Below are 83859 nucleotides of genomic sequence, written 5' to 3'. Positions count from 1 at the left end.
CCGGGCGCCGCTCCGGGAGCGGCTCCCGGAGCGGCGCCCGACGGCAGCCCGGTGATGACCTCGACCACGTGCCGCTCCCATTCTCTGGCCGCCGCGGTGGCCTCGGCTGGGACGTCGTCGAGCACCGCGCGCGGCACCCGGCGCGCAGGCTCGGGCGTCGTCGCAGCAGGACCGACGATCGCGAAGTCCTCGGCGGCGACCAGATGGGTCAGCAGCACCGTGACCGGAGGCCCATCGGCGCAGGTCAGCCTAATCCATGTCCCGGAGATGGCGCTGACCTGGTGCTCGCGTCCCTGGTAGATCACCTGATCACCGACACGCAACAACCTGATCATGATGCCGTCCTCCAGACCAGCGATGAGCCATCCAGCCGACCCGACAGGTCGGTCCGCAACTGACCCAACCACAGCAGGTGGAACGCCACCGGCAGCACCGCCAGCGGATCACCGACCCTGCTCACCACAGCCACCAAGGGACCGCCCTCAGCGAAGACCTCCAGCAGTCGCGAGGCCGCGGGCTCCAGCAGGTAACGCCGGTGCCGATAACCCGCCAGCCACCGCACATTCGCCAACCACACCGGATCATGGCCGGTGACCAGGCGGAACTCCCAGCCCATCTCAGCGCATGCCTGCTGGGTGGCTATGAACGCGGCTTCATCGCGGGGTTTGATCCGGCCGTCGGGCTTGCAGTCGATGACGATCCCGGTGCCGTCCGCAGCCCGGGCAAAGAAGTCAGGGGCGTGCGAGACCATCCGGTCGCGGCCCGGCCAGAACAACCAGAACGGTTGCGAGGCGAAGCCGACCACCCCGGCCTCGTGATCCAACGCCATCACGTGTCGCGCTCAAGCCAGGACTCAAAACCCACATGCCGGTCGACGGTCGCCGCGTAGTACAGGCCCGGGTAGTTGCGCTGCCCGCGGTAGGTCGGGAACGTGCGTACGGCAGCCACTCGCTCGAACGCCACCGCACCGGCCTCCGCCAATGGCACGCGCACTTCGCCCGCAGCCTCCTCGACGTACACCACCTCGAATCCGGGCAGGCGTTGTTTCGCACCGCCCTCGACCGACCGCACTGCCACGCCAACCCACCGACACGGAGATCACCGAACAGAACGGTCGATCATGGCACAGCAGAAGCCCGCCCCGCATCACTTTCACTGAGCCGCATCAGGTCGCCTGAGCCAGCACATCAGTCTTGCTGAGGCGCATCAGGTCCATCGAGCCAGGACATCCAGCACGGCGCGCACGGCGGTCTGTTCGGCAGTTACTTGCGGGAATTCTGCCTTCTCGCAAGTTGATCGAGGCCAGTGATGTAGCAACAGATCTGAATTTAGATTTTGATTTTCTGGAAAATCAAAAATGCTAGACTGCAGGCGTGACTGCGGAGACCAGTGTGGTGACGCCTTGTAAGCACTGTGGTGCGGCGATCGAGCAGCGGCGGGGGAGGGGGCGGCCCAAGGCGTACTGTCCTGAGAAGGACTGTCAGGCGGCTGCCAAGCGGGAGCGGGAGTTGAGGCGGGCCACGCCGGGGTTGGAAGGGGCGCTGGCCAGGGCCGAGCAGTTGTACGACCGGATGGAGAGCGGGCTGGCCGCTGCCATCGAGCCGCTGGCGCGGGCACTGGCCGACGAGCTCAGCCCTGCCGGGGTCGAGGCCAAGCTGAGCGCCGTGCAGGCCGAGGCGCACACGCGGGTGGCGATCGCGCGGACCGAGCGCGAGCAGGCGTTCGAGCAGGTACGGCTGGCGCGCGAGGCTGCCGAGCATGCGCGCAGGCAAACGGCCGAGATGCGGGAGCGGCTCGAAGAGGCCGAGAACGAGCGCGAGACCGCGATGGACGACGCCGAGCGGGCGCGCGAACAGGCGCTGGCCGCGTTGCGGGAGGCCGCGAGCACGGAACGGCAGGCGCTGCAGACGGCCGAGGAGGCCAAGCGGCGGGCTGAGCTGGCCGAGCGGCGCGCCGAGGAGGCGGCCCAGCGGGTGGAGCTGACCGAGCGGGCCAGGGATCAGGCCGTACAGGAGCTCGCCGAGCGGGTCGAGCTGGCCGGCAGGCGGGCCGAGGAGGCGCGGGCCCAGGCCGTACAGGCTGAGGCGGACACCGAGCGGGCGCGGGAGGAACGGGATCGCGCCCGGGAGGAGACTGCGGCGGCCGTCCGGGCGCGGGAGCAGGCCGAGCGTGAGGTGATCGGGGCGAAGGCGCGTGAGGAGGCGGCGGCCCAGGAGCGGGAGCGGGCCGTGGAACGGGCCGTCACGGCGGAGCGGGCCGCCGCCGAGGCCGAGCGGGACCGTGCGATGGCGCTCCAGGACGCCGCCCGTGCGGCGGCCGAGGTGGAGCGGCTGGCGGGGAGGGTGACGGCGATCGAGGAGGAGGGGGCCGCGGCGTTGTCGCGCGAGCGGAAGCTGGTCTCGAAAGAGCGGTCGCGGGCCGAGGCGGTGGTCAAGGAGCGTGATCGGCTGCAGGGGGAGTTGCGGCTGGAGCGGATACGGCTGGAGGATCTGCGGGCCGAGCTGGAGTCCGTCCGGGCGGAGGCGGCGCAGCTGAGGGAACGGGCGGTGGCGGCGGAGCTGCGTTCGCCGTGAGGGCCGGTCGATAGCGATTCACGCCGCCGGCTGAGGGACTGAGGCTCACGCCGCCGGCTGAGGGGCTGAGGCTGCTGCCTGTCGTTGACGGAACTGCCCCGTAGAGGCGACAGACTTCGGCGGCGCGGGCACCGCGCATGTTGGGCTTGCTGCTGCCTCAAGGCAAACGGCCTTTCGATCGCGGGGAGAGGTATCGCGATCTTCGTCGATGGTGCGCTCGCCAACGAGTGCAAGAGGTGGAACGGGGGCTGCTGCCTGAGGGCAGGACGGTTGATGATCGGCTCTGCGCCGCCTGATTCGCGGTGTCACGCGGGCGGTCGCGGCTCCGCGGTCGTGTTCAGGCCGTCCAGGAGCAGGTCGAGGCCGGTGGTGAATTGGTCGCGGTCGTCGTGGTCGCGCAGGTCCGTGGTGGTGCGAGTCAGGAAGGGGTAGTCGGCGGGGTCGAGTTCTTCCCAGCGTTCGGCGGTCTGGGTGAGGAAGGCGTCGCGGCTGGTGGCCGCGCCGACGATGGTGCGTGGGGTGATGATCTGGGCGCTGACGCCGGTGATGTAGTACGAGATCGCGGTGGAGACCGCGAAATGCCGTTCGGCGGGCAGCCCGGTTTGTGCGACGAGGGTGCCGATGCGGTCGAGCAGGCGCAGTGCGTTGGCCAGCGTGGCCGGGGCGGTGACGTGGGACGCTGCCCACGGGTGCCGATCAAGGGTGTCGAAGACGGCGATGGCAAGCGCGCGCAGCTGGGCGCCGGCGCCTTCATCAAGGCGCGAGGCCGCGGCGAAGGCGTGGCCGAGCACGTGATCGGCGGCCAGGGCGACGAGCTCGTCCTTGTTCGCCACGTGCCAGTACAGCGCGCCGGGTCCGGTGTCCAGCTGTTTGGCCAGCAGCCGGAAGGTTAGTCCCCGCTCACCGAGCTCGTCCAGCAGCACAACGGCCGCGCCGACGATGATCTCTTGCGAAAGGGCGTCGGCCCGTCCTTTTCCATCGGGTGCTCTTCCTCGTGTGCGTGGCATGACCTCATTTTGACACATTTTGGAACCGTGTTCCATACTCCCAATGGAACGCGGGTCCATATAGGTGTCCGGGCGGATGCCCGGCGCTCCGCCCGCACGGGAACGAGGAAGCCCCATGAACACCAGCCCCCACCCGATCGCCATCGTCGGCGCCGGCCTCGGCGGCCTGACCCTCGCCCGGGTCCTGCACGTCCACGGCATCCCCGCAACGGTCTACGAGGCCGACCCCTCGGCCGAGTCCCGCACGCAGGGCGGCCAGCTCGACATCCACGAGGACGACGGGCAGCGCGCGCTCGCCGACGCCGGCCTCACCGACGAGTTCCGCGCGATCATCCACGAGGGCGCAGAGGCGCTGCGCGTGCTCGACCAGCACGGCAAGCTGCTGCACGACGAGCCCGACGACGGCATGGCGCGGCGTCCCGAAGTGCTCCGCGGAGACCTGCGCCGGATCCTGCTCGACTCCCTGCCCGACCGGACGGTCCAGTGGGGGCGCAAGGTCACCGGGGTCCAGCCCCTCGGCGATGGCCGGCACGAGCTGACCTTCGCCGACGACGCGACCGTGACCAGCAGCCTGCTCATCGGTGCCGACGGCGCCTGGTCGAAGGTCCGTCCACTGCTGTCCGACGCCAAGCCCGAGTACATCGGCACGACGTTCATCGACACCTACCTGTACGACGCCGACGAGCGGCACACCGCGACGGCCGAGGCGGTCGGTGTCGGCGCGATGTACGCGCTGACCCCGGGAAAGGGGATCATCGCGCACCGCGAGGCGGGGAACATCCTGCACACGTACGTCGAGCTGAACCGGCCCGCCGAGTGGTTCGCCGACATCGACTTCACCGATGCCGCGGCCGCGACTGCTCGGATCGCAGCCGAGTTCGACGGGTGGGCACCGGAACTCACCGCGCTGATCACCGACGGCGAGACCGCGCCGGTCGCGCGCCTGATCCACGCACTCCCGGACGGACACCGATGGGAGCGCGTGCCCGGGGTGACGCTCCTCGGCGATGCCGCGCACCTGATGCCGCCGTCCGGCGACGGCGCGAACCTGGCGATGTTCGACGGCGCCGAACTCGCCAAGGCGATCGCCGCACACCCCGACGACATCGAAGCGGCACTCACCGCCTACGAACAGGCGCTGTTCCCCCGCAGCGAGCCCTTCTACGCCGACGCCTACGAAATGCTGGACCTCTGCCTCGGCGAGCACGCGCCGTTCGGACTCATCAGCCTCTTCAACGGTGATCCTCAGGGCCAGGACGGGGCGCAGGGGCGGTCCTGAGCCGCAGCCGCCGACGGATTCCGTGCCATCGTGAGCTGCGATCTCAGGGTGTACGCGGGCGCAGCCCAGCGCCGGCCGCGGCAGGCTAATTAGCGGTCGCGTGCATGAGCGTGATCTTGTCCGCGCCGTTGGGCCCGGTCAGCACCGCCACGCGTCCCGCGGGCACGGACAGCGAGCAGCCGCGCAACGCCAACGTACGGCGACGGACGTTCGTCCGGCAGAGCATCGCGGGTGCGACGCTCGTCGAGCGCACGCGGCTGCGGCGCGGTCCGGAGGCGTGGGGTGCGCGAGGCCCGCGCGGCCGGCCCGGCCAGGAGGACCTGGGGGCGTTGTTCACCGTGGTCCTGGCCGACTGCCGTCAAGGAGCCGACGCCGTCAAGGAGGACGTGGCATGAGCCCGGCGCTGGAGGCGACCGGGCCGGGGGTCCGCTGCCATCCCCGGCCGCCCGTCGACCAGCCCTTCGCGCTCCAGCTCCCGGTACGCCTTGAGCACGGTGTCGGGGGTTGATGGCCAGGCTATCGACGACCTCGCGGGCGGCCGGCAACTGGTCGCCGGGCCGAGCCGGAGCGCCTGTTCGACCCGGTGAACGAGCCGCAGGGACGTCGAGACCCCCGAGCCGCAGGCACGAAAGCGCGACGATGTACGGACCGCCATAGCGTGGGTGCATGAGTGTCGTGTTCCGAGCCGACGGGCTTCCACCGGCCTCGCGCGTCGACTACTGGCGGGAGATCATCAGCAACGTCTTCCTGCCGCTCGACCTTCGCGGTGAGATCGGCCCCACGACGCCCGCCGAGTTACGCACCACCGAGATCGGGCCGATCCGGTTCACCGACTCGGTCACCGGTCCCGGCTCCTCGTTCCGTACGGGCCGGACGCCTCGCCTCATCCGCAGCTCGGATCCGGACGTGTGCCTGGTCGGGGTGCTGGTCGAAGGTGACGTACGCGTGGAGCAGGACGGCAGGCAGGCCGTCCTGCGTCCCGGTGATCTGTCGTTCATCGACCCGGCGCGGCCGTTCGAGCAGTCCTTCACCGCCATGCGCAACCTCAGGGTGAGCGTCCCGAAGGCGATGATCCCGTTGCGCGATCGCGAACTCGGGGAGCTGACCGGCGTACGCATTCCCGGTGACAGGGGAGCGGGGGCGCTGGCCTCGGCGCTGACCCGGCAGCTCGCGCACAGCGTCGATGAGCTGCCGGCACCGGAGGTGGCGCGGCTGGGCACCGCGGTCGTCGACGTGCTGGCCGTGGCGCTGGCCGGTCGCCTCGACCGCAGCTCGGCGGTGCCCGAGGCGCGGGAACGTACGCTGCTGCACCGCGTCTACGCGTTCGTCGAGCAGCACCTCGCCGACCCCGAGCTCTCACCGCGCAGCATCGCCGCCGCGCACCATGTCTCGCTGCGTTCCTTGTACAAGCTGTTCGAGTCCGAGCCGGTGAGCGTCAGCGCCTGGGTCCGCCGGAGGCGGCTGGAGCGGTGCCGTCAGGACCTGCGTGATCCCGCGCAGCAGGACCGGCCGGTCGCCGCCATCGGTGCGCGATGGGGATTCCGGAGCGCGGCGCATTTCAGCCGGGCGTTCCGCGACGCGTACGGGGTCTCGCCGGGCGAGTCGCGCCGTCACGACGTCGAGGTGGGCCGGGAAACGCCGTGGTAGTGCGGCAGGTCGAGCGGCGGCACAGGGAAGCCGCCGGCCGTCGGCTCGTTGGACAGTTCCTCGAACTCGGCCTCCACCTGAGCCTTCTTCGCTTCCTTGCGCCGTTGGTTGACGGTGTCGAAGCGCATCCAGATGGCCAGGGCGCCGACCACGATCACCGCGCCGACCGCGATGCCGATCATCCGGTTGCCCTCGTTGACCACCACGTTGCGCACCGCGGCCACCAGCAGGATCCAGGCCAGGTTGACCGGGATCAGCACCTTCCAGCCCAGCGACATGAGCTGGTCGTAACGCACGCGCGGCAGCGAGGCCCGCACCCACACGATGAAGCAGAAGGTCAGCACGAACTTGATGAAGAACCACAGCGCCGGCACCCAGCCCGTGTGGGCCCACTCCCAGTCCATCGGCAGCGGCGCCCGCCAGCCGCCCAGGAACAGCGTCACGGCGATGCCGGAGGCGGTGAAGGTGTGCAGGTATTCGCCCATCATGATCAGGGCGAACTTCAGCGACGAGGAGTATTCGGTCTGGAAGCCACCGACCAGCTCGCCCTCGCCCTCGGGCAGGTCGAACGGGATCCGCGCGGCCTCACCGAACATGCAGATCACGTAGACCAGGAACGACGGGATCAGCAGCACCGCGAACCAGGTCTGCTCCTGCGCCTTGACGATCTCCGAGGTGGACAGCGTCCCGGCGAACAGGAAGATGGCCACGAACGACAGACCCATCGCGATCTCGTAGGAGACCACCTGGGCCGCCGAGCGCAGACCGCCCAGCAGCGCGTACGGCGAACGCGACGACCACCCGGCCAGCACCACGCCGTAGACCGACACCGCGCCCATGGCCAGCATGAACAGCACCGCCACCGGCAGGTCGACCAGCTGCAGCGGCGTCTGCACGCCGAACAGGTTCACGACCGGCCCGAACGGCACGATCGAGAAGGCCAGGAACGCCGGCACGACCATGATGATCGGAGCCAGCAGGTAGAGCACGCGATCCACCGTGCGCGGGAAGAGGTCCTCCTTCAAGCCCATCTTGATCGCGTCGGCGACCGACTGCAGCAGGCCGAACCTACCGGCCCGGTTGGGCCCGTAGCGGTTCTGCATCCGCGAGATCAGCTTGCGCTCGAACCAGACCCCGAAGACGACGCCCAGCGCCAGGAAGAGGAACAGCATCACGGCCTTGACGATGGTGATCCACAGCGGGTCCTTGCCGAAGTCGGCGAGGGTGGGATCGGCCGCGAGAACGCCTGCCATGACGTGTTGCCCCTTCCTTCCCCCGGCACTCGTTCGGTCCGGAGCGGAAGGTCACGCTAGCCGGTGCGCGGCTCGGTGTATTGAACGAATGCGAACAGCTGTTTCGGCGTCATCTGCGTCATCGCCCGGATCTCGCGGGTGAGGTGCGGCTGGTCGGCGTAACCGCAGGCGACGGCGTCGCCCAGCATGGCCGAGGGCCGTCTCAACGTGTCCACGGTTCGCTGGAACCGGGCGATCCGGGCCACCGTCTTGGGCGACAAGCCCACCAGCCGGCGGAATCCGAGCTCGATGTGACGGCGGCTGACGCCCAGTTCGTCGGCGAGGGACCCGATGGTGGGCGGGCCGGACGGCTCCTGCAGCCGCCACCAGGCGTGCATGATCAGGTCGTCGCGGCCGGCGTCGGGGCGCAGCCACGCCGTCAGCCGCTCCTCCAGCAGGCGGAAGCGGTCCGCCCAGCTCGCCGGTGCGATCAGCCGGTCGGTCAGCTCCTCGGCACGGGCGCCGAGGAGGTCTTCCAGCCGCGCGGTGGTGCCGGCCACCTCGCGTACGGGCGTGCCCGTCAGCGCCGCCATCCCCGCGGGGGTAAGCCCGACCGCCACCCCGTGCCGCCACGGCGTACGGGCCGAGAACGTCGTGGTGGCACGGGGACCGGTCACGATCGGCCCCATGCCGGTGAAGTCGACGATCAGGGTGGCCGCGTTGAGCGGCAGCATCCGGCTGGGCGGGGCGGGCTCTCCCGCCCGGGTGCGGAAGCCGGCCCACCCCAGCACGTACGGACGCAGGTGCTGGGGCGGGAGGCGGCTGATCATCTGGTACGGCTCCGCCTGGGGCTGCGTGGGCAGCGAGTGAATCGCCATCACGCCGGCAAGCCTGCCCCAAGCCCACCGGCCCCGTCATGGCGGCTCCCCCTCATGGAGGGATGGCTCTTCACCCTGCGTGACTTCGGGCAACCTGGGCAGGTGGTAGGAGAGGGGCAGGGGGAGGCAGCGATGGCACGCGGGAGCCGGATCCGGGTACGCCGGGTCTACGAGGAACCGACGGCGGAAGACGGCGCCAGAGTGCTGGTCGATCGCATATGGCCGCGCGGCGTCGCCAAGGCCGAGCTCGATCTGGACGAGTGGTGCAAGCAGGTCGCGCCCTCCCCAGAGCTGCGCACCTGGTACCACCACGACCCCGAGCGCTTCCCCGAGTTCGCCCGCCGCTACCGCGCCGAGCTGGCCTTCCCCGAGCGGGCGCAGGCCGTGGCACACCTGCGCGAGCTCGCCGCCGACGGTGGGCTGACTCTGCTCACCGCCACCAGGGATGCCGAGATCAGCTCGGCGGCGGTGCTCGCCGAGCTGCTCCGGGCCTGAGTGGTCGCCGACCTTGCTCCGTGCCGGGGAGCGGCTTCGCTAGGCGGGGATGGCGCCGAGTTGCCGCAGTTGCGAGAGCGCGTCCACGACCCCCCAGATCTCCACGACCCGGCCGCCGTCGAGGCGGACGATGAAGATCTCGTTGTACGTGATGGATCTGCCGGTCGGCGGGAGGCCCCTGAACTCGCCCAGGTGGGTCCCGGTCACCGTGTTCCTGGAGACGACCTTGTCCCCTTCGGCGATCAGATCCTCGATCGCGACGTGGATGTCGGGGAAGGCGCGCAGGAGCACCGCCCACACGTCCTTGAGCGCCCGCAGCCCCGTCGCCTCGCTCGGCACCGGCGCGTGGAACAGCACGTCCGGGACGACGACCTCGTCGAACGTCTTCGAGATGATCTCCGCATCGCCGCTGTTGACGGCCTCATGGAAGCGCCGGAAGATCTCTTTGTTGCTGGTGGCCTGGGCTGCTGACATGGGGTTCCTCCTCGGGTCGAGATGAACGTTCGGGTGGTTGTGGCCGCTCACATCAGGGCCGGCACGCGTTACTTGCTGTAGTTCTTTCCGATGGGCCTGCCGGGGATCGGCTTGCCGATGAGAGCCACGGGCATGAACAGGCAGAAGTGGCCGATCGCCATGGTGAGCGTCCACAGCGCCTTGTCGTCGTAGTGGCCGCGGGCCCGGGCGAACAGCTCGTCGGGGACCCGCTCCCCGGACGGGTTCGGGGTGAGGACGGCCTCCACGAGCTCCAGCGCGACGCGCTCGGCGTCGGTGAAGTAGGGGGCGTCCCGCCAGGTCGCCACGGCGGTGATGCGCTCCTCCGCCTCCCCGGCCTTGCGGATACTGTCGGTCACCCGGACGGCGTGGTACGTGCTGCCGACGACCTGCGCGGCGCGCAGCACCACCAGGCTGAGGGTGGCCGGCGGAACCGAACCGTTCCGGGTGGCCTTGATCACGCCTGCGGACAGTGCGCCCAGTTCAGGGAAGAACTGGGTGAGGTCGGGCAGACGCGACTCGGGCGTCTTGGCGGTCGTCGTGGGCGTGGACATGGTGAGGTCGTCCTTTCTCGGTCTCAGCGGTGCCTCACCCAGTTCGACAACACAGCACCCCGGAATGTGAGGCGGCCCGCCGACCTCACAGTTCGCTGCCCTGTCTTGTCGAACTGGTGAGGGCAGTCACCACCGAGGGAGTCAGCGACACGATGGTCACCCAATCCGAGCCAGGACACGACGGGTCCGATCCGGGTCTGAGCGCGATCATGAACGAGCGGCGCAAGCTGATCAATCTCGCGTACCGCCTCCTCGGCTCCCTGGCCGACGCCGAGGATGTCGTACAGGAGACCTACGCCCGCTGGTACGCCCTGCCGCAGCCGCAGCAGGACGCCATCGAGGCTCCCGGCGCCTGGCTGACCAAGGTCGCCGGCCGCATCTGCCTCAACCTGCTCTCCTCGGCCCGGGCCCGGCGGGAGACCTACGTGGGCGAGTGGATCCCCGAGCCGCTGCCCGAACCCACCGAGTGGATCGACGCGCGGCCCGGCGGCGACCCGGCCGACCGGGTCACCCTCGACGAGTCCGTCAACATGGCCTTCCTGGTCGTGCTCGAATCGATGACCCCGGCCGAGCGCGTCGCGTTCATCCTGCACGACGTCTTCAGCTATCCCTTCGCCGAGGTGGCCGAGATCGTCGGCCGTACTCCGGCGGCATGTCGCCAGCTGGCCTCCTCGGCCCGCCGCCGCATCCGCGCCGCGCAGGCCCCCGCGGCCCGGGCAGCCGAGCGGGCCGGCATCGTCAGGGACTTCAAGCAGGCCTGGGAGGCCAAGGACATCGACGCCCTCATCGGCCTGCTCGACCCCGACGCCACCGTGATCGCCGACGGCGGCGGCGCCGCCGGCGCCCTGCTCCACCCGGTCCAGGGCGCCGAGCAGATCGTGCGCGCCCTGGTCACCCTCGCCGGCCGGCTCCGCCACCTGACGCTGCTGGAGCGCACGGTCAACGGCCGGCCCGGCCTGGTCGCTCAGCGCGACGGCGTCACCGTGACGGTGTACGCGTTCGACCTCGCAGGCGACCGGATCAAGCACATCTGGGCCATCCGCAACCCCGACAAGCTCCGGCCGTGGACGGCGGGACCACCCTGCGAGCACACCTGACGTGAGGGATCAGCTCAGCATCCGCTCGATGAGGTCGGCGCCCCGCGTGGTGCCGCCTCCGGCTCGCGGACGACCCCCGCCTCACGTGCGACGGCTGCCCGGGGCGGCGGCTTCCAGGTCGGCGATGCCGCCCGACATGATCGTCCGTACGTGCTCGGTGATGTGCTCCGCCGGCCAGTCCCACCAGGCCACCGCCAGCAGCCGGGCGACGTCCTCGGCGCTGTAGCGGCTGCGGATGAGCCGGGCCGGGTTGCCGCCGACGATCCCGTAGTCGGGCACGTCCGAGGTGACCACGGCGCCGGCACCGATGATCGCGCCGTGCCCGATCCGTACGCCCGGCATCACCGTGGCACCGTAGCCGAACCAGACGTCGTTGCCGACGACGGTGTCCCCGCGGTTCGGCAGGCCGGTGAGCAGGTCGAAGTGCTCGGACCACGAGCCGCCCATGGTGGGGAAGGGGAAGGTCGAGGGGCCGTCCATGCGGTGGTTGGCGCCGTTCATGATGAACCGCACCCCCGTGCCCAGCGCGCAGAACCTGCCGATGACCAGCTTCTCCGGGCCGTAGTGGTAGAGCACGTTGCGGGTCTCGAACGCGGTCGGATCGTCCGGGTCGTCGTAGTACGAATACTCCCCGACCTCGATCAGCGGAGACTTGACCAGCGGCCGGAGCAGCACCACCCGCGGCTGCCCGGGCATGGGATGCAGCACGGTCGGGTCAGCGGGGACGAGGGGTTGCATGGATCGTTTCCTCTTGGACTCTTGCGGATGGCGGGTGAACGCTTCGGAAGGGCAGTGATGCCGCCACTAATGCGACAGTTGCTACTTTAAGATGCTGTCATGACGCTGCTTGCCGAGCAAACGGGTTACGAGCGATGACTCCCGCGGTGCCACCGTCAGAGGACGGCGGCCCGGCGACCCGGCGCCGCCCGGGTGGCCGTACCGGCCGCATCCGTACGCAGGTTCTCGACGCGGTCCGCGCCGAGCTGGGGGAGCGCGGCTACGACGAGCTCACCATGGAGGCCGTCGCGGCACGGGCGGGCGTGCATCGCGCAACGGTCTACCGGCGCTGGCGGGATGTCGGGGGCCTGCTCGCCGACGTCTTCGCGGCGGCGGGCGACGATGACTGGCAGCCCCAGGACACCGGCTCCCTGCGGGGCGACCTGGCGGCGCTGAACCACGAGAGCCAGGAGTCCCTGACCGCGCAGCCGCCCATCGTCGCAGCCCTGATCGCCGCCTCGTTCCGCTCCGAGGAAGCCGCCCGCGGCGTGCGGCGGCTCTGGGAGGACCGGTACGCCCGCTGCGAGGTCATCGTCAGCCGGGCCGTCCGGCGCGGCGAGCTCCCACCGGACACCGACGCGCGGCGACTGCTCGTCGCCGCCACCGCACCGGTGTACCACCAGCTGGTCCTTCTCCGTACGCCACCCGACCCGGACCTGCCCGACCAGGCGGCCAGGACGGCCGTCCTCGCCGCCTCCGCCGGCGCCTTCGCCAGGCCGGCAACCGACCGGTGATCGCCATCCAGCCGTAGGTCCAGACGGGGCCGATCGCCGACGGGCCACGCCCGACAAGGGAGCACGCGCACGCCACCAGCGATCGAGGAGCTCACCACCGGTCGGGTGCGCGATCGTCGCGGTCCACTGGCTCCGCTGGGAATAGACTCGCCACGATGGGAGGGGTTTTGAGCGGGCAGAGGCCACAGCCCAGGATCGCCGCGCCGGAACAGCCGCCGTTCTTCCTGGTCACCGTGGTGCCGTACACGTTGCTGGCCGGCCTCGTCGTCTTCCTCCTGGTGGTGAGATACGCGCCGGGCGACGACTCCGTGCTCGTCGACCTCGGCCTGTGCGGGCTGGCCGCGGCGTGGATGCTGGTCATGTTCACCCTGCGTCCCGGCTGGTGGGAGCAGCCACGGATCATGGTGGTGTTCTTCACCGGGCTGGTGGCGATCACCGCGATCCTGGTGGTGCGCGACCCCACGTTCGGGTTGTTCACCCCCGCCGCCTACATCTACGCCTTCACGGTCCTCCCCTGGCCGTGGCGGCTGCCGGGCGTGGCCGCCGTGGCGGTGCTGGCCGGCACCGCGCAGGCGTCCAACGTGCCCAAGACGACCGCTTCCGGCCTGACGATCTACGTGCTCATCGTGGCCGTCAACGTCGTCATGATGTGCATCACCGCGTGGCTCCTCCAGCTCGCGGAGGACGAGAAGAAGCAGCGCGTGCAGGCCCTCGCCGAGCTGAGCCGGACGAACCGCCTGCTGGAGGCGACGCTCGCCGAGAACGCCGGCCTGCACGCCCAGTTGCTCTCCCAAGCCAGGGAGGCGGGAGTCCTCGACGAGCGGCAGCGGATGGCACGCGAGATCCACGACACCCTGGCACAGGGGCTCACCGGGATCATCACGCAGCTCCAGGCCGCCGAACAGATGCACGAGGTCCCGGCCCCGTGGCGCCGGCCCTTCGACGCCGTCAAGGGGCTGGCCAGGGAGAGCCTGGCCGAGGCCCGGCGCTCGGTCGACGCGCTCCGGCCCGAGCCGCTGGACACCGCGCGCCTGAGCGACGCGCTCGCCGACGTCGCCGACCGGTGGTCGAAGCTGCACGGGCTCGCCGTCCAGGTCACGACGACCGGCACGGCGCGCCCGATGGCGCCCGAGGCCGAGTTCGCGCTGCTGCGCACGGCACAGGAGGCCCTGGCCAACGTGGCCAAGCACGCGCACGCGACCCGGGTCGGGGTGACGCTGTCCTACCTGGACAACGAGGTGGCGCTGGACGTACGAGACGACGGCAGGGGCTTCGATCCGGCCGGCCTCGAAGCCGGTACGGCGGCGGACGGCAGACCGCAGCCGGCCTCCCGCGACGGCGGGTTCGGCCTGACCATCATGCGGCAGCGCGTCGAAAGGCTGTCCGGGAGCCTGCGAATCGAGTCCGAGCCCGGCGCCGGCACCGGGGTCTCGGCCTGCGTCCCCACGCTGCCGGCCGGGAGCCACAGATGACCGATCGTACGGCTGAGCAGGCCGCCGAGCCCTCGATCCGGCTGCTGGTCGCGGACGACCACCCCGTCGTCAGGGACGGGCTGAGCAGCATGTTCGCCTCCGCACCCGGATTCGAGGTGGTGGGGGAGGCCGCGGACGGCGCCGCGGCCGTACGGCTCGCCAAGGAGCTCCAGCCCGACGTGATCCTGATGGACCTGCGGATGCCGGGGATGGACGGGCTGACCGCGATCACCGAGCTGGCCAGGCTCGGGGTCACCTCGCGCGTACTGGTGCTGACGACGTACGACACCGACACCCACGTGCTTCCGGCGATCGAGGCGGGCGCGACCGGCTACCTCCTCAAGGACTCCCCCCGGGAGGACCTGCTGCGAGGTGCGCGAGCCGCCGCCAGGGGCGAGAGCGTCCTGTCCCCGTCGGTGGCGGCACGGCTGATGAACCGGATCAGGACACCCGCGCCGCAGCTGCTCAGCCACCGCGAGCTCAAGGTCCTCGAGCTCGTGGCGGCCGGCAACACCAACCGTGAGGCCGCCGCCCTGCTGTTCATCACCGAGGCCACGGTCAAGAGTCACCTGCTGAACATCTACGCCAAGCTCGGCGTGAACGACCGCGCCGCCGCCGTCACCGAGGCATTCAACCGAGGGCTGCTCATCCCACGAGCACCCGAACGATCCTGACCCGGATACACCCGGTGTGGTGGAGCCGAATTTCGCGGGTCCCGCAGGCTGGGCCGGGGGCGTGGTGGCGGAGCCGGGCCGCGGGTGCCGGCGGTGCTGATGGCGGAAGGCATCGCCCACGCCTAGCGTGACTGCCATGGAAATCACCATCCACACGACCTTCCTCCCGCACGACGACCCGGACGCCTCCCTGGCCTTCTGGCGCGACACCCTCGGTTTCGAGGTCCGCAACGACGTCGGAAGCGGCAAGATGCGCTGGATCACGGTCGGCCCCAAAGACCAGCCCGGCACGTCCATCCTCCTCGGGCCGCCGGCCGCCGACCCCGGCATCACCGACGACGAGCGCCGCACCATCGCCGAGATGATGGCCAAGGGCACCTACGGCTGGATCATCCTGGCCACTACCGACATCGACGGCATCTTCGAGCGGCTGGCGGCCGGCGACGCCGAGGTCGTCCAGGAGCCGATCGAGCAGCCGTACGGGGTCCGCGACTGCGCCTTCCGCGATCCCGCCGGAAACCTGGTCCGCGTCCAGGAGCTCCGCTGAGCCGCCCGGCGATCGTCGACCACGGCGGCCTGCCCGTTTCTCAGGCTGACCCGCTCCTGCTCCGTGGATCGCCGCGACGACCCACCCCGCCGACATCGTCACAGATCGGGTGGCCGACCGGTCTCAGTTGAGGAACGAAGGCGCCGTGGTGAGAGAAGGGCTGATCATGAGGGTTACCGATCGCCGGGGACCGGCCTCCTCGGCTCTCCATGACATCGGAGTCGACGAGCGGGCGCGGTCCTCGTCGTCGAGCCGGCCGGACGGGGGTCCGGTGGCGGCAGGCCTGCACGCGCTTCCCCGTCCCGTGGCTCTCGTGGTCGGCGGCGGGGGAGTGCTCGGGGCCTCGCATGTCGGTGTCGGGTACGCCTTGGAGCAGCGGGGATTCGTCCCCGACCTGATCGTCGGGACGTCGGTGGGCGCCCTCAACGGAGCGATCGCGGCCGCCGACCCCGGCAAGGCCGCACCCCGGCTGGACCGGGCGTGGACCCGCCTGCGGCGCCGCGAGGTGTTCCCGCTCGGTTACCTGCCCTCCCGGGCCAGCATCTGCACCGATCGCGGCCTGCGCCGGCTGATCGCCCGGGCCGCGCTGCCGTCGCGGATCGAGGACCTGGCGGTCCCCTTCACCGCGGTGGCCATGGATCTGGCCACCGGCGCCGAGGCGCTGCTCGACTGCGGGGACCTCGAGTCCGCGCTGCTGGCCAGCGCGGCCATTCCCGGCATCCTGCCTCCGGTGGAGCGGGAGGGCCGGACGCTCGTCGACGGCGGCGTGATCGCCTACGTGCCGGTGCGGGCGGCCCGGCTGGCGGGCGCGGCCAGCGTGGTGGTGCTGTCGACGGGGCCGTCAAGCTGGCCGCTGCGGCCGACCGTCCCGCCGCGACGGGCCGGCGCGGTCGCCGCCCGGGCGGGGCTGCTGCTGTGGCACGACCAGATCGAGCGTGACCTGCGCGAGGTGTCCCGGGACATTCCGACCGTCGTGCTGCCCACCGGCGTCGAGAGCTGGCCCGCCCCGTGGGACTTCCGCCATTCCCGGCGGCTGATCACCACGGCCTCCCTCGCGGCGGGCCGCTTCCTCGACGGGCTGCACATCAGCGGGCCCGGCCTGTACCGGGTCGACGGTCCCGCTGGGGCCGCGGGCGGGGCAGGCGGCGACTCTGCTAAGGCGTCGGACGGCCTGGGCAGGAGCTCGGCTGCGGCATAGGCGGCCCCGGCAGGCCGCTCAGCCTGGCAGGAATCGGTACACGCCGATAAGGTCCGATCCTGTGGGCCGATCGAGGACCAGTTCGGGGCCGGCCGAGGACCTGCTCATCGAGCTGGACCGTGACGCCGGGGTGCCGCTGCACCGGCAGATCGAGGCGTCCATCCGCGCCGGCATCCGGGCCGGCCGGCTGCGCGCGGGCGCGTCGCTGCCGCCCACCCGCACGCTCGCGGCCGGTCTCGGGGTGTCCCGCGGGGTGGTCGTGGAGGCCTATCAGCAGCTCGTCGCCGAGGGCTACCTCGCCAGCCGATCGGGCGGTTACACCCAGGTCGCCGCGTTGATGCCGCCGGCCGCCGCCGACGCGGGCTCCGCGGCTCCGACGGCACGGCCGGTCGCGCGCGCAGCCGGTTTCAGGGTGGACTTCGGGTACGGGCGCACCGACGTGTCGCAGTTCCCGCGGGCCGCCTGGCTGCGCTCGGTCCGCCGCGTGCTCACCACCACGCCCAACGACCGGTTCGCCTACCTCGACGGGCGTGGCGTGCCGGAACTGCACGGGGCCCTGTGCGACTACCTCAACCGGGTGCGCGGCACATCGGCCGCCCCGGGCAACGTGGTGATCTGCAGCGGCTACGGGCAGGGCATCTCGCTGCTGATCCAGGTGCTCGTCCGGCACGGCGCCAGGCGGATCGCCCTGGAGGATCCGTCGTCCAACGACGACGCCCGGGTGCTGGCCGGCGCCGCAGGTCTGGACGTGGTCGGCATCCCGGTGGGTCCGGACGGCGTTCAGGTCGATGCGCTCCACCAGGCCGACGCCGATGCGGTCGTGCTCACGCCGTCGCACCAGTGGCCCACCGGGGGAGTGCTGTCGGCCGCGGCGCGGGCCGAGGTGATCCGCTGGGCGAAGCGCCGCGGCGCGATCGTGATCGAGGACGACTACGACGCCGAATACCGCTACGACCGGTCGCCGGTGGGCGCCATGCAGGGCCTGGCGCCCGATCATGTCGTCTACTGCGGCACGGCCAGCAAGACGCTCGCACCGGGATTGCGGCTCGGCTGGCTGGTGCTGCCCGCGCACCTGGTCGCCGACGTCGCCGAGGCGAAGGTGCTCGCCGACCGCGGTTCGCCGGTCATCGACCAGTTGACGTTCGCCGACTTCCTCGCGCGCGGCGAGTTCGACCGCCACCTGCGCCGGATGCGTCCGGTGTACCGCCGCCGCCGCGACGCGCTGCTGGACGCCCTGCGCACCCACCTGCCCGAGCTGCACCCGGCCGGGGTCGCCGCCGGGCAGCATGTGGTCGCCTGGCTCCCGCCCGACCTCGATGAGACGGCGGTGGTGACGGCCGCCGCGCGGCACGGGCTCCGCATCCACGGCGTCGGCCCGTACCGGATCGCCGGCGCCGGACCGGGCGGCCTCATCTTCGGGTACGCCATCCTCGGCGAGAGCGCCATCGCCGAGGGGGTCGCGCTGCTGGCCAGGGCCATCCGGGAGGTACGGGGACCCTGATCCCGCGCGGGCGGCACATCCGAGGACATGCGCGTCAGCGCGCCGGGCGGATGTTCTGGTTCAGGTGGAACACGTTGGCCGGGTCGTACGCGGTCTTCACCGCGGTCAGCCGGGCCAGCTTCGCCGCCGAGTACGCCCGCCGTACGCCGCCCTGCCCGTCGGCCAGCTCGTCGGCCGTCAGCGAGTTGACGTACACCCCACTCGCGTACGGCTCCAGCGCGGTCCCGGCGGCGCGGGCGGCATCCATCCTGATGTCGTCCTCGGCCGGGTCGGTCCACCGCGACCCGGCACCGAACTCGAACATCGTCCCGCGATGGCTGAACGCCGCGTCGGCCTCCGGCACCTCGGCGATCGCGCCGCCGTGCGCCTGCAGGCCGACACCCGGCAGGTACGGGCTCGCGCTCAGGTCGGTGCCGCCGCGCAGCAGGAACGCCTCGATCGCCGAGGTCGGGAATCGCCGCAGGTAGTGTCCCTTGGAGTAGCGGCGGTAGGTGTGGCCGCCGGTGGAGTCGTCGCGTTGCTGCAGTTCGAGGTACGACGGTGTGGTGACGCGGGAGGCGACGGGACGTCCGAGCGCCCGCATCGCGGGAAGCAGCCGGCGGCCCTCGGCCGGGTCGCCGACCCACACGTACCCCAGCGTGGCGATCGGGCCCGTGGGGCCGCTGCCGACACCGGCGGTGAACGTCGCCTGCCGGGGCGCGACGGCGTTCAGGTCGCGCCAGCCCTCGATGACCGGGACGGCGTCCTCGGCGCGGAAGTCGAACTCGGCGACCAGCGTCCGCGTGCCGGTGCGATGCAACCGGAACTCGAACTCGGTGACGATGCCGAAGTTGCCACCACCGCCGCGCAGGCCCCAGAACAGGTCGGGGTTCTCGGTGCGGCTCGCGGTCACCACGTCCCCTTCGGCGGTGACCATCGTATAGGAGATGACGTTGTCGCAGGCCAGGCCGTACTGGCGGGCCAGCCAGCCCATGCCGCCGCCGAGCGTGAGCCCGCCGACGCCGGTGTGCGAGACGTTGCCGGCGGTGGTGGCCAGGCCGTACGCCTGGGACGCCCGGTCCAGCGCGCCGAGCAGCGCGCCGCCCTGCACCCGGGCCCGGCGACGGGCCGGATCGATCCGCACGCCGCCCATGGGCGTCAGGTCGATCATGAGACCGTCGTCCGGCACGGCGAAACCGGCGACGTTGTGGCCGCCGCAGCGCACGCCGATCTCCAGGTCCAGTTCCCGGGCCATCCGCACGGCGGCGACCACGTCGGCGACGCCCGCCGCGCGGACGATCATGCGTGGCCGCCGGTCGATCATGGCGTTCCAGACGGTACGGGCGGTGTCGTAGCCGGCGTCGCCAGGCGTGAGGAGCCGGCCGTCGAAGCGGGTCGCTGTGGTTGTCATGCACTCAGCCTGGCAGGAATCGGTACCCGCAATGAGGTCCGATCCAGTCGCCCGATTGAGGACCAATTCTGGGTCGCTCTAGCGTCCGAACGCTGAAGGAAAGCACCTGCCCTGCGAACAGTCCGCGGTCATGACGGCATGCCGGTCGGATTTTCGGCGAGCACGCAGGCAACGGGCGGGTCGAGCTCAAGGGTCTCGACCCGGAGACGGGTGAAGCCGGCCTGGGTGAGCAGGTCCTGGAGCTCCTGAGCGGCTCGGGCCGTGGTGTCCCGGGTGGCACCGGGGCAGCGGGGCTGGCTGACGAGCGCGATGCGTCCCGCGGGCCGGAGCAGGCGGCGCAGCTCGCGAAGCCGCTCCACCGGGTCGGGCCAGAACCCGGCGGAGTTGACGGCGAGGATGGCGTCGAGCGGATCGCCGAAGCTCGGCAACCGCTCCACGGAGGCGTGCGCGAGGTGCACGCGGCGGGCTCGGACGGCGGCGGCGTTGCGGCGGGCGGCCTGCCGGACCATGGCCTGCGAGTGGTCGACGCCGAAGACGTGGCCCCGGGTGGCGCGGCGGGCGAACTCGGCGATGGCGATGCCGGGACCGAAGCCGATCTCGAGCACCCGGTCGGTGGGCTGCACGTCCAGCAACGACACGGCCCAGATGTTGCGCCGCCGGTTGGAGGGGCGATGGGCGAACATCCAGCCGATCGCCCACCCGACGATCCCCCGGGGGTGGTGCGCCTGGCGCACCAGTCTTCTGAGCGCGCGTTGCTTGAGAGAGGTACCTGCTGTCTGCATGATCGCAGTCAACGACTTCAAGTACGCTTGAAGTCAAATGGATGAGCAGTTGACGATTGGTGAGCTGGCGAGCCGCACCGGTGTCGCCACCTCCGCCCTGCGCTACTGGGAGGAGCTCGGCCTGCTCCCGGCACCGGCCCGGGTCTCCGGCCAGCGGCGTTACCCGCCATCGGCGGTCCAGCTGGTCGGTGTGGTGGTGTTGCTGCGAGATGTCGGTTTCACGTTGCGGGAGGTCAAAGCGTTCATCGCGTCTCGCTCGCCGGCCGGCGACGGCTGGCGTGAGCTGTACCAGCGCAAGCTCGCCGAGCTGGAGCGACGGATCGCCCAGGCCCAGGTGGCACGCACCGCCATCGCCCACGGCCTGGCCTGCCCGCACCAGGACATCTTCGAGTGCTCCCACTTCACCAGCGGGATCGCGGCGCTGCTGGCGGGATCGACTCTCGAAGAGGCACACGAACAGGTTCATTCGCACTGACCTCGCCGTCGAGACCGTCGAGACCGTCGAGACCGTCGAGGCCGGCGGGCTCACCCGCCGGCGCGCCAGGCGGCACGGTGCCTCCGGCGGTCCTCAGCCGAGCTGTTCGGCCAGTCCGACGACGATGCCCTCGGGGCCGCGGACGTAGCAGAGCCGGAAGCTGTCCTCGTACCGCGCCAGCTCGCCGACGAGTTCGGCGCCGTGGGTGCGCAGGCGGGCAATGACGTCCTCGATGTCGTCGACGGCGAACATGATGCGACGAATGCCCAGCGTGTTCGCCGGCGCGTCCTTCGGCTCGGCGCTGATCGCCTTCGGCTTGTGGAACTTCGCCAGCTCGATCCGGCCGTGGCCGTCCGGGGTGCGCAGCATCGCGACGTCCTCCCGGACGTCGTCGATCCCGATGACCCGCTCCACCCAGCGTCCCTCGATCGGCGCCTTGGCCTCCAGCTCCATGCCGAGTTCGACGAAGAACGAGATAACAGCGTCAAGGTCGTCGACAACGATGAGGACGTTGTCCATCCGCCGGATCGTCATGCTGGTTCTCCTTGGTGTCGTACGGCCACGGTGGCCGCGTCCACCCTGAGACGGAGCCGCCAGGCCGTTCTCGACATCCTCTTCGGGAATTTCCGGGGGATCCATCCCACATTTAAGGTTCGCTTGCGTATCTTATCGCGATGATCTACGGTGTCTCCCTATTAGATACAGCTGCGTACTCTACGACGGCGATCCCTTCCCTCCAGAGACAGGACGTGCCCCATGACCGAGAAATCCGCGAGCGTGAGCACCGCGACGATGCGGCGGATCCTGCCCGCGGAGATGGTGGAGCGCGGGCGCAACCCGTTCGATCCGCCGCCCGGCCTGCGGGGACAGGGCGCGGTCCGGCCGGTGGAGCTGCTCAATGGCGCTCGGGCGTGGCTGGTGACGGGGTTCGAGGAGGCCCGTACGGTGCTGTCGGACGCGCGCTTCAGCGCCGACAAGATACGCCACCGGGACGCGACGTCGCTGCGGCCGCACGAGCCGGCCGAGGCGAAGGCGGAGCGGGAGGACGGCATCTTCGTCTTCATGGACCCGCCGGAGCACACCCGGCTGCGGCGCTCACTGACGGGACAGTTCACGGTGCGGCGGATGCGGGAGCTGGAGTCGCGGGTGAGGGAGATCGCGGTCGAGCACATCGAGGCGATGAAGGCGGCGGGCGCGGAGGCCGATCTGGTGCCGGCGTTCGCGTTGCCGCTGCCGACGCTGGTCATCTGCGAGTTGCTGGGCGTGGACCACGCCGACCGCGCGGAGTTCCAGGAGCGTACGGCCGTCGGGCTGAACGCGAGCTCGACCCCGCAAGAGCAGGCCACGGCGCGCGCCGAGCTGTACGCGTTCATGCGGCGGCTGGTGGCCGCCAAGCGCTCGACCCCCGCCGACGACCTGCTGTCCGGCCTCGTCCACGACACCGACCCGCCCCTGACGGACGCGCAGCTGGTCGATGTCGCCCTCCTGCTGCTCACCGCGGGCCATGAGACCACGGCGAACATGCTGGGCCTGGGCACGTTCGCGCTGCTGGAGCACCCGGACCAGCTCGCCGCGCTGCGCGCCGATCCGGGCCTGATCGACAACGCGGTGGAGGAGCTGCTGCGGTTCCTGTCGATCCTGCAGCTCGGGGTCAGCCGGGTCGCCACCGAGCCGGTGACACTGGGCGGTGTCGACCTCCCCGCCGGCGCGACCGTCGTGATCGCCACGCCCGAGGTCAACCGGGACCCGCGGCACTGGGACGACCCCGACACGCTCGACGTGCGCCGTCCGCGGGCTCCGCACCTGGCCTTCGGGCACGGGGTTCACCAGTGCCTGGGGCAGCAGCTGGCCCGGATCGAGCTGCGGATCGGGCTGGGCGAGCTGCTCTCCCGCCTGCCGGGTCTGCGCCTGGCGGTGCCGGCCGAGCAGGTCCCGGTACGCGACGAGATGCTCATCTTCGGCGTACGTTCGCTGCCGGTCACCTGGTCGTGAGACGGCCGGCGCCCTGCCGCCACGGCTTACCGTGTCAGGCGCCCGCGCCGCCGTCGACCGGCACGATCGCGCCGGTCACCATCGAGGCACGGTCGCTGAGCAGCCACGCGGCCACCTCGGCCACCTCGCGCGGCTCGGCCATGCGGCCGAGCGGGGTCGCCGCGTTGTTGCGCTCGATGATGCCCGGGGACACCGCCTCCCACGCGTCGATCATCTCCGTGGCGGTGCCGCCGGGGGTGATGCCGTTCACCCGGATGCCCTGGCGGCCCCAGGTCGCGGCCGCGGTCTCGGTGATGCTGTTGAGCGCGCGCTTCATGGCGCCGTACGCGGGGAGGGCGGGGTTCGCGCGCCGGCTGCCGATGCTCGAGGTGTTGACGATGGCCCCGCCACCGTCCCGGAGCATGAGTGCGGCCTCGGCGGTCTTGGTGGTCCAGTGCGCCCGGAAGTTCACCGCGAACTGCTCGTCGATGTCCTCGTCGCTCGTGGTGTCGAGCGGGCCGGGCTGCTGGATCGCCGCGCCGTTGTTGAAGGCGCCGTCGAGCCGTCCGTGCAGCTCCTCCACGCGGTCGACCGCGGCGCGGATGCTCGCACGGTCGGCGAGGTCCATGGTCACCGCGTCCGCGACGCCGCCGTCGGCGCGGATCTCGGTGACGATCCGCTGGAGGGCGTCGGTGCTGCGGGCGGCGAGCACGACGGCTGCCCCCTCGCGGGCGAAGAGCCGGGCCGCGGCCGCCCCGATGCCGCGGCTGGCGCCGGTGATGAACACGACCTTGCCGGTGAGCAGGCCGATGGGTGCGATGTCGATGTCGTTCGTCATGCCGACAGTGTCAGGCCGGCGACCAGGCCGGATGCAGGCACAGACGGTACCAGGATCCAGCGCCGCACAGCGTGCAGACTTGGGGCTATGGACAAACAGGAACTCGGGGCGTTCCTCCGCAGCCGACGCGAGCGGCTCCGGCCGGAGGACGCCGGCCTGCCCTCGGGTCCGCGACGCCGGACGCCGGGTCTGCGCCGTGAGGAGGTGGCGGTCCTCGCGCACATCTCCACGGAGTACTACATCCGGCTCGAACAGGGCAGGGCGCCGCGACCGTCGGGCGAGGTCCTCGCCGGGATCGCCGGCGCGCTGCGGCTCACCGACGCCGAATCCGACCACCTGCACGTCCTCGCGGGCACCGCGCCGAGCGGTGCCGGACTGCATCGGCGCGACGTCCGCCCGAGCATCCTCGCGCTCCTCGAGCGGCTGCCGCAGACGGCCGCCTTCGTGATGTCGGCCGCGTTCGAGGTGCTCGCGTGGAACGACCTCGCGGCCGCGCTGATGGAGAACTTCGCCGATCTCGCCCCGCGGGACCGCAACCTCGCCCGCCGCGCCTTCCTCGGGCCGGCGCGCACCGGCGCCACGCTGTACGGCATCTCCGACGCGGCGGAGTTCCGGCACCACGTCGTCATGGAGCTGCGCTCCACCCTCGCCCGGTACCCGTCCGACCCCGCGGTGACCGAACTCGTCGACGAGCTCCGCGACGCCAGCCCGGAGTTCGCCCGGCTGTGGGGGCGGCACGACGTACAGGCCGCGCCGACGCTCACGAAGACCTTCCGTCACCCGGTCGTCGGGGAGATCACCGTCGACTGCGACACGCTCACGCTCAAGGACCGCGACCAGCACCTCGTGCTCTACAGCGCGCCGCCAGGATCCCCTGGCGCCGAGGCTCTGGCCCTGCTGAACGTACTTGGCGCCGAGGCCGGCGACTATCTGCGGTGACCGGTCGATCAGCTTCCGCGCCGGGCTCGTTCCTGGACGGCCGCGTGCCGCGCCTGGTGCGCACGTCCATCACCCCGATCAAGCCGCGCGAGATGGGCACGCCGTTCAGGCTCCTCGAACGCGGACCCAGTCGCGATTCTCGCGCAGGACGGTGAACCCGGCCGATCGATAGAGCGCTACCGCGGCGTCGTTGGTGGACGGTGTCACGACGGCGACCGCGCTCGCACCCCGATCGGCGAGAGCCGCGCACGCGCCCAGCACGGCATCGCGCCCGTAGCCGTGCCCGCGATGGTCCGGATGCGTGCCGACCGGCTCGAGCGGCCCGCACCTGCCCGCCCCCGCGAACCATCCGGTCGCCGCGACCACGGCACCATGGCCACGCGCACAGCCGACGCTCAACCCCAGGCTCAGGCGGCTCACGGTGGCCGGCGATGGGGAACGCCTCCCGCGCAGGGTTCATCCCCCGTATCCGCGATGGGCCGTGAACCACTTGAACCCCCGCGAAGTGGGGTAGAACGTCCGCCGTGGGATCCACGGTCACCGTCCCCCAGACCCGCACCATGAGCGGCGAGGAGCTGTCCGCCGACGATGCGTGGGAGACGCTGCGCAAGTACGGCGGCTGGCACTTCGTGCATGACTCGTTCATCAGGTTCCGCTACGGCGACGGCATGAGCCACTCGCGGGCGCTGGCCTTCCAGATCTGCCTGGCGATCATCCCCGGCGCCATCGCCCTGGTCGGTTTGAGCGCGGTCACCCACCAGGAGGAGCTGGGCCAGGTGCTGCGGCTCACGCTCAGCGCGCTCGCGCCCGGGAGCGGCGCCGAGGCCGTCATGCAGGTGCTGCAAGGCGGGAACGGCACCCGGGACGAGCTGGCGCTCTGGCTCGGCCTGGCCACCACGCTCGCCGCGCTCGCCAGTGCGATGGCGCAGTTCGAGCGGGGCGCGAACCGGATCTACGGCATCGAACGGGACCGGCCGTTCCACCGCAAGTACGCCAGGGCGACCGTGCTCGCCCTGACCGCCGGGATCTGCATGATCACCGGGTTCACGGTCCTGGTGAGCGGTGGTGAGCTCGGCGACGCGCTGAGCGAGACGTACGGCTGGGGCGACGCAGGCCGCCAGGCCTACGCCTTCGTCCGCTGGCCGCTCGGCTTCCTGCTCGCGCTCGCCTCCACGGTTATCCTGTTCCGGGCCTCGCCCAGGCGCAGGCAGCCCGGCCACACGTGGCTGGCCGCCGGAGCGCTGGTGGCGCTGGGCTTATGGACCCTCTTCACCCTGGCCCTGGCCCTCTACACCGAGTACAACAGCACGTTCGGCGACACGTACGGGCCGCTGACCGCCGTCATGGCGCTGCTGCTGTGGTCGTTCCTCAGCTCGATCGCCCTCTTCCTGGGGATCGCGTTCGCCGCCCAACTGGAGGCCTGCCGGGCCGGCTGCGCCGAGCCCGCACACCCGGACTCCGGCCCCACCGCGGAGGAGGAGCGCGAGCCCCTGGTGGGCGAGGTCGGAACGGCCGTGATCACCGCCGTCGGTGGGCTGGTCGGCCGTCGCCGCAGGCAAAGGCGGGTAAGCCGCCCGGACGCCTGAGCCCCCTGCGCGACGCCGTGGCCACCAGGCAGCAGCCCGGCGCCGCCCTCGACCCGGACGCCTCCACCGGCGTGAGGTCGGCTCCGGCGACGGAGTCGGAACCGAACCTCAGTCGTGGTGGCCGGACCGACCGTCGAGAGGGTGCTGGGTGCATCGCCGCCCTCTATGCACGCGCCCAAGTAGTGAGCAAGTAGATAGTCCACTACGAAACCATCTGCTAGAGTCCTTCCTGTTGTCGCACCTTTCACCCCAGGAGAGACCCATGTCCACGCGTGCCCTCATCGTCGACCCCTCCGCCCCGGCGAGCATCGGTCTCGGGGAGATCGCCGATCCCGTCGCCGGACCTGGGCAGTTGCTCGTCGAGGTGGTGCACGCGTCGCTCAACTACGCCGACCTCAACAACGCCGTCTCCGGACGGATCCCGGCCGGTGCGCCGCTGGGGCTCGACGCGTCCGGGATCGTCCTGGAGGCGGCGGCGGACGGCACCGGCCCGGCCGCCGGGGCCCGGGTCGTGCTCTTCGCGGACGGAGCGTTCGCCGAGCGGGTGGCCGTGGACGTCTCGGCGGTGGCCGAGGTCCGCGACGGTGTCGGCCTGGCGGAGGCGGCGGCGCTGCCGACGGCGGGCCTGGCGGAGGCGGCGGCGCTGCCGACGGCGGGCCTGGCCGCGCTGCGCTCGCTGCGCGGCGCCGGGATCGCCCCCGGCAAGCGCGTGCTGGTGACCGGCGCGTCCGGCGGGGTGGGACGGTACGCCGTGCAGCTGGCCTCCCGGGCCGGGGCGCACGTCATCGCCTCGGTCGGCTCGCCCGCGCGCGGCGACGGTCTGGCCGGTGCGGGGGCCGACGAGGTGGTCGTGGGCCTGGACGGCGTCAAGGAGCCCGTCGACATCGTCGTCGAGACGGTCGGCGGACCGCACCTGGTCGCGGCGTGGGAGCTGCTTGCCCCCGGCGGCAGCCTGCAGTCCGTCGGGTGGACCTCGGGGGAGCCGGCCGTCTTCCCGCCGTACGGGACCGTCGGCCTGCCCAAGACGCTCATGTCCTACGTCAACGAGTTCGGGGCCGCCGATGACCTGGCCGAGCTGGTACGGCTCACCGCCGAAGGCGCCCTGGTGCCCGGGATCGGCTGGCGCGGCTCCTGGGAACGCTTCGCCGAGGCGGCGGACGCGCTGCGTGGCCGGCGGGTGGCGGGCAAGGCGGTCTTCGACGTCAAGCCCCAGGCCTGAGCCGCACGCCCAGGCCGGAGACGGCCACCTCGATGCCGTCCACCGGAGACCGCCACCTCGATGCCGTCCACTGCCGGCAGCAGCCCGAACAGCGCTCCGCGCGGAGAATCCGGATCACGGTCACGCCCGCGGAACACCGCTATAGTGCTGATCGCGCCGGATGCCGGGGTCGTTCTTGAGGGAGGTGTGCAACAGATGCGCAGGACCGTTCAGCAGCGAAGCCGCAGCTCTGTTCCCACCCACCTCCCCAAGCCGGAGACATCGTGTCGATTCGCATCACCCCGCTGACAGACCCCCACCTCACCTCCGCCAGCCGCCGCCTGGCCTGGCTGGCCGCACTGCCCGGCGGTGTCCCCGCCGGATCGGCGTTCCTCCGCCTGTTCACCAGGGCGGGCCAGGAACACCTGGCCGAGCTCGACCTCCAGGTCCACCCGGCCGAGCGGCGCAGCGGCGTCGGGTCCGCCCTGCTGACCACCGCGCTGGCCGCGGCCCGGGAGGAGGGCCGGCGCCGCGTCATCGCGGAGGCGGAGCCCGGTGCGCCGGGGGAGGCGTTCCTGTCGGCACGCGGCTTCCGCAAGGTTCTGACCTTGACCTACGCGCGGCTGCCGCTGGCCGGGGCCGACGTGGCCGGCCTCGAGGAGCTCGTACGCAGCCCGCACCCCGGCTACCGGCTGGCCGCCTGGGACGGAATGGTGCCGAACGAGCTGGCCGAGACGTTCGCCGCGTCCCGCCACGCCATGGACGACATGCCGATGGACGAGGTCGACTACGGCACCGTGACATGGGACGTCGACCGGCTACGCGAAGCGGCGCGGGCGATCGAGAGCCGGGGCGAGCGGCTCCACACCGTCGTCGCCGTCGCCGAGTCGGATGGCTCCATCGCCGGTTTCACCGAGCTGGTCGTCCCCGGGGACGGCAGGGGCGATGCCCAGCACTACGGCACCGGGGTGCTCCCCGCGCATCGCGGGCACGGCCTGGCCCGCTGGATGAAGGCCGAGGCCGTCCGCCAGGCCCGCGAGCGCTACCCGGAGCTCGACGGCCTGCTGACCGACACCGCCGAGGCCAACCGCCACATGCGGGCCGTCAACGACGCGCTCGGCTACCTGCCGACCCACAAGAAGGTGACGCTCCAGCTCGACTTGTGACGCCCCCGGCAGGTCCCGCGTGACCGCGTACCGAGGCGGAGCCGTGGGTGCCGGTCAGCCGCGCGGGGTGAACTGGTTGAGGTTGTAGATGCCGAGCGTCTTCTCGATGTCGGCCACCTGGTTGACGACGCCGGTGAAGCCGGCCGCGCCGAAACGGCGGTGCTCCTCGTCCTCGAAGATGTCGGCCATCTCCAGGAACTCCTTGGTCGGGACCACCTCGCGCAGCGCCGGGAAGACGACGGTGTCCTCGCGGGCCTCGTGCGGCTCGTACATGCGGATGAACGCGCTCATGTCGGCGACGAGACGCTGATGGGCCGGACCGGGGGAGGCCGTGGGCGTGGCGCCGCCGGTGGCCGCGATGATCCGGCCGGTCACGACGCGCCCGCGCCGGTGCTGCAGCAGGAGCACCGGGACGATGTCGGTCAGCTTTCCCGCCTTGACCAGGCGCGGGAACACGTACCGCTCCTCCAGCTGCTCGTGGTAGTCCTCGATGAAGCTGCGGATGATGCGTGCGCCGGCGTTCAGCGCCTGGGCCGGCACCTGCTCGCCGGCGTTGATCCGCCGGATGCCCTCCCGGTAGATCAGCAGGATCCGCTTGAGCACGCCGTGCTCGCGCATCAGATCCTCCGGCGGCGTCACCGGCGCCTGGTCCACCTCCTGGGTCGCCTCCGGCGTCGGCGACGCCGGAGGGGACTCGGCGCCCGTCATCGCGCGCATGCCCTCCATGCTCCCGCAGCCCGCCACGACCAGGCCCCCGGCCAGGACGGCGGGCAGCGCCAGCGCGTCACGCCTGCGCACCGCCGGCTGCCGGGCGTCCGTACTGTCTGCCATCACCGTCACCACCTCGTCCTCGCGTCCCCCGGGGGACCGGTCACACCTTCCGAGCCCTTCCCGCGGGCAGGCCATTTGAGGGAATCGCCCGGGTAATGCTTGTCTCAGGCGGCTGCGGCACGATGGCCGGAGCGGTCAGCCGGCCTGGCCGGTGGGCATGATCGTCACCTGCTGGAGGTTCGCCCGAGGCGGCAGGGTCGCGACGAACCCGACGGTCCGCGCGACGTCCTCGGGCGTCAGCCACTCCATCGCCTCCTTGGAGCCCTCCAGCCAGGCCAGCGCCCCCTCGTCGGTGACGTGGCTCTGCAACTCGGTGCCGACGATGCCCGGCTCGATCGCCGAGACCCGCACGTTCTTGGCGCCCAGCTCGGCCCGCAGGTGCCGGGACAGGTGGGTGACGTACGCCTTGGTCGCCGAGTAGACGGCGAAGTTCGGGAAGATGTTCTGCGCCGCGATCGAGGAGGTGTTGATCAGGTCGGCGACCCCGCGCTCGGCGGCGGTCGCGACGAGCTGGGGGGTGAAGGCGCCGATGACGTTCATCAGCCCGGTGATGTTGAGGTCGATCTGGCGCTGCCACTGGTCGGTGGCCAGCTCCTCGATCGGGGCGGGGAGCATGACGCCCGCGTTGTTGAACAGCAGGTCGGCGCCGCCCAGCTCGGCGGCCACCCGGTCGGCGGCGGCGCGCACGGCGGCCGCGTCGGTCACGTCGGCGGCCAGGGCCAGGGCCCGGCCCCCGTCCCGCTCGATCCGGGCGACCAGGTCGGCCAGCCGGTCCGCCCGCCGGGCCAGGACGACGACGTGCGCGCCGAGTCCGGCCAGATGCTCGGCCGCGGCCTCGCCGATGCCGCTGGAGGCGCCGGTGACGACCGCCACGCGGCCGGCGAGGGGACGGGCAAGGGTCTGCGTGGTCATGGTGCACACCTTTCGGGGTGATTGACGGGTACGCGGCCGGTCGCCGCGCTTCCTCATCCAGCACACCAGCCGCCACCATCCCCGCGGGGCGCCCGACCATGCCCTGACCGGGCAGGTGCCCGCGAGGCAGGTACTGGCAGGGCCACCCAGCCGGGTCGGGGCACCCCCGGGCGTGGCCACAATGGGGGTATGGATCGCAGTCGCGAGCTCGCCGACTTCCTGTGCTCACGCCGTGCCCGGATCACCCCCGACCAGACGGGGCTGCCCGCCGACGGCCGGGCCAGGCGCGTGCCCGGCCTGCGCCGCGACGAGGTCGCCCGGCTGGCCGGCGTCAGCACCGAGTACTACACGCGTCTCGAGCAGGGCCGGGCCGGCAACCCTTCCCCCGAGGTCACCGAGGCGCTGGCACGTGCGCTGCAGCTCGACCTCGCCGAGCGCGAGCACCTCAACGACCTGCTGGCCCGCTCCGCCCGCCGGGCCCCGATCGCGCCGCAGCGGGTCCGGCCGGGGCTCCACCTGATGTTGCGGACGCTCGATCACGTGCCGGCGTTCATCGTCGGCCGCCGTACGGACATCCTGGCCGCCAACCGCCTGGCCCGCGAGGTCCTGACCGACTTCGACGCCCTTCCCGTGCCGCAGCGCAATCTCGCCCGCTACTACCTGCTCGACCCCGAGGCGCGCACCCGCACCGGCGACTGGGAGCGCATCGCCGCCGAGACCGTCGCCATGCTCCGCCTGGAGGCCGGCCGCTACCCGCACGACCGCCGGCTCGCCGACCTCGTCGGCGAGCTCACCCTGCGCTCGCCGGAGTTCAGCTCGTGGTGGAACGATCATCGCGTGCTGCGCCGCACGCACGGCTCCAAGGTCTACCACCACCCCCTCGTCGGCGAGCTCCACTTCTCCTACGAGTCGCTCCAGCCGCCGGGTGACAACGACCAGACCCTGTGCGTCTACAACGTCGAGCCGGGTTCGGAGACCGCCCAGGCGCTCCAGCTCCTCGCCAGCTGGACGGCGCCGCGGCAGGACCCGGTGTCATAGAGCCGCCTCCTCCCGGGCGAGCAGGCGGGCCAGCTCTCCTGGGTGCGTGAGGTGCGGGTGGTGCCCGGCGCCGTCGATCGTGGTCACGGGCTCGTTCACGGGCACGGTCAGCGGGTCGGCCGATCCGACGACGATCTCCACGGGGACGCTCACCCGTTCCAGGGTCCGGCGGAGCTCGTGGCGGGTGGCGTGTGACGCGCGCAGCGCGGCGATGACGCGGCGGGCCTGGCCGCGCCGGGCGAGTCCGGCCACGGCGGCGCGTACGGCAGGGCCGTCCGGGACGCCCAGGGTGCGGGCCAGTCGGGGCGCGGACATGCGGCGCAGCAGGGGTGCGGCGAGCCTTGAGCGCAGCGGCCGAGGTGCGGGGGCCTGGAGGAAGGCGGGGGAGACCAGCACCAGCCGGGACAGCCGGTCCGGATGGGCGGCGGCGTAGCGCAGGGCGGGGCCGCAGGCCAGCGAGTGCGCGACGAGCACCGGCCGGGTCCTGACCGGGCTGAGCAGGTCGGCGAGCCAGGCGTCCACGGGGCCGTTCCCCGGGGCCGATCTGCCGAGTCCGGGCAGGTCGGCGGTCAGCACGGGGGAGCCGAGCCGGTCGATGACGGGCTCCCAGGAGTCGGAGTCCAGCGGCAGGCCGTGCAGGAGCACGTGGCCGGGCTCCGCACGGTTCCCGGCGACCCAGGTCGAGGTGCCGGCCACCCGCTGGTACCCGTACGGGCGGCGCGGTGCGGGGGTCGCGCCGAAGCGGGTCGCCACCAGGTCGTCGGCCCAGGTCCTGAGGGTGGCCTCGACGGGCGGCGGCCGCAGGCCGCTCCGCTCGGCGAGGGCCCGGGCGAGCGCGGTGTCGTACCGGTCGGGCGACAGGAACGTCAACGTCTCGGGATCGGCGCCGGTCAGGGCACGGGGGAGGCGGCGCAGCAGCCCGACCGGGATCGTACGCCGGGGCGCCCGCACCCCCATGTGCTCGGCGAGGAGCCCGATCAGCTCCGGCAGGACCGGCGTCCGGTCGTCCAGGATCCAGTAGGCGGCCCCCCGGCTCTCCTCGTGCGCGGGCAGGCCGGCCAGGAAGGCCGCGAGGTAGCCGACGTCGACCACGGGGACGAACACCTCGGGGCCGCCGGGGACGGCCGGCAGCCGCCCGTGCCACAGGTCGGACACCAGGGCCGCCAGGCCGACGTACTGGCCGGGGCCGATGGCCGTGGCGGGGTTGGCGAGGGTCAGCGGGACGCCGCGCTCGCGGGCGCGCGCCCGCAGGGCCGTGTCGCCCTCCTTCTTGGACGCCTCGTACGCGCCCAGCCGGTAGTCGGGCGGGTCCCCCTCCGGGCCGCTCACCCGGTAGCCGCTGACGTGCACCAGCCGGCGCAGGTCCGCCAGGGAGGCGGCCCAGTCGAGCACGTTCAGGGCGCCGGTCACGTTCGCGGCGCGCGCCTCCGCCACGGTCAGGCCGAACGCGTAGCGGCCGGCGCAGTTGTAGACGTCGCGCACGGCCGTCAGGTCGGCCGCGGCCAGGCCGAGATCGGGCCGGGTGATGTCGGCGCCGACGACGGTCAGCCCGTCCAGCGGGACGTCCTGGCCGGTGAGCCACGACGTGAGAGCGTCGCCGCCGGTCCGTACCGCCGCGGCGACCACGTGGCCGCGGCGCAGGAGTTCGGCGACCAGTGAGCGCCCGATGAAGCCGGCGGCGCCGAAGACGATCGAGTCGGGTCGCATGAGCGGCTCCTTAATAGATCGGTCTACATATTTTTTGGGCAGGCGAACGCGAACCTCCGGCGAAGCACCGTCAGAGGGCCAGGAACGCGGTGATCTTTCGTGTGACGCGGTCGAGCGGATCCCGGCTGCGGTGCGTCCTGGCGAGCAGGAGCGCGCCCTCGACCAGGGCGAGCACGGTCGTGGCGAGGTCGTCGGGGTCGGGATGCCCGTCGGCGGCCAGCCGGTCGCGCAGGGCGCCCTCCCACGAGTCGTACACCTCGGCGCAGACCTCCTGGAGCGGGTCGTCGGTGGCCGCCATCTCCAGGGCGACCGTGGCCACCGGGCATCCCTTGCGCCAGCCCGATGCCTCCAGCCGGTCGCCGAGCAGGCCGAGCACGCCGGCGACCAGGGCGGCCGCGTCGGGGGCCGAGCCCGCCAGGTCGCGCACGGCCTGGTCGATCTCGCGGCCGGCCCTCCGCAGCGCCTCGGCGACCATGGCGTCCTTGCCGCCGGGGAAGTGGAAGTAGAGCGAACCCCTGGGCATCCCGCTGGCCGCGATCACCTGGTTCAGCCCGGCGCCGTAGTAACCACCCGACTCGATGAGCTCCTGGGTCGCGTCGAGCAGTCGCCCGCGTGTCTCGTCACCCTTCCGTCCCATGCCGAAGAAACTAGACCGGTCTTCATATTTCCGCAACCCCGACCGCTTGACGTTCACCCACCCGGGCCTTGGGCAGGGGATTGCCTACCTCCCGGCATCGTCAAAGGAGAGGGTCAGCATGACGAGAGGATTCCCACCGGCCGGCCTCGTCGAGCCGTCGTCTCGCGGCTACCTGTACGCCGGCCTGAGCGTCGATCCGCCCGGACGGGCACCCTTCGTACGCCGGAGCAGCCGCCGCGGCGAGGTGATCGGCCAGTGGCGCGAGCTGGCGGAGAGCATGACCGGCGTGCCCGAGGTGGTCGGCGCGACCGTCTACGAGGCGGTGCTGATCCCGCCGATCGCGGGCGGCCCGCGCTTCGACGTCATCATGCTCGTGCAGACCACCTCGGTGGAGACGCTCGCGGCCGTTCCGATCGAGAAGCTCCAGGCCGAGCTGGTCATGCCGGCGCGCAACGTCAGGCGGATCGGCGACATCGACGCGAAGGCGCCGGGGACGTACCTGTTCAACCACTTCACCGCGCCGGACCCGGAGGCTGGGGTGGCGGCGTGGGAGCGGCTGGCGGGCTGGTACACGTTCAAGGCCGGCGTGGACAACTCGGCGCTGCTGCGCCCCGTCGAGGACCGGGGGCCGTTCGCGTTCGTCAACCACGTACGGCTGCCCGGCAGCGCGCCCACCTTCCTGCTCAACCAGTTCCTCAGGCCCAGCTTCCACCGCTACGTCAGGGCCACGCTGAAGGCCAACGGCATGGTCGCCATGCCGATCCTGTGCCGTCCCGCCTGATATGGTGTAGAAGAACTTTTTGAAGCCTTCTCGGCCGGACCTTGTCCGCCGGGGAGGCTTTTTTCATGCCCGCACTCGGACGGGCGTCCCTTTCTCCAGCGAACACGTAAGGCTGATCATGACCGCACTGACGAGCCCCGCCGCGGCGGCGGGCGACTGGAAACTCGGCGACCTGACCGTCAACCGGATGGGATTCGGCGCGATGCGCCTGACGGGCAGCGTCGCCTTCGGCCCCGGTGCGCCGGGCGACCGGGAGCGGTCGATCCGCGTGCTGCGGCGCGCGATCGAGCTCGGGGTCAACCACATCGACACCGCCGCGTTCTACTTCTCGCCGCTCCTGTCGGCCAACGAGCTGATCAACCGGGCACTGGCCCCCTACCCGGACGACCTGGTCATCGTCACGAAGGTGTGGCCGGCCCGGGACCCGTCCGGCGCATGGTGGTGGGCCACGCCGGAGCAGCTGCGCGGGCAGGTCGAGGAGAACCTGCGCCAGCTCGGCCGCGACCACCTCGACGTGGTGAACCTGCGCGTACCGCCCAGCCGGAAGGGCGGCTCGATCGCCGAGCACTTCGGCGCCCTGGCCGGGCTGCGCGACGCCGGGCTCATCCGCCACCTGGGCGTCTCCAACGCCACGCCGGAGCAGCTGGCCGAGGCCCGGTCCATCGCACCGGTGGTCTGCGTGCAGAACCCCTTCGGCGTCGGCGCGCCGCCCGACGCGCGGGAGCTGCTGCGCAGCTGCGCCGAGCAGGGCATCGCCTTCGTGCCGTTCTTCGCGATCGCCGGCGCCGGGCGCGAGTCGGGCGCGACCGCGCCCGAGCACGACGCCGTGCTCGCCGTCGCCCGCGCGCACGGCGTGACACCCGCGCAGGTACGGCTGGCCTGGACGCTGCAGCAGGGGCCGAACGTGCTGGCCATCCCGGGCACCGGCAATCCCGACCACCTCGCCGAGAACGTCGCCGCCGGGGCGCTGCGGCTGTCCGACGACGAGATGGCGACCCTGCGTTCCCTCGGGTAGGTGTCGAAACCCGGCCTTCGGTTCCGACCTGTGCATTGAGGGCGCCCGGAGCCGGGCACCGCGACAGGTGAGGAGCCGACCATGAGATACCTGCTGCTGATCTACAGCAACCCGCTGGCCTGGGGTCACCCGGCGTTCCTGCGTGCGGCCGAGGCCCAGGACATGTCGCCGCAGGAGCGCGACCGGATGAGCGAGCAGTTCGAGACGCTGCTCAAGGAGATCACGGAGTCCGGGGAGCTGATCAGCGCGGAGGCGCTGGCCGACCCGGTCAACACCAGGACCGTCAAGGTGCGCGGCGGGGTGCCCGTCACCACCGACGGCCCGTACGTCGAGGCGAAGGAGCAGCTCGCCGGCTACTTCGTGATCGACTGCGAGACCCCTGAGCGGGCCGGTGAGATCGCCGCCCGATTCCCCGACGCCAGGTTCGCGGCCGTCGAGGTGCGTCCGATCATGAACCTGTCCGCCCCGGAGATGTGACGGCCGAGGAGGAGACCGCCCGGGGTCTCAGGCGGTCTCCTCCGACATGCGGGCGCCGATGGTCCGGATCGCCCGGCGCACGACCTCCGCCTGCGCCGGTGCGAGGTCCTCGAGGAACGGCTCCACGGTCTGGGGATCCCAGCCGGCCTGGCCCGGCGGAAGGTCGGCCATCATGTGCTCCATGCTGAAGTCGGCCAGCATCTCGGCCAGCGGCGCCACCCGGGGATCACCGGGCTCGGCCTCGGCCAGCTCGTCGAGCCTGCGGTAGAACTCGTGCCCGCGCGCCGTCGCCTCGGGGTCGGCGGTCAGCGTGTCGAACATCGTGAAGGCCCGCTGCCGGTCGGGCGCGGTGGCCATGCTGTCCATCAGCACGAGCAGGTCGCGGTCCCAGGCCGCCGACTTGGACGCGGGAAAGTGGATCTTCCGCAGGAAGGCCACCAGGTCGGGCGAGGAGGTGTCGTCGGGGCCGAGCGCCCCGGCCTCGGCCTGCTGCAGGACCTGGGCCAGGCGGGCTCGCCTGAGCTGGATCTCCCGCTCCTGGGCGGCCAGGTCGGCGTCGATCTCGGCGAGGATCTCGGGCAGCTCCCTGGAGCGGTCGTCGGCGATCACGTCGCGCGCCTCGTCCAGGCTCAGCCCGAGCTCGACCAGGCGGCGGACGCGGGCCAGGGCGATGGCGTCGCGCATGCCGTATTCGCGGTAGCCGTTGGCCAGGCGCGGCGGCTCCGGCAGGACGCCCTGGTGGTGGTAGTAGCGCACTGTCCGGGTGGACACCCCGAGCAGCGCGGCGAGCTCTCCGATCCGCATGCCTCCAGTTAAGACGTTGACGCCACGTCAACGTCAAATCGGGCGCAGGGCCTTGAGCGTGAGCTCGACCAGGGCGTCGGCGTATTCGGGGGTCAGCGGCCCGGAGCGGAGCAGCCAGCGCTGGTAGAGCGGCGCGTACAGCAGCTCCAGCGCCAGGTCGAGGTCGGCGTCGGCGGCGATCTGCCCCGCGCGCTGGGCGCTGCGCAGGCGGGCCTTCTTGGCCTCGTCGACCGGGGCGGCCAGCTTCTCCCGGTATTGTGCCGCGAGGTCGGAGTCATCGATGATCTCCATGTTGAGCGCCCGGATGGGCGCCTCGAAGGCGGGATCGGCGAACTCCGCCACCGTCGCCCGCATCACCGCCTTGAGGTCGGCCTCGATGTCGCCGGTGTCCGGCAGCGCCACGCCGTCCTCCGCCTCGCTGAGCGCCAGGAACGCGTCGAACACCACGGCGCCCTTGGACCGCCACCAGCGGTAGATCGTCTGCTTGCCCACGCCCGCCCGCGCGGCGATGGCCTCGATCGACAGCTTGGCGTATCCGACCTCCGACACCAGCTCGCGGGCCGCGGCGAGGATGGCCTGGCGGGAGCGCTCGCTGCGGCGGGAAGGGTCGGGCTGCCTGGACATGCGGGTCAGCATAGCACCGGAACGAGACGATACGGTCCGTCTTCCATGGGGCTGAATAATTAAGTGGCACGCCCCCGTCGTGCACCGTTAATGTCGAACACATCGAACCTCCGGCAAATCGAGGAAAGGCCAGTCATGCTGATCGCAGCCGCCACGCTCCGAGCGGAACGGTGTCGCCACCGCCGTGCCGCGGCGCTCGGCTGCGCCCTCCTCGGGCAGGCTTCAGGATAAATCCGCAGAGGACTTGTCCCGAGGCCGCCCGGTGCACACCAGGCGGCCTTTTCTTTTCCCCGTTCCCGGAACCGGGCGGCGCATTTTGACAACTCCACAGCGGAACACCAAGGGCTGATGGTGAAAAGGCATCACACCTGCCTTGCAAGCAGGAGTTCGGGTTTCGAGATCCCGTCGGTCCACGAGCCGCTCCGCGGCTCTTCCTCGCGTCCGTGGCCCAATGGCAGAGGCACCGGCCTAAGGAGCCGGACGGTGCGGGTTCGAATCCCGCCGGACGTACGCACGCATGCCCCGTTGGTCCAGCGGTCAGGACGCCCGGCTTTCACCCGGGAAATCGCCGGTTCGAGTCCGGTACGGGGTATCTCGGCCCTATAGCTCAATGGATGAGAGCGCCGGCCTACGAAGCCGGGTCTGTTGCAGGTTCGAGTCCTGCTGGGGCCACTGAATTTCCTCCCCTTTTCATGGCGCGGCAGCAAGGGGTGGCCCGGCGCAGTTCGCGGGTGCGGAGGCAGGCCTGCAAAGCCCGTCCGTGCGAGTTCGACTCTCGCCTGCGTCTCGAAGAGTGTTCCGCTGCGGAGTCACGTCCGGCTTGACAGCTCTGCGGGGTTATGGGCGTAATGGCCGTCGCGTCGCGTGTCGCCGCCGGGAAGACGGACGGGGCATGGAGGCGCCGTATTCAAGGGGATGACGCCATGGCCACTCACACCATCGGTCGTGCCTGAGCACACCGCGCCCGCGCGTCGTCCCATGCCTTCGGCGGTGTCGTAGCACCCGCACGTTCGGCATGCCCGTGCGGGTCGCCCATGTCATCGACACCCCACCCGCAAGGAGCCAGAGCTCAGCATGCCCAACGACTTCAACCAGCAGATCATCGACGAATTCCGCGCCAACCGGGGCCAGGTCGGCGGCCCCTTCGACGGAGCCCGGCTGCTCCTGCTGACCACCGTCGGCGCCAGGACCGGCACCCCGCACACCACGCCGCTCGGCTGCCTGCCCGACGGTGACCGCGTCCTCGTCATCGCCTCGGCCGGCGGCTCGCCCCGTCACCCCGCCTGGTACCACAACCTGCTCGCCCACCCGCAGGTCACCGTCGAGACCGGCCTGTTCACCTATCAGGCCAAGGCGGTCGTGCTCGAGGGCGAGGAACGCGAGCGCCTGTTCGCCCGCGCCGTCGAGGCCGACCCCGGCTGGGGCGCGTACCAGGACAGCTCTGGCCGCACCCTGCCGGTGGTGGCGCTGCTGCCGACCGACTTCGGGCCGCCCACCGGGTCCCTGGGTGAGGCGCTGGTCAGGATGCACGACGGCTTCCGCCGGGAGCTGGCCCTGATCCGCAGGGAGGCGGCCACGTCCGGGCCACGCCTGACCGCGCAGCTGCGCGTCACCTGCCTGACCATGTGCCACGGCCTGGAGGTGCACCACTCGCGCGAGGACGGGTTCATGTTCCCCACGCTGGAGCAGCGCTACCCCGAGCTGGCCCCGGTGATGGCGCGGCTGCGCGCCGAGCACGAGGTGGTCGCCCGGCTGCTGCGGGAGCTCCAGACCCTCCTGGCCGCCGAGGACGTCGCGCCCGAGGCGCTGCTCGGCGAGGTGGAGCGGCTCACCCGGGAGCTGGAGGCCCACCTCGACTACGAGGAGGAGCAGCTCGTAGCGCTGCTGAACTGACCGCACCGGGGGCGCCTCTGTGACAAGAGGGACAGGTGGGACGTATGCTGGAACGGCGTCCGGGCCCGGCGCCACATCCAGCTCGACCCCCTCCCGCATGCCCGCCAGGGCGGAACGTAGTTCCCGGGAACTAGGCAGGTCAGTGCCCGCGCGTGATGTGCCGGGCAGTGGCCCGTTCCTACGCTCTGGCCTGTGCTCAAACGTCTGATCCCGGCCCTGCTCGCGCTCGTGGCCGTGCTCGCCTGGGCGGCTCCCGCCGCGGCGCACGGCCGCAGCGGCGAGGCCGACGTCCGCTTCGCCCAGACGATCGCCGGCATGGAGCTGACCGTCGTCGTGCGGGCGAGCCCGCAGGTGCCGGCCCCGCTGCAGGTGGACGTGGTCGCGCACGACCCGGGGCGGGGCGGCAGGGTCGATCTGGCACTGCGCCCGCTCCAGGCCGGCGGCTCCTCCTCCGGGACGACGCTGGTCCGGGCCGGCCGGCCCGGCATGTATCCCGTGGTCCTGGCGGTGGAGCGGGTCGGCCCCCACGAGCTGGAGGTGCGGGCCGGCGGGGAGCGGTCGGTGCTGCCGTTCGACGTGCTGGTGCCGCGGGCGCCGCTGTGGGAGGTGGTCGTCCACGCGGCCTTCGCCTGCGCGGCGGTGGCGCTGATCGGGGCCCTGGCGGGCGCGGCGCTGTCGCGGCGGGCGCTCGCCGGTGGCTGCGCGGTCGCGTTCGTGGCCGCGACCGTCGTGGCGTTCACGGCGGGCGGCCTGTCCCCGTGGTTCGCGCCCGCGGTGCCCGAAGGAGCGCCGCCCGCCCCGGTGTCGGAGCGGCTGCTGGGCAGGCCGAACGCGCAGCCGCTGATCGAGGTGCTGCCCGCGCGGCCGGCGCGGCGCTCGGAGTTCCTGCTGCGGGTGGCGCTGTTCGACGGCTCCACCGGCCGGCCCGCCGACGACCTCGCCGAGCATCACGGCGCGCTCTCGCACGTCGTGGTGAGCAGCCTGGACGGCGCGTACTTCCGTCACGTGCACCCGCTCCGCACCGCCCCCGGCGTCTACGAGGTGCGGCTGCGGGCCGGGGAGGCGGGCCGCCACCTGGTGCACGCCGAGTTCGAGCGGACCGGGGCGGGCGGGCAGCTCGTCTCCGGCGCGTTCACCGTGGGGCCGGGTGAGCCGGAGAACCCGCTCGTACGGCACGATCCGCCGGACGGGCCGGCCGTCGAGCCGGCGCGGCCGGTGGCCGGGCGGCCGGTGACCCTCACCCTGGACACCGGCGTCACCGGGCTGCAGCCGTGGCTCGGCATGGCGGGCCACCTGATCGTACGCACCCAGGACGGCGGCTATCTCGGCCACGTCCACGAGGCCGGCTCCATGGCGGCGGACGGGGAGCGCGTCCCCGACGAATCGGTCGCCCGCTACGGGCCGCGGCTGCGGTTCACCTTCAGCTTCCCGCGGCCCGGCCGCTACCTGGCCTGGATCCAGTACGCGAGGAACTACGAGATCGTCACCGTGCCGCACGTCATCGAGGTCGCGGCCGAAGGGAGCCCTCGATGACGTGGCGCCGCCGCGCGTACCTCGTCCTGCCCGTCCTGCTGGTCGCCGCCGGGATCCTGTGGATCGCCCGCGGCGGCGCCGCCCCCGGCCCGGTGCAGCTGACGGGCAGGGGCGGCCACTACACGGTCGTGGTCGCGCTCGAGCCGGTCACCGGCCCGGTGGAGGTCGGGATCGAGATCGACCCGGCCTCGCCCGCGCAGGTGTCGGTGTTCGCGGTGATGCCGCACATGGGCCACACCACCCCCGAACTCGCCGCCCGCGACGACGGCACCGGCCGTTACGTGGCGCGCGGCGAGCTGTTCACCATGACCGGCGCCTGGCAGCTCGGCATCCGCGTACGCGGCGGCCCGGGCACCGAGGTGATCACGGTCAACACGCTGGTTGGAGAATAGGAGACGCCGTTCATGGCGACACAAGCGACAAACGCGTTGCCGGCCGTCCACGACGTGCCGCGCCGGGAGGTCACCGGCGCCTGGTTCCTGATGTTCGGTTACGCCACGCTGCTGACCGGCATGGTGTGGGACGGGCAGTGGCACGGCGACGTCGGGCCCGACGACTTCTGGACCGCACCCCACCTGCTGCTCTACTCCGGCACCGGGATCATCGGGCTGACCTGCCTGACCGTGGTGCTGCTCTCGACGTGGGCGCGGGGGCCGGTGACGGGCACGCCGTCGGTGACGGTGTTCCGGACGTTCCGGGCACCCTGGCCGTTCCTGGTGGGCGGGCTCGGCGCGTCGGGCAACCTGCTGTACGCGGGGGCCGACCTGTGGTGGCACGAGGTGTACGGCTTCGACATCGCCGCCGGGGCCACGCCGTCGCATCTCGGGCTGGGGCTGTCCATCCAGGTGGAGATCTTCGCCATGGTGATGGCGTTCGCGGTGCTCCGCCGTACGCGTGCGGAGCGGTGGGGGCTGGCGCTGGCCGTCGGCCTGGCCACGATCGGCTCCACCTCGGCCTTCGGCATGGTCTCCGAGCTGCTCTTCGACTGGCTGCCCGGGCTGGCGCCGCGCGTGCTGGGCCTCGGTGCGGCGGGCGCGCTCACCCTGACGCTCATCGTCGGTCTCACCCGTGGCTGGCACTGGCCGGCCGCGGCGGGCCTGGCGTTCCTGGGCGTGCAGGGCGCGCTGGCGCTGTTCGCGCCGGCCGCGACCCGCTGGTACGCCGACGCGATCGGCCAGCCGATGCGCGACTACGCGGCCAACGCGCCGCAGGCCCTGATCGGGTTCCCCGCGACGTTCCCCCTGATCGCACTGGTGACCGGTGGGGTGGTGGCGTGGGCCGTGCGGCGCGGCGTGAGCCCGATCGTGATCACCGCGGGGGTGGGCGCGCTCGTCGGCGTCAACACCACGCTGTTCTACGCCGCCCTGGGCATGGAGATGAGCCTGCCGGTCACCCTGCTCGCCGCGGTCGCCGCCGGGGCGGGCACGGGCTGGGTGAGCTGGCAGTGCGCCGTCATGTTGCGCCGCTTCGGCGTGCGTACCGGTGCGGTCGCCGGGGCGGTGACCGCGTGAGGCGCCTGCCGGCCCTCGTGGCCGCCGTCGTGGCCGTCGTCGTGGCGGTCCTGCTGACGGGCACGGGCCCGGCCGCCGCCGCGCCGCCGCTGCCGGGTGAGATCGTCCACACCGAGACCGTTCGCATGAGCGACGCGTCCGCGATCACCGTATCGTTCACTGAGTGGCCGGTACGCGCCCTTCAGTCGCTGGACTTCACCTTCGAGCCGACAGGCGGGGTCGAGGGGCGTACGGGGCTGGTCACCACCGTCTCACCGGCGGGCGACCGCAGGGGGCTGAAGGGCATCGTGCTCCAGCGCCGTGGCGACACCATCGTGCTGCCACGGCATCCCCGGGCCCGGCAGGTGTGGGGGCTTGACGTGGTGTCGCTGCCGGAGGAGGGCACGTGGCGGTTCGAGTTCGCCGTGGAGGGGCCGGACGGGACCGCGACGGGGGTGCTGCCGATCCGGGCGATCGGGCAGCCGGGCCCGCCGCTGCCGCTGAGCTGGACGATCGCGCTGGTGCCGTGGGCTCCGGTCGTCCTGCTGCTGGCGGCGGGCTGGATCCGCACCCGGCGGATCCGGCTGGGAACGGCCCCCACCTGGAGCACCTGAGCGGCTCCGGCCCGGGACGCCCGAGCGGGCCTGAGCGGCGGGTTCCCCGGCTGGAGTGGCTGAGTGACGGGCTGCTGGCCATCCTGCCGCCCCTCGTCGGCTGGCTGATCGGGCTGGCCGGCGAGCTCGGCGGCCGGATCGCCCTGCTGCTGGCCCTGGCCTGCGCCCAGTCGCTGGCGCTGATGTGGTCGCGACGCTTCCCGCTCACCGTGCTGGGCGTGGTGATCGGCCTGGAAGTGGCGCTGGCCCTGATGAAGATGCCGGTCCTGGTCGCGCCCCTGGTCGCCGCGTCCCGTCTGGGGGCCTGGGGCCGGGGGGACCGGCGGGTCTTCGGCGTGGTGGCGGTGCTGGCGCTGCTGCTCACCGGCCTGCCGGTCACGCTGCTGACGATCGGCGACCCGCTGCGGGTGGTGGCCGTGTACACGGCGATCGCGGTGCTGTTCGTCGGTTTCTGGGCGGTGGGGCGGGTGGACGGGCGGCAGCGCGACCGCATCCGCGAGCTGCAGGCCCGCTCGCGGCTGCTGGAGGAGGAACGCGCCGAGGCCGAGCGGCGCGCGGCCGAGCGCGAGCGGGCGCTGCTGGCCAGGGAGTTGCACGACATCCTCAACCACTCGGTGACCACGATGGTGGTGGACGCCGAGGCCGGGGCCGACACCGGCGAGGGGATGGAGGAGACGCTGCGGCGGGTGGCGCGTACCGGCCGGGAGTCGCTGGCGGAGCTGCGGCGGCTGCTCGGCGTGCTCAGGGAGGCGCCGCCCGGCCACAACCCGCTGGCGCCGCCGCCGAAGCTGGACCAGCTCGACGCGCTGGTGGCGGCCGCGCCGCCGGGTGGGCCCCGGGTGCTGCTGGCACGCCGGGGAGAGGTACGCCAGGTGGACGCCAGCATCGAGCTGGCCGCCTACCGCGTGGTGCAGGAGGCGCTGACCAACGTCGCCAGGCACGCGGGGCCGGTGGAGGTGCGGGTGCTGCTGGACTACGCGCCGGCGCGGCTGACGATCCGGGTCACCAACCCGGTGCGCGACACGGCGGGGACGATCGGGAACGGGGCGGGCGTGGGGCTGATCGGCATGCGGGAGCGGGTGGAGCTGCTGGGCGGCTCCGTACGGGCGGGCAGGGACGGCGGCGCCTTCGAGGTGTGCGCGACGCTGCCGCTGCGGAGCGGGTCGTGACCGGCATCCGGGTCCTGGTCTGCGACGACGAGCAACTGCTGCGGGAGGCGCTGGTCCGGCTGGTGGGCGCGGCCGAGGACCTGAGCGTGGTGGGCGCGGTGGGCGACGGCGCCGCGGCCGTGGCGGCCACCGCCGAGCAGCGCCCGGACGTGGTCCTGATGGACATCCGCCTGCCCGGCATGGACGGCATCGAGGCCACCCAGCGCATCGTGGCGCGGGGCGGGCCGTCGCGGGTGCTGATCCTGACGACGTACGACCTGGACAGCTACGTCTACGCCGGGCTGCAGGCGGGGGCCAGCGGGTTCCTGCTGAAGGACGCGCCGGGGGAGCGGATCCGCGACGGCATCCGGATCGTGGCCTCCGGCCAGTCCGTGCTGGCGCCGGAGGCGACGACCCGGATGATCGAGGCGTTGCAGCCCCTGCTGCCCACCGACGAGGACCGCGCGCTGCTGGCGGCCGCCGAGCGGCTGACCGACCGGGAGCGCGAGGTGTGCGAGCTGATCGCGCAGGGCCTGTCCAACGACGAGATCGCGGCCCGGCTGGTGATCAGCCGCTACACGGTGAAGGTGCACGTGTCGAGCGTCCTGACCAAGCTGGGGCTGCCGGACCGCGTCCACGTGCTGATCTCGTGGTCGCGGTTGCGCGGCCTGCGCCGGTGACCTCGCGTCGGCCGGTCACCAGGTGACCGGCAGCCGGTGCACCCCGTAGACGAACGCGTGCTCGCGGAAGGCGATCTCCTCGGCCGGGACCGCGAGCCGGAGCTCGGGAAAGGCCCTGAGCAGGGCGGTGAAGCCCACCCTCATCTCCACCCGCGCGAGCTGCTGCCCCAGGCACTGGTGCACGCCGTGACCGAAGGCCAGGTGGCCGATGGCGGGGCGGGAGACGTCCAGCTCGTCGGGGTTCGGGAAACGCCCGTGGTCGCGGTTGGCCGCGGGAAGGGAGAGCGTCACCACCTCGCCCTCCTTGATCACGTGGCCGTCGATCTCGATGTCGGCCAGCGCGCCGCGCGAGATGCTGGCGTGCACGACGCTCAGGTAGCGCATCAGCTCCTCGACCGCGCCGTCGATCAGGCCGGGATCCTGGCGCAGGCGCCGGAGCTGGTCGGGGTGCTCCAGGAGGGCGAGGGTGCCCAGGGAGAGCATGTTCGCGGTCGTCTCGTGGCCCGCGACCAGCAGCGTCATGCCGAGACCGGTCATCTCCTCGTCGTTCAGCTCGCCGCCGTGGGCCAGGTCGCTCAGCAGGTCGTTCCCCGGCCGGGCGCGCTTGTCGCGTACGAGCTCGGACATGTAGCGGATGAGCGAGGCTCCGGCGGCGGCCACCTCGTCGGGCGCGGTGTCCAGGTTGAGCAGGCGCCGGCTGTCGTGCCGGAAGGTCTTGCGGTCCTCGTACGGCACGCCGAGCAGCTCGCAGATCACCAGGGACGGGATCGGCAGCGCGTACGCCTGGACCAGGTCGGCCGGCGGGCCCTGGCGGCGCATCTCGTCGATGTGCTGTTCGGCCAGCTCTTCGATGCGGGGTTCGAGCTGCTTCATCCGGTGCACCGTGAACTCGCCGATGAGCAGCCGCCGCAGCCGCGTGTGCTCGGGCGGGTCCATCCGGCTGATCATGCCGGGTCCGGCGCCGGCGAGGCCCGTCTTGACGGGGTCGGTGAGGACGGCGGTGCGCCGGTTCTCCGAACGTGAGCTGAGCCGGGGGTCGGCCAGCAGGGCGCGGGCCGCGTGGTAGCCGGTGACCAGCCAGCCCTCGTGCCCGTCGGGATAGATCATCCGGCTGATCGGGCGCTCCGCGCGGAGCCGGGCCAGCTCGGGCGGCGGGTCGAACGGGCACCGGCGGTCGCGGTCGATGGGCAGGCCATGCGGGACGGGAATTGCCTCGGTCATGTCGCGTCAGCTCCTGGGAGGGAGGTCCGTGGTCCGGGCACCTGCCATTCACTCATGAGCGCGCTTCCGGCGAGAGACCACCGAAGTCTTCAGTCCACTCCAAAAGTGTAGTCAACTTAAAATTTGCAGTAGTCTCCACTTCATGACCGAAGGACTGCGCGAGCGCAAGAAGCGGCAGACGCGGCAGCACATCTCCGGGGTGGCCCTCGGCCTGTTCGTGCAGCGCGGCTTCGACAACGTCACGATCGCCGAGGTCGCCGCCGCCGCCGAGGTGTCGGTGAACACCGTCTACAACTACTTCCCGACCAAGGAGGACCTGGTGCTGCCGCCCGAGGAGGCGTCCGCGCAGCGGCTGGCCGACATCGTGCGCGAGCGCGCCACGGGCGAGTCGGCCGCGGGGGCGGTGCTCGCGCGGTTGCGCCAGGAGGTGCGCGGGCGCGAGCGCCAGGTGGGCCTGAGCGAGGGCTTCGGGCGGGTGCTGGAGATGATGCGGGCCGCGCCCACGCTTACCGCCCGTCTGGAGGACCTCGGTCGCCAGATGACCGACGCGCTGGCGGCCGTGCTTGCCGAGGAGTGCGGCGCCGGGCGGGACGACCCGCTGCCGCGCGTGGTGGCCTGGCACATCGGCTGCCTGCACGCGCTCGTGCTGGCCGAGATCGGCCGGTTGACCACGGCGGGGGAGCGGCCCGACGCGATCGCCGGGGCCGTGCTGGAGTTGCTGGACGCCGCCGAGAGCGTGCTCGGCGAGCGGGTGCTGGGTTATGCCGTACGAGGGGAGTGAGTCGTGTTCAGGGTGACGATCAGCGGCAAGTTCAAGGGGCTCGACGACGCCGGCCGGGCCGCCGTGCGGGCGGTGGAGGGCGCGGCCTTCACCGAGCCGGGCACGTTCACGCACGACGGGAGCGTGACGGCGTTCACGTTCCGCTGCCAGGTGCCGGCCGGGCCGGACGACGGGGAGGACGAGGCGGCTCTGGGGGCGATGGCGGCGCTGGAGGCGTACGGTCTGCCGTACGAGATCCTGCGCGTCGCGGTGACGGACATGCGGGAAATCAGGATTCGCCCGCGGAAAAAATCTTCGGGATCGGGGTGAAACTATCCGGCGGGTTCGGACAGGTACGGAATGTCGGACCCTCCGGATGAAAGAAGGCAGCGTGGCCCTCCATGATCGCAAACAGCGTTTCGAGGAGATCTACACCGCCTACTATCCGGACATTCTTGCCTACATCCGGCGGCGGGCCGGCTCGCCCGACGACGCCGCCGACGCCCTCGCCGAGACCTTCACCACCGCCTGGCGCCGCCTCGACGACGTGCCGCCGGGCCACGCGGCTCGCCTGTGGCTGTACGGCGTGGCCCGCCGCGTGCTGGCCAACGGCCGCCGGGCCGAGTCGCGCCGCAGCGAGCTGGTGGAGCGGCTGGGCAGGCAGCTCGCCGGGTGGGCCGAAGCGTCCGAGGAGCCCGGTGCCGGTTTCGACGGCGTACGCGAGGCGTTCGCCCGCCTCAGCCCCGACGACCGCGAGGTCCTCGCGCTGGCCGGGTGGGAGGGGCTCGGCTCCGACGAGATCGCCACGGTCCTGGGCTGCTCGCGCGGCGCCGCCCGGTTACGGCTGCACCGGGCCCGCAAACGCCTGGCCAGGCAGCTGCAGGCGGCCGGGCTCGACGTGGCCCGCATCGGTTTCCGCGCCATGGCGCTGACGAAGGGGGCGATGTGATGCACGACATCGACCGCCTGGTGGCCGGCATCGCGCCCGACCCCGGTCCGGGCCGCACGCCGCTGGCCGGGGAACTGCTGGAGGAGATCACCTCACTCCCGCCCTCGGAGCCCGGGCCGCGCCGCCGGTGGCCGGCCATGCGGCGGGGAGTGCGGCGGTGGGTCGCCGTGCCGGTCCTCGCCGTGCTGACCGCCGCCCTGTCCTTCGGCGTCGCCCAGGCCCCCGCCTCCGCCGCGCTGGACATCGAGCTCGTGGACGGCCACTACGTCATCACGGTCAACGACCTCATGGCCGACCCCGAGGTGTACGAGGCCGAGCTCAGAGCCCGTGGCCTGGACATCGCGCTCAGGCTCGTGCCGACCTCGGCGAGCCTGACCGGTCAGATGTTCGTGATCAACGACCTCGACCTGCTCAGGTCCGGCGAGCCGGTGCCCGCCGAGGGCCCGATCGCCACCATCGACGGCCCCGGCCCCTGCCGGCGGCTGACCGGCTGCCCGGTCGGCCTGAAGGTCCCGGTCGACTTCGACAAGAAGGCCGAGGTCACCCTGGGCAGGAGGGCCAGGCCCGGCGAACGGTACAAGATGCCCCCGGGCATCGCCATGTACGGCGAGCCGCTGCACTGCGTGGCGTACATCAACAGGACCGTCGCCGAGATCCGTACGATCCTGCTCGACCGCGGCGTGACGCCGAGCTTCATCTCACCGGGACAGGGCTCCAGGCCCTCGGCCCCCGGCGACTGGTTCGTCCACGACGGCGTGATGGCCGCCGACGGCCAGGCCCTCCTGCTGGTCGGCCCCGAACGCCGCACCTCGCACCACCCGCCGCAGCCCGGTTGCTGACCTTCGCCCCGGCCGTGGGCGGCTGAGACCGCCCACGGCCGTTCCCTGTCACCGCCATGCCTTCTCCTCCGCATGCGCGGATCTCCCGCCCTCCCGCCGACGATCGGATTCCGCGTGCTCACAGACACCCGCACGGCCCTGCCCGCGCGGCGCCGCTCCGCCGCCCTCGCCGGCCACCGCGTCTTCGCCGTGCTGCTCGCGCTGGCCGCCGTCCTGCGGGTGGTCACGATGCTCGGCTACCGGCCGGCCACGCTCTACTGGTACGACTCCTTCACCTACCTCGACACCGCCGTCCACCCGGCCCCGTCGGCGACCTTCCACCCGATCGGCTACCCGCTGCTGCTGCGCGCGCTGCTGCCCTTCCACAGCGTGGAGCTGGTCGTGGCCGTCCAGCACGTCCTGGGCCTGGGCGTCGGCGTGCTGCTCTACGCGGTGCTGCGCCGCAGGTCGGTACCCGGCTGGGCGGCGGTGGCGGCGAGCGTGCCGGTGCTCTTCGACGCCTCCTTCCTGCGGCTGGAGCACGCCGTGCTGTCCGACACGCAGTTCGTCTTCCTGGTCGTGGCCGGGGTGAGCGTGCTGATGTGGTCGCCGGAACTGTCCGCCCGCGCGGCCGCCTGGGCGGGCCTGCTGTTCGCCGGGGCCGCGCTGACCCGGACGATCGCGCTGCCCCTGCTCGTGCTCGTCGTCCTGGTGCTGGCCGTCCGGCGCGCGGGATGGCGGCCCCTGGTGGCGCTGGTCCTGACCGGTACGCTGCCCCTGGCCGCCTACGCCGCCTGGTACGCCCAGCACCACGGCCGGTTCGCGCTCAGCGGCGCCGACGGGGTCGCCCTGTGGGCCCGCACGATGACCTTCGCCGACTGCGACCGCATCCAGCCGCCACCGGACCGGGCCGCGCTCTGCCCGAACGGGACCGTGCTGGACGCGGCCTCCGAATACGTGTGGGCGGCGCGGTCGCCGCTCAACCGGCTGCCCGGCGACCGGTTCTCGCACAACGACCGCGCCCGCGCGTTCGCCATCGACGCGATCCTCGCCCAGCCGCTGGACTACCTGGGCGACGTCGTACGCGACACCTCCATCGCCTTCTCCTGGACCCCGATCGCCCACCCCGCGCGCACCACCCCGGCCTTCGGCTTCCGGCACGGTCAGTGGGCGCTGCCCGACCAGCCGCTGGTCGGCAAGGTCCAGCGCGAGTACGACCCGGACATCCGCGGCCTGTCGTCGGCCGCCCCGTACGCGGACTTCCTCATCGCCTACCAGTACGCCGCCTACCTGCGCGGCCCGCTGCTGGGCGCGATCCTGCTGCTCGGCGCGGCAGGCGCGGTCCTGCGGCCCCGGCGGGCGCTGCTGCCGTGGGCGATCGCGATGGGACTGCTCGTCGGCCCGGTCGCCGTCCTGGACTTCGACCACCGCTACGTCCTGCCCGTGATCCCGCTCGCCTGCCTGGCCGCCGCTCTGGCATTTCCCAGATATGGGATAAACTCCCGAATGTGAGACACCCTGAGGACGTTGAGACCCGGCTGGCCGACCGCCTGGCCGAGCTGCGGGTCGAGCGGGGCTGGTCGCTGGACGAGCTGGCGACCCGGTCCGGCGTCAGCCGCTCGACGCTGTCGCGGCTGGAGCGCGGCGAGATCAGCCCGACCGCGGCCCTGCTCGGCAAGCTGAGCGCGGTCTACGAGCGGACGATGTCCCGGCTGCTGGCCGAGGTGGAGTCCGAGCCGCCGCAGGTCGTGGCCCTCGCGGCGCAGCCGGTGTGGCGGGACCTGGAGTCGGGGTTCGTGCGCCGCTCGGTCTCGCCGCCCCATCCCGGGCTGCGCGGCGAGGTCGTCGAGGCCAGGCTCCTGCCGCGGGCCGACATCAGCTACGACGCGCCGCCCGTGCCGGGGCTGGAGCAGCACATCTGGGTCCTGGAGGGGGCGGTGGAGATCACCGCGAACGGCCGTACGCACGCGCTGGAGGCGGGCGACTGCCTGCGCTTCCGGCTGTGGGGCGCCTCCCGCTTCCGCTGCCCCGGCCCCGACCCGGTCCGCTACGCGATCCTCGTCGTCCTCCCCTGACGCCGCCCACCCCACCTTCCAGCGAATCCGAGCAAAGGAGATTCACTCCCATGCACACCATCGCCCGGTTGCCGGCCGGGGAGTTCGAGCGCTGCGTCAAGGAACTGGCCGACCTGCTGGTCGACGCCGTGGACGACGGCGCCTCGGTGGGTTTCGTGAGCCCGTTCGACCACGAGGACGCCGCCGCGTGGTGGCGCGGGCAGGCCCCGGCGGTGGCCGCCGGGAGCCTCCTGGTGTGGGCCTGCCGGGAGGACGGCGCGATGACCGGCACCGTCAGCCTGGCCCTGGCGAGCAAGCCCAACGCCCGGCACCGGGCCGAGATCGTCAAGCTCATGGTCCACCGCGACGCCCGCGGCCGCGGCCTGTCGCGCGCCCTGCTGGCCACCGCCGAGCAGGCCGCGCTCGACGCCGGGGCCGACCTGCTGCTCCTGGACACCGAGACCGGCAGCACGGCCGAGCACGTCTACCTCACCGGCGGCTGGACCCGCTACGGCATCGTCCCCGACTACGCCGCCTCCCCGGACGGCACGCTGAGCGACTGCAGCTTCTTCTACAAACGCCTCACCGGCTCGGTCTGACCCGGCCCGATCAGGGCGCCTTCCGTGTCGCCCTGGCCCTCGTACCGACACCCCCGAACAGGGCCAGGCCGCTGATGACGACCCGCGGCGCCCCCCCGCCTCCGGCGCACGGCGCTCCTGTCGAACCCGCCGAACAAGCCGACCCCCTTGACCTCCACCTCGACGTCGTCGGGAACGGTGACCTCCGCGTACCCCCAGAGTGCGAAGCCGCGGACCTTGATCTCGTGGCCGGCGAATCGCGCGTCCCGCAGGTCGATCTCGCCACCGCCGAACATCGACAACGACGTGAACGCGCGCGGGGCGACCCACTCGCCCTTGCGCGTGAACCAGCCGAACACGCTCATGGCGAAGCGGGAGCCGGGCTCCTCCTTCGCCACCAGCGTGTCGGTACGGCTGGGCTCGGGCAGGCCGCGGTCGGCGACCTCCAGTTCGGCGCGGGTGCTGGCCTGGTAGATCTCGGTGAGCCGCTGGTCCGGCTCGGCCAGCTCGATCCGCCCCTCGGCGGCGGCCGCCCGCAGCCGTTCGGCCGCCCGCTCACGGTCCTCGTCGGAGGCACGCACCTGCCGGTCCGGCGGGCTCCAGCCCGGATGCCTATTGTCCGCCGGACAACAGGCTGCCGTTCAGAGGGTCTGGGTGAGGGCGTCGAGGTCGGCCAGGCGGCGCACCGGGTCCAGGCGCGCGGCCGTGGCGACGAGCAGCAGCTCGGTGACGGCGATCTCGTTCGCGAGCGGCGCGATCGGTCCGGCGGCCTCGCGCGGCAACCTGATCAGCACCTCCGCCTCGGCCGCCAGCGGCGACCCCCAGGCGTCGGTGACGAGCACCAGCCGCGCCCCGCGGGCGCGGGCGGCGTGCACGAAGCGGGCCGTGTCGGAGGAGTAGCGGCGGAAATCGTAGGCCACGACGACGTCGGAGGCGCCCAGGTCGAGCACGGTACGGGCGCGGGCGGGCGCGGAGCCGGGCACCCGGTGCGCGGCGGGGCGCAGGCTGGCGAGCTGGCGGATCAGGTATTCGGCGGCCAGCTCGCTCAGGGGCCCGCCCAGCGCCCACACGGCCCTGGCCTCGGCCAGCAGCTCGGCGACCTTGTGACAGAGCGACTCGGGGATGGCGGCAAGCGTCCCGTCCAGCCCCGCACGCAGCTCCTCCGCCGCCTGCCACAACACGGACACGACACTTGCACCGGTTGCGCCCGAGCCGGCGACCGGATGAGCGGGTGTCCCATCCCCACGGGCACCACCCGACGGTCCGCCTCCGGAGGCGGAGCCGTCCCCGGCGGCGTCGCCATCGGAGGCGGAGCCGTCCCCGGCGGCCTGGCCCAGACCGGTGTCCCTTCCGCCCGGAGAGTTCCTCTCGTGTCGGCCGGGCCACCTCTCGTCAGTAGGGCCGTCGGACGTGGGGACGGAGGAGACCTCCACGCCGGGCACGTTCCCGGGTGGGGTCGTGGCGGGCGCTGGGGTGGAGCGGGTGACGAACTCCAGGAGGCGGGAGCGGTCGCGGGCGCCGTCGCGTACGGCGGTCTGGAAGGCGGCGAAGCCGCCGTATCCCAGCCGGTCGAACAGCCGCGAGGCCGTCGGCGGGCTCACCCCGGCCCGCTCGGCCAGGGACCGCAGGGAGCTCAGCGCGGCGAACGGATAGTCGTCGAGCAGGACCCGCACCACCGCCCGTTCCCCGGGCGGCAGGTCGGGATAGGCGGCGCCGAGGCGGGCGGCGATCGGATCGTTCTCCACAATGACAAATGTTACACCACTCCCAATTTCACGTTATATGAGAAACAAGTGTTACGGTGCCTGGCATGAAGACGTGGCACGGACTGATCGACAGCGACTACCGGCGCTGGCTGCCGGTCACCCCCGACACCCCCTCCATCTCCCTCAACGAGGGCAACACCCCGCTCCTGCGCTCGGAGCACCTGTCCGGCCTCACCGGCTGCCAGGTCTGGCTGAAGGTCGAGGGCGCCAATCCGACGGGCTCGTTCAAGGACCGCGGCATGACGGTGGCGCTCAGCCGGGCGGCCGAGGCCGGCGCCGAGGTGGTCATCTGCGCCTCCACCGGCAACACCAGCGCCTCTGCGGCCGCCTACGCCGCCCGCGCCGGGCTGACGGCCGCCGTCCTGGTGCCCAGGGGCCGCGTGGCGCTGGGCAAGCTGAGCCAGGCCGTACGGTACGGCGCCGAGATCGTCGAGATCGACGGCACCTTCGACGACTGCCTGCGCGTGGCCCGCGAGCTGGCCGCCCACCACCCGATCGCCCTGGTCAACTCCGTGGGCAACGAGCTGCGCCTGGCCGGGCAGCGTACGGTGGCCTACGAGATCGTGGACGCCCTCGGCCAGGCGCCCGACGTGCACTGCCTGCCCGTGGGCAACGGCGGCAACATCTCCGCCACCTGGGGCGGCTACCTCACCTACCGCGAGGCCGGCCGGTCCGGCGCGCTGCCGCGCATGTGGGGCTTCCAGGCGGCCGGCGCGGCCCCGTTCGTCCATGGCGAGCCCGTCGCCCACCCCCGTACGGCGGCCACCGCCATCAGCGTCGGCCACCCCGCCACCTGGGACGGCGCGATCGCCGCCCGCGACGAGTCCGGCGGGCTGATCGCCGCGGTGACCGACGAGCAGATCTTCGCGGCGTACCGGCTGCTGGCCCGCCGTGACGGCGTCTTCGCCGAGCCCGCCTCGGCGGCCGGGGTGGCCGGGCTGCTCGATCTGCACGCCAGGGGCGAGCTGGAGCCGGGCCTGCGCATCGTGATCACGCTCAGCGGCAACGGCCTGAAGGATCTCGACGCCTCCATGCGCGACGGCTACACCGCCACCGAGACCTCCGCGGCCACCTCCGACGTGGCCCGCGCTCTGCGCTTGACCGCCTGACCTACCTGCGACAACTACTAAAAGTAACGAATAAGCAACGTTATGTGATTCACCTCACGGGCACGAATTTCGCGACAAAGCCGACGAGGCGGCCGATAGGGCGATTTGCCGTATCGGCCAGTGGCGCCTGAACCGGCGATTCCCCCTTCGCGAGAGGAACACCTCCGTGCCCGCGACCAGACTGCCCCCTGCCCTGCGACGCGCGTGCGCCGCCGCCCTCCTGCTCACCGCCGGGGCGGCCGCGCCCGCGTACGAACCCGACACCGTCCCCTGCGAGCGCCACCTCCAGCCGGGCCGCACCTACCACGCCAACCACCACAGCTTCACCACCGACGGCGCGGGCCGCCCCGCCGAGGCCCTGGCCGAGAACCTCGTGGCCAGGGCCGCCGCGCGCGGCGAGTGCGAGGCCACGGTGGGCGACTGGGGCGGCCGGGGCGACTGGCAGGGCGGCCACCTCATCGCCGCCTCCTTCCACGGCGTCAGCATGCGCTACAACCTGGTCCCCATGCGGGGCAGGCAGATCAACCAGGGCCTGATGGCGCGCGTCGAGAACGGTGCCCGCGCCTGCCTGGAGGGGGCGGGCACCGTGTCGGCCTACCGGGTGCGCCTGCACTATCCCGACCGCACGACGCTCGTGCCCGACCGGATCCACGTCACCCTGTCGCCGAAGATCTCGGGTGTGTCCCGGCAGGTCGCGCTCACCCTGCCGAACCGCACCCTGCCCGCCGGAGAGCTCGAATCCTGGCGGAACCGGATCACCAAGGCGTTCCAGGCGGCACGCTGCGGCACCGACCGTCTGTAGAAGCGGTATCGATCGGTCGCAGACGATCGCAGGGAATGTTGTGGGAACCCTCCATGCCTGACTGTGACCGTTCTGGTGTGGGATCGACCTCATGAAGGCTCCCATGAACGGTGAAGGAAAGCGGTGGCGGTTCCCGACGGGTGACGTGGCGAGGGTGGCCGTGTTCGCGGCGCTGATCGCGGTGCTCGGCCAGGTCCCGGCGCTGCCCCTCTTCGGCAACACGGTGCCGATCACGCTGCAGACGCTGGGCGTGATGCTGGCCGGGGCGATCCTGGGCACGTGGCGGGGCGCGCTGGCGGTGGTGGTGCTGGTCGTGCTGGTGGCCGCGGGCCTGCCGCTGCTGGCGTCGGGGCGGGGCGGGCTGGCGGTGTTCGCCGGGCCGTCGGCCGGATACGTGCTCGGCTGGATCCCCGGCGCGGCGGTGACCGGCTGGCTGGTCGAGCGCGCGGGCCGCCGCCCGAACCTGCTGCAACTGATGGTGGCGTGCCTGGTGGGCGGCATCGGCGTGGTCTACCTGCTCGGCATCCCCGTGCAGGCGCTGGTCACCGGCGTGCCGCTGGCCACGACGGCCGCGGCCGCCGCCGTCACCTTCCTGGTGGGCGACCTGATCAAGGTGGTGCTGGCGTCGTTCGTGGTCAGGGGTACGCAGCGGGCCTACCCGGACGCGGTGCCCGCCGTGCACCGGGAACGGCTGCGGGCCGGCGGGGGACACTGATCCTTCGATGCCCGTAGCCGAACACGTGATGCGCCACGCCGCCGAGCGCCCGTCCCGGCCCGCGGTTCGCGGTCCCGGCGGCGAGCTGACGTACGCGGAGCTGGCCGCCGGCATCCAGGGTGCCGCCCGGCACCTGCTGCGCCAGGGGATCGGCCCCGGCGCGCTGGTCGCGATCGGGGTGGCCGACCCGGCCGAGCTGCTCACCGCGGCGCTCGCGGCCGACCTGGCCGGGGCGACGCCGCTGGTGGGCGAGCCCACCTGGGACGCGGAGCGGTGGGCCCTGGTCACCGGATCGTTGCGGCCGGCCACCCGGATCGACGCGCCCCTGCCCCGCGTCGCGGGCCCTCCGGTGCCGTACGACCCCCGGCCGGCGGATCTGGCCTGGGCGTGCTTCAGCTCCGGCAGCACCGGCCGGCCGCGTGCCGTCGTCCGCACCCGCGCCTCATGGACGGACTCGTACGCGCCGCTGAACGACCTGACCGGCATCGGTCCCGGCGACGTGGTGCTGGTGCCCGGCCCGCTGGTCTCCTCCCTCTACTCCTTCGCCGCCCTGCACGCCCTGGCCACCGGCGCGACGGCGGTCGTCCCCGGCCGCCGCCCGGCCGGCCTGTCCGGGGCCACCGTCGCGCACCTGGTGCCGCACCAGCTGCCCGACGTGCTGGAACACCCGGGGAAGCTGCGCACGGCCGTGGTCGGCGGCGCGGCCCTCGACCCGGACATGCGGGAGGCGGCGGCGCGGGCCGGGGTGCGCGTCGTGTCGTACTACGGGGCGACGGAGCTGTCGTTCGTGGCCGTGGACGCCGACGGGGGCGGGCTGCGGCCCTTTCCCGGCGTGGAGATCGAGGTCCGCGCCGAACCCGGCGCCTCGCTGGGCGAGGTGTGGGCGCGCTCGCCGTGGGTGGCCGAGGGCTACCTGGGCGGGGCGGCCGGGCCGTTGCGCCGCGACTCCGGCGGCTGGATGAGCGTGGGCGACCTGGCGCAACCGTACCGGGCGGGCGAGGTGCTGCGGCTGCGCGGGCGCGGTAACGGCGCGATCCAGACCGGCGGCGCCACCGTCGTGCCGGAGGACGTCGAGGAGGTGCTCAGGAAGGTGCCCGGCGTGGGCGACGTCGTGGTGGTCGGAACGCCGCACCCGGTCCTGGGCGCCGTGGTGACGGCGATCATCGAGGCCGACGGCGCCCCGCCGCCGCGCGCGTTGCTGGAGGCGACGGCCAGGGACATGCTGGACGCGGCGCAGCGGCCACGCCGCTGGTACGTGGTGCCGAGCCTGCCGCGCACCCCGGCGGGCAAGCCCGCGCGGGCCCTGCTGACGGCCCTGCTGGCGGACCGGCTGGCGGGCCGGCCGGCCGGCGGCGCGCTGCGGCGGCTGGTCTGAGATGGGCGACACACCTGTGGTGGTGGCGGCCCGGCGCACGGCCATCGGCACGGCCGGGCACGCGTACAAGGAGCTGACCGTCGACCGGCTGGCCGCCCCCGTGATCGCCGCGGTCGCCGCCGACGTGGCCGGGCGGCGGGTCGACGACGTGGTGCTGGGCAACTGCATGGGGCCGGGCGGCAACGTGGCCCGGGTCTCGGCGCTGGCCGCCGGGCTGGGGCACGAGGTGCCCGGGGTCACGGTGGACCGGCAGTGCGGCAGCGGGCTGGCCGCGATCCTGGTGGCCGGGCAGGCGATCCGCGCCGGGGAGATGGACCTGGTGATCGCCGGAGGGGCCGAGAGCGCCTCGACCGCGCCGCTGCGTACGTTCCGGGGCCAGGACCGGCCGTACGAGCGGGCGCCCTTCACCCCCGACGGCCACCCCGACCCGGACATGGGCCCGGCGGCCGAGGCGCTGGCGACGGCGTGCGGCGTCGGCCGGCACCGGCAGGACGCCTACGCCTGCCGCAGCCACGCCCGGGCCCTGGCCGCCCGCGAGGCCGGGCACTTCGCGCAGGAGATCGTGCCGGTCGGCGAACGCCACGACGACCAGCGCCCGCGCCCGCTGCGGGCGGCGTCGCTGGCCCGGCTGCCCGCGGCGTTCGTGGCGGAAGGTACAGTGACGGCCGGCAACTCCTCCCCGGTCAGCGACGGCGCCGCCGCCGTGGCCCTCGTGCCCGAGCGGGCGCGTGCCGGCCTGCCGGGGATGCGGCTGGTGGCCGGGGCCGTCGTCGGGTGCGATCCCGAGTTGCCCGGATGGGGGCCGGTGCCCGCGATACGCCGGGTGCTGGCGCGTACGGGGGTGGGGATGGAGCGGGTCGCGGCGGTGGAGATCGTGGAGGCGTTCGCGGCGCAGGTGCTGGCCGTCACCGACGCGCTCGGGCTCGACCCGCTGGGCGCCGACGCGGAGCGGGTGTGTCCGCACGGCGGGGCGCTGGCGCTGGGCCATCCGTGGGGCGCCTCGGGGGCGGTCGTGGTGACCAGGCTGTTCAGCAGGCTCGTACGCGTCGGCGCCCCGCCCGGGACGCTGGGCCTGGCGGCGGCCGCGGTCGGCGGCGGGCTGGGTGTGGCCGCCCTGTTCGAGGTGGTAGGAGCTTGATCGAGTTCGACGGCGTGCACGTACGCCTCGGTGAGCGCGACGTGCTGCGCGGCATCACCGCCTCCCTCACCGAGCACCGCGTCGGCGTGGTCGGCGCCAACGGCTCGGGCAAGAGCACGCTGGCCCGCCTGGTCAACGGCCTGGCGCTGCCCACCTCCGGCAGCGTCACGGTGCTCGGCCTGGACACCCGACGCCACGCCGCCAAGATCCGGCGCGGCGTGGGGTTCCTGTTCACCGACCCGGACGCGCAGATCGTGATGCCCACGGTCGCCGAGGACGTCGCCTTCTCGCTGCGCCGCAAGGGCCTGGCGCGCGAGGAGGTCGAGCGGCGCGTACGGGAGGTCCTGGACAGGTACGGCCTGGGCGGGCACACCGACCACCCCGCCCACCACCTGTCGGGAGGCCAGAAGCAGCTCCTGGCGCTGTGCTCGGTCATGGTGCTGGAGCCGGACATCCTGGTCATGGACGAGCCGACCACGCTGCTGGACCTGCGCCACTCCCGCCAGGTCGCCGCGCTGCTGCGCGAGATGCCCCAGCAGGTGCTCGTGGTCACCCACGACCTGCCGCTGCTGGCCGGGTTCGACCGGGTGCTGGTGCTGGACGAGGGCCGCGTGGTGGCCGACGGAACCCCGGACGAGGCCATCGGCCACTACCGGAAGCTGATGGCGTGAGCGGCCTGACCGGCGTCTACGTCCCCGGCTCCTCACCGCTGCACCGGCTGCCGGCCGGCGCCAAGCTGGCCGCGCTCGCCGTGGGGTGCACGGCCCTGGTGCTGCTGCGCTCGCCGCTGTCGCTGGCGCTGGCCGCGGTGGCGGTGGCGGGGCTGTACGCGCTGGCGCGGGTGGGCGTGGCGGCGGCCTGGGCGCAGGTCAAGCCGGTGCGCTGGCTCGCGGTGGGGCTGTTCGGGATGCAGTGGCTGCTGGCCGACCTGGACGGGGCGCTGTCGACGACGCTGCGCGTAGTGGTCGCCGTGGCGCTGGCCGGGCTGATCACGCTCACCACCCGCACCTCGGCGATGATGGCGGCGCTGGAGCGCTGCCTGAGACCGGCCAGGTTCGTGGGCCTGGACCCGTTCCGGCTGTCGTTGCTGCTGTCGCTGACCGTGCGCAGCGTGCCGGTGATCGCCGCGCTGGCCACCCGCGTCAGGGAGGCGCAGCAGGCCAGGGGCGTCGAGCGCAGCCTGCGGGCCTTCGCCGTGCCGCTGGTGGTCAGCTCGCTCAGGCACGCCGACGCGCTGGGGGAGGCGCTGAGCGCGCGCGGCCTGGACGACTGATACTTCAGGCTTGACTTATATAAGCCCGACCCGAAATACTCGGGTCGTGCACGCATTCGACGTCCTCGGGGATCCCGTACGGCGCCGGATCCTGGAGTTGCTGGCCGGCGGCGAGCTGAGCTCGGGCGAGGTCACGACCGTCATCCGGCGCGAGTTCGGGATCTCCCAACCGGCCGTCTCCCAGCACCTGCGGGTGCTGCGCGACAACGGGTTCGCCACCGTGCGGGCCGAAGGCACCCGGCGGCTGTACGCCGTCGAGCCCGGGCCGCTGCAGGAGGTCGACCTCTGGCTGGAACGCTTCCGCGGCTTCTGGAACCAGCGCCTGGACGCGCTGGGCACCGAACTGGCCCGCGGCAAACGAGAACGCCGCATCGAAGGAGAGAACACCTGATGGAGATCATAGACCAGCTCAGCCAGGCACACCGTGAGCTGATCGACGGCAAACGCAAGAGCGTGGTGCTGCGCCGCCACTACGACGCCGAGGTCGAGGACGTGTGGCAGGCCTGCACCGACGCCGAGCGGCTCGGCCGCTGGTTCGCGCCGGTGTCCGGGGACTTCCGGCTGGGGGGCACGTACCAGATCGAGGGCAACGCGCGCGGTGAGATCGTGCGCTGCGAGCCGCCGAGCGTGCTCAAGATCACCTGGCTCTACGGCGAGGACCCCGGCTTCTCCGAGGTCGAGGTGCAGCTGGCCGCCAAGGACGGCGGCACCGCGTTCGAGCTGCGCCACACGGCCGAGGTGCCGGCGGAGTTCTGGGGACAGTTCGGCCCCGGCGCGACCGGAGTGGGCTGGGACCTGGCGCTGCTGGGCCTGGCCCTGCACCTGACGGGCGGCGAGAAGGTGGACGAGGAGACCTTCCACCAGACCGAGGACGGCCGCGGGTTCATCACGGGCAGCTGCCGGGCCTGGGGCGAGGCGCACCAGGCCGCGGGCGGCGACCCGGACGAGGTCGCCGCCGCCGTCGCCGCGTGCACTGCTTTCTACGCACCCGAATAAGGAGAATTCTCAGATGTCCCAGAAGATCACCACGTTCCTCATGTTCCAGAACGGCGACGCCGAAGAGGCGATGAACTTCTACGTGTCGCTGTTCGACGACGCCAAGGTGGTCGCCGTCGAGCACTACGGTCCCGGCGAGCCCGGCGAGCAGGGCACGGTCAAGCACGCCACGTTCACGCTGGCGGGCCAGGAGTACATGTGCATCGACAGCGCCATCAAGCACGGCTTCACCTTCACCCCGTCGATGTCGCTGTATGTCGGGTGCGGCAGCGAGGAGGAGATCAAGCGCCTGTACGACGCGCTGGTCGAGGGCGGAGGCGCGCTGATGCCGCTGGACTCGTACGGCTTCAGCACGAAATTCGGCTGGGTCAACGACCGTTTCGGCGTCTCCTGGCAGCTCAACCTGCCGTGAACAGGCCAGGCCCTGTGACCTGATGGCGGGAGACGCCGTCAGGGCTTGTCCGCCCGCAGTGCCAGGGCGCGCGGAACGGGGTCGTTCCGCGGCTCCACCACCCGGGTGATCGCCAGCCCCGCCGCGATGAACGCGGTGAGCAGCTCACCCAGGGGAAGGTGCCACATGCCGACCCGCCTGCGGATGCCGTCCTCGCGCCACCACGGGGCCGGCTGGTGCTCGCCCGAGACGCGGTAGGTGGGATGGATGACCCGGCCGCCGTCGGGACGGTCCTCGGAGTGCGGGCCGGTGAAGCAGGGGTGCACCCCGTAGTACACCAGCGTCCCGCCCGGCCGCAGGACGCGGGCGGCCTCGCCGAGCACGCGGGCGAAGTCGTCCATGTCCGTCGACACCCACAGCGTGACCACCGACGCGAACGAGCCGTCGGCGAAGGGCAGCGCCGCCGCGTCGCCCCGCACCAGCCCCTCCCCGTCCGCCCGCCGGCGGCCGGCCAGGCGGAGCTGGTCGGCCGAGTGGTCCAGGCCGACGACGGTGCGGCCGGAGGCGCGCAGCGCCGGGAAGTTCAGGCCGGTCCCGCAGCCGAGGTCGAGACAGGGGCCCGTCCCGGGGCCGAGCAGGTCCAGCAGGGGAGCGCGGTTGCCCTCGGCCCACGAGGCGTTGAGCTCGTCGTACCAGTCGGCCAGGCCGTCGTAGCGCGGGGCCGGTCCGTGAACGGATACCACGTCTGCCGCATCCTTTCCGATCAGAGGGGGATGCGGCCAACGTACCGTTTCCCGGTCAGGCCAGGCTCTGCCCGCCGTCCACGGTGAGCACCGTTCCCGTCATGTAGTTGTTGGCCATGAGGAACAGCGCCGCCGAGGCCGCCTCCTGCGCCGTGCCGAACCGCCCGATCAGCGACCCCTGCCCGGCGGCCGCCACCGCCGCGTCGTCGGGCAGGCCCATCGCGCCGCGCGACAGCGGGGTGTCCACGACGCCGTACCTGATCACGTTGACCCGCAGCCGGCGCGGCGCCAGCTCTACCGCCAGCGCCTTGGTGAGCCCCTCGACGGCGCCGATGCTCGCGATGGCCGCCGACGCCCCCGGGATGGGGCGGGCCAGGTAGAGGCCCGAGCTGAAGGTGATCGACCCGCCGGCGGGCAGGCGGGTCGCGGCGGCGCGGGCGAGCCCGTACGCGCCCCAGATCCGCCCTTCCACGGCCTCGCGCACCAGCTCGCGCGGGGTGTCCAGCAGCGGCCCCACGGCGAAGCCGCCGGCGGTCACCAGGACGTGGTCGACCTCGCCCGCCTGGTCGAGCGCCCGCTCCAGGTCACCCTCGTCGGTCCCGTCGGCGGTGATCCCGCTCACGGACGCGCCACCCGCCGTACGGACGCGCTCCACCGCGACGCCCAGGCGGTCCGCGTCGCGGGCCACGAGGACGACGCGCGCCCCCACCGAGGCCAGCAGCTCGCCGGCGGCCAGGCCGATGCCGGAGCTGCCGCCGACGACCGCCACGGTGCGGCCCTCCAGCGCGGCGGGCAGCGGCGAGCCGATCGGCATGGGGGCAAGCGTGGTCACGGACATGCGATTCTCCTCCGAAATAAACCATCCAGTTGGTTCAGACCTTGGCTCGATGCGGCGGAAAAGTCAACTGGATGGTTTAATTTCGTCATGACGTACGACGCGGAGGCCACGCGGCAGCGCATCTTCGAGGCCGCCACCGCAGAGTTCGCCGAGCACGGGCTGGCCGGCGCCCGGATCGACCGCATCGCCACCGCCGCGCGGGCCAACAAGCAGGCCATCTACCTGTACTTCGGCGGCAAGGAGAAGCTGTTCGGCGTGGTCGTGCGGGCCAAGGTCGACGAGATCTGCCACGCGGTGAGCCTGGATCCGCGCACGCTGCCCGAGTCGGTGGGGCAGCTCTTCGACTGGTACCACGAGCATCCCGAGCTGATCCGGCTGCTGCTGTGGGAGGCCCTGGAGGCCGACGGCGGCCGGGTCGAGGGCGAGGAGGAGCGCAAGGAGTCCTACCGCGGGCACGTGGGCGGGCTGATGAGCGCGGGCCTGCCGGAGCGGGCGGCGGCGCAGGAGTGGCTGTTCACCATCCTGGGGCTGGTCGCCTGGAACTTCTCGGTGCCGCAGCTGCGCCGCCTCATCCTCGACGAGCCCGACGCCGAGCGCGCGGTCGCCCGCCGCCGCGCGGTCGTGGTCGAGCTGGCCGGCGTGCTGGCCGAACGCATGCTCCCCGAACGCATGCTTTCCGAACGCATGGTCCCTGGACGCGCGGCCGAGCCCGCCTCCCGAGGCTGACCGCTGCCGCTACGGCGACTCGACCGGGCCACGGTGACCGGACACCAGGGCGTGGCCGAGCTCCGTGCGCCAGTACAGCACCGACCGTCCCGCCCGCCGTCGCCGCACCAGACCGGCGTCGAGCAGCACCTTCAGGTGCCGCCCCACCGACCCCAGCCCCTGACCGGTCATCGCCACGAGCTGGGTCGTGCTCTTGGGGCTGTCGAGCAGCACGAGCACCCCGGCCCTGCCCGGCCCCAGCAGCCTGCCCAGCGCCCTGGGCACCGGATCCTCGCCGCCCAGGAGCGCCCCCGAGCACGCGTACACCACGGCGTAGCGGTGCGGCACCTCCCAGGCCACCCATCCCGAGTGCGGCGTCACCGGCACGAACATCAGCTGCGCCCCGGACAGCTCCCGCGGCGGGTAGTCGAGGGCGTTGATCTGCAGCCGGCCGTCGCCCAGCCAGCGCATCTCCGCCCCCATGTCCTCCAGAGCCGCGGCCCAGCCGCCCTGGCTCAGCCGTTCGGTCCTGGCCACGATGTCGGCCTCGAGGATCCGGCGCCGCCGCGGCCAGGAGGGCAGCACCGTCTCCCGCCACACCCAGGCCAGCAGGTCGGCGGCGCGCGCGCCCAGATCGGGCCGGTCCAGCGCGGCCGGCGGGGGCCGGCCCAGCGACACGGTGAGGTCGGCCCGGACGGTCTCGGGCGGGGTCGCGCGGATGTGCTCCACCTCGTCCTCGAACGTGGCGTCCGCCCCGCCGTGCGGCGCGGGGACGAGGAAGTCGGCGATCCAGCGGTGGCCCCGGGCGGCACGCAGGAGCAGGTCGGTGATCGGGTCGCCGGCCAGCCGCTCGCGGTAGGCGGGAAGGTGCGCGTCGAGCCAGCCCCGCTCGCCCGGATGCGCGGGCGTGCCCCGGGCCAGCAGCCCCAGGCACGCGGTGGCCTCGGCGAGCGGGGAGATCGTGAAGCGGCTGCGCGCGAGCGTGTCCGCGCTGACCTGCCAGTAGCCCATTGCTTTCGCCCCCGTGCGAAACATTAACAGCCGGCCGGCGACCACGGATGAGACTCCCGTATGCGCACCTACAGGGAGCTTTTCCGGACACGTGAGTTCACGCCGCTGTTCGCCGCCTCGGCCGTCCAGACGACGGCCTCGACGGTGAGCGGGCTGGCGCTGGGCACGCTGGTGTACGCCTCGACCGGTTCGCCGCTGCTGTCGGCGCTGAGCATGTTCGGCCCTTCGGTGGCCCAGGTGATCGGCGCGACGGCGTTACTGTCGGCGGCCGACCGGTTGCCGCCGCGCGCCGCGCTGTCCGGCCTGGCCGCGCTCTTCGGGATGGTGACGGCGGCCCTGGCGATCCCCGGCCTGCCCGTGTGGTCCGTCTTCGCGCTGCTGTTCGGCCTGGGGCTGGCCGCCTCGCTGGGCGGCGGGGTGCGCCTGGGGCTGCTGGACGAGATCCTGCCGCGGCAGGGTTACCTGCTGGGCCGCTCGGTGCTCAACATGTCGGTCGGCCTCACCCAGATCGCCGGGTACGCCGCCGGGGCCGTCCTGGTGGACGCCCTGTCGCCGCGCGGCACGCTGCTGGCCGGCGCCGCCCTCTACCTGGCCGCCGCGCTGATCGCGCGCCTGGGTTTGAGCCGCCGCCCGGCCCGCGCCGCCGGACGGCCGTCGATCGCGGCGACCTGGCGGGGCAACCGCCTGCTGTGGTCCTCGGCGCCGCGCCGCTACGTCTACCTCGCGCTGTGGGTGCCCAACGGCTTGATCGTCGGCTGCGAGGCCCTGTTCGTCCCGTACGCGCCCGCCCACGCCGGCACGCTCTTCGCCCTGGCCGCCCTCGGGATGCTCGCCGGGGACGTGCTGCTCGGCCGGTTCGTCCCGGCCCGGTGGCGCGAGCGGCTCGCCGGGCCGCTGCGGTTGCTGCTCGCGCTGCCGTACCTGGTCTTCGTCCTGCGTCCGGACCCGCCGATCGCGGCGGCGGCCGTCGTGCTGGCCTCGGTCGGGTACGCCGCCAGCCTCCTGCTGCAGGAGCGGCTGGTCGCCCTCACCCCGGCTGAGCTGCGCGGGCACGCCCTGGGGCTGCACTCCTCCGGCATGATGGCCATGCAGGGCGTCGGAGCGGCCCTGGCCGGCGCCGTCGCCCAGTGGACCTCGCCGGCGACCGCGATGACGGTGATGGCGGCGGCGTCGGTCGCGGTCACCCTGAGCCTGTCACCGGGCCTGCGCCCCCGCCCCGCCGACCTCGCCCACCCCGCCGCCCCCTGATCCCAGGCCGACATGCGGCCCGGGGACAGGCAGATGTCACCTGCGAAGCGATGTCACGCTCCGTGCTGGAAGTCTAGAGTTCGACAATGGCAGACACCCCGCGGATGACCTTGCCGACGATGCTCGTGCTGCAGGTGATGCTGTCCGATCCGGCCAAGCGCCGCTACGGGCTGGAGCTGTGCGAGAAGACGCGCCAGCACCCCGGAACCGTCTACCCGATCCTGGCCCGGCTGGAGCGCGAGTACGGCTGGCTCGAGCGCCACGAGGAGTCCCCGGCCGAGCACCTGGCCGAGGGCCGCCGCGCTCGGCACTACTACGTGCTGAGCGAGGAGGGCGCGGTCCGGGCGCGGGCCGCCCTGGAGCGAGCCGAGCGGTCGCGCGCGGTCGTGAACCTCCGGACGGTGACGTCATGACCAGCCTGGTGGCCCCGCTGCTGGCCCGGCTGCCCGGCGGGTTCACGGCCTCCGAGCGTGACCGGATCCGGCGTGCCTACGAGTTCGCCGCCCACCACCATGCAGGCCAGTTACGCAAAAGCGGCGATCCCTACATCACCCACCCGGTCGCCGTGGCGGAGATCGCCGCCGACGCCGGACTCGACTGCGACGCCATCTGCGCCGCCCTGCTGCACGACGTGATCGCCGGCACGGGATGTGACGCCGCCCAGGTCCGCGCGGAGTTCGGCGACGAGACAACCGCACTGGTCCAGGGCATGGCCGAGCTCGACCGCCGCCACGATCAGGCGGCCCTCGATGCCGCGGACGACCGCGTCCTGGCGCTGAAGGTGCTCGACCGACTGCACAACATGCGTACCCTGCAGTCCCTTGACCAGGCGAAGCGGCAGCTGAAGAGCCGGCAGACGCTGGACGTCATAGCACCGCTCGCCAAGCGTCTCGGCCTGCCGGCCATCGCGGACGAGCTCGAAGCGATCGCGCGCGGCCACCTGCCCCGGGACACCGGCGTGGCGCATCGGGCGCTCGCCCTCGGATCCCTGATCCTCCCCTCGGCGTTCAGGGGGACCTACCTGTGCGAATGGCTCGGCGAACTGGATGTATTGCGGAGCCGGCGGGCACACGCCCGCTTCGCGTTCGGGGTGATGTGCGGCATGCCCGCGCTGGCTCTGGCCCTGCGCCGCCCACCGGCCCGGACGCTGCGCCGAAGGCTTGCCGACCTCCTGCCGGCGGGGCTGCGCTGGGTCCTGCGATCGAATCTGCGTACGTGGACTCCGCTGGCCGCGCTGCTGGGCTGGATGGTCCTGGAGACCGCGCGGAGCAGCCTCGGCGACGCGGTGGTCATCCTGATCACCGTGCCTCCCGTCCTCCACACCGGTGTCAGCTGCCTGCGGGCGAAGCTCGGCCTCGACAAAGCAGGCGGGTAAGGTGGGGTTAGTAAGTACTCACCCCACCTTATTCGAGGAGAACCGGCCACTCATGAGGATCACGGTATTCGGCGCCACCGGCGGCACCGGCCTGGAGCTGGTGCGCCAAGGGCTCGACCGCACCCACCAGATCACCGCCGTCGTGCGCGACGCCACCCGCCTGCCCGCCGAGCTGCGCGATCGTCTCGACGTCGTGGAGGCCGACGTGATGGATCCCGACGCCATCGCGCCCGCCGTCAAGGACCGCGACGCCGTGCTGAGCGCGATGGGCCCGCGCGACCAGGGCCCCACCACCGTGCATTCGGCCAGCATCACCTCCATCCTGGCCGCCATGGACCGGGTGGGCGCCCGCCGCCTGCTGATGGTCAGCGCCTCCGGCCTGGAGGCCGACGCCGGCGACGGCCCGTTCACCCGGTACGTGCTCAAGCCCCTCATCGTCCAGCGCCTGTTCCGCCACTCCTACGCCGACCTGGCCAGGGCCGAGCGGCTGCTGCGGGCCGGCGACGTGGACTGGACGATCGTGCGGCCCTCGCGCCTGAGGAACGCCGGCCGTACCAACCGCTACCGCACCGCCCGGGACCTCAACCTCCGGGGCGGCATGAACACCACCCGCGCCGATCTGGCCGACTGCATGCTGGAGCTGATCTCCGACCGCACCTCGGTGGGCCACGTCATCTCGGTCGCGACCTGATGGAGCGGCCGCGGGCCCCGCTATCTTGGGCCCGCTATCTTGGGCCCCGCTATCTTGGGCCCTGTGATCCGCGCCGTGGTGATTGATGTGGACGACACGCTCTGCCTCACCGAGGAGGTGTGCTTCGAGCTCGAGAACGACGTGCTGGCGCGCATCGGTGGCGGGCCGATGTCGCGGGCCGCGCACGTGGCCACATGGGGCCTGCCGTTACTGGAGGCGATGCCGAGGCGCTCGCCCGGTGTCGACCTCGACGCCTTCACCGCCGCCTACGGCGACGTGCTGCGGGAGTACGTGACGGCCGGGCGGCTGGACGTCGTCGTGCCGGAGAACCTGCGGGCGCTCGACGAGCTCGCCGCCGCCGGCCGCAGCCTCATGCTGCTGACCTCGCGCACCGAGGCGGAGATGGCGCACCTCATGGCGCCCGACCACGTGCTCGGCGGCCGGCTCGACGCCGTCTACCACGCGGGCAACATGCGCTTCGCCAAGCCCGACCCCCGGGCCTTCGACGAGCTCCTGGCCGCCACCGGGCTGGAGCCCCGCCAGTGCCTGTACGTGGGCGACTCTCCCGGCGACGCGCAGGCCGCGAACGGGGCGGGCCTGCGTTTCATCGCCTGCATGCAAAGCGGTCTCCGGCGGCGCGCCGACTTCGACCCGTACCATGTCGACGCCTTCATCGACGCCTTCCCCGAGATGGTCGACGCCGTGGCGCGCCTGGAGGGCACGCGCCCGGCACGAGCGGTGGCGGGTCAGGTGATGAGCGCCGACGGGTCGCGTTCGGGCGGTCCTGCGGGCCACCACTCGCCGTCGCGCAGGGCGTAGGGGTACCAGCGGCCGTCGCGCCCGTAGCGCAGTTGCAGGGGGCCAAGCGTCCAGCGGTTGCGCCAGGTCTGCGGGCGTGGCGGGTCCTCGCCCTCCCAGCCGGCCTCCAGCAGCGCCTGGGCCCGGGCCAGGTCGCGGCGGGGCGGGGTCCAGGCGCGGTCCAGGACGTCCAGGGCGTCGGCGCCGCCGTACCGCCAGGCCTGTACGGCGGCCTCGAGCCCGAGCCGCGGCCCGAGATCGTGGTCGGCGGCCAGCCGGACGCGGTCCTGGTACTCGGTCAGCTCCGGCAGGTGCCCGCGCAGCAGCAGCTCGCGGGCGCGCGCGGCGGCGGAGGAGGCCAGGATCGCCAGGGCGGCCACGTCGACGCCGGCGTCGGAGGCGGCCCCGAGGGCGGGAGGGGCGTAGGAGACGTCGTACGGCGGCGGGTCGGGCAACGGCGGGACCCCCACCGCGTACGCCTGCGCCGCCGGCACCCCCGACGGCGCCGGGGCGGGGACGTCGCGCCCCTGCAGCGCCTCGATCAGGTCACCCTCGCCGCGCCCGCGCATGAGCAGCAGCACGAACGGGTCGGCGTCCAGCAGCCAGGACGCCTGGTAGCACAGGGCGGCGGCGTGCTTGCACGGATGGCCCCAGTCGGGGCAGGAACATTCGGGTTCGAGGTCGCCGACGGCGGGCAGCAGCGGCACGGCGGCGTCCTCGGCGGCCTCGACCAGGTCGTGCGGCATGTCGCGGTCGAGCAGCGCGGCGATGTGGCCGGCCTTGGCGGCGACCTGGTCCAGGAAGCGTTCCCAGGCGGCGTCGGTGAGCTGCTCGACGCGGACGACGGTGTCGTACTCGCTCTCGGCCACGGCGGCGATGCGGCCGGGGCTGACGGTGATGGGGCCGAGCCGGCCGTGCTTGGCGTACGCGCGGCCCTTGCGCAGCAGCACGTGGTCCAGGGAGGTGTCCTCCAAGGCCTGGATCCAGGCGCGTCCCCACCAGGAGGTGGCGAAGCGGGCGCCGGCGCGCTGCGGGGGGAACGCGGCGAACCCACGGGCGTTGGTCATCGGAGCTCCACGAGGGCGGCGAGTTCGGCGTCGGTCAGCTCGGTGAAGGCGGCCTCGCCGGAGGCGAGCACGGCGTCGGCGAGCGAGCGTTTGGCGGCGAGCATCTGGGCGATGCGGTCCTCGATCGTGCCTTCGGCGATGAGGCGGTGCACCTGCACGGGTCTGGTCTGGCCGATGCGGTAGGCGCGGTCGGTGGCCTGGTCCTCGACGGCGGGGTTCCACCAGCGGTCGTAGTGGATGACGTGGTCGGCGCGGGTGAGGTTCAGGCCGGTGCCGGCGGCCTTGAGCGACAGCAGGAACACCGGGGCGCTGCCGTCCTGGAAGCGCTCGACCATCTCCTCGCGGCGGGCGACGGGGGTGCCGCCGTGCAGGAGCTGGGTGGCCACGCCGCGCCCGGTCAGGTGGCGTTCGAGCAGCCGGGCCATGGCGACGTACTGGGTGAAGACGAGCACGGCGCCGTCCTCGGCGACGATGGTGTCGACGAGCTCGTCGAGCAGCTCCAGCTTGCCGGATCGGCCGGGCAGGCGCGGGGTGGCCTCGTGCAGGTAGTGCGCGGGGTGGTTGCAGATCTGCTTGAGCCAGGTGAGCAGCTTGACGATCAGGCCGCGCCGGGCCATGCCCTGGGCGTCGGCGATCTGGGCCATGATCTCGCGCACCACCGCCTCGTACAGGCCGGCCTGCTCCGTGGTGAGCGCGACGGGCCGGTCGGTCTCGGTCTTGGGTGGCAGCTCGGGGGCGATGCCGGGGTCGCTCTTGCGGCGGCGCAGCAGGAACGGCCCGACCAGCCGCGACAGCCGCCCGGCCGCGTCGGTGTCGCCGGATTCGACAGGCTTGGCCCAGCGGGCCCGGAACCTGCCGAGCGAACCCAGCAGCCCGGGCGTGGTCCAGTCGAGAATGGCCCACAGCTCCGACAGGTTGTTCTCCACGGGGGTGCCGGTCAGGGCGACGCGGGCGGCGGCGTGGATCTCGCGCAGGGCCTTGGCGGTGCCGGAGGCGGGGTTCTTGACATGCTGGGCCTCGTCGGCGACGAGCAGGTCCCAGGGGTGGGCGGCCAGGCGGGCGGCGTCCAGGCGCATGGTGGCGTACGTGGTGAGCACGAACCCCTCGTCGGCGAGCGTGCGGTTGGCGCCGTGGTAGCGGCGTACGGGCACGCCGGGAGCGAACCTGGTGATCTCGCGCTCCCAGTTGCCCAGCAGCGAGGCGGGGCAGACGACGAGGGTGGGGCCGGCGGCGCGGTGCAGGTGCAGCGCGATGAGCGTGATCGTCTTGCCCAGGCCCATGTCGTCGGCCAGGCAGGCGCCCAGGCCCAGCGAGGTCATCCTGGCCAGCCAGCGCAGCCCGGCGAGCTGGTAGTCGCGCAGCGTGGCGGCCAGGCCGGCGGGCGGGGCGACGTCGGCGGGCTCGCCCAGGCGCTCGCGCAGGTCGGTCAGCCAGGCGGTGGGCTCGACGGGCACCTGCTCGCCCTCGACCTCGACCGTGCCGGTCAGGGCGGCGCCGAGCGCCTCGATGCCGGTCAGCGGTTTGAGGTCGCGCTGGCGGGCCTTGCGGGCCAGGTCGGGGTCGATGAGCACCCACTGGTCGCGCAGCCGTACGACGGGGCGGTGGGCCTCGGCGAGCCGGTCCATCTCGGCGGCGCTGAGCCGCTCGCCGCCGAGGGCGAGCTGCCAGTCGAAGCTGGTCAGGTGGTGCCCGCCGAGGAAGGAGGGCATGTCGGAGGGGGCGGCGTCGCGCTCGCCGATGACGGCGCGGGCGCTGAGGCCGCGTACGAGGGACTTGGGCCAGTGCACGTCGACGCCGGCGGCGGCCAGGCGGTCGGCGGCGCCGGCCAGGAGCTCCTCGACGTCGCCGTCGGAGAGCGTGAGCTCGTCGGGCACGGCGCTGTCGAGCAGGCGTTCCAGCCGGGGCCAGGCGCGGGCGGCGCGGCGCACGGCGAGCGTGGCCTCGATCCGGGCGCGGGCGCCGAACCCGGGGTCGCGGCCCTGCCACAGGTCGGCGGCGTCGACGACGAGGGAGGGGTCGGCCAGGCTGTGCAGCTGGGCGACGGCGCGGAACTCGGCGGCGGCCGGGTCGTCGGCCTCGATGCGCAGCGACAGCCGTACGCCGGAGTCGAGGCCGGAGGAGACCTCCTCGGCCCAGCGGCGCAGGTGGCCGACCTTGACGGGCTTGGCGGCGGCGTAGGCGGTGGTGCCGGTGGCGCGCACGGCGCCGGGTGAGCGTGGCATGGCGTCGGCGACGGCGTCGAGGAACGCCCGGACCAGGGGCTCGGCGTCGGGCAGCAGGTCCCCGTCGAGGGGGATGGCGCGGGCGGTGGCGGGCATGGCGGCGGCCAGCTCGCGTACCCGCTGGAGGTCGGCGGTGTCCAGCGGCCCGGCCCGCCAGGAGTCGTGCTCGCCGGGCGAGACCCCGGGCAGGATGCGGCCCCGGGTGACGAGCTGCAGCGCGACGAGCGCCGCCGCGCCCCAGAAGCGGGTGGCCGGGTGGGCGTGCGGATCCATGCGAGCCCTGGCCAGGCCCGCCACCGCCGTGCCGACGGGGACGAGGGTGGCCGGGACGGGCCGGGTGCGCACCTGGCCGCCGTCCTGCCCCGCGTCCTGCTCTACGGCGTGCTCCTCGGCGACGGTGACGAGGGTGTCGCCGGCCGGGTCGAGGAAGGCGATGTGCCCGGACCTGGGCGGGTCGCCGGGTCGGAAAACTGCCGCGTGCCGTGCCAGATCCGTCAAAGAGCTCACGGCCGTACAGTGTACGGTACGCCGGGGGTGTGGTTAACCACAGTTCTGGACGGGCAGCTTCCTCATTCCGCGCTTATCCGGATCTTCCATAACCTTGATCTCATGACTGAATGGCTGGTTGGACTGATGGAGAGTCTCGGCGCCCCCGGCGCCGGGCTCGCGATCGCGCTGGAGAACCTCTTCCCGCCCCTACCCAGCGAGGTGATCCTGCCGCTGTCCGGATTCACGGCCAGCCAGGGCTCGATGGACCTCCTGGACGTGCTGGTGTGCACGACGCTCGGCTCGGTGATCGGGGCGCTGGCGCTGTACTGGGTGGGGGCGATGCTGGGGCGCGAGCGCACCCTGGCCATCGCGGCCAAGCTGCCCCTGGTCAAGATCTCCGACATCGAGAAGACCGAGGCGTGGTTCCAGCGTCACGGTCACAAGACGGTCTTCTTCGGCCGGATGATCCCGATTTTCCGCAGCCTCATCTCCGTGCCGGCGGGGGTGGAGCGGATGCCGCTGCCGACGTTCACGCTGCTGACCACGGCCGGCAGCCTCATCTGGAACACCATCTTCGTGATGGCCGGCTACCTGCTGGGCGAGAAGTGGTCGCTCGTGGAGCGATATGTCGGCATCGGCACCAACGTGGTGATCGGGCTCGTCGTGCTCGCGATCGCGGTCTTCATCGGCGTCCGGCTGACCGAGCGGCGCAAGGGGAGGCATGCGAGCCGCCGTTGAGGGGCTGCGCGTGGTCGGCGCGGTGGCGCTGGGCGCCGTCACCGCGCTCGGCGAGCTCGCCTTCCTGCTGCTGACGCTGCCGTTCCTGGGCAACCCGAACGTCGCGGAGGCGGCCCGGCGGCTGGCCCGGATCGAGGCCCGCCGCCTGCGCCTGGACCTAGCCGAGCTGGACGCGCTGCGCGAGGGCCGTGACGGCCGGGCCGCGCGCTACCTGGCCGCGCGCGTCCCGGCCGGCGTGCTGGGCGGCCTGGTGATCATGCTGCTGGTGTTCGGGGCGAGGGTGGCGGTGCTGCTCGCGATCTCGTGGGGGCGGGGCGAGCCCTTCGACGGGATGCTGCCCTCGCCGCCGCTGGTGGCCTACATGCTCGTTGGCGGATTCGTGCTGCTGTTTCTGGATTTGTCGGGCGTGGCGGGGGTGCACGCCCTGGAACGCCGGCTGGCGATGCGGATGCTCGGCCCCGACCCGACCCGCGCGCTGGAGCGGCGGATCGCCGAGCTGGCCGAGAGCCGGGCGGGGATCGTGGCGGCGGTGGACTCCGAGCGCCGCCGGATCGAGCGCGACCTGCACGACGGGCTGCAGCAGCGGCTGGTGGCGCTGTCGATGCTGATCGGCCGCTCCCGGCGGGGTCGCCCGGAGCTGCTGGAGCAGGCCCACCAGGAGGCGCAGCGGGCGCTGGCCGAGCTGCGCGAGGTGGCCTGGCGGGTCTACCCGAGCGGGCTGGACTCGCTCGGGCTGGGCGAGGCGCTGGCGGGGGTGGCCGAACGCTCCAGCGTGCCGGTCAAGGTGGACTGCCGGCTGGAACGGCGGCCGCCGATGGCGGTGGAGACGGCGGCGTACTTCGTGGTGTGCGAGGCGGTGACCAACGCCGCCAAGCACGCCGGCGCCACGCACATCACGGTCGAGGTGGGTCCCGAGGGGGACGGGGCGGTGCTCGTACGCGTGCGCGACGACGGCGCCGGGGGCGCGCGGGCCGACGGGGGCGGCCTGTCGGGGCTGGCCCGGCGGGTGGCGGCGCTGGACGGCAGTTTCGAGGTGAGCAGCCCGCCGGGCGGGCCGACGACGATCACGGCGATGCTTCCGTGCGGGTGATCCCGCGTTCTCCGGAGGTCTGAGCTCCTTCTGGCGGCACCCCGTTACCGACAAGCATGCCCGTCTTGACAACTTTATTTTTCGGTGGGAGGGTGAAGGCACCTCGGAAAAGAGCTGGAGAGACATCATGAGAAGGATCGTCGCGGGGTTGTTCATCTCGCTCGACGGCGTGGTCGAGGCGCCCGAGACCTGGCATTTCCCGTACTTCGACGAAGACATGGGCCAGGCGGTCACCGCGCGGATGCGGGCCGCCGACGCCATGCTGCTGGGCCGGCGCACCTACGACGCCTTCGCCGCCCACTGGCCCCACCAGGACGCCACCCGCGACCCGATGGCCGCGACCATGAACGCCACGCCCAAATACGTCGTCTCGGCCACCCTCACCGACCCCGCCTGGGAGAACACCACGGTCCTGGCCGGCGACCCGCGCAAGGAGCTGGAGCGGCTGAAGGAGCGGCCCGGCAAGGACATCGGCATCACCGGCAGCCCCACCCTGGTGTCGTGGCTGCTGCGCGAGGGCCTGCTCGACGAGCTCAACCTGCTGGTGCACCCCCTTGTCGTGGGCGCGGGCAAGCGCCTGTTCGAGGGCGGAACCGGGCAGATCCCGCTCACGCTCACCCACTCCGCCACCTTCGGCACCGGCGTGCTGAACCTGACCTACACGAGGGCCTGACATGCCTGCCAAGACCGTCGCCGACAAGCTGCTCATCAAGCCCGGCACCGAGGTGTGGATCTCCGACGCGGCCCACCGCCCGCTGGTGGAGCCGCTGCCCGAGGGCGCCGGCCACGCCGACGACCTCAAGGGGGCCGGCGTGGCGGTGTTCTTCGCCGCCGACGCCGCCGCCGCCCGGCGGCTGCTCGACGAGCACCGCGCGCTGCTCACCGAGCCCGCCGTCGTCTGGGTGGCCTACCCCAAGGGAAACAAGTCGGACATCAACCGCGACACGCTGTGGCCGATCGTCGGCGAGTACGGGCTGCGCCCCAACGGCCAGGTCGCGGTGGACGAGGTGTGGTCGGCGCTGCGCTTCCGCCCGCTGCGGGAGGGCGAGGCCCCGTTCACGGGCGGGCGCGGCTGAGCCCCGGCGTCCACCCGGCGACCACGGACTTCCTTCTGAAGAGGGATAGTGATCGATCACTTCCGCCTCGACGCCGAGCGGGCGGCACCGGCTAGGCTGTGACGCACACAGCGAGGAGAGGGGTCCCTTGGACAAGCCTGAGACGCCGCGCCTCACGATCCACGAGGTAGCCCGGCGTGCGGGTGTGTCTCATCAGACCGTTTCCCGGTATTTCCGCCACAACGAAACCTTGAGACCGGCGACCCGCGCAAAGATCGACCTGGTCGTCCAGGAGTTCAACTACCGGCCGAACCTGGTCGCGCGCTCCATGCGCACACGCCATACGAACCGGCTGGCGATCACTCTGCCCGCCTCCTCCTACCTGTGGCCGGCGCGCCTGCTCCGCGCCGCCTCCGCCGCCGCGCACGACGAGGGCTTCCAACTGGAGGTCGTCAGCGTGGAGGGCGATCCGCGCGCCAGGGCGGAGCGGGTCTTGGAGCTGGCCGGCTCGGGGCAGGTCGAGGGCATCCTGTCGCTGACGCCCTTGGAGATCGACCCCGCTTCCTCGCCGGTGCCCGTCGTCGTCACAGGCGACTACGACGACATGCTGCGCGGGGTCAACGAACTGGCGGACGCCTCCCCGATCCAGGAGATCGTCGAATATCTCGCCTCGCTCGGCCACCGGGTCTTCTTCCACATCGCGGGTGCCCAGAGCTGGGCCTCGGCCCGTAATCGCAAGCAGGTCTACGAGCAGGCGATCGAGCGCCTCGCGCTCACCTCGTACGGCGTCGCCCTCGGCGACTGGAGCCCGCAGTCCGGCTACGACGCCGTACGCGGGCTGCCGGACGGGTGCGGCGTGACCGCCATCGTCGCCGTGAACGACCACGTGGCCATGGGCGCCGTACGCGCGGCGCTCGCGCGCGGCTGGCGCGTTCCCGGCGACGTCAGCGTGTTCGGCTGGGACGACGAGGAGCTGGGGCGCTTCGCCACTCCCGCGCTCTCCACGGTGGCCGTCGACAGGGAGGCGCAGGGGCGGGAGGCCATGGCGAGGCTCATCGCGGCAGTACGCGGTGAGCCTGCGCCACCGCCTCCCGAGCGGTCGATCAACCGGGTCATCGTCCGTGAGACGGTCGGCCCGCCGCCCGCCGGGGTGTATTGAGCCGGCCGGCGCCGATGTGCTAACTCTTTGGCGCCATGAGCTCCCCTCCACCCCAGGCTCCGGTCATGAAGGATCCATCCGTGATCATGATCGACGATCAGGTCCGGCACCAGACGATCGACGGGTTCGGCTTCTCCACGGCCTTCCGGCGCAACGAGCTGATCAAGTCTCTGTCGGAGGACAAGCGGCGCGAGGTCCTCGACCTGTGGTTCGACCCCGTCAAGGGGGCCGGGCTCACCATCCTTCGCCTGGGCATCGGCTCGGCGCCGGCCGGCAGCCCGTACGACGAGATGGTGTCGATCCAGCCCGAGGACCCCGGCGGACCGGACGCGCCGCCCCGGTACGTCTGGGACGGAGACGACAACAGCCAGGTCTGGCTGGCCAAGGAGGCTCAGCGGTACGGGGTGCGGCGGTTCTTCGCCGTGGCCTGGAGCGCGCCCGGCTACATGAAGGACAACGGCGACGACAAGAACGGCGGCAAGCTGAAGCCGGAATGGCGCCGCGCCTACGCCGACTACCTGGTGCAGTACACGAGGTTCTACGCCGGTCAGGGCGTCCGGATCACCGACCTGGGCTTCGCGAACGAGCCCGACTGGACGGCCCCGCATCCCTCCATGCGCTTCACCCCGAAGGAGGCCGCCGACTTCGTCAAGCTGCTCGGCCCCGTCGCCTCGGGCGTGGGCCTGGTGTGCTGCGAATCGCTCGGCTGGGACGAGGCCAAGGCGTACATCGCCGCCATCGCGGCCGACCCCGAGGCCCGGCGCTGGGTGAAGGTCTACACCGCGCACGGCTACGGCACCCCGGTGGACACCCCGCTCCCGACGAAGCGGCCCACGTGGATGTCGGAGTGGAATCCGAACGGCACCACCTGGAACGAGAGCTGGTACGACGGCAGCGGCTCCGACGGCTACACGATCGCCTCGGCCGTGCACGACGCGCTCACCTTCGGCAACGTCTCCGGCTACCTGTACTGGCTGGGCGCCTCCAAGGGGAACACCCGGGCGCTGCTGCGGATCGACGAGGAAACCGGGACCTACCGGGTCTCGAAGCGGCTGTGGGCGCTGGCCGCGTTCAGCAGGTTCATCAGGCCGGGTGCGCAGCGGATCGGGGCCTCAGGAGCGGTGCCCTCGCTGAAGGTGTGCGCGTTTCGCAACCCCGACGGCTCGCGCGTGGTCGAGGTGCTCAACACCGGCGTGGCGCCCCGCGCCTGGGCGGGCGTGAGCGAGACGGCCGAGGTCTACCTGACCGACGCTGACGCCTCCCTGGGCTCCGTCCCTGTCCGGGACGGGGCGGTGACCTTCCCGCCGCGCGCCCTGACGACGATCGTCCTGCGCTGAGTCGTCCTACGCTGAGTCGTCCTGCGTGTCCAGGGCGGCCGCTGAGTCGTCCTACGCTGAGTCGTTCTCGCACAGGCCGGGGTCGCGGGCAGGGTCGTCCAGGTCCGCAGCCTTCCGCACATCCCGAAGGCACGCTGACCCGGCCTGGGCATGGTGCGCACGACGGTGGCCTGCCCCAGGTGAGAAGGGTCGCCGTCCGCGACGGCCACGAGCTGCTCCCGGGTGCGTTCGGTCTCGGCCGCGACCGTCTCGTTCCACAGCTCGGCCCAGGCCGCCGCCCGAGGCTGGACGATCGCGGCCGCGAGCCGGTGGAAGTCCGCCAGCGCCTGCCCGCCACGTTCCCCGACGTCGTGCAGCAGCTGCCGGAAACCGGTGACGGCCAGGTCGCGCCGGGCCCGGGCGGCCGCCGCCCGTTCGTCTTCGGAGCCCTCCGCCGGCAGCGTCGCCGCGGCGAGGTAGGCGTCGCGGTCGCGCAGGATCTCGGCGGGGAAGGTGAGCACGGCGTCCCCGGCCTCGGGCAGGCCCGCGTTCTGCATGATCACGACCAGCCGGAGGCCGTCCTCGTTGACCAGGCGGTGGATCGTCCCCGGCGAGAACCACAGCACCGTGCCCGCCTCCAGCCGGTCGCGGGCGAAGCCGGCGGCGCTCAGGGTGTGCACCTCGCCGCGGCCCGCGGTCACGACGTACGCCTCGGTCGAGACCGTGTGCAGGTGCGGCGTGCCGCCGTGCACGCCGTCGGCGCACTCCCAGTCGTAGACCGCCAGGTCGCTGATCGAGGTGCCGCCGGGGAACAGCGGGGTCACAGCGCGAACTCCGCCCCGAGTTCGTCCAGCTCGGCCCGGTCGCACATGTGGTCGATGAAGACGTAGCGGTGCGCGAGTTCGAGGGTGTCGCCGTCGGCCAGCGCGATCTCCTCGTCGAAGGAGGGGGAGGGGCTGATCACGGCGAACGCCTCCCTGCGGACGAACCACTTGATCGGCACGGACGCGCTGGAGTGCCCGGCGACGGCCAGCACGGTGCCGCCGCCGTCGATCTCGTCGTGCCGGCCGACCATGGCCAGCCACGGGGCCTGCCGGCCCATCATCTCCTCGCCGCCCTGCCCGCCGGCGGCGATGATCGTGCCGCCGGTGAAGGACCTGGGGCCACGCCAGAAGAAGCCCGCGTACCCAGCCATCGGCCGGCCATGGGTGGTGGGGCTGCCGAAATGCAGGGTGGTGCCGCGGACGTTGCGCAGCTCGGTGGTGAAGTCGAGCGCCCACAGGCCGCGTTCGGCGTCCACGCTGTGGAAGAGCTGGCGGCGTTCCTCGGTGATCCAGTGCTCGCCCTGCGCCGAGACCCAGCGCAGGCCTTCCGCGACCGTGACCCGCTGCCCGTCGGCGGAGACGTCGGTGAAGGCGGTGTGGTTGATGTGGCCGAGGTTGTCCTGCCAGTGGTAGCTCCGCTCCACCGAGAACGTGGGGCCGCCCCAGAAGTTCTGCCCCGACAGGTGGGCCCAGGTCATCTGCAGGCCCTTGTGCCAGCGGTGGTCGTGCGGCCGGTAGACCGACAGGGGCGCGCCGGACAGGCTGCGGATGGGATGCAGGTAGGGCTTGGGCGCTTCGGCGTCGGGGGCGTCGGGCCGGTAGACGTAGTGCGCGATGTCCACGTCGCCGGCGGTGATGACGAGGGCCTTGTCGTCCTCGTCACGGGCGGTGAGTTTCGGCTCAGGCATGGTGGGGCGCTTTCTGCTGGAGGCGGGCGGTGGCGGCCTGCGGGTGGCCGCCGTTGAGCGAGTGGTAGAAGGGGTTGGTGGCGTCGAGTTCGGCGCGGGTGACGGGACGGCCGGTGATGGCTGACTGGTAGAGGCCGGTGATCAGCTCCATGACGCGCCGGCCGTCGGCGCCGCTCACCGGGGGCCGTACGCCGGATCGCAGGGCGGCCAGCAGGGCGGTGAGCTGGGCGCGGTGCGAGCTGGGCGTGTTGTCGGCGGGCGCCCATCCGGCGATCGTGCCGGGGTCGGTGACGTGCGGTGCGGGGGTCCAGCGCCAGTGGGAGTTCTCGTAGCCGTAGAGGTGCTCCACCTCCACCGTGGCGTCGGTGAAGTCGAAGCGCAGGTAGCTCGTCTCGCGCGGGGACAGGACGCTGTTGACCACCGAGGCGATGGCGCCCGAGGCGAAGCGGACGATCGCGAACGACACATCCTCGGTCGCGACCCGGCGGCCGAGCGTGGCCGCCACGGCGTGCACCTCGTGCCAGTCGCCGAGCAGGCTGAGCATGAGGTCCATCTGGTGGATGCCGTGGCCCATGGTGGGGCCCCCGCCCTCGGTCTCCCACTTGCCGCGCCAGGGCACCTCGAAGTAGTCGTGGCCGCGGTACCAGAGCGTGTTGCACACGGCGACGTGCGGGGTGCCCAGCTCGCCGCCGGCTATCTGCTGGCGCAGCCGCGCCGCCGCGCTGCCGAAGCGGTGCTGGAAGACGTAGCTGGCGTACGGGCCGCCGTCCTTCTCGTGGGCGGCGATCTCGTCGTACTCGGCGAGCGACAACGTCGGCGGCTTCTCGCACCACACCCACGCGCCGGCGTCGAGGCCGGCGATCACCGTCTCGCGATGCGCGACCGGCGGGGTGGCGACCACGATGAGGTCAGGGCTCTCCACCGCCAGCATCGCGGCCAGATCGGTGTGACGGCCGGGGATGCCGTGGGCCTCGGCCAGCGCGTCGGCGCGGGCGGCATCGACGTCGCAGACAGCGACGACCCGGACGGCGTCACCGGCCGCGGCCAGGGCGGGCAGGTGGCAGGCGGTGGCGATGCCCCCGGCGCCGACGACGGCGACACGGACCGGGGACGGTGAGGCAGACATGGGGGACTCCCTTGGACGACCCAAAGAGTGATCGATCACTTTTCCTGATCAACCTATTTTCGATCCCCCTCCGGGGTCAACCCGGCTGCGGTTCCCCCCGGATGTGACCTGACTCTCCCGCACCATCCAACCGGGATGGTCACCGCACTCGAGGCGGCGGCCAGGCGGGGCGCCGGCGCGCAGGTGTGGGGGATCGCCGTCGCGGCCCTGTCGGTGTTGCTGTCCGCGCCGGGCGTCCGGCCGCGCAACGGTCTGGCGGGGTCCGTCGCGCCGGCCACGGAGGCGGCCGGGGGTGCGGGGCGAGATTCCGGAGGTACGCGCCATGGCGGCCCCGCAAGGGCGACAGCGCCCCGGGCCGCCGACCCGGGCTGGTCGCAGCTGGCCGTACACCGTCCCCAGGTCGGCCCGTACGCGCTGACCACCGTCACCCGCGACAGCCGGGAGATCGCCGCCGAGGGCCTGGACGAGCCGTCCTACGGGTCCGAGGCCGGCACGTGGCGACGTTTCGGCTGGAGCTGATTCCCGAGGCCGCCGAAGCGCTGGAGACCGACACCACCTTCGAGGTCCGCCTCCAGCCGCCGCCCGCCACGCTCGCCCAGTGATGCGCCACCCTGCCCGGCATGCTGCGGCCCTCCGAACAGGCACCGGAGAGGGGGTGCCCCGGCGCGGCCTACGAGCGGGTCGCCTCGTAGTCGGGCAGTGCGGCCGGGGTGGACGGGGACGCCGGGCGCATGGTCAGGATCAGCACGGCCAGCCCGGCGAAGATGACCGTGGCGACGATGCCGGTGACGTGCAGGCCGGCGGTGAACGCCTCCCGGGCGGTGTGCAGCAGCTCCGCGCCCTGGTCGGCGGGCAGTCGCCGGCTGGCGGCGACCGCGCCGGCCAGCGAGTCGGACGTGCCGTCCGTCCGGCTGCGGTAGACCACCGCGGCCACCACGCCGAGCAGCGCGAACCCGAGCGAGCCACCGAAGTAGCTGCCGGTCTCCGACATCGACGCCGCCGACCCGGCCCGCTCCGGCGGCACGGACCCGACGACCAGCCCGGTGCCCAGCGCGAACAGCGGGCCGGTGCCCAGCGCCAGCACGGTGATGCCGGTCATCACCAGCGGCAGGGCGAGTGCACCGTCGGCCCCGGCCAGCAGCAGGCTGCCCAGCGCCGACGCGGCCAGCCCGCCGGCGATCGCGGTCGTCTGCTTCACCCGCCGGGCCAGCGCCGGCGCCGTCATGGTGCCGACCGCCACGCCCAGGCCCATCGGCGCGAACAGCACCGCCGACGCCAGCGGCGAGAAGCCCAGAATGCTCTGCAGGTACTGGGTCACCATCAGGCCCGTGCCGGCCATGGCGACCCCGGCGAAGACCAGCCCGACGAGGACGGCCGTGAACGGGCGGCTGCGCAACAGCCGCAGGTCCAGCAGCGGCGTCTCCAGCCGCAGCTGCCGGCGTACGAACACGAACCCGACGGCCGCGCCGGCGACGAGGGCCACCGCCGGCACGACCGGCACGCTCTCGACGGTCAGCTGCTTGATGCCGTAGACCATCAGAAGCACCGCCACGAGCGACAGCCCCACGCTGGCCGGGTCCAGCCGGCCGGCCCGGTCGCCGCGGGACTCCGGCAGCAGGATCGGCCCGGCGATCAGCAGCACCGCCATCGCCGGAACGGCGACCAGGAACACCGATCCCCACCAGAAGTGCTGGAGCAGGAACCCGGCCAGTACGGGGCCGAGCGCGCCGCCGGTGAACTGGCACGTGGCCCAGATCGCGATGGCCTGCCCGCGCTCCCGTTCGCCGCGGAACATGTTGGTGATCAAGGCGAGGGCGGACGGCGCCAGGGTCGCGCCGGCGACGCCCAGCAGCGCACGCGCGACGATCAGCGTCAGCGGGCCGGCCGAGAAGGCGGCCACGACCGACAGCACCGCGAACGCCGCTCCGCCGATCATCAGCAGCCGCCGGTGGCCGATCCGGTCGCCGAGCGTGCCCATCGTGATGACCAGCCCGGCCACCATGAATCCGTAGCTGTCGCTGATCCACAGCTGCTGGACGTTGGTGGCACCCAGGTCGGCGCTCAGCTGGGGGAGCGCGAGGAGCAACGCCGTCGTGTCCATCGCGACGAGCAATGTCGGCAGCGCGAGGACGCCCAGTCCCAGCCATGCCCGGTTGACTCGCATATCCGAAATTTCCTGTTCTCTCGATGTTTCTCCGGTTGGTCGGAGCGATCGAGAGCTTCTCGACATCGGTCCGGCAGGAAATCTCGGGGACGGCTTCACCGGCCGCCCATAATGGAACACATGTGGCACCAGCTCACTCCCACGCAGGTGGCGACCAACGGCATCGAGCTCCGTGTCTTCGCGCATGGCCAGGGCCCGGCCGTCGTCCTCGCGCACGGCTTCCCGGAACTCGCTTTCTCCTGGCGGCACCAGATCTTCGCCCTGGCTGACGCCGGTTATCGGGTGATCGTGCCAGACATGCGCGGGTACGGCGGGAGCAGCAGGCCGGCCGAGGTCGAGGCGTACGACGTCTTCACCCTCGCCGCCGACCTGATCGGGCTGCTCGACGCGGAAGGCCAGGAGCAGGCCGTCTTCGTCGGCCACGACTGGGGCGCCTCCGTCGTGTGGCACCTGGCGCTGGCCTACCCCGGCAGGACGAAGGCCGTCGCGGGCCTCAGCGTCCCGCCCACCCGGCGTTCCGCGGCACCGCCGACGCAGATCATGCGCAAGCGGCTCGGCGACGACTTCTACATGCTGCGCTTCCAGGAGCCGGAGGTCCCCGAGGACGAGCTCTTCGCCCTCCTTCGGGATTTCGACGTGGACGGCGTGTACGCGGAGACGTTCCGCGCCACCGGATTCACCGGAGGGCTCAACTACTACCGCAACCTCGATCGCAACTGGGCCCTGGCCGAACGCTTCCAGGACCGGACGATCGACGTGCCCTCCCTGTTCGTCATCGGCTCGGAGGACCCCGTGGGGTCGTTCATGAGGACCGACCGGATCACGGAGATCACCTCCGACCTGCGCGGCCACGTGGTGATCGACGGAGCCGGTCACTGGATCCAGCAGGAGCGCCCCGAGGAGGTCAACACGGCGCTGCTGCGCTTCCTCGACACCCTCTGACCTCCCTCGAGACAGGGCCGGGTGCCGGGCACTGACCTCCCCACCGGGGCGGCGTGTCAGGTAGCGGCGGCCGGGCCTCGGCGTGCGCCAGGCCGAGGGCCTGTCGGCATGCCTTGGCCGCCGCCTTTTGCCCGCCGAGGCGGCGCAGGAGGCCGGCGCGGGTGGCGGGCAGCAGGTCGTCGCCCTGCAGGGACCCGTCCGCGGCCGGCCGGTTCGCCAGGTGCGGCTCCGCCAGCGGGCGTGGGCCATGGCGACGGCCACCGCTCGGTTCAGCTCGACCACGGAGGAGGGCGGCAGGCGGGCCGGCCGGTCGGCCGGCCGTACAGGGCGGCGGTCTGTGGCCAGTCGCCGGGCGGCTCTTTCCACCGTGGCCGGGAAAGGTTCGCCGTGGCCGGGAAGGTCCGCCGCCTTCCCCGGCCACATGCGGATCGGGTGCGCGGATCGGGTGCCGGGCCTAATTAGAAGCCCATGTCGCCGCCGCCCGGCATCGCCGGAGCGGCGGGGGTCTTCTCGGGCTTCTCGGCGATGACGGCCTCGGTGGTGAGGAAGAGCGCCGCGATGGAGGCGGCGTTCTGCAGCGCGGAGCGCGTCACCTTGGCCGGGTCGAGGATGCCGGCGTCGAACATGTTGACGTACTCGCCGGTCGCGGCGTTGAGGCCCTCACCCGGGGTGAGGTTGCGCACGCGCTCGACCACGACGCCGCCCTCGAGGCCGGCGTT

General features: G+C 72.6%; 92 protein-coding genes, 5 tRNA genes and 1 pseudogene (1 of these 98 running past the window's edge). 65 read left to right on the top strand and 33 right to left on the bottom strand.

What is annotated here, in order from left to right; genetic code table 11:
- The 3 genes and pseudogenes from ACBJ59_RS23775 to ACBJ59_RS23765 all read right to left on the bottom strand — a co-directional run.
- Positions 1-335, bottom strand: a pseudogene (locus ACBJ59_RS23775) (hypothetical protein); the annotation flags it as partial.
- Positions 332-829 carry a TnsA-like heteromeric transposase endonuclease subunit gene (locus tag ACBJ59_RS23770; RefSeq protein ID WP_375112431.1) on the bottom strand — a complete coding sequence of 166 codons (498 nt, stop codon included), beginning with the start codon at positions 827-829 and terminating at the stop codon, positions 332-334. The gene ACBJ59_RS23770 and the pseudogene ACBJ59_RS23775, both read right to left, overlap by 4 nt.
- Positions 829-1077, bottom strand: a complete 249-nt coding sequence (locus ACBJ59_RS23765; protein WP_375112419.1) for a hypothetical protein — start codon at positions 1075-1077, stop codon at positions 829-831. The genes ACBJ59_RS23770 and ACBJ59_RS23765 overlap by 1 nt, the downstream gene beginning before the upstream one ends.
- 431 nt (positions 1078-1508) lie before the next feature.
- Between ACBJ59_RS23765 and ACBJ59_RS23760 the strand changes: the two genes are divergently transcribed.
- On the top strand, positions 1509-2573 hold the full coding sequence (locus tag ACBJ59_RS23760) for a hypothetical protein (RefSeq protein ID WP_375112418.1): 1065 nt from the start codon (positions 1509-1511) through the stop codon (positions 2571-2573).
- 305 nt (positions 2574-2878) lie between these two features.
- Here the strand turns inward: ACBJ59_RS23760 and ACBJ59_RS23755 are convergent, their stop codons facing one another.
- Entirely contained in the window at positions 2879-3616 is a 738-nt protein-coding gene (locus tag ACBJ59_RS23755) for a TetR/AcrR family transcriptional regulator (RefSeq protein ID WP_375112417.1), read from the bottom strand.
- A gap of 79 nt (positions 3617-3695) precedes the next feature.
- Here ACBJ59_RS23755 and ACBJ59_RS23750 point away from each other — a divergent pair, with 79 nt between their 5' ends.
- The 3 genes from ACBJ59_RS23750 (at position 3696) to ACBJ59_RS23740 (ending at position 6506) form a co-directional block, all read left to right on the top strand.
- A complete protein-coding gene (locus ACBJ59_RS23750; RefSeq protein ID WP_375112416.1) occupies positions 3696-4859 on the top strand; it encodes an FAD-dependent oxidoreductase in 1164 nt (387 codons plus the stop codon).
- Between the two features lie 104 nt (positions 4860-4963).
- Positions 4964-5254 carry a hypothetical protein gene (locus ACBJ59_RS23745; RefSeq protein ID WP_375112415.1) on the top strand — a complete coding sequence of 97 codons (291 nt, stop codon included), beginning with the start codon at positions 4964-4966 and terminating at the stop codon, positions 5252-5254.
- 271 nt (positions 5255-5525) lie between these two features.
- Positions 5526-6506 (top strand): helix-turn-helix domain-containing protein, encoded by a 981-nt coding sequence (locus ACBJ59_RS23740; RefSeq protein ID WP_375112414.1) that lies wholly within the window; start codon positions 5526-5528, stop codon positions 6504-6506.
- Here the strand turns inward: ACBJ59_RS23740 and nuoH are convergent.
- Both nuoH and ACBJ59_RS23730 read right to left on the bottom strand, forming a co-directional pair.
- Positions 6470-7759 (bottom strand): NADH-quinone oxidoreductase subunit NuoH, encoded by a 1290-nt coding sequence (nuoH, locus tag ACBJ59_RS23735; RefSeq protein ID WP_375112413.1) that lies wholly within the window; start codon positions 7757-7759, stop codon positions 6470-6472. The genes ACBJ59_RS23740 and nuoH overlap by 37 nt on opposite strands.
- A gap of 56 nt (positions 7760-7815) precedes the next feature.
- Positions 7816-8616 carry a helix-turn-helix transcriptional regulator gene (locus tag ACBJ59_RS23730; RefSeq protein WP_375112430.1) on the bottom strand — a complete coding sequence of 267 codons (801 nt, stop codon included), beginning with the start codon at positions 8614-8616 and terminating at the stop codon, positions 7816-7818.
- A 132-nt stretch (positions 8617-8748) separates the two neighbouring features.
- Here ACBJ59_RS23730 and ACBJ59_RS23725 point away from each other — a divergent pair, with 132 nt between their 5' ends.
- The gene (locus tag ACBJ59_RS23725) at positions 8749-9111 is read left to right on the top strand and encodes a DUF488 domain-containing protein (protein WP_375112412.1); all 363 of its coding nucleotides are present in this window, start codon (positions 8749-8751) and stop codon (positions 9109-9111) included.
- A 39-nt stretch (positions 9112-9150) separates the two neighbouring features.
- Here the strand turns inward: ACBJ59_RS23725 and ACBJ59_RS23720 are convergent, their stop codons facing one another.
- Positions 9151-9585 carry an ester cyclase gene (locus tag ACBJ59_RS23720; RefSeq protein WP_375112411.1) on the bottom strand — a complete coding sequence of 145 codons (435 nt, stop codon included), beginning with the start codon at positions 9583-9585 and terminating at the stop codon, positions 9151-9153.
- Between the two features lie 68 nt (positions 9586-9653).
- Positions 9654-10157: a carboxymuconolactone decarboxylase family protein gene (locus ACBJ59_RS23715; RefSeq protein WP_375112410.1), complete on the bottom strand. Its 504-nt coding sequence runs from the start codon at positions 10155-10157 to the stop codon at positions 9654-9656.
- A 152-nt stretch (positions 10158-10309) separates the two neighbouring features.
- On the opposite strand from ACBJ59_RS23715, the gene sigJ reads away from it, so the two are divergent.
- Positions 10310-11254 (top strand): RNA polymerase sigma factor SigJ, encoded by a 945-nt coding sequence (sigJ, locus tag ACBJ59_RS23710; protein WP_375112409.1) that lies wholly within the window; start codon positions 10310-10312, stop codon positions 11252-11254.
- Between the two features lie 81 nt (positions 11255-11335).
- Here sigJ and ACBJ59_RS23705 read toward each other — a convergent pair whose 3' ends face one another.
- Complete coding sequence (locus ACBJ59_RS23705) at positions 11336-11992, bottom strand: CatB-related O-acetyltransferase (protein ID WP_375112408.1); 657 nt, start codon at positions 11990-11992, stop codon at positions 11336-11338.
- A gap of 146 nt (positions 11993-12138) precedes the next feature.
- Here ACBJ59_RS23705 and ACBJ59_RS23700 point away from each other — a divergent pair, with 146 nt between their 5' ends.
- From ACBJ59_RS23700 to ACBJ59_RS23675, 6 genes are all read left to right on the top strand, one after another.
- A complete protein-coding gene (locus ACBJ59_RS23700) occupies positions 12139-12765 on the top strand; it encodes a TetR/AcrR family transcriptional regulator (RefSeq protein ID WP_375112407.1) in 627 nt (208 codons plus the stop codon).
- Positions 12766-12920: 155 nt separating this feature from the next.
- On the top strand, positions 12921-14237 hold the full coding sequence (locus ACBJ59_RS23695) for a sensor histidine kinase (protein ID WP_375112406.1): 1317 nt from the start codon (positions 12921-12923) through the stop codon (positions 14235-14237).
- Positions 14234-14911: a response regulator gene (locus ACBJ59_RS23690; RefSeq protein ID WP_375112405.1), complete on the top strand. Its 678-nt coding sequence runs from the start codon at positions 14234-14236 to the stop codon at positions 14909-14911. The genes ACBJ59_RS23695 and ACBJ59_RS23690 overlap by 4 nt, the downstream gene beginning before the upstream one ends.
- A gap of 136 nt (positions 14912-15047) precedes the next feature.
- Positions 15048-15458 carry a VOC family protein gene (locus tag ACBJ59_RS23685; RefSeq protein WP_375112404.1) on the top strand — a complete coding sequence of 137 codons (411 nt, stop codon included), beginning with the start codon at positions 15048-15050 and terminating at the stop codon, positions 15456-15458.
- 166 nt (positions 15459-15624) lie between these two features.
- On the top strand, positions 15625-16656 hold the full coding sequence (locus tag ACBJ59_RS23680) for a patatin-like phospholipase family protein (protein ID WP_375112403.1): 1032 nt from the start codon (positions 15625-15627) through the stop codon (positions 16654-16656).
- A gap of 61 nt (positions 16657-16717) precedes the next feature.
- On the top strand, positions 16718-18157 hold the full coding sequence (locus ACBJ59_RS23675) for a PLP-dependent aminotransferase family protein (protein WP_375112402.1): 1440 nt from the start codon (positions 16718-16720) through the stop codon (positions 18155-18157).
- A 34-nt stretch (positions 18158-18191) separates the two neighbouring features.
- On the opposite strand, the gene ACBJ59_RS23670 is transcribed toward ACBJ59_RS23675, so the two are convergent.
- Both ACBJ59_RS23670 and ACBJ59_RS23665 read right to left on the bottom strand, forming a co-directional pair.
- Entirely contained in the window at positions 18192-19547 is a 1356-nt protein-coding gene (locus ACBJ59_RS23670; RefSeq protein WP_375112401.1) for an FAD-binding oxidoreductase, read from the bottom strand.
- 128 nt (positions 19548-19675) lie between these two features.
- Entirely contained in the window at positions 19676-20329 is a 654-nt protein-coding gene (locus tag ACBJ59_RS23665) for a class I SAM-dependent methyltransferase (protein WP_375112400.1), read from the bottom strand.
- Between the two features lie 37 nt (positions 20330-20366).
- Between ACBJ59_RS23665 and ACBJ59_RS23660 the strand changes: the two genes are divergently transcribed.
- Positions 20367-20804, top strand: coding sequence for a MerR family transcriptional regulator (locus ACBJ59_RS23660; protein WP_364137122.1), 438 nt, complete (start codon positions 20367-20369; stop codon positions 20802-20804).
- A gap of 93 nt (positions 20805-20897) precedes the next feature.
- On the opposite strand, the gene ACBJ59_RS23655 is transcribed toward ACBJ59_RS23660, so the two are convergent.
- Positions 20898-21338 (bottom strand): VOC family protein, encoded by a 441-nt coding sequence (locus tag ACBJ59_RS23655; protein WP_375112399.1) that lies wholly within the window; start codon positions 21336-21338, stop codon positions 20898-20900.
- 222 nt (positions 21339-21560) lie between these two features.
- Between ACBJ59_RS23655 and ACBJ59_RS23650 the strand changes: the two genes are divergently transcribed.
- A complete protein-coding gene (locus tag ACBJ59_RS23650; protein WP_375112398.1) occupies positions 21561-22796 on the top strand; it encodes a cytochrome P450 in 1236 nt (411 codons plus the stop codon).
- Positions 22797-22830: 34 nt separating this feature from the next.
- Here the strand turns inward: ACBJ59_RS23650 and ACBJ59_RS23645 are convergent, their stop codons facing one another.
- A complete protein-coding gene (locus ACBJ59_RS23645) occupies positions 22831-23613 on the bottom strand; it encodes an SDR family NAD(P)-dependent oxidoreductase (RefSeq protein WP_375112397.1) in 783 nt (260 codons plus the stop codon).
- A gap of 87 nt (positions 23614-23700) precedes the next feature.
- Between ACBJ59_RS23645 and ACBJ59_RS23640 the strand changes: the two genes are divergently transcribed.
- Entirely contained in the window at positions 23701-24552 is an 852-nt protein-coding gene (locus ACBJ59_RS23640; RefSeq protein WP_375112396.1) for a helix-turn-helix transcriptional regulator, read from the top strand.
- Between the two features lie 105 nt (positions 24553-24657).
- Here the strand turns inward: ACBJ59_RS23640 and ACBJ59_RS23635 are convergent, their stop codons facing one another.
- Positions 24658-24972 (bottom strand): GNAT family N-acetyltransferase, encoded by a 315-nt coding sequence (locus tag ACBJ59_RS23635; protein WP_375112395.1) that lies wholly within the window; start codon positions 24970-24972, stop codon positions 24658-24660.
- Between the two features lie 104 nt (positions 24973-25076).
- Between ACBJ59_RS23635 and ACBJ59_RS23630 the strand changes: the two genes are divergently transcribed.
- The 3 genes from ACBJ59_RS23630 to ACBJ59_RS23620 all read left to right on the top strand — a co-directional run bounded on the left by ACBJ59_RS23630 (position 25077) and on the right by ACBJ59_RS23620 (position 28502).
- On the top strand, positions 25077-26138 hold the full coding sequence (locus ACBJ59_RS23630) for a YihY/virulence factor BrkB family protein (RefSeq protein WP_375112394.1): 1062 nt from the start codon (positions 25077-25079) through the stop codon (positions 26136-26138).
- A gap of 262 nt (positions 26139-26400) precedes the next feature.
- Positions 26401-27357: a zinc-binding dehydrogenase gene (locus ACBJ59_RS23625; RefSeq protein ID WP_375112393.1), complete on the top strand. Its 957-nt coding sequence runs from the start codon at positions 26401-26403 to the stop codon at positions 27355-27357.
- Between the two features lie 263 nt (positions 27358-27620).
- Positions 27621-28502, top strand: a complete 882-nt coding sequence (locus ACBJ59_RS23620; RefSeq protein ID WP_375112392.1) for a GNAT family N-acetyltransferase — start codon at positions 27621-27623, stop codon at positions 28500-28502.
- 54 nt (positions 28503-28556) lie between these two features.
- Here ACBJ59_RS23620 and ACBJ59_RS23615 read toward each other — a convergent pair whose 3' ends face one another.
- Together ACBJ59_RS23615 and ACBJ59_RS23610 are read right to left on the bottom strand one after the other, a co-directional pair.
- Positions 28557-29333: a hemerythrin domain-containing protein gene (locus ACBJ59_RS23615; RefSeq protein ID WP_375112391.1), complete on the bottom strand. Its 777-nt coding sequence runs from the start codon at positions 29331-29333 to the stop codon at positions 28557-28559.
- A 135-nt stretch (positions 29334-29468) separates the two neighbouring features.
- Entirely contained in the window at positions 29469-30245 is a 777-nt protein-coding gene (locus tag ACBJ59_RS23610) for an SDR family oxidoreductase (RefSeq protein ID WP_375112390.1), read from the bottom strand.
- Positions 30246-30434: 189 nt separating this feature from the next.
- Between ACBJ59_RS23610 and ACBJ59_RS23605 the strand changes: the two genes are divergently transcribed.
- A complete protein-coding gene (locus tag ACBJ59_RS23605) occupies positions 30435-31283 on the top strand; it encodes a helix-turn-helix transcriptional regulator (protein WP_375112389.1) in 849 nt (282 codons plus the stop codon).
- On the opposite strand, the gene ACBJ59_RS23600 is transcribed toward ACBJ59_RS23605, so the two are convergent.
- The gene (locus tag ACBJ59_RS23600) at positions 31278-32990 is read right to left on the bottom strand and encodes an alpha/beta fold hydrolase (RefSeq protein WP_375112388.1); all 1713 of its coding nucleotides are present in this window, start codon (positions 32988-32990) and stop codon (positions 31278-31280) included. The genes ACBJ59_RS23605 and ACBJ59_RS23600 overlap by 6 nt on opposite strands.
- A 70-nt stretch (positions 32991-33060) precedes the next feature.
- Positions 33061-33627: a TetR/AcrR family transcriptional regulator gene (locus ACBJ59_RS23595; RefSeq protein WP_375112387.1), complete on the bottom strand. Its 567-nt coding sequence runs from the start codon at positions 33625-33627 to the stop codon at positions 33061-33063.
- 118 nt (positions 33628-33745) lie between these two features.
- Between ACBJ59_RS23595 and ACBJ59_RS23590 the strand changes: the two genes are divergently transcribed.
- From ACBJ59_RS23590 to ACBJ59_RS23580, 3 genes are all read left to right on the top strand, one after another.
- Entirely contained in the window at positions 33746-34408 is a 663-nt protein-coding gene (locus ACBJ59_RS23590) for a hypothetical protein (RefSeq protein WP_375112386.1), read from the top strand.
- A gap of 118 nt (positions 34409-34526) precedes the next feature.
- Positions 34527-35423, top strand: a complete 897-nt coding sequence (locus ACBJ59_RS23585; RefSeq protein ID WP_375112385.1) for an oxidoreductase — start codon at positions 34527-34529, stop codon at positions 35421-35423.
- A gap of 81 nt (positions 35424-35504) precedes the next feature.
- Positions 35505-35900 (top strand): YciI family protein, encoded by a 396-nt coding sequence (locus tag ACBJ59_RS23580; RefSeq protein ID WP_375112384.1) that lies wholly within the window; start codon positions 35505-35507, stop codon positions 35898-35900.
- A 27-nt stretch (positions 35901-35927) separates the two neighbouring features.
- Here the strand turns inward: ACBJ59_RS23580 and ACBJ59_RS23575 are convergent, their stop codons facing one another.
- Complete coding sequence (locus tag ACBJ59_RS23575) at positions 35928-36704, bottom strand: MerR family transcriptional regulator (protein ID WP_375112383.1); 777 nt, start codon at positions 36702-36704, stop codon at positions 35928-35930.
- Positions 36705-36737: 33 nt separating this feature from the next.
- Positions 36738-37328 carry a TetR/AcrR family transcriptional regulator gene (locus ACBJ59_RS23570; protein ID WP_375112382.1) on the bottom strand — a complete coding sequence of 197 codons (591 nt, stop codon included), beginning with the start codon at positions 37326-37328 and terminating at the stop codon, positions 36738-36740.
- Between the two features lie 342 nt (positions 37329-37670).
- On the opposite strand from ACBJ59_RS23570, the gene ACBJ59_RS23565 reads away from it, so the two are divergent.
- From ACBJ59_RS23565 to ACBJ59_RS23510, 12 genes are all read left to right on the top strand, one after another.
- A tRNA-Ala gene (locus tag ACBJ59_RS23565) sits at positions 37671-37741 on the top strand.
- 24 nt (positions 37742-37765) lie between these two features.
- Positions 37766-37838 (top strand) — tRNA-Leu (locus ACBJ59_RS23560).
- Between the two features lie 9 nt (positions 37839-37847).
- Positions 37848-37920: transfer RNA gene (locus tag ACBJ59_RS23555), tRNA-Glu, on the top strand.
- Positions 37921-37924: 4 nt separating this feature from the next.
- Positions 37925-38000, top strand: a tRNA-Arg gene (locus tag ACBJ59_RS23550).
- A gap of 45 nt (positions 38001-38045) precedes the next feature.
- Positions 38046-38115 (top strand) — tRNA-OTHER (locus ACBJ59_RS23545).
- A 287-nt stretch (positions 38116-38402) separates the two neighbouring features.
- Complete coding sequence (locus ACBJ59_RS23540) at positions 38403-39221, top strand: nitroreductase/quinone reductase family protein (RefSeq protein WP_375112381.1); 819 nt, start codon at positions 38403-38405, stop codon at positions 39219-39221.
- Positions 39222-39413: 192 nt separating this feature from the next.
- A complete protein-coding gene (locus ACBJ59_RS23535; protein ID WP_375112380.1) occupies positions 39414-40754 on the top strand; it encodes a hypothetical protein in 1341 nt (446 codons plus the stop codon).
- Complete coding sequence (locus ACBJ59_RS23530; RefSeq protein WP_375112379.1) at positions 40751-41146, top strand: hypothetical protein; 396 nt, start codon at positions 40751-40753, stop codon at positions 41144-41146. Before ACBJ59_RS23535 ends, ACBJ59_RS23530 begins: the two co-directional genes overlap by 4 nt.
- 12 nt (positions 41147-41158) lie before the next feature.
- Positions 41159-42265, top strand: a complete 1107-nt coding sequence (locus ACBJ59_RS23525) for a hypothetical protein (RefSeq protein ID WP_375112378.1) — start codon at positions 41159-41161, stop codon at positions 42263-42265.
- A complete protein-coding gene (locus ACBJ59_RS23520; protein ID WP_375112377.1) occupies positions 42262-42858 on the top strand; it encodes a hypothetical protein in 597 nt (198 codons plus the stop codon). Before ACBJ59_RS23525 ends, ACBJ59_RS23520 begins: the two co-directional genes overlap by 4 nt.
- Positions 42771-44027, top strand: a complete 1257-nt coding sequence (locus tag ACBJ59_RS23515; protein WP_375112376.1) for a sensor histidine kinase — start codon at positions 42771-42773, stop codon at positions 44025-44027. Before ACBJ59_RS23520 ends, ACBJ59_RS23515 begins: the two co-directional genes overlap by 88 nt.
- Positions 44024-44686, top strand: a complete 663-nt coding sequence (locus tag ACBJ59_RS23510) for a response regulator (protein ID WP_375112375.1) — start codon at positions 44024-44026, stop codon at positions 44684-44686. The genes ACBJ59_RS23515 and ACBJ59_RS23510 overlap by 4 nt, the downstream gene beginning before the upstream one ends.
- A gap of 15 nt (positions 44687-44701) precedes the next feature.
- Here the strand turns inward: ACBJ59_RS23510 and ACBJ59_RS23505 are convergent, their stop codons facing one another.
- Positions 44702-45907, bottom strand: coding sequence for a cytochrome P450 (locus ACBJ59_RS23505; RefSeq protein ID WP_375112374.1), 1206 nt, complete (start codon positions 45905-45907; stop codon positions 44702-44704).
- Between the two features lie 142 nt (positions 45908-46049).
- On the opposite strand from ACBJ59_RS23505, the gene ACBJ59_RS23500 reads away from it, so the two are divergent.
- The 7 genes from ACBJ59_RS23500 (at position 46050) to ACBJ59_RS23470 (ending at position 51087) form a co-directional block, all read left to right on the top strand.
- Entirely contained in the window at positions 46050-46688 is a 639-nt protein-coding gene (locus tag ACBJ59_RS23500; RefSeq protein WP_375112373.1) for a TetR/AcrR family transcriptional regulator, read from the top strand.
- 3 nt (positions 46689-46691) lie between these two features.
- Positions 46692-46997 carry a DUF6204 family protein gene (locus tag ACBJ59_RS23495; protein ID WP_375112372.1) on the top strand — a complete coding sequence of 102 codons (306 nt, stop codon included), beginning with the start codon at positions 46692-46694 and terminating at the stop codon, positions 46995-46997.
- A gap of 61 nt (positions 46998-47058) precedes the next feature.
- Positions 47059-47616, top strand: a complete 558-nt coding sequence (locus ACBJ59_RS23490; RefSeq protein WP_375112371.1) for an RNA polymerase sigma factor — start codon at positions 47059-47061, stop codon at positions 47614-47616.
- Positions 47616-48455, top strand: a complete 840-nt coding sequence (locus ACBJ59_RS23485) for a hypothetical protein (RefSeq protein ID WP_375112370.1) — start codon at positions 47616-47618, stop codon at positions 48453-48455. Before ACBJ59_RS23490 ends, ACBJ59_RS23485 begins: the two co-directional genes overlap by 1 nt.
- A gap of 114 nt (positions 48456-48569) precedes the next feature.
- The gene (locus ACBJ59_RS23480) at positions 48570-49946 is read left to right on the top strand and encodes a phospholipid carrier-dependent glycosyltransferase (RefSeq protein WP_375112369.1); all 1377 of its coding nucleotides are present in this window, start codon (positions 48570-48572) and stop codon (positions 49944-49946) included.
- Complete coding sequence (locus ACBJ59_RS23475) at positions 49943-50509, top strand: helix-turn-helix domain-containing protein (RefSeq protein ID WP_375112368.1); 567 nt, start codon at positions 49943-49945, stop codon at positions 50507-50509. Before ACBJ59_RS23480 ends, ACBJ59_RS23475 begins: the two co-directional genes overlap by 4 nt.
- Before the next feature lie 50 nt (positions 50510-50559).
- Entirely contained in the window at positions 50560-51087 is a 528-nt protein-coding gene (locus tag ACBJ59_RS23470; protein WP_375112367.1) for a GNAT family N-acetyltransferase, read from the top strand.
- Here ACBJ59_RS23470 and ACBJ59_RS23465 read toward each other — a convergent pair.
- Entirely contained in the window at positions 51060-51647 is a 588-nt protein-coding gene (locus tag ACBJ59_RS23465; RefSeq protein WP_375112366.1) for a DUF1707 domain-containing protein, read from the bottom strand. The two genes, ACBJ59_RS23470 and ACBJ59_RS23465, sit on opposite strands and share 28 nt — an antisense overlap.
- Before the next feature lie 60 nt (positions 51648-51707).
- Positions 51708-52811: a MurR/RpiR family transcriptional regulator gene (locus ACBJ59_RS23460; RefSeq protein ID WP_375112365.1), complete on the bottom strand. Its 1104-nt coding sequence runs from the start codon at positions 52809-52811 to the stop codon at positions 51708-51710.
- 65 nt (positions 52812-52876) lie between these two features.
- Between ACBJ59_RS23460 and thrC the strand changes: the two genes are divergently transcribed.
- The 10 genes from thrC to ACBJ59_RS23410 all read left to right on the top strand — a co-directional run bounded on the left by thrC (position 52877) and on the right by ACBJ59_RS23410 (position 60652).
- Positions 52877-53941 (top strand): threonine synthase, encoded by a 1065-nt coding sequence (gene thrC, locus ACBJ59_RS23455; RefSeq protein WP_375112364.1) that lies wholly within the window; start codon positions 52877-52879, stop codon positions 53939-53941.
- Between the two features lie 166 nt (positions 53942-54107).
- Positions 54108-54743: a DNA/RNA non-specific endonuclease gene (locus ACBJ59_RS23450; protein ID WP_375112363.1), complete on the top strand. Its 636-nt coding sequence runs from the start codon at positions 54108-54110 to the stop codon at positions 54741-54743.
- Between the two features lie 103 nt (positions 54744-54846).
- Positions 54847-55458 (top strand): biotin transporter BioY, encoded by a 612-nt coding sequence (locus ACBJ59_RS23445; RefSeq protein WP_375112362.1) that lies wholly within the window; start codon positions 54847-54849, stop codon positions 55456-55458.
- A 7-nt stretch (positions 55459-55465) separates the two neighbouring features.
- Positions 55466-56833, top strand: a complete 1368-nt coding sequence (locus ACBJ59_RS23440; protein WP_375112361.1) for a class I adenylate-forming enzyme family protein — start codon at positions 55466-55468, stop codon at positions 56831-56833.
- Between the two features lies 1 nt (position 56834).
- Positions 56835-57971, top strand: coding sequence for a thiolase family protein (locus tag ACBJ59_RS23435; protein WP_375112360.1), 1137 nt, complete (start codon positions 56835-56837; stop codon positions 57969-57971).
- Entirely contained in the window at positions 57968-58642 is a 675-nt protein-coding gene (locus ACBJ59_RS23430) for an energy-coupling factor ABC transporter ATP-binding protein (protein WP_375112359.1), read from the top strand. Before ACBJ59_RS23435 ends, ACBJ59_RS23430 begins: the two co-directional genes overlap by 4 nt.
- Positions 58639-59244 (top strand): energy-coupling factor transporter transmembrane component T family protein, encoded by a 606-nt coding sequence (locus ACBJ59_RS23425; RefSeq protein WP_375112358.1) that lies wholly within the window; start codon positions 58639-58641, stop codon positions 59242-59244. The genes ACBJ59_RS23430 and ACBJ59_RS23425 overlap by 4 nt, the downstream gene beginning before the upstream one ends.
- Positions 59245-59290: 46 nt before the next feature.
- Positions 59291-59635, top strand: coding sequence for a metalloregulator ArsR/SmtB family transcription factor (locus ACBJ59_RS23420; RefSeq protein ID WP_364129482.1), 345 nt, complete (start codon positions 59291-59293; stop codon positions 59633-59635).
- Positions 59635-60240 (top strand): SRPBCC family protein, encoded by a 606-nt coding sequence (locus tag ACBJ59_RS23415; protein WP_375112357.1) that lies wholly within the window; start codon positions 59635-59637, stop codon positions 60238-60240. The genes ACBJ59_RS23420 and ACBJ59_RS23415 overlap by 1 nt, the downstream gene beginning before the upstream one ends.
- 13 nt (positions 60241-60253) lie before the next feature.
- Positions 60254-60652 (top strand): VOC family protein, encoded by a 399-nt coding sequence (locus tag ACBJ59_RS23410; RefSeq protein ID WP_375112356.1) that lies wholly within the window; start codon positions 60254-60256, stop codon positions 60650-60652.
- Positions 60653-60690: 38 nt separating this feature from the next.
- Here ACBJ59_RS23410 and ACBJ59_RS23405 read toward each other — a convergent pair whose 3' ends face one another.
- The gene (locus ACBJ59_RS23405; protein ID WP_375112355.1) at positions 60691-61374 is read right to left on the bottom strand and encodes a class I SAM-dependent methyltransferase; all 684 of its coding nucleotides are present in this window, start codon (positions 61372-61374) and stop codon (positions 60691-60693) included.
- A 55-nt stretch (positions 61375-61429) separates the two neighbouring features.
- Positions 61430-62212 carry an SDR family oxidoreductase gene (locus ACBJ59_RS23400; protein WP_375112354.1) on the bottom strand — a complete coding sequence of 261 codons (783 nt, stop codon included), beginning with the start codon at positions 62210-62212 and terminating at the stop codon, positions 61430-61432.
- Positions 62213-62299: 87 nt separating this feature from the next.
- On the opposite strand from ACBJ59_RS23400, the gene ACBJ59_RS23395 reads away from it, so the two are divergent.
- The gene (locus tag ACBJ59_RS23395; RefSeq protein ID WP_375112353.1) at positions 62300-62938 is read left to right on the top strand and encodes a TetR/AcrR family transcriptional regulator; all 639 of its coding nucleotides are present in this window, start codon (positions 62300-62302) and stop codon (positions 62936-62938) included.
- A 9-nt stretch (positions 62939-62947) separates the two neighbouring features.
- On the opposite strand, the gene ACBJ59_RS23390 is transcribed toward ACBJ59_RS23395, so the two are convergent.
- Complete coding sequence (locus ACBJ59_RS23390; RefSeq protein WP_375112352.1) at positions 62948-63928, bottom strand: ArsR family transcriptional regulator; 981 nt, start codon at positions 63926-63928, stop codon at positions 62948-62950.
- Between the two features lie 60 nt (positions 63929-63988).
- Here ACBJ59_RS23390 and ACBJ59_RS23385 point away from each other — a divergent pair, with 60 nt between their 5' ends.
- The 5 genes from ACBJ59_RS23385 (at position 63989) to ACBJ59_RS23365 (ending at position 68061) form a co-directional block, all read left to right on the top strand.
- On the top strand, positions 63989-65176 hold the full coding sequence (locus tag ACBJ59_RS23385; RefSeq protein ID WP_375112351.1) for an MFS transporter: 1188 nt from the start codon (positions 63989-63991) through the stop codon (positions 65174-65176).
- Between the two features lie 86 nt (positions 65177-65262).
- Positions 65263-65589: a PadR family transcriptional regulator gene (locus tag ACBJ59_RS23380; protein WP_375112350.1), complete on the top strand. Its 327-nt coding sequence runs from the start codon at positions 65263-65265 to the stop codon at positions 65587-65589.
- The gene (locus tag ACBJ59_RS23375; RefSeq protein ID WP_375112349.1) at positions 65586-66551 is read left to right on the top strand and encodes an HD domain-containing protein; all 966 of its coding nucleotides are present in this window, start codon (positions 65586-65588) and stop codon (positions 66549-66551) included. The genes ACBJ59_RS23380 and ACBJ59_RS23375 overlap by 4 nt, the downstream gene beginning before the upstream one ends.
- A 52-nt stretch (positions 66552-66603) precedes the next feature.
- Positions 66604-67242, top strand: a complete 639-nt coding sequence (locus ACBJ59_RS23370; RefSeq protein ID WP_375112348.1) for an NAD(P)-dependent oxidoreductase — start codon at positions 66604-66606, stop codon at positions 67240-67242.
- Positions 67243-67305: 63 nt separating this feature from the next.
- Positions 67306-68061 carry an HAD family hydrolase gene (locus ACBJ59_RS23365; protein ID WP_375112347.1) on the top strand — a complete coding sequence of 252 codons (756 nt, stop codon included), beginning with the start codon at positions 67306-67308 and terminating at the stop codon, positions 68059-68061.
- On the opposite strand, the gene ACBJ59_RS23360 is transcribed toward ACBJ59_RS23365, so the two are convergent.
- Complete coding sequence (locus ACBJ59_RS23360; protein ID WP_375112346.1) at positions 67989-69107, bottom strand: SWIM zinc finger family protein; 1119 nt, start codon at positions 69105-69107, stop codon at positions 67989-67991. The two genes, ACBJ59_RS23365 and ACBJ59_RS23360, sit on opposite strands and share 73 nt — an antisense overlap.
- Complete coding sequence (locus ACBJ59_RS23355; protein ID WP_375112345.1) at positions 69104-71836, bottom strand: DEAD/DEAH box helicase; 2733 nt, start codon at positions 71834-71836, stop codon at positions 69104-69106. The genes ACBJ59_RS23360 and ACBJ59_RS23355 overlap by 4 nt, the downstream gene beginning before the upstream one ends.
- A gap of 102 nt (positions 71837-71938) precedes the next feature.
- Between ACBJ59_RS23355 and ACBJ59_RS23350 the strand changes: the two genes are divergently transcribed.
- From ACBJ59_RS23350 to ACBJ59_RS23325, 6 genes are all read left to right on the top strand, one after another.
- The gene (locus ACBJ59_RS23350) at positions 71939-72556 is read left to right on the top strand and encodes a DedA family protein (protein WP_375112344.1); all 618 of its coding nucleotides are present in this window, start codon (positions 71939-71941) and stop codon (positions 72554-72556) included.
- On the top strand, positions 72540-73646 hold the full coding sequence (locus ACBJ59_RS23345; RefSeq protein WP_375112343.1) for a sensor histidine kinase: 1107 nt from the start codon (positions 72540-72542) through the stop codon (positions 73644-73646). Before ACBJ59_RS23350 ends, ACBJ59_RS23345 begins: the two co-directional genes overlap by 17 nt.
- Before the next feature lie 127 nt (positions 73647-73773).
- Positions 73774-74319: a dihydrofolate reductase family protein gene (locus tag ACBJ59_RS23340; RefSeq protein ID WP_375112342.1), complete on the top strand. Its 546-nt coding sequence runs from the start codon at positions 73774-73776 to the stop codon at positions 74317-74319.
- 1 nt (position 74320) lies between these two features.
- The gene (locus tag ACBJ59_RS23335) at positions 74321-74722 is read left to right on the top strand and encodes a hypothetical protein (RefSeq protein ID WP_375112341.1); all 402 of its coding nucleotides are present in this window, start codon (positions 74321-74323) and stop codon (positions 74720-74722) included.
- Positions 74723-74849: 127 nt separating this feature from the next.
- Positions 74850-75860 carry a LacI family DNA-binding transcriptional regulator gene (locus tag ACBJ59_RS23330; RefSeq protein ID WP_375112340.1) on the top strand — a complete coding sequence of 337 codons (1011 nt, stop codon included), beginning with the start codon at positions 74850-74852 and terminating at the stop codon, positions 75858-75860.
- Positions 75861-75925: 65 nt separating this feature from the next.
- Positions 75926-77197, top strand: coding sequence for a glycoside hydrolase (locus ACBJ59_RS23325; protein ID WP_375112339.1), 1272 nt, complete (start codon positions 75926-75928; stop codon positions 77195-77197).
- Here ACBJ59_RS23325 and ACBJ59_RS23320 read toward each other — a convergent pair.
- The 3 genes from ACBJ59_RS23320 to ACBJ59_RS23310 are packed head-to-tail and all read right to left on the bottom strand — an operon-like array spanning position 77098 to position 80034.
- Positions 77098-78000 carry a cupin domain-containing protein gene (locus ACBJ59_RS23320; protein ID WP_375112338.1) on the bottom strand — a complete coding sequence of 301 codons (903 nt, stop codon included), beginning with the start codon at positions 77998-78000 and terminating at the stop codon, positions 77098-77100. The two genes, ACBJ59_RS23325 and ACBJ59_RS23320, sit on opposite strands and share 100 nt — an antisense overlap.
- Entirely contained in the window at positions 77997-78908 is a 912-nt protein-coding gene (locus ACBJ59_RS23315) for a PmoA family protein (protein ID WP_375112337.1), read from the bottom strand. Before ACBJ59_RS23315 ends, ACBJ59_RS23320 begins: the two co-directional genes overlap by 4 nt.
- Positions 78901-80034 carry a Gfo/Idh/MocA family protein gene (locus ACBJ59_RS23310; protein WP_375112336.1) on the bottom strand — a complete coding sequence of 378 codons (1134 nt, stop codon included), beginning with the start codon at positions 80032-80034 and terminating at the stop codon, positions 78901-78903. Before ACBJ59_RS23310 ends, ACBJ59_RS23315 begins: the two co-directional genes overlap by 8 nt.
- 135 nt (positions 80035-80169) lie before the next feature.
- Here ACBJ59_RS23310 and ACBJ59_RS23305 point away from each other — a divergent pair, with 135 nt between their 5' ends.
- On the top strand, positions 80170-80553 hold the full coding sequence (locus ACBJ59_RS23305) for a hypothetical protein (RefSeq protein WP_375112335.1): 384 nt from the start codon (positions 80170-80172) through the stop codon (positions 80551-80553).
- A 151-nt stretch (positions 80554-80704) separates the two neighbouring features.
- On the opposite strand, the gene ACBJ59_RS23300 is transcribed toward ACBJ59_RS23305, so the two are convergent.
- Complete coding sequence (locus tag ACBJ59_RS23300; RefSeq protein ID WP_375112334.1) at positions 80705-82198, bottom strand: MFS transporter; 1494 nt, start codon at positions 82196-82198, stop codon at positions 80705-80707.
- Between the two features lie 120 nt (positions 82199-82318).
- Here ACBJ59_RS23300 and ACBJ59_RS23295 point away from each other — a divergent pair, with 120 nt between their 5' ends.
- A complete protein-coding gene (locus ACBJ59_RS23295; RefSeq protein ID WP_375112333.1) occupies positions 82319-83140 on the top strand; it encodes an alpha/beta fold hydrolase in 822 nt (273 codons plus the stop codon).
- A gap of 458 nt (positions 83141-83598) precedes the next feature.
- On the opposite strand, the gene groL is transcribed toward ACBJ59_RS23295, so the two are convergent.
- On the bottom strand, positions 83599-83859 hold the 3' portion of the coding sequence (gene groL / locus ACBJ59_RS23290) for a chaperonin GroEL (protein ID WP_375112332.1). It continues 1389 nt past the right edge of the window; the window shows 261 of its 1650 coding nt (coding positions 1390-1650); its start codon lies beyond the right edge, outside the window; its stop codon occupies positions 83599-83601.

Source organism: Nonomuraea sp. MTCD27, from assembly GCF_041950495.1.
In the GTDB taxonomy this organism is placed as follows: Bacteria; Actinomycetota; Actinomycetes; order Streptosporangiales; family Streptosporangiaceae; genus Nonomuraea.
Note: the sequence above shows the minus strand (reverse complement) of the source record. Positions and strands in the feature narration are given on the sequence as shown.

What these genes read in the sequence shown, in the direction of transcription:
- ACBJ59_RS23470 (WP_375112367.1), top strand. Translation starts at nt 50,560, where the DNA reads ATGCACACCATCGCCCGGTTGCCGGCCGGGGAGTTCGAGCGCTGCGTC.
- ACBJ59_RS23590 (WP_375112386.1), top strand. Translation starts at nt 33,746, where the DNA reads ATGACGAGAGGATTCCCACCGGCCGGCCTCGTCGAGCCGTCGTCTCGC.
- ACBJ59_RS23395 (WP_375112353.1), top strand. Translation starts at nt 62,300, where the DNA reads ATGACGTACGACGCGGAGGCCACGCGGCAGCGCATCTTCGAGGCCGCC.
- ACBJ59_RS23645 (WP_375112397.1), bottom strand. Translation starts at nt 23,613, where the DNA reads ATGACGAACGACATCGACATCGCACCCATCGGCCTGCTCACCGGCAAG.
- ACBJ59_RS23725 (WP_375112412.1), top strand. Translation starts at nt 8,749, where the DNA reads ATGGCACGCGGGAGCCGGATCCGGGTACGCCGGGTCTACGAGGAACCG.
- ACBJ59_RS23350 (WP_375112344.1), top strand. Translation starts at nt 71,939, where the DNA reads ATGACTGAATGGCTGGTTGGACTGATGGAGAGTCTCGGCGCCCCCGGC.
- ACBJ59_RS23625 (WP_375112393.1), top strand. Translation starts at nt 26,401, where the DNA reads ATGTCCACGCGTGCCCTCATCGTCGACCCCTCCGCCCCGGCGAGCATC.
- ACBJ59_RS23705 (WP_375112408.1), bottom strand. Translation starts at nt 11,992, where the DNA reads ATGCAACCCCTCGTCCCCGCTGACCCGACCGTGCTGCATCCCATGCCC.
- ACBJ59_RS23600 (WP_375112388.1), bottom strand. Translation starts at nt 32,990, where the DNA reads ATGCGACCCGACTCGATCGTCTTCGGCGCCGCCGGCTTCATCGGGCGC.
- ACBJ59_RS23755 (WP_375112417.1), bottom strand. Translation starts at nt 3,616, where the DNA reads ATGGAACACGGTTCCAAAATGTGTCAAAATGAGGTCATGCCACGCACA.
- ACBJ59_RS23715 (WP_375112410.1), bottom strand. Translation starts at nt 10,157, where the DNA reads ATGTCCACGCCCACGACGACCGCCAAGACGCCCGAGTCGCGTCTGCCC.
- ACBJ59_RS23500 (WP_375112373.1), top strand. Translation starts at nt 46,050, where the DNA reads ATGACCGAAGGACTGCGCGAGCGCAAGAAGCGGCAGACGCGGCAGCAC.
- ACBJ59_RS23540 (WP_375112381.1), top strand. Translation starts at nt 38,403, where the DNA reads ATGCCCAACGACTTCAACCAGCAGATCATCGACGAATTCCGCGCCAAC.
- ACBJ59_RS23310 (WP_375112336.1), bottom strand. Translation starts at nt 80,034, where the DNA reads ATGTCTGCCTCACCGTCCCCGGTCCGTGTCGCCGTCGTCGGCGCCGGG.
- ACBJ59_RS23385 (WP_375112351.1), top strand. Translation starts at nt 63,989, where the DNA reads ATGCGCACCTACAGGGAGCTTTTCCGGACACGTGAGTTCACGCCGCTG.
- ACBJ59_RS23615 (WP_375112391.1), bottom strand. Translation starts at nt 29,333, where the DNA reads ATGGCAGACAGTACGGACGCCCGGCAGCCGGCGGTGCGCAGGCGTGAC.
- ACBJ59_RS23525 (WP_375112378.1), top strand. Translation starts at nt 41,159, where the DNA reads ATGGCGACACAAGCGACAAACGCGTTGCCGGCCGTCCACGACGTGCCG.
- thrC (WP_375112364.1), top strand. Translation starts at nt 52,877, where the DNA reads ATGAAGACGTGGCACGGACTGATCGACAGCGACTACCGGCGCTGGCTG.
- ACBJ59_RS23325 (WP_375112339.1), top strand. Translation starts at nt 75,926, where the DNA reads ATGAAGGATCCATCCGTGATCATGATCGACGATCAGGTCCGGCACCAG.
- ACBJ59_RS23610 (WP_375112390.1), bottom strand. Translation starts at nt 30,245, where the DNA reads ATGACCACGCAGACCCTTGCCCGTCCCCTCGCCGGCCGCGTGGCGGTC.
- ACBJ59_RS23730 (WP_375112430.1), bottom strand. Translation starts at nt 8,616, where the DNA reads ATGGCGATTCACTCGCTGCCCACGCAGCCCCAGGCGGAGCCGTACCAG.
- ACBJ59_RS23720 (WP_375112411.1), bottom strand. Translation starts at nt 9,585, where the DNA reads ATGTCAGCAGCCCAGGCCACCAGCAACAAAGAGATCTTCCGGCGCTTC.
- ACBJ59_RS23300 (WP_375112334.1), bottom strand. Translation starts at nt 82,198, where the DNA reads ATGCGAGTCAACCGGGCATGGCTGGGACTGGGCGTCCTCGCGCTGCCG.
- sigJ (WP_375112409.1), top strand. Translation starts at nt 10,310, where the DNA reads ATGGTCACCCAATCCGAGCCAGGACACGACGGGTCCGATCCGGGTCTG.
- ACBJ59_RS23670 (WP_375112401.1), bottom strand. Translation starts at nt 19,547, where the DNA reads ATGACAACCACAGCGACCCGCTTCGACGGCCGGCTCCTCACGCCTGGC.
- ACBJ59_RS23485 (WP_375112370.1), top strand. Translation starts at nt 47,616, where the DNA reads ATGCACGACATCGACCGCCTGGTGGCCGGCATCGCGCCCGACCCCGGT.
- ACBJ59_RS23340 (WP_375112342.1), top strand. Translation starts at nt 73,774, where the DNA reads ATGAGAAGGATCGTCGCGGGGTTGTTCATCTCGCTCGACGGCGTGGTC.
- ACBJ59_RS23295 (WP_375112333.1), top strand. Translation starts at nt 82,319, where the DNA reads ATGTGGCACCAGCTCACTCCCACGCAGGTGGCGACCAACGGCATCGAG.
- ACBJ59_RS23415 (WP_375112357.1), top strand. Translation starts at nt 59,635, where the DNA reads ATGGAGATCATAGACCAGCTCAGCCAGGCACACCGTGAGCTGATCGAC.
- ACBJ59_RS23660 (WP_364137122.1), top strand. Translation starts at nt 20,367, where the DNA reads ATGGATGAGCAGTTGACGATTGGTGAGCTGGCGAGCCGCACCGGTGTC.
- ACBJ59_RS23745 (WP_375112415.1), top strand. Translation starts at nt 4,964, where the DNA reads ATGAGCGTGATCTTGTCCGCGCCGTTGGGCCCGGTCAGCACCGCCACG.
- ACBJ59_RS23370 (WP_375112348.1), top strand. Translation starts at nt 66,604, where the DNA reads ATGAGGATCACGGTATTCGGCGCCACCGGCGGCACCGGCCTGGAGCTG.
- ACBJ59_RS23585 (WP_375112385.1), top strand. Translation starts at nt 34,527, where the DNA reads ATGACCGCACTGACGAGCCCCGCCGCGGCGGCGGGCGACTGGAAACTC.
- ACBJ59_RS23315 (WP_375112337.1), bottom strand. Translation starts at nt 78,908, where the DNA reads ATGCCTGAGCCGAAACTCACCGCCCGTGACGAGGACGACAAGGCCCTC.
- ACBJ59_RS23505 (WP_375112374.1), bottom strand. Translation starts at nt 45,907, where the DNA reads ATGACCGAGGCAATTCCCGTCCCGCATGGCCTGCCCATCGACCGCGAC.
- nuoH (WP_375112413.1), bottom strand. Translation starts at nt 7,759, where the DNA reads ATGGCAGGCGTTCTCGCGGCCGATCCCACCCTCGCCGACTTCGGCAAG.
- ACBJ59_RS23695 (WP_375112406.1), top strand. Translation starts at nt 12,921, where the DNA reads ATGGGAGGGGTTTTGAGCGGGCAGAGGCCACAGCCCAGGATCGCCGCG.
- ACBJ59_RS23345 (WP_375112343.1), top strand. Translation starts at nt 72,540, where the DNA reads ATGCGAGCCGCCGTTGAGGGGCTGCGCGTGGTCGGCGCGGTGGCGCTG.
- ACBJ59_RS23335 (WP_375112341.1), top strand. Translation starts at nt 74,321, where the DNA reads ATGCCTGCCAAGACCGTCGCCGACAAGCTGCTCATCAAGCCCGGCACC.
- ACBJ59_RS23390 (WP_375112352.1), bottom strand. Translation starts at nt 63,928, where the DNA reads ATGGGCTACTGGCAGGTCAGCGCGGACACGCTCGCGCGCAGCCGCTTC.
- ACBJ59_RS23690 (WP_375112405.1), top strand. Translation starts at nt 14,234, where the DNA reads ATGACCGATCGTACGGCTGAGCAGGCCGCCGAGCCCTCGATCCGGCTG.
- ACBJ59_RS23650 (WP_375112398.1), top strand. Translation starts at nt 21,561, where the DNA reads ATGACCGAGAAATCCGCGAGCGTGAGCACCGCGACGATGCGGCGGATC.
- ACBJ59_RS23380 (WP_375112350.1), top strand. Translation starts at nt 65,263, where the DNA reads ATGGCAGACACCCCGCGGATGACCTTGCCGACGATGCTCGTGCTGCAG.
- ACBJ59_RS23770 (WP_375112431.1), bottom strand. Translation starts at nt 829, where the DNA reads ATGGCGTTGGATCACGAGGCCGGGGTGGTCGGCTTCGCCTCGCAACCG.
- ACBJ59_RS23605 (WP_375112389.1), top strand. Translation starts at nt 30,435, where the DNA reads ATGGATCGCAGTCGCGAGCTCGCCGACTTCCTGTGCTCACGCCGTGCC.
- ACBJ59_RS23435 (WP_375112360.1), top strand. Translation starts at nt 56,835, where the DNA reads ATGGGCGACACACCTGTGGTGGTGGCGGCCCGGCGCACGGCCATCGGC.
- ACBJ59_RS23575 (WP_375112383.1), bottom strand. Translation starts at nt 36,704, where the DNA reads ATGCGGATCGGAGAGCTCGCCGCGCTGCTCGGGGTGTCCACCCGGACA.
- ACBJ59_RS23750 (WP_375112416.1), top strand. Translation starts at nt 3,696, where the DNA reads ATGAACACCAGCCCCCACCCGATCGCCATCGTCGGCGCCGGCCTCGGC.
- ACBJ59_RS23665 (WP_375112400.1), bottom strand. Translation starts at nt 20,329, where the DNA reads ATGCAGACAGCAGGTACCTCTCTCAAGCAACGCGCGCTCAGAAGACTG.
- ACBJ59_RS23410 (WP_375112356.1), top strand. Translation starts at nt 60,254, where the DNA reads ATGTCCCAGAAGATCACCACGTTCCTCATGTTCCAGAACGGCGACGCC.
- ACBJ59_RS23655 (WP_375112399.1), bottom strand. Translation starts at nt 21,338, where the DNA reads ATGACGATCCGGCGGATGGACAACGTCCTCATCGTTGTCGACGACCTT.
- ACBJ59_RS23740 (WP_375112414.1), top strand. Translation starts at nt 5,526, where the DNA reads ATGAGTGTCGTGTTCCGAGCCGACGGGCTTCCACCGGCCTCGCGCGTC.
- ACBJ59_RS23305 (WP_375112335.1), top strand. Translation starts at nt 80,170, where the DNA reads ATGGTCACCGCACTCGAGGCGGCGGCCAGGCGGGGCGCCGGCGCGCAG.
- ACBJ59_RS23440 (WP_375112361.1), top strand. Translation starts at nt 55,466, where the DNA reads ATGCCCGTAGCCGAACACGTGATGCGCCACGCCGCCGAGCGCCCGTCC.
- ACBJ59_RS23530 (WP_375112379.1), top strand. Translation starts at nt 40,751, where the DNA reads ATGACGTGGCGCCGCCGCGCGTACCTCGTCCTGCCCGTCCTGCTGGTC.
- ACBJ59_RS23580 (WP_375112384.1), top strand. Translation starts at nt 35,505, where the DNA reads ATGAGATACCTGCTGCTGATCTACAGCAACCCGCTGGCCTGGGGTCAC.
- ACBJ59_RS23445 (WP_375112362.1), top strand. Translation starts at nt 54,847, where the DNA reads ATGAACGGTGAAGGAAAGCGGTGGCGGTTCCCGACGGGTGACGTGGCG.
- ACBJ59_RS23680 (WP_375112403.1), top strand. Translation starts at nt 15,625, where the DNA reads ATGAGGGTTACCGATCGCCGGGGACCGGCCTCCTCGGCTCTCCATGAC.
- ACBJ59_RS23570 (WP_375112382.1), bottom strand. Translation starts at nt 37,328, where the DNA reads ATGTCCAGGCAGCCCGACCCTTCCCGCCGCAGCGAGCGCTCCCGCCAG.
- ACBJ59_RS23400 (WP_375112354.1), bottom strand. Translation starts at nt 62,212, where the DNA reads ATGTCCGTGACCACGCTTGCCCCCATGCCGATCGGCTCGCCGCTGCCC.
- ACBJ59_RS23685 (WP_375112404.1), top strand. Translation starts at nt 15,048, where the DNA reads ATGGAAATCACCATCCACACGACCTTCCTCCCGCACGACGACCCGGAC.
- ACBJ59_RS23360 (WP_375112346.1), bottom strand. Translation starts at nt 69,107, where the DNA reads ATGACCAACGCCCGTGGGTTCGCCGCGTTCCCCCCGCAGCGCGCCGGC.
- ACBJ59_RS23595 (WP_375112387.1), bottom strand. Translation starts at nt 33,627, where the DNA reads ATGGGACGGAAGGGTGACGAGACACGCGGGCGACTGCTCGACGCGACC.
- ACBJ59_RS23640 (WP_375112396.1), top strand. Translation starts at nt 23,701, where the DNA reads ATGGACAAACAGGAACTCGGGGCGTTCCTCCGCAGCCGACGCGAGCGG.
- ACBJ59_RS23375 (WP_375112349.1), top strand. Translation starts at nt 65,586, where the DNA reads ATGACCAGCCTGGTGGCCCCGCTGCTGGCCCGGCTGCCCGGCGGGTTC.